Raw genomic sequence first — 91201 nt, 5'->3', positions numbered from 1 at the left:
CACGAACAAAGGCGTACTTTACTCTGGGTTGTTGGCAAAGTACCTTGCTGCCTTTTTTAAAATGTCACGCTCCTCCGTGATTCGTCGCAGTTCGGACTTTAGTCGTGCGTTCTCAGAGACCAAATCAAGATCTTCTGATGATTGAGGTTGCGGCTCTCCAAACTTCTTGATCCAGGCATATAAACTGTGGGTGGTCGTATCGAGCCGTTGAGCGACTTCAGAGACAGAATAACCCCGCTCTGTCACTTGTTTAACCGCTTCTCTTTTGAACTCTTCAGGGTAACGTTTGGACTTCATAAAAAACACCTCTTGATTAACTAGATTTTAACGTTAATGGGTGTCTAGTAAAGTCTGGGAAGTCCAGAGAGCTGTTCTTAGAGATGCTACAGCCTTTATGGGAACGTTATCCTGAGCTTAGGTTAGGCCAAAAGAAATGGATGGAATTTACGAGGTAAACCCTCAAATACACGAATCATATTTTTACAAGCCAGATGAAAATACATAACAAGCACATGAAAAATCGCCAACAAAAAGCGTGGGCTGGACTCGCTACTGCTCGCCTTTTATGTGGGCATTAGTTCTTTTTAAATTGGAGTGATACTATAGTGATACATTTTAATCTGAGGTGTCGCTATGAGAACCGAAGTCGTTACTACATTAAAGAGGCAGGCAACGAAGCTGCTTGCTGACTTGCGTGAGTCAAAAGAGCCTATTCTCATAACCGAGCATGGTCAGCCATCAGCTTATTTGCTTGATGTTGCTGATTACGAGTTGATGGTGGAACGGATGAAGATCTTGGAAGGTATTGCGAAGGGCGAGCAGGCCATCCGTGAAGGTCGAACAATGGATATGTCGCAAGCCAAAGAGAAAATGAGTAAATGGCTCAAATAATTTGGACTGAGCCAGCACTGGATAATCTGAATGATATTGCCGAGTATATTGCAGTGAGTAATCCGTACGCTGCGAGGCAATTAGTAGAAAATGTTTTCAGTAAGGTGCAGAGACTCGAACAATTTCCTGACTCCGGTAGAATCCCTGAAGAAATTTCGACTCTAAATTATCGAGAAGTGGTAGTGAATCCTTGCCGTGTTTTCTACAAAGTTGATAACGATTCAGTCTATATCCTTCATCTGTTGAGGCAAGAAAGAGATTTACGCAAGTATTTACTGTCTACTACGGATGAAAACTAGAGGATTATCGCTATGCGTGATCATTATGATTTTTCACATTCAGTCAAAAACCCTTACGCTAAAAAGCTTAAGAAGCAGGTCACGATAAGGCTTGATGAAGATACTGTTGAGTATTTTAAGGCTTTGGCAGATGACAAGGGCATTCCTTATCAAAGTTTAATTAACCTGTATCTAAGGGATTGTGCGCAGTCACGCCGTGACTTGAAGATAGCATGGCAGTAAGCCATTTTATGCACTTTAAACATCGGAGTCTGTCGCATTTTTGTATTCAACTGCCACAGACTCCATTCTTTCCGTTACTAACTAATTAGGCGCAGCCTCGTTTGCCTCTAATGACGGAACTTATACGTCAGCGCCGCCTAGGACCTTGTCTAGTTGCATTTCTGTTAAAACACGGTCTTGGATAGGTTGTTTCGCGGCGTTAATTTCATCAACTCCCCAAACTAAGCCAACAGGTGTGCGTGTTGGGCGTTTACCGACAGGCATGTCTGCTAGGGCTAAATAAGCGTCTACGACCATTTGTGGATTAGGTGCTTGATCGCTCTGCATAAATTTACCGAATTCTTCGAACATGGCAGCAGGGATGTTTGCCAATTCACCGTAGCTGTCCAAAATGTCTGTGCGTGACGGTTGTTGTCCTGACGCACTTAGGCCTGTTGGGAAGGGGCCTGGTTGTACGATGGCGACATCGATACCGAATGGTGCTACTTCGTAGCGTAAACCTTGAAGGTAGCCTTCTAGTGCGTGTTTGGTTGCGGCGTAGGTAGAGAAATACGGTGCCGAAATTTGGCCAACCATGGATGAGGTGTTGATGATAAGGCCAGACTTAGCGTCACGCATCGCAGGTAAAACGGCTTGTATAGTGCGCATAGCGCCATAGTAGTTGGTTTCCATTTGCTCCCGAGCTTGGTCAATACTAAATGCTTCGGTAATACCAAGATACATTACGCCCGCATTGTTTAGCAAAACATCAATTTTGCCCGCTTGCTCCAGCACACTTGCCATGGCCGTTTTGACCGATTCGTCGTTGGTCACATCCATATCGACGACATGGATAGAATCGCTATACGCTTCCAGCTCTGCTTTAACTGCAGAATTTTTACCTTCTGGGCCTCGCATGGTGGCGAACACTTGGTAGCCTTTATCGGCAAAATCTTTTACTGATTTTTGACCAAAGCCACTGCTGCTTCCTGTAATAACGATGCTTTTTTTTGTGTTGCTCATTTTTCTTTCCTATTCGGTTTGCTAATTAAATACCAGTCGGTACAATAAGCGTAAATGTACAGTCTGTCAAATTAAAGTACCAGGTGGTATAAAATGAGTTTGAATCCAAGTAAGCCTTCAAGAGGGCGACCAAAGACCCTAGATCGTGAACATGTTTTGGATGTGGCAATGGCGTCTTATTGGAAAGAGGACATAGGTAATTTGTCTCTTAATGAAATCTGTAGGCGATGTGATATATCGAAGCCTGGCCTTTATCGTGAATTTTTGAACGAAGATGGTTTGATGAAAGCCGTCATTCTTAAGTATCACCAAGAGGTGCTAAGTCCTGTTCAGCAGATGTTGAGCACGGATGCAGCGTTTCGAGAGACGCTTGATAATCTAGTATTATTTGCCGCTTCGATAAATGATAGTCAAGGGGCTCCGAAAGGATGTCTGTTGATAAAAATGCGTGAAGCGCAGATGCATTTAGGTGAAGCGACACGAGCACAAATTGATTTGATTCAAGAACAAGCAATAGCGACTTATAAGAAATGGGTAGAGCGTTCAAAGGCCAAAGGTGAATTTACTGCCGATATGTCAGCAGAGTTTGCTGCCAGTTATATCGATGCACAGCTAAGTCATGCTTCGTCACAGCTTGCACGAGGTGAAGATCCGCAGTTGGTTAAGCGCATACTGATGGCGGCCCTTTCTATCTTGAAGTAAGTATCTACGAGCTTAGTAAGATGAATGTTGTGTTGGTCATTTAGACATAATTGAGAAACCAGAGTCGGTAGCGTCTTGCTATTTCAGACGCTCCAGACTCCAGTCTTGTTATTTCAAACGACGCTCAATCAATCACTGGACGGATGTGGGTGTCTGTGTGAATAAATAACTTACCGCTTGGGCCAGTTTCGGGCTGACGTGGCCGCTGCGCAGGAGTGTCCAAAGGGGTTGTTTGGCTTCAGGGTGTTGGCTCAGTTCGGCGGCGATTTGTCTGAAAGCGATGTAGCCGTCTTCTCGGTGCGCCAGTTTTTCCATGATAATACGCAGTAGCTGTGGGTTTTGACCAAGCCAATGGGGGCATTTTGCGGCGAGGGCAGCGATAGGGTGAAGGTCGTCGTCTTTGCATTCAGTCAGACTGCCAAGTAAACCAAACAGCGGTAATAATAGCGTGTCGTTTAAATCAGCTCTTGATAAGGCACGTAGATAGCTTGCTTGCATGAGAGCATCTTGCTCGTTTTGCAGTTTTTCAATCAAGGTATCTTGCAATTGGCTAGGTAGAACCTCGTGCTCAAGAGCATGACATAAGGCGCTAACAACAGGCTTGGCGGCTTGTTGAATGGCTTTTTGTGTCATTGCTTGGTATTTGTCTTCGTCAACTCTGGCGGCCAGTTCTGCTATGCCTTGCAGTCCTAGTGTTTGCCAGCTGTCGTCTGCTTGGTTTAAATCTGATGAGAGGTATTTCACAACGTCGTCGAAGTAGTGCGACGGTGCTTTGTGTAGGTTTTTGCCTAGAATGGCATGCAAGCTCGCCATGCGTTCTTGGTCTGGCTTGAATGCATAAGGGCTGTCTTCAAGGGCTTCTGATAAACCTGCTTCTTCGCCTTTGTGCAGTATTTTATCGACGATGCTTTTGATGAAGTGATCGCGGGTGCCAAGGTTTAGGCAGCCAGCTTCGTCTAGCGGTAATTTAATAAACCAAATCACACCTTGATCAATGATGTCTTCTTTTTTGGCTTTTTTGCCTTGTTGGCTTCCCATGTTTAATAAGCAGGCCAGCCAAGCATGTTGGCGGAATGGGAAAGGGTAGGTTTGTTGTTTACGGTCGAACTGCACCGCTTGTTGTGGTGTGATTTTGGTGATGTTGCGTCCTAGGTCGAAGTAGCTTACATCACAACCGACCATATCAAATAAGTCAGACAAAGATTCTATTTTGTTCATGATAAAGTTTTGGCTCTTGTTGCCGCTTTTATTGGCGCTCTATATTGTCTGTAAAGGCGCAATTATGCGTGTAAATAAAAATACGTTATATTACCGTTTTTCAAAGGAGAAAGCAGGTTGAAAAAAGCCTTTTCTGACCATCATTTGTTAGCCGATTTATTGATGGACTTGCAAATGGCAATGCAAGATTGCGATGTTTGGCAATGTGAAGAACCAACAAAAGACGCGTTACAAAGTTCAGAACCTTTTTGTATTGATACCATGAGATTCGAGCAATGGTTACGTTTTGTGATGATAGAACGCTTTAAAACTATGTTGGCAACAGGAAGTGATTTGCCTGTACGTTGTCATATTTCTCCCATGGCGGAGGAAGCTTTTAAGGATAAACCACACGCTAAAGTTCGCCATATAGTCACATGCTTAAACCGCATTGATCAGCATCTAAGTGGTACTTTGTGATATCAAATCGGGTTCATCACCCATTGGTTAAAGATCTTGCTTGGCTGGTGGAAGGGCATTATATCGAGCGTGATTTTGATCTTCAGCCTTATTGGGTTGCGGATGTGAATGGGCGTTTGTTAATGCTGGACCAGGATCCAGAGTCTCTTGTAACTGCAATGGCAGCTTGTAAATCCCATTTTCTTGGTAGTTATTTTGAGACGTTATTTTCGTTTGCGATAGCGCATTTATCACATTTAAAAATACATTTGGAGCATTTTCAAATTGTAAATGAAGGGAAAACGTTGGGTGAAGTAGACATGTTGGTTGAAACGCCTAATGGTGAGCTTCATCAATTCGAAATAGCGATTAAGTTTTATTTAGAAAGGCCGGATCTTTTTCCTCATGATTGGATCGGGCCAAACAAGAATGACAGTTTATTAAAGAAGGTCACGAGAGCTAGAGAGCATCAGTTACAGATCTTGCAAACGGAAGAAGGGATTTCAGCAATTGAAGGAGTTGCTAAAGGTCGGCATCCTATTTCCAATCTCTTGGTTTTTGGTCGCTTGTATTCTGCTTTAAATAGTAAAGAGGAGGTTGATGCGTGGCTTAAGCAGAGTGATCGTGGCGGTTGGATTCGTGTGTCTAATATTGATTTACTCATGCCATTTTTTTCAGGTTTTTTAATCTTACAAAAGCCCCACTGGTTGTCGGCGCCCAACATAAATGATAATTTTCCTTTCAATTCTCTACAATCTGCCTACAATCTTGTAGGCGAATTCCTACTTGATGATCGTCCTCGTCATGTGTTTATTAGGTCGGCTCTTTATAAAACAGACCAAATACATCGAAATGTGTTTATTGTGCCTGATTCATGGTGAGAGATTCGACAGAGTCTAAACCCAAAATCTATAAAATGTATTTTATTATTAGTAGTGTTTAAAACAAATGACCGATTTATCTACATTGCTGCATCGTAAGATGCCATTAGCTGCTTGGATTATAGACATAGAGCAATCAAGCGTGCCATGGTGTAATGAAGCGGCAGAAGTTCTATTAATGGACTCTTTGAGTGACATTAAATCGGGCCAACGTGTTATTGGGTCTGAGTTAAAAAGTCGCTTGGCTTTGTATTTAAAAGAGCTTGAGGTAGGAAAAACACTTCCCTTCAAATGGCCGTTCGTTTCAAAAGATGGTACACATTATAATGTACGCGGATCTGTTATTTCTTTAGGTGGTGCGCGTAAGGGATTATCGGTCGAGGCACATCCAGTCTCGGCGCCTCGTATTTCAGTAGAAAACTCTCATTCCAGTCTTCTTTCACATTTTACAACCTTATCTTTCGCTGTTTTTGAACAAAATGGCATTTATCTAGAAGCCAGCAAATGCTTTACAGAGCAATTTGGTGACATCGAGCATGTACGAGATTTATTTGCTGTAGCTGGTGCTGCTAACAGCTTTATTAGTCGTTTGGCTCAACGAGAAAGTATGTCTCAAGATATAAGGCTTTCTACTAAAAACGGGGTTCGTTGGCATAAGATTGAAGTGTCGCATCAGCTTAAGACAAATGTTGTTTATTTGTTAACCCACGATATCCAAGAAGAAAGAGATCACGAAGTAGCGCTTTATCGACTGAATAATTACGATGGCTTAACTCATTTACCGAATAGAAACTTGCTGTATCAGCAGTTAGAAAGTGCGCTGGTGAATGCTCGTAAACGTCATCGTCAATTTGGTCTTTTGTATTTGGATTTGGATGGTTTCAAAGTTATTAATGATAACTTCGGTCACCGAGTCGGTGATGAGCTTATTCAACGAGTCGCAGAACGCATAAAAGGTAGTATTCCCTCGGGTGCTTGTTTGTATCGGTTGGGGGGCGATGAATTTGTGGTGGTATTGGAAAATACCAATGAAATTGAAGAACTAGAAAGCATTGCTCGAAGTATCATGCAAAATGCAAGTAATACCTATCCTGTAGCAAAAATGGAAATGATGATTACCGCGAGTATTGGTATTGCAAGCTATCCTCAGCATGCCGATGACGTAGATAATTTGCTCAAAAATGCTGATGCAGCCATGTATCGTGCTAAGTCTACTGGACACAACATGTATTGTGTTTATGAAGATCATATGGCCGACAATATTAATGCGCATTTGACATTGGGCGGTGGCTTACGAAAGGCGATAGAAGAAGAGCAATTTATCCTTCATTATCAGCCGAAGATTAGGCTTCCTGATGAAGTCGTAGTAGGTGCTGAAGCTTTGATTCGATGGGTTCATCCAGAACTTGGAATGATCAGCCCAGATCAATTTATTCCCCTAGCAGAAGAGAGTGGTTTGATTCTTCCTTTGGGTGAATGGGTTATTCGAAGAGCCTGTCGTCAGCTGCAAGAATGGCGTGAAGCTGGTTTGGATCCTATTAAGCTCTCGGTTAATTTGTCTAGTCGTCAATTTATGCAAGCAGATTTGGTTGATATGGTGCAAAGAGCACTGGAAGAAACCGGTGTTGATCCTAAGTATCTTGAGCTCGAATTAACAGAAAGTATGTTGATGGCGGATGCTCAGCAATCAATTGAAAAGTTACATAGCTTCCGTAAGTTGGGACTGACGCTGTCTATTGATGATTTTGGCACTGGCTATTCATCACTTGCATACTTGAAAAAATTCCCAATACAAACTCTAAAAATAGATAGATCTTTTATTCATGATTTAGGTTTGGATTGTGATAACGATGCCATCGTGAAAGCCACTATTGCGATGGCGAATAGTTTAAATTTAAAGGTAATCGCCGAGGGTGTGGAAAACCGTTCACAAATCGATGTCTTAAATGGTTACGATTGCCAAGAAGTGCAAGGTTATTTGTTCTCTAAACCGTTATCCAGTGATGACTTTCTTATGTATCTGAAAGCTCACGGTGTGATGGCTTAGGCACTAGAAATTAAAATGAAACGTTGAAATAAGAAAGCTTTATGGCGTTGGATTTTTTAATGTTCTGCTTGCTGTTAATAGGTTATTCTCCTTGCTCAAGCGCCAATTAATAAACTATGGGTACACTGTGTCGACGCTCGAAAACCTTTCTTGTCCGATAGATGCCGCACTGCTCACTCGTAATGAACGAGTCTTAACGTGCGAACATGGACACACCTATGACTTAGCCAAAACGGGCTACGTTAATCTTCTTCCCGTACAAAACAAACGTTCTAAAGACCCAGGTGATAGCAAAGAGATGGTCGCCGCACGGCAAGCCTTCTTAAATCAGCAGCACTACTTTCCCATTGTTAGCGCGATTTTATCTTCTTGGCCAAAAGATCATTTAGTTAATGGTGTTCGAATTCTCGATGCTGGTTGTGGTGAAGGTTATTATCTTAGTGAAATTGGTAAGGCTTTAAGTAATCAAGGTATTAGTGCCGAGCGCACTGGTCTTGATATTTCAAAGTGGGCCATTGTCGCTGCTAGTAAACGTGACAAAGCGGTGAGTTGGTTAGTTGGTAGTAATGCGAGCTTACCAGCGCCAGATGAGCGTTATGATGTTGTATTGTGTCTGTTTGGATTTCCAGTCTTTAAAGAGTTTTCTCGGGTGCTCAGTGAAGAGGGCTTGATGTTGCTGGTAGAGTCCGGCCCAAATCATCTAATCGAATTACGTAAAATACTTTATCCATCGATTCACGATTACAAACAAACTTTTTCTGAGGGTGTAGCGGATTTCGAGTTAGTTTTGGAACAAGCAGAAACCTTTACTTTTAGCCTAGATTCGCAAGAAAAAATTCAAGATTTATTAAGTATGACACCTCATATTCATAAGGCGTCGTACGAAGGTCGAGAAGCTGTAAAACTGCTCGATTCTATCATCCTCACTGCGGACATTAAGCTTCGCTGGTATCGAAAGAAAATTAAGGAAGTGAATCATGTCTAGCCATTTAGATGACCTTTTTAATAAAAACAGAGAGTGGGCTGCTAAAGTAACCGCTGAAGATCCAGAGTTTTTTTCAACGTTATCAAAGCAGCAGCAACCTGAATATCTCTGGATTGGTTGTGCAGACAGCCGAGTTCCTGCTAACCAGATTGTCGATTTATTGCCCGGTGAAGTTTTTGTTCACCGTAATATTGCTAATGTTGTGGTGCACACAGATTTAAACTGCTTGTCGGTTATTCAATTCGCGGTTGATGTGTTAAAAGTGAAGCACATTATGGTGGTTGGTCATTATGGTTGTGGTGGCATTAAAGCCGCAATGGGCACTGAAGAGCACGGTATGATAGATAACTGGTTGCGTCACATTAAAGACGTATACCGTTTACACAGAGGCGAATTGGACGCGATAGAAGATGAGCACACTCGTTTTGATCGCATGTGTGAACTGAATGTGGTTGAGCAGGTTGCCAACGTTTGCCAGAGTAGTATTGTGCAAAATGCTTGGAAAATTGGTCAAGAATTGCATGTGCACGGTTGGTGCTACAGCATCGAAGATGGTCATATTACCGACCTGAAGCGAACAGTATCTAGTGCGCAAGAGTCGCTTGAGCAAATGAATAACATGTAAAAACTAAGTTGGCGGTACATCGCGAACTTTCTTTAAAAGCAAAAAAACGAGCCATGTGCTCGTTTTTTTATTGTCAGTCACTTTTGCTGTCTTCTAGATACTATAGAAGGCATCTAGAGTAGAGAGCTACAGGTTGTTGTTTTCGGCAATAGTGCGAGCGCAACCGGCAATAGTAGAACGTAGCCAAATATGGCCTGGATCGTGTTGTAGTAATGGGCTCCACAGCATTTTTAGTTCTACTGGTGGAATGTCAAACGGCGGAGGTAAAACAACAACGCTAGTGTTGTCTTTCATCAAGCGAGTCGCTAATGACGGCAAGGTAGCAATTAAACCAAGCTGTTCTGTGGCGCGCATGGCGACATTGTAGTTACGAGTAAACAAGCGAATGTTGCGTTTAAAGCCTAAGTCCGCCAGTGAACCATCTACCCAGCCTAGTTTTTGAACTTCTTCTGGTTGAATGCCAACGCCTACGCCAAAACCTGTTTTACTCACCCAAACGTGAGGTGAAGCAAGATAGGTTTCTAGCGAAAAGTTTTTAGCAATCTCTGAATCAGCGGGAACCAAACAAGAGAAATGATCAACCCAAACCGATTTTTGGTGAAAGGATTGTGGTAAGACATCGAAGCGGTTGATGACCAAATCGACTTTGCCTTTTTCAACATCATGAAAGCTAACATCGCTTGGATTCATCACATCAAGTATGACATTTGGTGCTTCGGCTTGGAGCTTTTTCATTAATGGTGGAATTAGTGTGGCTTCGGCGTAATCACTGGCCATAATGCGAAAAACACGAGAGCTGGATTCTGCTTCAAAGCTTTGTCCTAGGTGTAGAACTTCATCAACCGATTGTAAGATACTTTGAACACGTGGCTGCAATTGAATAGCCAGAGCAGTTGGCATCATGCCATCGCTGGTTCTGACTAATAGTGGGTCATGAAATAGATCTCTTAAGCGTCTTAGCCCGTTGCTCATCGCTGGCTGCGTAATGCCTAGCTGATTTGCGGCGTGGGTTACATTTTGCTCCCGTAGTAAGGAGTCTAAATAACGAAGTAAGTTAAGATCTATTTTATCTAACTGCATAAGGGAAGGGGCCCATGTCCACTAATCGTAGGGGCTGCATCATACTTCATTTTGCCAATAAATAGAATGAGACCTTTGCATGACTACTGTGCTTGCCAATACTTTGTTAAAAATAGACTCAAAATGCTCATTTATAGCCCATAAACTCTGCTTTTTCGTCTATTTTACCTTGGCTTTGCTCGTGACATCGTGCAAAGGTCTCAGAATGATAACCCTTACGTTAGTGAGGCATTATGAGGTTACTTGGCGAGTTGCTCTATAACTTCATAGCAAGCGCCCATGGTGTGATAGTCTGTTTTGCCTGCTGGGCTCTTGCAGTCATCGAAGGCTTTATTATCTTGAGTTAGAATTCTAAACCAAGCGCCGTATTGATGGTCGATCATGTGGGACCAGCTGTATTGCCAAAGTTGTTGGTATTTATCCCAATAATGCTCTTCTTTGGTGGCGAGGGCTAACATAGCCGCAGCTGCGAATGATTCAGCTTGAACCCAAAAATACTTGTCACCGTCGCAAATATTGCCTTTTGGATCGTAGCCGTAACAAAGGCCGCCGTTGGTTTCATCCCAAGATTTTTTCCACGCTGAGTTGAATAGTTTTTGAGCCGTTGGAACCAGCCAGTCTAGTGGCGAACGTTGGTTGATCAAAAGTAGCAATTTGGCCCATTCTGTCTGGTGGCCGGGTTGAAATCCCCAAGGGCGGAATAAGTGTTTTGGGTCAGCTTTGTTGTAGTCCCAGTCAACTTGCCAATCCATCGTGTAGTGTTCCCAAATTTCCCCACCAGCGAGAGCCGCTTGGCGCAAGCAAATGTTATGGGCTAGCAATGTCGCGCGCTCAAGATAATGAGGCTCTTGTGTGGCGTCGTAAGCAGCAAGCAGTGCTTCGCAGCTGTGCATGTTGGCATTTTGACCTCGATAAGGTGAAACATCTTGCCAGTCGCAGGATATCTCATCTTTGTATAAACCAAACTCAGCATCCCAAAAATGTTTTTCCATGGTTTCGAAAGTTTCTTGAATCCATGGTTTTGCTTCTTCTACTCCGGCTTTATAGGCAGTTGCATAAGCGAGCATAACAAAGGCAAAGCCATAGCAGTGGTTGGTTTCATCAAGATTTTTGTCTTTGTTTAGCAACCAAACATAACCACCATTTTCTCGGCGATGACGATTTCTCAAATAGCTTAAGCCGTGACGTGTCGTCTCTAAATACTCGGCTTTGCCTTCTGCTTGATACGCTTTTGCGTAATTGAAAACGAAACGTGTACTGCTGACCAAGTGCCGAGTATCTGTATCGTAAATGTCGCCATTGTCTTTGAAGAATTGAAAAAAACCACCCGCAGGGTCAATACAGTTTGGGTGATAGAATTGCATTGTTGATTGGATGTGGTCTTTTAAAAAAGCGGTAGATGTAAACTCTGGAAAAGAAGGCATGATTTCGTCCTTTGCTTTGGCTCTACTGTATAATGCGAGCCTTTTTATTTTTGTTTAAGTTGTTTATAAGATCTAATACTGATTTCTCATCTTAATGGGTTATATTATTAAATCAATTAGATTTATTAAATGAGGGCTATCCTTTGATGTCTTTGCGTAATGTCACTAGCGCAGTAGAGAAAATGTTCCTAGTTTACGGGCTCAATATGAGAGTAGGGTTATATGAAATCGTCAGGTAGTACTTCTGAACAAAGCCGCATTTACAATGAACGTATTATTCTTCATTTAGTTCGACAGCATCCCGAAATTTCCCGAGTGAAGATTGCTGAGCAAACGGGGTTGAGTGCTCAGACGATTTCCGTGATCACGTCATCTTTGCTTGAAAGACAATTGCTACAAGTCGACGGCAAAGTAAAAGGCCGTCGTGGTCAGCCTTCAATAAAACTTAGTATCAACAAAAAAGGCGCTTATGGCTTAGGTATTAATGTTGATCGCGACCATATCAGTGCTGCTCTGCTTGATTTTAGTGGCGAATGTGTTTTGTTGTTAGAACGAATAGTGTCTTTTCCCACCGAAAACTTGGCGAAGAAAATCGCTCAAGATCTAATTGAAGAAGTGAAAACAACGTTAGGTGAGGACTGGAGCAAGGTTCAAGGAATTGGTCTGGCAAGACCCGACTATATGGATTCTTGGCTAGAAACCTTGGTGACGGACTCTGACCAAAGAGCGGATTTGAGCAATCTAAAAGCTGCCTTGGCTTATTGGCAATCGGATGCGTTTGAATCTTGGCTGACGGATTTAACCGGCGTGCCATGCTTCTGCGAAAACGACGCTGTTGCCGCGGCGACCAGTGAGTTGTTGCTGGCGTCTGTTGCACCACAGCGTGACTTCTTTTATCTCTTCGTCAGTACCGCTTGCGGCGGGAGTTTTGTGGCCAATGGCGAGTGTTACTTTGGTGCTCACGGAAAAGCCGGTAGCTTTGGTTTAATTCCTACCGCCACAGGAAAGCATGGCAAATGGATTCTTGAGGCCTTGTCATTGTCTTCCTTGCGTCGTTTTTTTGCTGATAAGCAAATTCAATGGCCTTCGACTGATGATCTGTGGCTTGAACCTCAATACACTACACTTATCGAACAATGGGCGAGCGAGGTGGCGTTTGAAGTGACTCCAGCTTTGGCTTCTGTTGTTGCTTTATACGATCCAGAAGCGATATTGATTGGTGGTCGTTTGCCGCCGCTAGTACTGGCAGCGTTAATTATTTGTATCGAAAATGCGTTAACAGCACACAGTATGCTGCCTTTGCCTGCGATTCGTATTGCTCAAACGGGTCATACCGCTGGTGTTTTGGGTGCGGCAGTTTTGCCTTTGTATGGAACCTTTGCACCACAGCAAAACCTATTATTGCTAAGTTCAAAATCCGCTGTTTCAGTCTCTTAAAAAGAGAGCTAAAGAGAAAATCTAAGAGAGAACTAATGAGATTAGAAATACAATGTGAAGACAGGATAGGTATGGTACGAGAAGCCCTCGACCTATTTATTCCTCATGGTATCGATATGCGCTTAGTGGAAGTGGATACCAAGCGACGTTGTATTTATTGTGGCTTTTCCGATATACCTTTCTCAAAACTACAGCAGTTATTGGCTGATATTCGTCGCTTAGACAGTGTTGAAGATGTCAAAACCGTGATGTTTACGCCATCTGAAAGAGAGCACAATGCCCTTTATACTTTGTTAGAAGCCTTACCTGATGGTGTGATTTCGGTCGATTTGAAAGGCAATATCACCATGGTGACGGAGCTTGCTGCGGAAGATTTGAATGTGCCCGTGTTGAATCTGCTACATAAACCGGTTCAGCAGTTTATCAAAGGAATTAATGTTTCCAAAGATGCATGGGCGAATCCACGAGATGGCATGAGTAAACGGATTCGTATTCGCAACAAAACCTTATTGCTGGAAATGAAGCCGATTTTTGTCAGTGACGACGAAGGTGTTACCAATCCTGCTGGCACTGTGATTTATCTGAAATCTAAAACACGTTTGGATCGTCAAGCTGAGAGCCTAAAGCAAGCACCAGACGCGGAAAATTATTTAGAAAACTATTTCCGACCAGCAGTGATGAAAAGTGAAGCAATGAGACGAACATTGCTTCAAGCCAAAGCGTTTGCCGAAGTGCCAATGCCTTTGTTGGTTCAAGGTGAGGTTGGTACGGGCAAGAGAGACTTGGTCGACGCGTTATTTCAGTATTGGCAAAAGCATCAGGGAGACAGGGAGGCTCAACTGATTGTTCGTCACGCGCGAGAATTAGTCAGAGAAGATATTAACAAGCTAGATAAAATGTCGGGTTGGTTTGTTATTGAAGATATTGAATGTCTTGATGAGCAGGTACAGTTAGATCTGGCCAGTTGGTTGTCTCGTCATCCTGGAGAAAGTACCAGTCTTGATAGTAATGTTCGTTTGGTCAGTTTATCTTCGCTAAGTCAAAAGCAGCTTAGTAATAGCGAGACATTAAATAAAACACTGTATTTCGCTTTGGCAACGTTAGCGCTAGCTATGCCATCGCTTCGAGATCGCAAAGAGGATATAGAAGGACTTATTCAGCAAGTAATATCAGCTCAGGCTGAACGTTATCGTTTGCCCGTGCCTTCTATTTCAAAAGGCGCTTTAACCAAGTTGGCTTTATATTCTTGGCCGGGTAATTTGAAAGAGTTACAAAATACTTGCTTACAAACCTTACTGACAATCAAAGACAAAGAGTGGCAAGCTGAAGATATCCTGTTACCAGAAAACAATTACATGGTAGACATGGCTTTGATTGATGATTCGTTGGAAGTGACAGTGAAGCAATGGGAAGCTGAATTATTGAAGCGGCTTTATCCCAGTTTCCCAAGTACAAGGCGACTAGCCAAGGCGGTTGGTATGAGTCACAGTGCAATTGCGAACAAACTAAAAGAGTACGAGATAAATACATAAATGCCAGATTGAAAAGGTTTCAATCTGGCAAATAGATAGAATGGAGAAAGGGTTATTTAGTATGGGCGTCTATGACGTGGTACTGGACGACGTACTTCTTCGCGCTCAATCTTGATTGGTTGCAGCTTTGTTTTCGGTTGAGCAGTGTTTTTCTGGATATTGGCTACCAAGAAAGCAATTGCTGCGCAGGCAGCGACGAATAACAAAAATTCAAACATGGCATTTCTCCAAACTAATTATTCTTTTAACAATCATGGTTCAAAATGATCGTTGGGTAAAGGCATTTATGTTGTCTTTTGGTTAATGAGGTGTTTTCACTATTACCTTACTCGTAACGTCGTGTAAATATCTCAATCAGAATGATAAAACAGCTCATCCCTACATCTATTAATGGAGGAAGATAAATTTTAATCAACCCCTACATGGAAGATTACAAGTTGTACCTTTTTCTTAGATACCTTGCTACGCCATCTTCATCATGATGACCAATGACATCGGTAGCAGCATCTTTCACATGGACTAATGCGTTATCGGTTGCAAAGGCTTCATCTGAAGCAGAGAACATAGATAGATCATTGTCTCCATCTCCAAATACTACCAACCTTTCGGCACCAATTTCTGCTTTTAGTTCCATCAATGCAGAACCTTTACACACATTACTGTGGTGTATGTCTAACCAAAATGCGTCAGGGTTGTAAATGCCGCCACCTGAGTAGGCGGTTAAGTGACTGTGTTTTTGGCTATCTAGGACAATTTTTTCAATAAACTCAGGTCGACCCATCGCACTAATGTTGGTGATTCTTGCGCTATGAGATAGCTCTGCTATTGGGTGAAGGCTCATGTTTTTATGATTGCCCAGCTCATTGGCTATGTGATCGCTCAAATGCCCTGTCAGCGGTGAATGGTAAACCCTGTGTGAACCATCGTCTTCTAGGCAGAAGATAAAAGGCGTAACTTCGTTTTCTTCAAAAGAAGTAAGAAGCTCTGATATATGGCTTTGTGACAGCAGGTTACGATGACGGTAAAGGTTTTGTTGTGGATCCCACCATTCAACCCCGTTTTTGAAGATCTGCCAGTTAGGAAATTCATGGCCTTCAATGCAAGGCATGGCGGCAAAGTGCGTGCGGCCAGTCGCGACTGTGTAGAAAACCCCTGCGGCTTTTAAACGTTCAAGGGTGTCTAGCGTGTAGTCAGAAAGGCGTTGATGCCGATTCAGTAGGGTTCCGTCTAGATCAAATGCTACTAATTCCATAATCACCTCATATGTATGGTTATAGACTATCGCATTGCCTTAGCTGAATATTCAAGTGCCTTTTTAGTTTCTGTGTTGGCTTTCTTTCATGTTTTTTAATCGTTTACTCAGTGCAGGCTGAGAAATTCCGAGCATTCTTGCTGCTAATGATTGGTTATTGCTTGCTCTTTTCATTGCTTCTTCGACTAATAAATCTGCCATGTTGCTTAGAGTTGGTAACTGAGTATTGGTTGGAAACTGGACCTGACTTTCCGTGAAAACTAAATGATTATCTTTGTTTAAAAGTGGCTCGAAAGGTGCGCAATTGAGTTTGTTTGATGTACTTTGGCTAACTGCGTCATACACTAGTGCTTTTAGTTCGCGGGCATTACCAGGAAAAGTGTACTGAGATAAACTTACAGATAAACTTTTTGGTGCAGTTAAAGCTGGTTTATTCATTTCTTCACAAGCTGATTTGATAAAGTGATCAATTAATAAAGGAAGATCAGCTAAACGCTCTCTTAGTGGTGGTATGTTGACCATATGGGTTTTTAAGCGAAAGAATAAATCTTTTCGAAATTTGCCTTCAGCTTGTAGCTCTTCTAATTTTTGATGTGTAGCGACTACTATCCTTGCTTCCATTCTTTTTGGTTTATCACTTCCAACTGGATAATATTCACCTTCTTGTAGAAGCCGCAGAAGCTTAATCTGAGAGGCCAAGCTTAAGTCACCAATCTCATCAAGGAATAGCGTACCATTTGCAGCTTTTTCGACTAGCCCTAGTCGTGTTTTGTCTGCGCCTGTGAAGGCACCACGAGAGTGGCCAAAGAGTGTATCTGCAAATACGTTGTCATCTACTCCAGCTACGTTGACACTCACTAGTGGGCCTGAACAGTTGCTTAATTCGTGAATGACATTAGCGATTAACTCTTTACCGACACCACTTTCACCTGAAATTAAAACTGGCTGGCGTGTGCTAGCGATAGACTCGATATAACGAAAAACTGACCACATTACTTGATCTGAAGTGATGATTTTTGAAAAGATATCAGGTCTTTCTAATTCATTGGATAGAATTTGTGAACGCAAAGCTTGATTTTCTAGAGTGAGTTCTTGGGTATGAATTGCCCGTTTTAAGCCATCTAAAATTTGATTTTGATCCGAGGTTTTTACAAAATAATCGAATGCTCCTTGTTTTACGCACTCTACCGCTGAATCTACTTGGTTTACCCCGCTTATAATGATGACACACACATTAGGGTATTCTTCTTTTAACCATGACAATACTTTTTGACCTGAAATTCTCGGCATGGTGAGATCCAATAAAACCAAACCAACATCTTCCTTCTCCATGAGTGAGGGGACTAGGCTTGGATCTGAACATGTCATTAAATTATTATACCCTTGTCTTTCTAATGTTAATGACATGCTTCTAAGAAAAGCGACTTCATCATCAACTAATAAAATCTTAAATTGAGGGTAGAGATTATATTTCATGAAAGGCTCTTATTTTATATAGATGGTTCTGAGTGAACGGTATTGATAAAAGTGCCTTCCATTGCATCATTTGGCTTATAAATGGGGAAAGAAACAGTGACGCTGGTGCCTTTATTTAACTCAGAATCAAAAGCTAATGTACCATGATGTGCTTTTATGATAGCAGAAGAAACAGACAAGCCTAGTCCTGTCCCGCCTTGCTCTCTTTTTGTTGTGAAGAATGGGTCTGTTAAACGCAGAATGTTGGCTGGATCAATACCTCGCCCTTCATCCTCAATAACAAGAAGAACCTCTTTTTCATCTAAGCTCTGAGTGGTGGTGACCCGAATGGCTTCTGTGCGTTTTTCAACTGCGTCGCAAGCATTGATTATTAGGTTAATGATAACTTGTTCTACCCGTTGAGCACTTCCGATAATAATTGGATTGCGTTTATCTAAGTACAGTTCAAAATCATCTGTAGTGTTTCGAATAGTCGTATCTACCAAGCGAATAGCGGTAGATACGACTTCATTGAGGTTCACTTCTTGAGTTATTTCATTTGGTTCTTCACGAGCAAAATCTTTTAAATCATTCACTATGTTTCGAATTCTTAAGGTGCTTTGATCCATTTCGTCTAATAAATATGGTAACTCCTGACTCAAGCGATCAAATCTAAGGCCCGCTAATGAAAAATTCGGATCTTCTTTCGCGTATTGAGCTAGATAGGGTAGAGCATCTTCCCAAGCTGATTTTAGAATAGGAAGATTAAGCATAAGCAAGCCTGTTGGGTTGTTGATTTCGTGTGCCACACCGGACACAAGCACTCCTAATGACGCCATTTTATCGGCTTGTATAAGCTGTTCTTGCTGTGCTTTTAATTGGGAAGACCGCTTTTCAACTTCTTTTCGCAGCATAGCATTCCATATACCTATGGCGCCGATTGCCAACAATAAAGCGATAATAATATAGGCTGCGTATAATCCTAATTCTTTCCATGGGAAGGACGACTGCTGTAATGCTCCAAACCATTTCTCATGAATTTTTTGTTGCTGGCCGGTATTTCTAAGGATAGCTAAGCCTTCATTGAAAATAGCAATTAGCTCTTCATTTTTTTGCAAAGCACCATAACTTAAACGTTGACCTGAAATTGGGCTAGCTATGGCATGAATATTATTAAGCTTCATCTCTTTGCTTAGATAAAGACTGGGAGAATTTGCTGTCAATGCGTAATCATGTTTACCAGAAGCAAGTAAGCGTAACGCTTCTTCATGTGTTTTAACGGGAATGATGACGGCTTGAATATTATTATCAAGAAGGTACTCATGCATGATGCTAGCATTTTGAATCATTACTTCTTTGTTTTTAAGTTGCGAAACATCATCGATTGAAGGAGAGTTTTTGCGGGCGAATATTGAGTAATTAATTATAGAGTGTGGAGAAGAGAAGAGAATGTTCTGCGCTCGTTCATCTGAGTAAGCTATTCCTTGAAGGATGTCAAAATGACCAGAGTGCAAGCCTTTTAATATGCTTTGCCAATCTGCCATTTCGATTTCGACATGAACGCCCATTACTTCCGCAATGGCTTTTGTTAACTCAACGGTATAACCCGTTGGTTCTCCATCTTCGCCAGCAAATTCGTAAGGTGGGAAGTTGTAGTCAGCTCCTACTGAAATCACTCTTTTCCCAGAATGCCATGTAGAGCTATCCTCTGCGGATAGCTCACTAGAAAGCGTTGCTAGGCTTAAAAAAAAACAAAGCAAAGAGGCCAGCGTGCGTGTTTTTGAAAGGCTCGGCATGTAGAGAAAATCTTCTTTTATTAATGTTATTAAGGCGAATACTAACGGTATCGGCTCAATAAAAAAAGCTTGGAAAATGGAATTGGAAAAGGCAAAGGGCTTAATTTATTGAGTGATATAACAAAAGTTATATCCATAGCTTTTGTTATTAAGTGCATTGAATGTGCTTGTTTTACATGGTTTAACTGACAATTTCTTTGCACTTCTAATTTCTCTATAACTTAAGTTATAGATTTTAGTAACAAGTAAATAGTCGTATTTATTGAGTTATTTTATTATTTATCAATAACTTAGGTTTTTATTTGAAACTTGGCATTTAATTTGCGATTAGGTCCTCGCTACATGACATTATTTTAAATACCGGAATGCTTGAGGATTCTATGATAATTAAAAAAACACTATTTAAAGCTTTGCTTGTACCTGCTATTGCAGGCGCTTCCATGTTATCTATGGCGGACACTCAGTTTGTATCGATTGGTACTGGTGGTGTAACAGGTGTTTATTACCCTGCAGGCGGCTCTATCTGCCGTATGTTAAACAAGGATCGTAAAGAGCATGGTATTCGTTGCTCTGTCGAGTCGACTGGCGGCTCTGGTTACAACGTAAACAGTATCCGTTCTGGCGAGTTGGAGTTCGGTGTTGCTCAATCAGATGTTCAAACGGCAGCGTTAGAAGGGACAGGTCAGTTCGAGGGTAATCCTTTCCCTGAATTGCGTTCTGTTTTTTCTTTGCACCCTGAGCCTATTCACTTAATGGCTCGTGCAGATTCAGGTATCAAAACATTTGATGACCTTGCTGGTAAGCGTGTAAATATTGGTAATCCAGGTTCAGGTAATCGTTCTATGATGGAACTATTAATGGCTGAAAAAGGTTGGACGACAGAAGACTTTTCTATTGCTGCAGAGTTAAAAGCGTCTGAGCAAGCACAAGGTATTTGTGATGATAAATTTGATGTGACCATCTACGTATCTGGTCTCCCAAATGGTGTTGCACAAGAAGCAACAACTACTTGTGACGTCAAGTTGATCCCAATGACTGATCCTGCATCACTTGCGGTTATTCAAAAGAACAGTGCATTTTCACAAGCGGTTATTCCTGCTGGTATGTACACTGGAAACGACCAAGATGTTCTAACATTTGGACCTAAAGCAACGATTGTTACGTCAGCAAATGTATCTGATGAAGCGGTTTATCAACTAACTAAATCCGTCTTTGAAAATCTAGATTCTTTCAAGCGATTACACCCTGCGTTTGCTCGCCTAGAGCCACTTGAAATGGTTCACACATCACTTGTGGCGCCATTACATCCAGGTGCTGTCCGTTATTACCGTGAAAACGGCTACATCAAGTAAGTATCTCTTTGCATGAATTTTCATGCACCTTGAATGAAGCACCAGTCTTTTGACTGGTGCTTTTTGAGTTTTGCAATGAGTCGACACTGTGAAGTGTGTGACTAGGAGTCTGTATGTCTATTAATACAACCACCTCAGCTTCACCAGATAAGTTAGAAGAGCTTGTCGCGGAAGCCGACACAGGTAAGCGTAATCCAACTGGAAAGATCTCTATCGGTTTACTTTTTTTTGTACCACTCATGTGGTCGTTGTTTCAGCTATGGACAGGCTCGCCTTTGCCATCACAATTTGGCATAGGCTTTTTAAACGACACTCAATCTCGTGCTATTCATTTGGCTTTTGCTGTTTTTTTGGCTTTCTTAGCTTTCCCTGCTTTCAGTAAAAGTCCCACTCGCCATATTCCGTGGTTAGATTATATTTTGGCCGTTCTTGCGGCGGCATGTGCTTCGTACTTGTATTTTTTCTATGGTCAGTTAGCAATGCGTCCAGGGCTGCCAACCACAACAGACCTTGTTGTTTCTGCTATCGGTTTGATTCTGACTCTAGAGGCGGCTAGACGCTCTCTTGGGCCTGCTTTGATGCTAGTTGCTTTGTTTTTCCTGCTATATGTATTTTTTGGAGACAGTCCTGTTTTACCTGAGATACTTCGCTGGAAAGGGGCTTCTTTTGAAAAAGCCATGAACCATATGTGGCTAACAACGGAAGGTGTATTTGGTATCGCTTTAGGGGTGTCCTCTGGTTTTGTTTTCTTATTTGTTTTGTTTGGTGCCTTATTAAATCAAGCAGGTGCAGGTAATTATTTTATTAAAGTAGCGTTTGCTTTGCTTGGGCATATGCGTGGCGGTCCTGCAAAAGCGGCTGTTTTGTCATCTGCTATGACAGGTTTGATTTCTGGTTCTTCTATTGCCAATGTCGTGACGACAGGTACTTTTACAATACCTCTGATGAAGAAGGTGGGTTTTAGTGCTGAAAAAGCCGGAGCGGTAGAAGTTTCTTCCTCGGTAAACGGTGTCATTATGCCTCCAGTGATGGGGGCCGTGGCTTTCTTAATGGTGGAGTACGTAGGTATTCCATATATTGATGTAGTTAAGCACGCTTTTTTACCAGCTACTATTTCGTACATTGCCTTACTTTATATTGTGCATTTAGAAGCGCTTAAAGCGGATATGAAAGGCTTGCCTCGTTCTACACCCGCACGTACTTGGACGGCACAATTGATTCGTACAGGTATCGTTGTATCCAGCATGCTGATACTGACAGGTATTTTGTACTATATCGTTTCGGCGATTAAGTGGTTATTAGGGGACTTTTCAAATATTGGTTTGCTTGCGTTTGTGGTGATTGGTTATTTTGGCTTGTTGTATATCTCGTCAAAATCTGATGATCTAGAAATTGACGCAAGCGATGAAGCAATTATTAAATTGCCAATTTTCGCTGAAGTATACAAATCCGGTTTGTATTACCTAGTGCCATTGATTGTATTGGTGTGGTTTTTGATGGTTGAACGTAAGTCTCCAGGCTTGTCTGCTTTTTGGGCTTGTATGTTGATGGCATTTATTTTGATCACCCAGAAGCCTCTAAAAGCCTGGTTTCGTAAGCAAAAACACGTCGTTCAGCAGGCAAAGTCAGGTATTTTCGATTTAATCGAAGGCTTGAATACTGGCGCTCGCAACATGATTGGTATCGGTGTGGCGACAGCAACCGCAGGTATCATCGTGGGTACAGTTACTCTGACGGGTATCGGGCAAGTTATGGCGGAGTTCGTTGAGCTGGTATCTGGTGGAGTTTTAATCATCATGCTACTCATGGTTGCTCTTATTTCTTTGGTGCTTGGAATGGGCTTGCCAACCACAGCTAACTACATTGTCGTTTCGTCTTTAATGGCAAGTGTTGTAGTGGAGCTGGGAGCACAATCTGGTTTGATTGTGCCACTTATAGCGATTCACATGTTTGTGTTTTATTTTGGCATCATGGCCGATGTCACACCTCCTGTTGGTTTAGCGTCCTTTGCGGCGGCGGCAGTATCAGGTGGCGATCCAATTAAGACTGGCTTCACGGCATTTTTCTACTCGATGAGAACTGCTCTGCTACCATTCTTATTCATTTTCAATACCGATTTGCTTTTGATTGATGTGACCTTTATTCAGGGTGTCGTCGTCTTTATTGTTTCCTTGGCAGCCATGCTAATTTTTGCTGCGGGTACGCAAGGGTATTTTATGGATCGAAGCAAATGGTATGAAAGTGCCGCGTTGCTATTGATTGCATTCACACTTTTCCGTCCAGGTTTTTGGCTAGATATGGTCGAGGCACCATATCAAGAGCGTCCAATCCAAGAAATGTATAGTTACATTGATCAGCATCCTACTTTAGATACATTAAGAATGTCGGTTGAAGGTGAAAATTTAGATGGTCGTTGGATTTCGAAAACGGTACATATGCCGCTATTAGGTCAAGGTGATGCGGTTGACAGATTGCTCAAAGGTGCAGGCATTGAGTTGCGTGAAGAAGAGGGTAAATATCTGATCGACAATTTATCGTTTGGTAGTTATGCGGAACAGCAGAAGTTGGATTTTGATTGGGAAATAACACAATTTGAAGTAGATGCTGATCGACCTGCAAAAGAATGGTTCTTCATCCCCGCTTTTTTATTGGCTGTTTTAGTGGCTTGGCGCCAGCGTAAACGCAAGGCGAAGTCTTTGTAATCGAATGGTTATATCTGTTTCAGTTGTCTTGAAGTGGATATTCCGACTGGGCGTTATAAATTTGTTGTCGCTTAGTAAATTAAGCGACAACATTGATGATGTGTTGATTGTAAAAAAATAATCAAGATGGCATTAGAATACTTGGCGGGCACGCCATATATCTATACTAATAATAAGAGGTTAATTATGTACAAATATAAATCTAAAATAATACTTTTTGTTTCCTGTTTTTTAACGGCTAGTTGGGCTTTTGCCCAAACATCTGCCATCTATTCAAGTGATAGCATTCATCATCCGACTTGGGCTAAAAATGGCATGGTGGCAAGCCAAGAGGCGATTGCATCTACTGTGGGAGTTGATATTTTAAAACAAGGCGGTAATGCCGTCGATGCTGGTGTCGCTGTCGGTTTTGCTTTAGCTGTTACTCTGCCGCGTGCGGGTAATATTGGTGGCGGTGGTTTCATGATGATTTATGATGCCAAAAGTAAGAAAACCATAGCACTTGATTATCGAGAAATGGCGCCTGTTAAGGCTTATAAAGATATGTATTTAGACAAGGATGGCAATGCAGTTGAAGAGCTATCTCGTTTTCATGGCCTTGCCGTTGGCGTCCCCGGAACGGTTGCAGGCTTAGTTGCAGCATTAGAAAATTATGGCACGATGGATCTTAAAACCGTGATGGCCCCTGCGATTGAACTGGCGGAAAAAGGCATCATAGTAACACCTGATTTATATACTTCTTTACAAAATGCTAAAGCCCGTTTGCAGAAATGGGACAGCAGTAAGCCTATTTTCTTTAAAGATAATGGCAACGAAGATTATCAAGTTGGTGAACTTCTTGTTCAAAAGGATCTGGCAAATTCACTGAAACTTATCGCTGATAAAGGCATTGATGGATTTTATAAAGGCGTAACTGCAAAAGCGATTGCTAAAGCAGTTACAGACGCTGGTGGTTTAATTACAGAAGAAGATTTAGCCAATTATAAAGTTGTTATTCGCGAACCTGTTGTAGGTAATTATCGTGGCTACACGATCGCATCTATGCCACCGCCTTCGTCAGGTGGAATTCATATTATTGAAATTCTAAATATTTTAGAAAACTATCCAATCTCTGAAATGGGGCATAACTCTGCAGCAAGTATTCATGTTATGGCGGAAGCGATGAAATTGGCTTATGCCGATCGAGCTGAGTATTTAGGTGATCCTGACTTCATCAAGGTGCCAACTGCGGGTTTAATCAATAAAGACTACGCTAACGGTTTATTTAATCAAATATCGAAAGATAAAGCCCGTCCTGCAAGTGATATTAAGCATGGTCAGCCAATGCCTTATGAAAGCGATCAGACGACGCATTTTTCTGTCATGGATAATTCAGGTAACATGATTTCTAATACGTATACCTTGAATTTCTCTTATGGCACGGGAATGGTTGCGAGTGGAACAGGCATATTATTGAATAATGAAATGGATGATTTTTCTGCCAAGCCAGGAGTTGCAAATGGTTATGGATTAATTGGTGGCGATGCAAACGCCGTTGAAGGTAAAAAGCGCCCATTATCGTCAATGAGTCCTACTTTGGTCTTCAAAGATGGGGAACCTGTGATGGCAACAGGAAGTCCTGGCGGTAGCCGCATTATCACCACGACACTGCAAATCATCATGAATGTCATCGATCATAAAATGAATATTGCAGAGGCAACGAACGCTATTCGTGTACATCATCAATGGTTGCCAGATGAACTGCGTGTAGAGAAAGGCTTGAATCAGGACACGAAAAGTTTGCTAGAAGCAAAAGGTCAAAATGTCATTGAAAAATCAGCGATGGGTAGTACACAATCGATTATGCATACAGAGCAAGGTTTCTATGGTTCATCTGACCCTAGAACACCAAGTGCATTAACGACAGGTTATTAATTTTGCTCAAATAAAACTTGTTTAAGCAAACCATGAAAACACTATAGCTACTATTCTATGGTGTTTTTTTATGTTTAAGCGGAATGTTTCAAAATGGTTGGCTTTAAGTCAATGTTCATGAAATCTACAAGTTAGTAAAATTAAAATCCTTAGATGGAAAGCTTGGCCATAAAAGCCGCAACTTACACTAAAGAGTATTGTTGCGGCGTTTTTAGATTAATTTTTTGGAACGAGAGCCGTTGCAGTGAAAGTAATACCACTCCAGCCATTGTCAATGAATTGGCGAATGTTTTGGTGATCTGTCGCTTCAGGATTTTCTAAAACATCGACACGGTAAAAATCACCAAATAAATTTAGGGTTTCGACTTCTGTTAGTTGGTGAATAGATCCGAAAGAAAAAATCTTACAAGAACCATTGTTTTCATTAATGCCATTGGTCTGCTTGCCATTAGAAAACGCAGCAGGCGTGAAATCGTATTCACGCTCAATCACATCAATCACTTCTTTAAATTGTACTTGCTCAGGTGTGCTCTTGATTTTTTCTATGAGCGTTTGAGTACTTAGCATTGGGACTCCGTTTGATATATAAAATTTATTTTTTTGACATTATTACGTTATTTCAAAAGATTAATGCTCAGTAGTTGGCTCGGCATATCGAACCGTAACCTTGAAGCAAATAAAAGCAATTATGCCACAAGCGGCAATGGTGCCAAGCATTGGAACAAAAGTGCCATTGTGAAGGATACTGATCACAGCGCCGCCTAAGGCGCCAAAGGCAAACCGTGATGTTCCTGCTAATGCAGTCACACTGCCATTATGGCTGCCTGCATGCTTCAAAGCGCCCGCCATAAACCCACTACCTAATATGCCCATTGGCCCCATAAATAGCATGCTGGAAATAATAATCAGCCAAAGTGGTGGATGACTAAAAAAGCTTAAGACAATCATTAACGCTGAGGCTGTTAGGGGAATATAAATTGCGTACTTAGAGAGAACTTCGGTACCAAGCTTTTCAACATAACGACCATTAATGGTTGAGGCTAGCATCATAGAAATGACGTTCAAGCCAACTAAGAAACCAAAATTAGCAGGATCAACGTCATATATTTCAATATACACAAAGGAGCAGCCAGTGATAAAACTCATCATACCTGCAAAGTAAAAGGCAGAAGCTCCGATATAACCCATCACAGAGCGGTTTTTGATCAAGGTAATATAGTTTCTAATCGCATTGCCAAATGAGAAGGGCGTGCGCTTTTCAACCGGCAAGGTCTCTGGGATGGTACGAAGAAATAACACGATGGCGATAATGGCTAAGATGCCCAGCATAACGAAGATGTAGTGCCAATTTAAAATAATGAGAATGGCGCCACCGATAATAGGTGCCGCTAAAGGTGCTAATGCCATTACTAGCATGATCATCGACATGGCTTTGGCAAATTGATTGATCGACATACCATCTTTGACTAAGGCCGGAACGCACACAGCAACAGCCGCACCGCCCAAGGCTTGAATTGCGCGCCCAGTCATTAGCATTTCATAGCTTTGGGTCAAGGCACAGATAAAGCTGCCAATGGCAAAAACAACCAAACCACCGACGACGACTTTGCGTCGGCCAATTGCATCAGAAATAGGGCCAAAAAGAATCTGTAGAAAAGCGAACACCAGCAAATAGATGCTTAGCGTCATCTGGATGAGGCCTATGTCTGTATTTAGGCTTTTAGAAATCGTTGGAATACTGGGCAAGTAAGCATCAATCGCCAACGGTGTAAGCCCAGATAAAAGACCGAGTACTAAAATAATAGGAAATGTGAGTTTCATGCTTCAACTTAAATAGTAGGTTAGTCGGTTTTACCGAGTAGAAATCATAAACCAGTAGTAGGGTGATAATTATAATAGGTTTACACTTCGTCGTTTAGTTTAATTGTGCAAGTACTGAGTAAAACCCAATAGGCTACAATTCAGAAAGACTATCTTTTCTGGTTTTCATTTATGGAACGTGGTTCAATTTCGCCTCTATTTTTAATGGACAGGAAGTTTTTTGTCCAGTACGACACTTATTTTCGCTATGTTTTTCTTGATAGTGTCTATTTTAAAGTTCGATAAGGAAGATCATGTTACGTTTTTTTGAAAAATGGGTGCCAGCTTATCCCGATATAGAAGCTGTGCAAGCACCAAAAACGCTGTTTGCTTTTTGTCGTTACTACTCAAGAGGAGTGGAGCTTCCGCTGCTGTTGATGTCTATTTTAACGGCTGCCATCGCCATTTTAGAAGTGACCTTATTCAGCTTTATGGGGCAGTTGGTAGATTGGTTGATTAATAAGAATCCAGACACCTTTTTTGCTGAGGAAAGTACGCACTTATTAATGATGTCTTTGATGATTCTGGTGGCGATGCCATTAGTAACTTTTTTTCATTCGGCGATTATTCATCAGACGCTTTTGGGTAATTACCCAATGCGGATTCGTTGGCTGTCTCATCATTATATTTTGCGTCAAAGTATGTCGTTTTTTCAGGATGAGTTTGCTGGGCGTATATCTACTAAGGTAATGCAAACCTCACTTGCGGTTCGTGAAACCGTGATGAAGCTGCTTGATGTCTTGGTTTACATCGGTGTGTATTTTATCTCTATGGTGGTGTTGATTGCTAAAGCAGACTATCGCTTGATGATCCCAATGTTAGGTTGGTTGGTTTGCTATGTATTGCTGCAAATGTATTTTGTTCCTAAATTGAAAAAAATCTCAGCAGAACAAGCCGATGCACGCTCCACTATGACTGGGCGAGTCGTCGACAGCTACAGCAATATTTCAACCGTTAAGCTTTTTTCTCATCATCAGCGTGAAGCGGATTATGCAAAAGACGGCATGGATGGTTTCTTGCAGACGGTTTACAAGCAAATGCGCTTGGTCACTATGCTTAGTGTAGGTGTGCAAACTTGTAACTATGTGTTGGCATTTTCTGTAGCGGCTTTGTCTATTTGGTTATGGACTGGCAGCATTATTAGTGTTGGTGCAATTGCTATTGCGGTGAGTTTGGCGCTTAGGCTAAACGGTATGTCCCAATGGATTATGTGGGAAATCAGTGCGCTATTTGAAAACATCGGCATGGTTAACGATGGCATGAAAACACTGTCTCGACCTATCGAGATAGAAGACAAGCCAAACGCGCCAGCGCTTTCAGTTCCACATGGTCTTATTGAATACGATGCGGTCAATTTTCACTATGGTAAGCAAGACAGTAAGGTCATTGAGAACCTTGTCTTGTCTATAAAAGCCGGTGAAAAAGTCGGTCTTGTCGGTCGCTCTGGTGCCGGTAAGTCAACGATTGTTAATTTATTGATGCGTTTCCATGACATTGAATCAGGTCAAATTCGAATTGACGGACAAGACATCAGCGCTGTTCAGCAAGATTCGTTGCGTGGTCAAATTGGTATGGTGACTCAGGACACGTCTTTACTGCACAGAACGGTTCGCGAGAACTTGCTCTACGGTCGTCCTGATGCAACGGAAGAAGAGATGATTGCTGCAGCTAAGCAAGCAGAAGCTCATGACTTTATTCAAGACTTAACCGATCCGTTTGGTAATGCAGGTTACGATGCCATGGTCGGTGAGCGTGGTATCAAGCTTTCCGGTGGTCAGCGTCAACGTATTGCCATTGCGCGAGTCTTGTTAAAAGATGCGCCTTTGCTGATTCTAGATGAAGCAACATCTGCATTGGACTCTGAAGTAGAAGCTGCGATTCAAGAGAGTTTGTACAAACTGATGCAAGGCAAAACCGTTATCGCTATTGCTCACCGCTTGTCGACAATTGCTGCCATGGATCGTTTGATTGTATTGGATAAAGGCAACATCGTTGAGCAGGGCAGTCATGAAGAATTGATTCAGCACGCTGGTATTTATGCATCGCTTTGGGCGCATCAAACTGGTGGCTTTTTAGCGGAAGACATTGATCTAGAAGATGTTAAATCAGACAGTGTTAAACCAGAAAAAACCACCAGCTAGTCGTTACCGTAAAATTTTTAATGTAGGGAAGGGCGTATGACGTATTTTATTTTGTTTCTCGCTATCTTAGCTGAAGTCATTGCTACGACGGCTTTAAAGGCATCAGACTCCTTCACTAAATTAGGCCCAAGCATTGTATTGGTTGTCGGTTATGCCGTGGCTTTTTACTTGCTAACTATAGTTATGCGCTCTATGCCAACGGGCGTGACTTACGCGATTTGGTCTGGATTAGGTATCGTCTTGATTTCGGTATTTGGCTATCTGTTTAACAGTGAAAAGCTGGATTTGGCGGCTTGTATTGGAATGTCTTTGATTGTCGCCGGTGTGGTGGTGATTAATGTATTTTCTAAAACGGTAAGCCATTAATAAATAGTTGAATACTGGAAGTATAAAAAAACTCGCTGATGGATTTCAGCGAGTTTTTTTGTTTTAGGCGCCATTTTAAAGCAGTTCTAGGACTTAAAGAGCGTCTGCAATTTCTTTCACTTGCATTCTAAGACTTTGTAAGCCATTACCTGATAAGTACCAAAGCTTAGGCGATAAATAGGCGACTTTGATGGTGCCAGCATCTTGTGCTGCTAGCTCTACTTTTAATTCTGCAATATCTAGAGTGTTCTTGGTGTCGCCAATCGCAGCGCTACGGTCAACGATAAATAAAGTCGTTGGTTTCATCTCTGCAATATTGTTCACGCTAAGTGATGTAAATGTACGAGTGCCGCGTTTTTGTGGCGTTACATGAGACGGAACTTTTGATGCATCTAAGCCTAATAACTGAGTTGCTATAGGTTCATCTCGTAATCCGAAAGAACCATTGTTATGCGTCACAACCAGAATAGTCGGATTGTCTTTAATGTCCGCTTTTGTCGATTCGATGTCTGTGTTTAATTCCGCAAGCGCTGTATCCGCAGCGTTTTTGGCGTTAAATAAAGTCGCGATTGAGGTGACGTTTGCACTGAAGCTTTCCCAGTAGTTGTCACCAAAAGCTTCAACTTGTTGAACTTTACCTATAGCCTCTAGGGCGCTCTTTTGGCCTGCTTGGCGACCTGTGATCACAATAAGATCTGGGTTGAGAGTTTTGATTGCTTCTAGATCTGGTGTTTTTAAACCGCCCACATCAGTGTACCGAGCATCATTAAATTGCTTAAGGTAGTCTGGAAGTACTTGTTTAGGTACTCCAACCACGTAGCTTTCTAAATCTAGAGCGGCAATGGTATCTAAACTGCCAAGGTCAAAAATCGCAGCTTTAGGCAATTGCGTTTCTGCAGTGGATAGCTGGCTGAAGGCGACCAATGTTCCGATGGCTAGGATTTTTCTTAAATTCATCATGTTCACAATTACCTATGTCTTAAATAAAAAGAGCTTGAAATAAAAATAACCATTATCAATGGCTGATAATGGTTATCATTGTCTCATTTTTATTGGCAGGTTTTGCGGCTATAACCTAGTACGGTGTGTTGCTAAACATGAAACGAAAACTAACTGCTTTTGAGCTTACTTTTCTTGTTAGCAAGCCAAACGAACTGATAGGGCATTAAAGTGACTTTGCCTAAATGGTCTTCGTATACTTGTTCTGATACTAAATCTGTCCAGTCATCGGTGGCTATTAGGTTAAGTTCAGACAAGTTAAAATTTTGCGGTTGGTCTGTCATATTATAAACAGCAAACAAGCTTTGTCTTCTGTCTAGGCTTTGACGCCAGAAGGCAAAGAGGTTTTCACCCATGTGCAGCACGTACTGAGTTGCATTTGGGTGAAAAGCTGGCTGTGCTCGACGTATTTGAATTAATTTCGTTACGCTTTGGAATACTTTCTGATGATGGGTTGGTGTGTTTAATACATGATCCAAATCTTCCATGTCCCAAATATGACGGTTTATTGAGCGAAATTGGCCGGTATTGTCTACGCGCTCTAAATCGTTTTCTGTGCCAAATAAACTATGAATATAAAAAGCGGGTACGCCTTCAAGTGCCATCATTACACCAGCGGCGCAAAGGAAGCGAGCAAACTGCCATTTATCTGGGCCGTGTAGTGCTGATCCTGATAAGGCATTCCATAGGCTGATATTGATTTCATAAGGCTTGGCTTCGCCTTGCGGCGTAGTGCGTGAGCTTATTTTGCCGCCAAAGCGCTTCATAGTATTGATCAGCGTTTCCAGTTCCCACTCCGAAAGTAAGCCTTCCGTTGGGCGCAAGCCAATACCATCATGGGAAGCAAGGAAATTTAAATAGGTTGTACCTTGCTGAGCCGGTGTCATGCTCATTAACCATTGTTTTAAATGGCTACTGTTTCCGGTCACCAAGCTATTGATGAGCAACGGCGGTAAAGAGAAGTTGTAAATTAAATGAGCTTCGTTGGCATTACCAAAGTAGGTTAAATTTTCCTGATTGGGTATGTTGGTTTCAGTGATGATCACGGAATCTGGCGCGTAATGCTCAATCATTAAGCGTAATAAACGAATGATTTCGTGGGTTTGTGGCAAATTGATGCAAGAGGTACCTGGGATCTTCCACAGAAACGCCACGGCATCTAAGCGAAACCAGCGAATGCCTTTTTCTAGATACAAACGAATAATGCGCAGGAACTCTAATAGAACGACTGGATTTTCAAAGTTCAAATCGATCTGATCGTGACTAAAAGTACACCAAACGTGTTTTTCGCCGTTTTTAGTTTGTATTTCTCGTAATAATGGCGATGTTCTAGGGCGAACCACAGCACTTAAATCTGCATTTGGATCGGCTTCATAAAAGAAACTCGCGCCCGGCTCAACGCCAGCTTTGTAATTTTCAAACCACATGCTTCGGCTTGAGCAATGGTTGATCACCAAATCGCCCATTACTTTAAAATCTTTCGAAAGATTCACGACATCAGCCCAGCGTCCGCAGGATGGATTGACGGTTGTGTAATCCATCACACTAAAGCCATCGTCCGAGCTATAAGGAAAAAACGGCAGTAGGTGAACAGCGGAGATACAATCAGACAATTTGCTTTTTACAAATTTGTGCAGGGTTTCCAACGGCGCTTCTTCTTTTCTGCGCAAGGTGTCTGCATAGGTAATCAGCATAATGTCTGATTGCTCCCATAGATTTCTATGAGGACGAGGAGACTCAGTTGACGGATCTAGATTAAATGTGGCTAAACACTTTGCCGCCAAATCCTTATTGTCCAAGCTTGGGTAAATGACTTGCAAATGAGCGATTAAGCGCTGTTCTAGATGCGACAAAGGAGCATTTTCCATGTTTACCTACCTGTCTTTTTAGTGATTGAAAAGCAACGTAGTAACGTTCAACTTAGCAAAAAGATTACTTTAAGGGTCAGTTCTTTTTTGACCGATCTTTTATTTAGAGTCTCTATTGTTTTTTAGGACCGTATTGGGCCATATCCAATTCAACGGCTTGAGCCAGTTGATTCATCACGCCAGGGAAAGCACTCACAACACGGTTCCAGCTAGGTATGAAAGGAGTTTCCATTGGGTTGTCTAGATATTGGTTACCAGCTTTCATGATGTTGCTAGCGAACAATTCGACAGCTTGCTCTTCTGTATGAACATCTAATTTTAGACCATTAATTTCAGCATCGTTGCGGTAAGTCTCAATGAAATCTAGAGCGACACGATAATAGGTGGCTTTGATCGTACGGAAAGTTTCTTGGTTGAAAATAGTGCCGTTAGTCGCCAGCTTTCTGAAAATAGCTTTAGTAATGTCGATGGACATTTTAGACAGACCACCATCGTCATTATCGGCAGACAAGTCTTGGTGTTTGTGATCATAAATGTCAGCGATATCCACCTGACACAAACGGTTGGTAGAGTAGTTACGGTACATTTCACTTAGTACACCAATCTCCAATCCCCAGTCACTCGGGATGCGCAAATCGGTCATTACATCGCGGCGAAAAGAAAACTCACCTGCCAGAGGATAGCGATAGCTGTCTAAGTAATCTAAGTAATCCAAATGCCCAAAGACTTTTTTAAGCGAGCATAATAATGGCGTGACCAATAAACGGCTCACGCGGCCATTCATTTTTCCATTGGCGGCACGAGCATAAAAGCCTTTACAGAATTCGTAGTTAAAGTTTGGATTGGCAACCGGATAAATAAGACGAGCCAGCAGTTCTCTGTCATAAGTGACGATATCGCAATCGTGCATGGCGATAGATTCCGCTTTACCAGCGGCTAGGTTGTAACCCATGCAAAACCAAACATTGCGGCCTTTGCCCGGATCGGATGGCGAAAGATGTTCGCCTTTTAAGACGCTGTCGATTTCTCGTAGGCGAGGGCCGTCATTCCAAAGTACTTTAACGTTTTGCGGTAACACGCTGAAAAACTCTAATGCGTGTCGGTATTGCTCTTCTGTTGCTCGGTCTAAGCCAATAACAATTTCAGACAAGTAAGGAACTTGCTGTAAATGCTTAAGAATATTCGGCATGGCGTCAGTTTCCAGCTCGGAATACAGACAAGGAAGGATAAGAGACATTGGGCGTGTTTTAGCAAACTCACACAGCTCTTTTTCCATTTCTTCTAACGGGCGGTGCGCCAAGTTGTGAAGTGTGGTGATGATACCGTTTTGATGAAAGTCGCCCATAGTTGTTCTCCTGATATTTTTATAATAACTGTTAGTAGTGTCTTCTCTTTCTGTCGTTAAAAAGTGCCGTTACAAAATGCCTTGTTGAATCAAAACTTTGTTGATTGCTTGTGCCCAGCCTTCGGGTCCATACGCGTCGCTAAGCCAAGCATCGCAACGATTTGGGATTTCTGGTGGCGCATGAACAGGTGAGCGAATTACGACTGGAATGTCAGCCTTGCTCAGCATACCTATGTCGTTTTCACCATCGCCTAATGCCATGGTAGTAACGTCTTCGTCGCTTTGTTGTTCATACAATTCTTTGAGCCATAACATGGCGTTTGCTTTGTCACAGTGCTCGCCCATCAGATGAGCGAAGCGACCGCCTTTCTGAATTTGCACGCCAAATGGTGCAAGGTCGTCGCGTAATGCATTAAGAGCAAGGTTAGAATCGGTCCAAACCATAGGCTCGGTAAATTCTCGTTGCATGGCTTGCTTGGCGTTTTCTTCACTCAAGCCAGTGATAGAAACCAGTTCTTGCCATGTCATCTCACTGAAGCGTCTGAAGGTGTATTGCTCTTGTTTATCATTGGTGAGTTCGATTAGTTCGTCGCGTCTTGGGCCGAATGACTTGCGCCAATACTCACCGCAGTCCTCTAAAGTTTCGTCTATAGAGAGGGCTAAATTCTTAGGGATATAAACAGCAGAGCCGTTTTCCACGATAAAAGCGTCTTGGTGGTTGAGCTCTTGTCTAAGAGACACAAGCTCAACAAATGTCTTGCTGGTGTTGATGACGCAAGGAATAGAAAAAGTCTTCAGCGACTGTAAGGCCGCCAGTGCAGGTTTGAAACTGTATGTGTGATGATCGAGTAATGTGCCATCCAAATCGGTAAAAATTAAAAGCGTTGTCATGTCGATTCCTTTTTGGGTCCATCAAAATACCGCTGGTGGACGTTAGTATGAGACTTGCAAATCTGGTGCCAGTGCGTAAAAGTGGCTTTTTCCTTATGAGGTACATGCCTAAGATTAACTAGGCTGTTGAACAAATTGATGACAAGTTTGCTACGTTTATGTGTCTTTGTGATTCTGGCTTTGTTGGCGTTCGCGGCAAACTCTGTTTTGTGTCGTCTGGCGCTTAACGATGGACTTATCGATCCGGCTCAATTCACCACGTGGCGCTTGCTTAGCGGAGCCGCTACCTTGGTGTTACTGAGTGCTTTTCAATCTCTTAAACATCAGCACAATGATTTGAAAATAGCGTGGTTAGAAGGCAGCTGGTTATCGGCCTTTGCGCTCTTTATTTATGCCTTGGGCTTTTCCTACGCCTACGTGACATTATCGACCGGAATGGGCGCCTTGATACTGTTTGGTGCCGTACAACTAACCTTGATCTTATTCGCAGTGTGGGCAGGGCAAAAGCTGGTTTGGTTGGAATGGTTAGGGCTGGCGATAGCCTTTGCTGGTTTTGTCTATTTAGTGCTTCCTACTTTGTCGTCTCCCTCTTTGCTTGGCTTTGTCTTAATGACGCTAGCAGGCGTGGCGTGGGGCTTGTACACATGGCGAGGTAAAATCTCGACTAAGCCTTTATTTGCCACCACATCTAACTTTGTTCGAACCATTCCCATGTTATTGATTGCCTTGCTTGTTATTCATCTCAATACCGAGCAATCACAGATCGCCCAGCCTGAAGGTATTATCTTAGCCGTCACCTCGGGCGCGATCATGTCTGGATTAGGCTACGCCATCTGGTACGCCGTCCTGCCTTATCTTAGTGCTTCCATGGCTGCCGTGTTACAGCTACTGGTTCCTATCATTGCCACAATAGGAGGCGTAGTTTTTGCCAATGAATCCATAACTTTACACCTCGTCATAGCCACGTTAAGTGTCTTGGGTGGTGTGTTACTCGTTATTCTCGCAAGAAAACGAACATCTAAAAACGCCTAGTTTTGGTGCGTTTTTATCTCAATGCGCCATAATCGACAGGTTTATGTTTGAAAATTGATCGTTGTTTTAGTCCGATAACGTAAACATTTCCCCGTTATGTTTTTCAAGGGGAGGGCTAGGGAGGGGTTATTACTTCGGAGCTTTGACCCTGATTTCCGCTGGAGATGCGAGCAAACCAAACACCACCGCTCGACACTGTCGTTTGACCTCGCTTTTAGTGTTCGCCTTGCTCCACGTCAATCAACAAAATACCTTGAATCCCAAGTCACTCTGTAGGGCACGATGAGCGCAGCGTGATCTGCCGCGAAAGCGAAGCTTTCTTTTGGATGTAGATCACTATTTATATTGAATGCGATAAGAACAAAAGTAAAAAAGTGGGTAGATAAGCAATTAGACAAGTACGAGCAGCAAACCAATGATGATATTGAAAAGGTAGCTGAATTGAGTTGCTCATGCCCTGCTTGTGGAGAGCGTACAGTTGTGTATCTTGGCGATGTCTCTGAGAGTAAAGTGACAAAGTGGCTTCGCATCATGCTGCCATGTGACAATGGCAGTTAGCGTTAGCACTTGGTGAGATCAGGGTATAAAAACAGATCAGGTCAGAAGGCCTGATGGAATCGCTTGCCTCACGAGTCAAATCGCGCTACAAAAGAGCAAATAAATAACCAACATAGCGGCGATCAAAGACGACCTGAAGCGGCATAGTCCAGACAGACGTTGGTATTAAGCGAGTTATTTAACAGGGACGTCCCACCATGAAAAAAGCAAATCCCCTATATAGACAACGCAGCCGTTCAACAGTGGGTTATAGCCGCAGCTACGCTGCTGTGTAACCCTTAATTGTTATATTCCAAGGTCAGTCATGACAAATGAAGTTGTAAATTTTTTAGTAGAAGAAGCTACATCAGAGGGATTCAAGACTGAATCTGCGATATTCGGCGAATTGTTTCTTGAAAATGAGCCTCGTTCGATAAGGCAATCTACAGGTGCTGTCTATGGCGTGTTAGTTGAATCAAAAACGCCCCCTCGAAAGGATTTAAAGCCAATTAAAGGCTTTCCCAATCTTTATCCTGTGTATTGGGGAAAGGATATCGCCCCAGTAAGCAGGTTGAAGGCGCATGTTCAAAATCATCAATCTACAGGAAATGCCGATCTCCGAAGCATTGAGGAGATACAAGGAAAGCGACTTCTGTTCGGTGCTATTTTTGTGGAAAAGTATTCCGAATTTGAGGGTTATCTACACGATTCATACCCGCCAATAAAAGGTCAGAAAAGTCGAGGCAGAACCGGTACTATCGTGGAGGTAATCAATTGAAATATAACAAGTCACGTAAGGCGGACGCGTGAGACGCGCCGCTTCGTTTTCGCGTTATAGCGACTAAGTATGAGTGCGGAGTCCAGAATGTATTTATTTATCGGTGATGGGCTTAGTGAGAATGTCAAAGTATGTAGATATTTTTCATTCGAGGCTTTCATAAACCTAATTGAAACCCAAATGCTTACTTTTACAAAGGTTTCGAACTGGGAAGATCCTTGGGAAAATGAGTTATCTCGTTATAAGTTAAAAACGAAGGATGGGCTGGAAGATCCCCAATATGGAGCTGATAGGTATTTCTTTGGCCAGTGCTGGACTCAAAAAATTGAATCTGACGCTATGTGGAGGATTTACTCTCCAAATTTATCTGGTGTAAAAATACAAACCAAGATAGGAAAGTTAAATTCTATCTTAAATGCGAGAGCTCTAGGTGTTGAGAAGGTTGTTTACTTTTCACACTGGAAAGAAATGTTCGATCTATTAAGTGATGATAAAAGTCGCTACCAAACAGTCAAGTACAAAAGAGATTCATTCTCACACGAAGAAGAGGTCAGGTTTATTGTTCATCCTCAAGACATCCTTGATGGAAATGACTATCACGAGAGAAGTCATATCAACTTGCCAATAGATATAGCAGAATTTATTGAGGCAATAGAAATCGACCCTCGTGCCCCTCTCTGGATAGAAAATATGTTGAAAACCTACGCAGGTAGAGCAATTCCTAGAGTAAGTGTTACTAAGTCGGCTTTGTATCAACCAAATACAGAATTCCAGGTTGTTCGAGAATATGTTCCAGTTGATCCGCAGCTATAACAAAGCCAGCCAGAGGGATGCCAAAACCGCCGCTTCGCTTTTGTCACCCTTGCTTGCGGCGTTATAGATCATCAAAGATGGCAGAGGCTGTGGAACAACAGCTTGATATTGGCGATTCATATTGCTAAAAAAGCAGGAGATCGAATTTAGGGTCACTAAATTAACAAAGCTGCTTACTACGTGTACCACCTGTTTGGCCCTTTCCTGAATCTCTATAATGACCATTTACCAAGCCACCCACGCCTGAAAACTAGTTATATCAATGTATTGTTTTGCATTTACCGCTAATCATTCAATATGAAGCTACTAATCGTATGTTTAAATGATGAGTCATTGCTCAGATAAGGTGCTTGAAGGGCGTGTTCAGTTAGCATAGTGTTTTAGCACTCTATTTAATAAGGAGAACACTGTGGATATAGATGAAGACAAAATCGATGATGCAGCGCTCGCTCTTTTTTACCTTACTTTGCATGATGATTTGGGACATGCATGGAAACAGGTTGATTGGTGTATAACCAATAGATTGCATGAGAAAGGTTATATTCATAATCCAGTTGGCAAATCTAAATCGGTGATATTGACCGAGGAGGGGCTGGCGAAATCAGAGGCGTTGTTTAAAGCGCTTTTCACTAAGGCCGATGAAAGTGGAAAATAATTCAGGCACAAAAAAACGGACATCATCCATGACGTCCGTTTTTTTATTGCGATATCTAACTACTTACACTTCAGGAATGTGTTCTGAAAGTGCAGCATAAGCCACGGTGAACGCGCCTTCTTGGAATGCACGCAAGCCTGTTGCTTTGAATGGAATCGGCATTGGGTTGTGTTGCAAGATGTCTTTGGTTTTTGCGCCGCTGAACAAATCGACTTCAACCGTATTAATCAATTGGATAGCCGCTTCAATTTTAAAACCTACCGCGCCGCCAGCGAATTTGCCTTTTGTTGGGCGTTCACGAATAACGGCTCTTTTCACTTTGTAATCTTCAAACAATTTTTTCAGCATGAACTGAAATTTACGTACGCTTTCGCTGTCGTTTGGGTTGTTAAGTGTGTGTCGAGTTTGGCGACAATCGGCGATTTGAAACAATCCGTCTTGTTTAGACAGAAGGCAAAGAATCACTTCGCTGCCTTTAATTTCGATACCACAAGTAATCATAACGAGGTCCTGAATAGGGAATTTCGCGCATTATCGCACAGTTAATAGGTATTTCGCAGAGTAAAAAATACTGCTTGTTGAAATGGAAACCAGTCAGATCTAAGGCGAAAGTGAAAGCTTGTGGTTTATTACACTCTTTTCATTTTGCTGTCTCTCATTTCTTAAAGGGATATTGTACTATTTCAAAATATTATTTTGTTAAAATGCAAATCACGATATTTTCTACTGTAAAAGTGTAAATATATGCTTTTTACCCTAGAGATGTTTTTTTCAACATTGACCACTTTTTTTAATTATAACTAACATAGGCTGCATAAAATGACTGCTTCATCGCCAATGGGCATTCCTCGTCCCCAGGTGAAATCTTTAGACGAAATTCTTCCTCACGAACCTTTGTTAATGATGGGAGCGGGCCCTGTTCCTATTCCTGAGCGTGTCGCCAAGGCCAATTCTGTGGTGATTAACCACCTTGGTAGTGTGATGGCGCAGGTTATTGGGCAAGTTAAAACAATGGCGCGTTATGTGTTTCAAACAGAGTCTAAATGGGTACTTGGCGTAGCAGGGCCAGCGTCAGCCGCAATGGAAATGGCAGTGGCCAATTTGTTGCAACCGGGCGAGCGTATTTTATGTATTAACAATGGCTTCTTTAGTCATCGTATGGCGGAAATGGCGACGCGTATTGGCGCCGATGTTCATGAGTTGCACGTTGGAGTTCATGAAGCGGCGAATCCAGAGCGTGTTCGTAAAGCCATCGAAGAAACACGTCCAAAAGTATTAACGCTGGTGCAAGGTGAAACATCGAATACTGTGTTTAACCATTCATTAGAGGAAATCACCAAGATCGCTAAATCTTATGGTTGTTTGGTGGTTGTAGATGCAGTTTGTACGTTAAGTACTATGCCGCTGAAGATGGATGCGTGGCAAGTAGACGTAGTTATCACAGGTGGGCAAAAAGGCTTGTCATCTATTCCGGGTGTATCGCTTTTGGTGTTTTCTAATGAAGCATGGGCGGCAGTTAAGAGTCGTACCAAGCCAACGGCTCAATGGTGTTTTGATGCACAGTTAGCTGAGAATTTTTGGCACAACGATGGTTATCATTATACGGCGCCTGTTTCAGGCATCATGGCGTTACATGAAGCATTGAAATTGGTGTGTGATGAGACATTAGAAAATCGTTTTGCTCGTCATCTACGTTGTTCTAAAGCGTTGCAAGCGGGCATTGAAGGAATGGGATTAGAGTTATTTATTCCGCCAGCGTCGCGTTTAAACTCTGTGGTTGGTATTAATATTCCTGAAGGTCTAACAGCAGGGCAGATTTGCCGACATATTTCGGAAATGTACAGAGTTGAGATTGCTGGTTCATTTGGCCAACCAATCGTTCGTATTGGTCAAATGGGCGAGCAGTGCCGTGAGCACAACTTGTTCCGTACCTTGCATGCCTTTGGCAGCACTATGCGTGACTTGGGTGTGAAAGTTGATCAGCCAAACGGTATGGCTGAAATGGAATCGTACCTGCAAAGTGTGCCACGCACGCTTTATCAAGTGGCTTAAAGACTAAAATGAAGTAAGGCGCTTTTTTGTTGAAGCGCCTTACTTTTTAAATGAAGTTTTAAACTAGATGTTTTTTATATTGAATTAAATGCCTTCTGCTTCATAAGCTGAGGGCATTTTTTTATTCGGCATTAAGCTGGCAAACAGCGCCCCAGCGGTAATTAATAGGCAAGCGATGATTTGCCCTGTGGTTAATTGAGCATCGGTAAAAAGCCCAAGCCAAGCAGTCGATAGGGCAGGTGCTGTGTAAGACAACACACCAAGCAATGATAGATTGCCTTTTTTTACGCCAAAGTCCCAACAGAAAAATGCGATGCCAACAGGCCCAAATCCAAGCCCTAAAATTGCAATCCAAGTGCTTGCGGGAAAGTCTAGCGAAAGTTTCCCATTTTCGGCTTCGATCATAATATGTGAAGCGCCCGCTAATAGTGCGGTGACTAGGCAATACCAAAGTACCGCGCTAGAAGGAACGGTTTGGAAGCGTCGATTCGCTACCGAATAGCTTGACCAAATAAACGCGCAGGCAAATGCCGCGGCGTAACCTGTCCAATTATAATTCGTATTTGTTTCTATCAAGCTTGCCGATTCCCTCGCTTGCAGCATGATACCTGTGCCGATAAAAGCAATAACAGCGCCCACCAAATGTGTCCATGACAGAGAGTTTCCCTTGGTCATGCCTGCCATTAAGACAATCAACAAAGGCCAGAGATAAGCGATAAGTCCCGCTTCCACTGGTGGTGCATGCTGAAACGCATAAAAGTAGCAGAAGTGATAGAAATAAAATCCAAGCCCACCCATGGCAATGGCGCTAGTCGGTGTTTTTGACCACGACGACTTTAGTTCGCCTTTGATTAAATAAACGATAAAAAACAATAAACTTGCTACACCAAAAGTAACTGTGAGCAACAAGAGTGGTGGCACGAGGTTGGCTTGAGTGGTAAAAAGCGCAAGGCTACTCCAGAGCAGAATAGCGATACTTCCAATGAGTGTGGCTTGTGGAGAATGTGCTGTCATCTTGTCGTTTCCTAAATCCTGATCTAGTCTGATTAAACAAGATTTTATCTTGGTTAAGGCTTAATGACATTGTCAAAAATGCGTGACTTGCCTTGTCAAAAATACGTTTTTTATCGCAAATAAGTAAGAAATATTGATCTATGACAGGGTGGTGACAGGTTTGAGAGGTAAGGTTTGTTTACTCAAGTCAATTGAAATACCTATTTTAAGAGCTTGATTAGCTAACAACAAAAAAAATAACAAGCAGGAGATAACCATGCTTAATACCATTTCTTTGAAGTCTGTTCTAATTTCAAGTGCAGTAGCACTAACCATGGCTGGACAGGCTTACGCCTTCGAACCAGCTCGCAGTGGTGAATGTATTGCCCCAGCGAACCCAGGTGGTGGATGGGACTTTACTTGCCGTAGCGTTGGTAAAGTATTAGTTGATCAAGGTTACTTTAAAGGTAACGTTCAGACAGTTAACATGACGGGTGCTGGTGGCGGTGTAGCTTTTGCTCATACGATTAGTAAACGTGATACAGACGAAAACCTTATTGTTGCTGCTAGTACAGCTACAACAACACGCCTTGCTCAAGGCCAATTCCCAGGCATGAATGCTGACCAAGTTAAATGGGTTGGTACATTAGGTGCTGACTACGGCATTATCGCTGTTGGTAAAGATTCCAAATATACTTCTTTGACTCAGGTTCTTGATGCGCTTAAGAAAGACCCAAGTGCGGTTAAATTCGCTGGTGGTAGTGCATCTGGTGGTTGGGATCATTTAAAAGTATTGATGACTGCGCAAAAAGCAAACGTTGAGAACTTGCCAAAAGTTCGTTACCTAGCATACAGCGGTGGTTCTGAAGCTTTGGTTCAAGTTGTGGGCGGTCACGTAGATGCATTCACTGGTGACATCTCTGAAGTGAAAGGTTTCATGGATTCTGGTGACTTACGCGTTCTAGCAGTTCTTTCTGAAGAACGTTTACCAGCGCCATATGACTCTATTCCTACAGCAATGGAGCAGGGTATTGATTCTGTCGCTCCAAACTGGCGCGGATTTTACGTACCAGGTAATGCAAGTGCAGAATCTTACGATTGGTGGGTAAAAACCATGGATGAGTTGTACACAACTCAAGAATGGAAAGACGTCATGACTAAAAATGGTTTGATGCCATTCCACAAGTCTGGTGCTGACTTTACTCAATTCGTAAAAAACCAAACTCTAGACATTAAAATCTTATCGCAAGACATCGGTCTAATTAAATAACCTCAGACCGCTTTTTGGAGGGGGCATCTGTTCTGATACAGTGCTCCTCCTGTTTTCGACTATTTTTCACCCTTTGATTTATTAACATGGAGCAGAGACATGCGTATTAACGATCGTGTGTTTGGCATGCTAATGCTTATTCTTGCCGTAGGTTACGGCTGGGAAGCAACGCAATTCCCCATTCCTTTTGGCGGACAGGAAAGTGTCGGTCCTGAAACTTTTCCTATCATGCTAGCCATCATTTTAGGTATTAGTTCGATTTATATGATTGTTCGTCCTGACCAAGACGAGAAATGGGCGCCAGCGGCCATGTTGATTGAGCTTAGTGTTGTGGTTCTTTCTATGCTTGCTTTTGCATGGGCAATTGAACCGATTGGTTTTATGCCTGCTGCGGCATTGGTTGTGAGCTTTTTAAGTTGGCGTATGGGGGCAAGCATTGCTAAGAGTATTATCACTGGTGTGACAAGCTCTGTAGTTATCTTTTTCCTTTTCAATAATGTGCTTGAATTAGCACTGCCTCTAGGTCTATTGGAGTTTTAATATGGATACTATGAGCTTATTAATGCAAGGCTTTGCGGTTGCGTTAACGCCTGAAAGTATTATGTTTGCGGTTATTGGTGCCATTTTGGGTACCTTGATTGGCGCATTACCGGGTCTTGGCCCTGCAAATGGTGTTGCTATCTTGATTCCATTGGCGTTTAGCTTAGGTTTGTCGCCAACCTCTTCTCTTATCTTGTTAACGTCTGTTTATGCGGGTGCCATGTACGGCGGTCGTATTTCGTCTATCCTGTTGAACATTCCAGGTGACGAGCCAGCTATGATGACCTGTTTAGATGGTTATCCAATGGCGCTAAAAGGCAAAGCAGCTGAAGCCTTGGCTATCTCTGCAATTGCCTCTTTTATCGGTAGCTTTATTGCGACAATCGGTCTGGTTATTCTTGCGCCAATCTTAGCGAAATTCGCACTGAGATTTGGTCCATCTGAATACTTTGCATTGTTCGCTTTAGCCTTTGCGACCTTGGGTGGTATTACTGGTAAAAACCAGTTTAAAACCATGATGGCAGCGGCGATAGGTTTAATGATTGCTACGGTTGGTATCGATATTTCAACTGGCGTGCAGCGTTTTACCTTTAATACACTTGAATTGTTCGAAGGTGTTGATTTCATTATCGCAATCGTTGGTTTGTTTGCGATCAGTGAATTGTTGTTCTTCTTAGAGCGTCACGCTGGTGATGGCTTAAAACAAGTTGCGATTAACAAGCTGAAACTATCAGCAAAAGACATTATCAAAGTGCTTCCTGCTTCTTTCCGTGGCGCGGTACTTGGTTTCATTGCTGGTGTATTACCAGGTGCGGGTGCTTCTTTGGGTAGCTTTATTAGTTACACTTTGGAAAAACGCGTATCGGATAAAGGCGAATTTGGTAAAGGTGATCCTCGTGGTGTTGCGGCTCCTGAAGCCGGTAATAACGGCGCGGCATCCGGTGCACTTGTGCCAATGTTAACTCTTGGTGTTCCAGGTAGTGGTACAACAGCTGTGTTATTAGCGATGTTGATTTCTTTAAACATCTCTCCTGGTCCAATGTTATTCCAACAAAATGCGGATCTTGTTTGGGGTGTCATTGCGGCGATGTTTGTTGGTAACTTTGTATTGTTACTGCTAAACATTCCAATGGTAGGCATCTTCGTTAAGTTGTTGAGCATTCCACCTAAATATTTGATGCCGGTTGTTACCTTGATCGCGTCTGTAGGTATTTATTCCGTTAGCCATAGTGCATTGGACTTGTACTTTATGATTGGCTTCGGTGTATTGGGTTATATCTTCCGTAAAATTGATATTCCACTAGTACCGATTATTTTGGGTATGTTGCTTGGGCCAGAAATGGAGAAGAGTCTTCGTCATGCATTAGTACTATCTGATGGTGATTGGACGGTGCTTTTCAATAGCGGTTTGAGTATTGGTTTGTGGACTGTTGCGATACTAGGTTTGATTCTACCTATGATTGTAGGCCCGATTGTTCGCGCTAAAATGTCTAAATCAAAAGAAGCTGTTAAAGACGTTTAAGCCCTGTAATACTAGAGGCTCTGTAATAACAAAATTCGAGTAGCGTATGTTGCTCGAATTTTGTTGTTTTTATAATAAAAAACACAATGGCTAATGGTTATGCGAATTCTGGTGGTAGAGGATACTCAGGTCTTAGGGCAAGCGATCTGTGAACGATTAACAAGCCTAGGGCATGGCGTTGATTTAATCGGGGATGGTAAACGTGCGGATGAGTTATTGAAGTATCAGTCTGTAGATTTGATATTGCTAGATCTTAATTTGCCCGGCTTATCTGGATTACAATTGCTACAGAAACTGCGCCAGCGCGATGACGACACGCCAGTGTTAATTTTAACCGCTCGGGATCAGATAGAAGATCGTATACGATTGCTCGATGCCGGAGCCGATGATTATTTAACGAAACCATTCGATTTTGGTGAGCTAGAAGCTCGTTGTAGGGCTTTATTGCGCCGCAAACAGGGCTACGCTACCAATGTTACAGAACACGGTAATATAGTGGTAAACCGCGACAGTCGTCAGGTATTTATTGATGGCGAACTCACAGTTATCACCAATCGAGAGTTTCGCTTGCTGGAAATATTCCTTGGCCATTTAGGCCGCGTATTAAGTAAAGACGAAATTACCGACCATTTATTTAACTTCAATGAAACACCGGGTCCTAACGCGATTGAGCTGTATGTAGGGCGTTTAAGGAAGAAAATGGGTCAGGGTGATTTAGTCATTAGTACCCTAAGAGGAATTGGTTATGTGGCAGAAATCGCCAAACCATCGAGCTCTCAGTGAAGATGAGGAAAAGAAGGCCTTAGAAAACGCGCCATCGCTGCGTTTTCGCTTTATTCTCGCGGGTGTTTTGGTTATCGGGATTATCGCTGGTTTAGCGATTAATCTGATTTTTGATTATAGTCAAAAGCTCGCCGATTTATCCTACGACCGTTTATTGCGAAGTGCTTTACTGCAAATGGACGAAAACGTCGGCTTGATGCGTAATGAAGTCAGCATCGATATTCCATGGTCTGCATTTGCCACTTTGGCGCAAGCGGAAGAAGATCGTGTTTTTTATAAAGTTGAGAGCTTGGAACAAGGTTTTATTACCGGTTACCAAGATCTAGATAGCCAGCCACCTCAACCTCCTGTTTTAGATCAAATACAATTTTATAACCAAGAGTATTCTGGTGAAATGGTGCGCTTTGCCTGGGTGCAGCGCCATATTACCGACCCAGAAACAGCGCAAACTGTTCGTATTATTTTAGGTCAGACTCGATTATCAAGAGAAGAAATGGCATCTGCGGTGACACAAAAAGCGGTCGAAGTAGTGGTGTTTATTGCCTTGGTCGCTATAACCTTAATTATCATTGGTAGTCATCTTGTCTTAAGGCCTTTGCATCGGATTGAGCGAGCGTTAGAAGAGCGCGCCATGGGTGACCTCACACCAATTGATATAAATACGCCAAAGGAAACTCACCATCTAAAAGTTGCCATCAACCATTTTATGGAGCGACTACAGAGCAACCTTGAACAGTTGGAAAATTATACGGCGGATGCTGCTCATCAGTTGCGTACACCATTGGCGAGTCTGAGGGCGCTGGCAGAAAATGCACGAGATAACACCTCACCAGAAAGGCAGCATCAGGCCTTGGAAAACATCGTTAAACAATGCGATACCTTAAGCCAAACAGTAACCTTGTTGCTTAATCAAGCGGTCGTTTCTCATCGCTTACAGACGCACCGATTGGAGCCGATTGATTTGCTAGCGCCCATTACCGCATCTTGTCGGGAGCAGGCTGTAGCAGCGCTTCATCAAGGGGTTCTGCTTTCTCTTGATTGTGACTTAAAAGAAACGATGATTTTAGGCGATGCCTTTTCTATTCAGCAAATGATGCAAAATCTCATTGAAAACGCGGTTCGTTATAGCCGAGCAGATGTGGAGCGCGGCACAGAAATTATTGTTCAGGTAAGCGAGTTTGAACGCTTCTATCGTATTAAGGTGATTGATTATGGCGTTGGTATTCCTGATATAGAAAAAGAGCGTGTGTTCGAACGTTTCTATCGTGGGCGTTATGACATTGCTGGTAGTGGTGTTGGTCTGGCGATGGTGAAAGACATTGTGGATCACCATTCGGCAAGGATTCAAATATTGGATACAGAGCCAAAAGGCACAACCTTTCAAGTTGATTTTGCCAAGCTTAGATTTAATGAGGATACGGTATGAAACAGGTTTTTTTCTGGCTTGCTGTAGTTGTTAGTTTGAATACGACAAAGCTGTGGGCGACTGAGCCAGTCTGGTTTGGTAATGAAAATGCGCAACGTATTTTAATCATTAATTCTGCTATGGATTTAGCGTCGTTTGAACCTATTTTGAAAAAATTTGTTGAACTACACCCTGATGTTCGTGTGGCCTATCGTGATGTGAATACACTTGAACTGTATTATCTCACTATCAAGGAGCAAAAAAAGCCAGAGGCCAGCTTGGTCATTAGCAGCGCCATGGACCTACATCTTAAATTAGTAAACGATGGTTATGCGCAAACCTATCAGTCGAGTTTCACTGATCGTTTGCCTAGTAACTTCAAATGGCGAAATCAGCTTTTTGCGTTTTCCCTTGAACCGATTGTTATGCTGGTGAATAAAAAAGCCTTTCCCGGTGATTTACCTGAAGATCGCCAGTCATTGTTGCAAACCATTCGTCAAAATGAAAAAGCGATGACCAAACGGATTGGCACTTATGATATTCGTCAAAGTGGCGTTGGTTATTTATTGGCAAGCCAAGATGCACGCCAAGCCGATGTGACATGGGGGCGTTTGTTAGAAGCTTTTGGCAGTCATGATGTGCAAACCTATTGTTGTACTCATGACATTATTGACGATGTTGCTTCAGGTAAGTTGGTGCTGGGTTATAACTTGCTGGGTTCTTATGCATCACAAAGAGCCCAAGAAGATGATAGATTGAAAATGATACTACCGAAAGATTATACGCTCATGTTAATGCGTGCGGCTTTAATTCCTAAAGGTGCGCCAAACGTAGAAGATGCGGGTATCTTTCTAGATTTTTTGTTGTCAGATCAGGCGCAAAAAATGATGCAAACCCAAGGTTTGTTGTTCCCAATTCAGCCTGATATGAATAATCCAAATGATCCTTACGTAGTAAATGCGCCTGGACCAACTGGCATCATCGAATTAGATCAGCAATTATTGGTAGGACGTGATTATGCCAAGCAAAAGCGTTTTATTCGTAACTGGGAAATGGCGTTAGAAATTAGCGAAGAAGACTAATAAAAAACGCCAGTAAGGAGGGGGGGATTAACACCTTCATGCTAGTTCTAAATCTACTTCTAATGTTTTCCAACTTTTTTTGAGTTTTCTACGGGCGAAAGATTTTATATTACTCATTAAGAACAGCTTTATTCCGTAACGTCTTGTGCCTAAGCCATCAATTATCTTAGGTGTATAGCCATGGTCTGTTTTCTTTAAAAGGATCTGATCTTTTGTTACATCACCAAGTAAAATGGCGTTCTGGTATAGGTCTTCAAAAACTGTTTTTAAGATTTTTTTCGCCTCACTTAATGAAATGGCATTATTTTTCATTAATGTGTAAAGAGACTCACTAGAGCATCCATCACTGTCTAAAATTTTTTCGAACACTAACCCTTTCCCTAGATTCGTGTTTATTTCCCCATAGTATTCAGAAATGAAAGGTGACAAATTGTTTCGTTTTTTTAGCTTGGTGTAATAGTACTTCTCAATCTTGTTTTGACTGCGATGCTTTGTTCTTATTACTTTTACACAAGTATTTTTATTCAAAGGGTTGGTGAAGCAAGATCTTTCATTTCCTTGGCCGATAAGATCCTGTTCTTTTAGAAACACTTTAGTATCTTTTGTTGAGAGTTCACTGGTATTTGAAGACATTAAATAACCCCTTAAATAGGATGGGAAACCTTAAGGGGGATATTAGAGTTTTTTATATTTTTTTCACTTTTTTGACGTCGCAAAACAGTCACTTCACTTTTCTTTTGCCTTTTTTTACTTTTTTTTCATATTTTTTTCTAGATATCAAATTTAGTAATATAAGGTGTTCTATATGTGGCAACGAAGGCTGAAAATGGCTCTTGTATGGTATTTTTTATGTAGATCTAGTTATGTTTTTCTAGAAGTGTGATTGGTTCTATAGTTACCTGGTGTTATGAGATAGTACTTAGAAAATAAGCGAACAAGGGCGCTGGCATCACTCACTCCCACTTTCTGCGCGATATACTCTAAGCTTTTATTGGTCGATCTTAACCACATTTTCGCCTCAGTTAAGCGGCGTTGTTGTAGGTATTGCTTCGGTGTCATTTTTAGGTGTCGTTTGAACAAGACAGTTAGCTGGCTTGGACTTAAATGTACATCGCAAGCTAACTCAGCCAAGCTCCAATGCTCCTGAAAATTATGGTCCAGTCGATGTTTGGCTTTGGCTAGACGAGTGTCGCTTTGCAGTATTTTGGTTTGTGGGATAGGGAGTAAATGTTCTAGTAAATTTAATGCTTGTTGAGTTTTAAGTGGATTATGAGATTCACCAATTAGGCTAGATAGAAATGGCAAATACGCCTTAGTTTGTGCATTAAGCTCAACAAAATTGTTTTTGCTTTCGATCTGGCTGTCCCAAACGGGAAGCGAATTAAGGATCAGGCAGTGGTTATTTTCTCTTGCCAAATGGGTATGGGTTTGATTTGAAGAAATCATGCAAGCCTGTCCAAATTGAACTGCTTGCTGGCGATTTTCTACGTCCAATATCAGATGACCAGAAAGCGGAAGTACAATTTGAGTGTGCGAATGCGAATGGGCGTTAGCGGTATCTTTATAGGAAATGACTTCTATGAGGTCTCGCATTTGTTTGATTCCTTATTTCCTACTCTAATTTTTATGTGAGTTACAGAAAGTATAATGATCTGTCTTCAATTAGCTGTAATTATATTCTTTGTCAATATATTTAAAAGTAAGCGGCCTGATCAAAAGCCAATTAATTAAAAGGAAATTATATGCGTCATTTGTTTGCTCTACTGTTTTGTTTAACCCTACCAAGTGCGTGGGCTGAAATGACATTGACCGTTTTTGACCAAGATAACCTTCCTGTCTCTGATGCGGTTGTTATGGTGTCAAACAATGCAGTAAGAACACCTAATACTGTGGCTGTAATGGATCAGATTGATGAGTCTTTTGTGCCCCGTGTATTAGTGGTGCAAAAAGGTCAGTACGTTAGCTTTCCTAATAGTGATGATATTCGGCATCACGTTTACAGTTTTTCTCAGCCAAAAACGTTCGAGATTAAACTTTATAAAGGCACAGAAGTTGCCCCCATCTTGTTCGATAAGGCCGGACTTGTTGTTCTTGGCTGTAACATACATGACGATATGATTGGTTACATTATCGTTGCTGATAATACCTTTGCGCTAAAAACAGACCAAGACGGTAAAGTACGGATACCAGCTAAAAGTGGCGATACAGTATCTTTGTGGAGTGAGCGATTTATTGAGGGTGTGAACGCTGTAAAGAAAATCGCTATCACAAGCAATATAGAGCAAAGTATCTCGCTGGAGCTTTTGCCTCCTATTGGGATGATGGATCACAGTAATATGGATAAAGGATTTGGTAAAAAGAAATGGTCAAAGTGATCCAAATTAAATGCGCGGCAGGAATCTAATGAATAAAAACATGATCAAGATATTAGCTGTCAGCAGCTTTGTGTTATCAGCTTCGTCTGTTATGGCAGCCGATGGCAAAATTCTGGCGACAGCAGGGCTTTCACAAGTAGAAGGCAGTGGCGGTGGTGGGCTTGTGCCATGGGCGACTTTGGCAGGCTACGACAGTCGCGACGAAACGGCTGCGTCATTTTTTATCACAGACGTAAATGTCAGTGATTATCGCTTGTCCTCCATCGGTGTGGCGACCAGCTTCTACGACAGGGTCGAGCTAAGTTACGCTCAGCAGACGTTTGATTTGCCTGTTGATCTGGTGAAAGCGTTAAGCGTAGGAGACATAAAACAAGATATCTTTGGTGTGAAAGTTCGCTTATATGGCGATGCAGTGTATTCCGCCTATCCTCAAGTCAGTGTTGGTTTACAGTATAAGCAATTAGACAGTGATACGGTTGCTGCGTATCTTGGGGCAAAAGACGACAGTGGAACTGATTTTTATGTTGCTGCGACTAAAGTGCATTTAGGTGCGGTTGCGGGTTACAACCTTGTATGGAACTTAACTGCTCGTGCTACCAAAGCCAATGAAATGGGCTTGTTAGGCTACGGTGGGCCAGACAACAACGATTACCAAGTGATGATGGAAGGCAGTGTTGGTTTGCTACTATCTCCTAACTGGGTAGTGGGTATGGAATATCGTCAGAAACCGAGCAATCTGTCTAGTGTAGAAGAAGATGATTGGAAAGATGTCTTTGTCAGTTATATGCCGAACAAGAATGTTAATTTTACTGCGGCTTATGTCGACTTAGGCACAGTTGCCACCAAGAAAAATCAAACAGGCATTTATTTATCCATGACGGGGTACTTATGGTAAACCTAGTAAAAGCATCATTCATTGCATTTAGCGTATTTTTGGTTGCCTGTGCAGCGCTAAGTAAAGCGCCGAAAAGCTTATATGACGAAATTGGTGGCAAGCCAACGGTCGAAGCTATTACCGATAACTTTATTGACGAAATTAGCTTTAATAAAGACATTTATCGCTATTTTGAAAAAACCAATATCACTCGCTTCCGTGAAAAATTCATCGAGCATCTTTGTGTGAATACCGGTGGCCCATGTACTTACACTGGCGACACCATGTTGAAAGTACACCAAGGTCAAAAAATCAATGAAACCGACTTCAATACCACCGTCGATTTATTGGTTAATGCTATGAAAAAAGCAGGTTTAACCTATCCGCAGCAGAATCAGGTGCTAAAAGTGCTCGCACCGATGCGTGGGGAGATGCTTTACAAGTAAATCGTCTCAAGAAAGTGAATTATTAAAAGCATCTATTCGAAAGCGACCTTAGGGTTGCTTTTTTATTTGATCTCGGTCAGCTAATGGCAAAGCATTCATAGTCTTGTCGTGAGCATCGGAGTAGGGTGAAAGGTAACCTTTGTGAATTCACTATAAGGTAACGTCAAATAAGAGAAATACGATGCTGGCTATTTTCACTGATTTAGCAGATTGGCTTACCTTCATATTATTTGGCTTATCCCCGAATTCGAAACTTGGTGATGCGGTACATTTCTTCATTGAAGACACGACCAAGATTTTTTTCCTCTTGGTCATCATGATCTACTTTATTGCGCTGTTACGTGCGTCTCTCAATATTGAAAGAGTTCGAGATTATCTCGCTAGAAAAAACCGTTTTATTGGCTATTTAACTGGATCTGTTTTCGGCGCTATCACACCATTTTGTTCTTGCTCAAGCATTCCTGTATTTCTTGGTTTTACCTCTGCGGGCATTCCTGTCGGCATTACCATGTCGTTTCTACTGACCTCACCGTTGATTAACGAAGTTGCTGTTTTGTTACTGCTCAGTTTGGTTGGTTGGCAAATCACCTTGATGTACGTTTTGGTTGGCATGGCGGTTGGTATCTTGGGTGGCGTATTTCTTGATCTCATCCGAGCTGAAAAAATGCTACAGCCTTTTGCCCTAAAAGCGTACCAATCGGCAACACCTGTCGCTGATTCAGATGGTGATTCTAGTGCAAAACCAACGCTGTCTTTTCGTGAACGACATGACTTTGCTAAGAATGAGCTGTGGGATATTTTCTCACGAGTGTGGAAATGGGTTTTTATTGGTGTTGGTCTTGGTGCAGCGTTGCACGGTTATGTACCTGTATCTTGGCTAGAAGGTAACCTTGGCGACGGCCAATGGTGGTCTGTGCCTTTGGCTGTATTGTTTGGTATTCCGCTTTATTCAAATGCAACGGGCGTGATTCCTATTATGGAAAGCTTGATAACCAAAGGTCTGCCAATCGGTACCACCATGGCGTTTTGCATGAGTACCGTCGCGGCCAGCTTCCCAGAATTTATTTTGCTTAAACAAGTGATGACATGGAAATTGCTTGCCATCATTTTGGCGATGTTGCTTTTCTCCTTCACTTTAGTGGGTTGGATTCTGAATCTTGTTAACTGAAGCGCTAATTAAAAAAGGAACAATCAAATGAAACAAGTCAAAGTACTGGGTAGTGGTTGTAGCAAATGTGTGAAAACTGCTGAGCTTATTAAAGCTATCGCCGCTGAAAACGAAGTGTCAGTGAATGTAGAGAAAGAAACCAGCGCCGAAGTTATCATGAGTTATGGTGTAATGAGTACGCCTGCCGTGGTGATAGACGATGTTGTTGTGCATTATGGCTCGATTCCTGATAAGAAAAAAATACAAAGCTGGTTCTAATCGCGAATTGATTCACATACTGAATATAGCGTGACGATTATGGATTTTCATAAAAGTCTTGTAGTAGGCTCATTGGCTAGTCAAGGAAGGCGTGTTGCGTGGTGAATCCGATTTCTCCTGAATTTCTTGACGCTAAACTTTAAACTAACCAAGAATCTGGAGTATCTCATGATCCCAAAGACAGCAAAAATGCGTGTCGCAAGACCAACTGACAACCTAGCTAAAATCACCGACATGTATGTTAATGGCCTAGGTTTCAAACTGCTCGGTAGCTTCGAAGGTCATAATGGCTTCGATGGCTCTATCGTCGGTCATGAGCAGCATAACTATCACTTAGAATTTACCCATCATAAAGGCGCAACCGTCGGTAAAGCGCCGACGCAAGATAACCTACTCATCTTCTATTTTACCGACACGCAAGTATGGGAAGAATGCTGTGAAAAGATGCAAGCAGCAGACTTTGTTCATGTGCCATCCTACAACGATTATTGGGACGACGTCGGCAAAACTTTTGAAGACGTAGACGGTTATCGAGTGGTATTGCAAAACCGCGAGTGGACGGCTTAATTACGATAGAGTCGGTGCCTTTTATCTTGCCGTAGGTCAGTCTTTATTCAACAAATACTATCTTCTTTTTATCTCTGGCCTTAAATTAGGGTTATCTAATGTTAAATCTAATTAAGGTGAACCATGAAAAGCTACAAAGAAATTAACAAAGACCAAAATGCCTTTGCGCGCGAATATCGTAAATCTTCTCCTGAGATATTGGATGGATTTATGGCCATGCACAAAGCTGCTATGGAAGAGGGCGCGCTGGCAGTTAAAGTAAAAGAAATGATGGCATTAAGTATTGGTATTGCTTCACGTTGTGACGGTTGTATTGCTTCTCATGCAAAAGCCGCACTTCGCGCTGGCGCTACTCGGGAAGAATTGATCGAAACCATCAACGTTGCACTCATGATGGGCGGTGGTCCTGCAGTTATTTACGGTACACAAGCGCTGGCTGCAGTGGATGAGTTTTTGGCTGACTGATCAGAAAAGACAACCTTCCTCGTGATGCAGGAAGGTTGTGAATGCTTAGTTCGGTAGCCAAGTAACCAATGACGGGTAAAGAGCAACGATGGCAAGTGTCAGTAATTGCAGTAGTACGAAAGGGATTGCGCCCTTGTATATCTCTGCCATGCTGATGTCACTTGCTGCGCTTCTTATGTAGAACAACGCCATGCCAACGGGCGGTGTTAAAAAGGAAGTTTGCAGACATAACGCCATAAGAATCGCGACCCAAACAGGATCGAAGCCAAAACCTACTAAAATTGGCATCACCAGAGGTGCGACGATTAAGACGATTTCCATCCAGTCTAAGAAAAAGCCTAATAAAAAGATGATTAGAATCACACAGAACAACACGCCTTCTGGGCTGAGTGGCAAAGCATGAAGGGCGTTTTCAATCACTTCATCACCACCGTAACCGCGTAAGACCACAGAAAAACAGGATGCACCAAAGATCAAGGCGTATAAGAAAGCGACAGATCGGCCTGTTTGATAACAGACAAAACGCAAGTCGTGCCATTTTAATCGGCCTGAACTCCAGGCTAAAAAGGTTGCGCCAGCAGCGCCAATTCCAGAAGCTTCCGTAGGTGAAGCGATACCCGCAATGATGGAACCCAATACAGCCAAAACTAAGACCAGCGGTGCGAACAGAGCTTTAGAAATATCTCGAATAATCTCGAATTTGCTTACGCCACTTTCTTCATCGAAGGCGACTTTTGGCATGGTAGAAGGTTTAATCAGGGCATAAATAAAGATAAAAAGTACGAAGCTGGTGGCCAGTAATAATCCCGGTATGATTGCGCCCATAAAAAGGTCGCCAACAGGAATACGTAATTGATCGCCCATCACTACCAGCATGATAGAAGGTGGAACAAGAATGCCAAGGCAACCTGTTGCTCCAACTGTACCTGCGCTGATCCATTTCGCGTAACCCGCTTTAAACATAGTTGGAAGTGCAATGGTGGAAAGCAGTACGACTGATGCACCAATAATGCCAGTAGATGCTGCAAGCACAACACCTATTAGAACCACTGCGATTGCCAATCCACCTGGTGTTTTACCTAAAACGCGACGCATTGCTTCAATTAAACGTTCGGCAATACCAGAGCGATCAAGCATGTATCCCATAAAGATAAACATCGACATAGGGATTAGTGAGTAGCTGGAAATGGTTGAAAACGTCCTATTGGCGACAAAACCTATGGTGCGCAATTCTGCTACGTCATAGATATCAAATGACACAAGGATACTGCCCAACGTGGCAAATAATACGCCGACGCCGCCTAAAACAAAGGCAACAGGAAAACCTGAAAATAGAATAAGCATAAAGGTAGAAAATAGTAAAAAAACAAATAACTCATTCATGATGCGATCCCTTTTCCGCAGGAGTCGATGAGGCGGAGACAGCGTTGGGTTGAATTAAAAAAGCAATATTGCGGAAAAAAATCGCAACACCTTGCAGTGCTAAAAGGCTCAAGCCGAGAGCCATAACACCCTTGATGATATAGCGAGCGGGCAATCCAGAAGGCATTGGGGAGCCTTCACGTAATGACCAAGAATAAGTGGTGATTTCCCATGCGTGCCATGAAACGAGAATGGTATAAGGGAAAAACAAAAATAAGATACCAAGAATCTCGACCCATGCACGACGTTTAGGGCTGAATCTATTGTGAAAAATATCAACACGAATGTGTTCATCCGCTTGGTAGGTATAGGCTAAGCAGGACATAACAACGATGGCATTTAGGTGCCATTGAACTTCTTCTAGTTCCACCAAGCCGATATTGAAAACGTAGCGCAATATCACGTTTATCAAGATGGTGAGGATTAAAATGGGCAGAATAAGTGAGCCAGCTTTGCCGACAGCAACGGAAAAAGCTCCGATTTTGTCAGCAATGGAGTTTATGGTGTACATCAAAATAGCTCCGATTGTGTAAGGCGGATTAGTAGACGTTAAAGAATAAAACTGAGAAAGACGTCATGTATCTCTCGGTTTTATTTGAAGTTAATTGCCTTTATATTCAGTCCACAGAGACACTTTTTCACGGTAGCTATTGAGAGAATCTAGAGTGCGTTTGAAGTCAGCATCTTTATTCGCTTCTTCATTCATTACTTCGTCTGTGCCTTTTTTAAATGCAGCGAGAACGGCAGGAGGGAAGGCTTTAATTTGAGTGCCAGCTGCTTTAAATTTATTAATGGCATCGGCATTGGCTATCGTGGTGGAAGAGATTGTCCATAGTTGAGTTTCACGACAAGTGTCTTCGATCAAGCCTTGTTGTGCTGCGCTCATAGAGTCCCATTTGCGTTTGTTGATGATTAGCTCATTGATTGCAGCAGGTTGGTGCCAGCCAGGTAGGTAGTAATATTTAGCTACTTTTTCGAAGCCCATAGCAGCGTCAATCGCAGGCATAGAGAACTCGGTTCCATCTATGACACCACGTTCTAGGTTAGGGTAAATATCGCCACCACCAAGAAGAACCACCGATGCGCCGGCTTTTTTCATGACTTCGCCAGCAAGTCCTGCGAAGCGGATTTTTTTACCTTTCAAATCATCAGTACTATTGATTTCAAAGTTGTACCAGCCTCCAGCTTCCGCATCCATTAGACCGCATGGAACTGTTACAACGCCTTGCTTGGCATAGATGTCACGCCAAATTGCTAAACCGCCGCCGTTATAGATCCAATCTAAATACTCTAGTGCTGATGGGCCAAATGGAACGCCACCAAACAGCTGTAAAGCTGGGAATCGTCCAGCAACGTACAGAGGCGATGTATAGCCTGCGTCTAGGGTTCCTTGCTGAACGGCGTCAAATATTTCTAGTGGTGGGACCAATTTTCCAGCAGAGTAGAGTTTTACTTTAATGTCTTCTGAAGTTGTTTTGATCCTGTCAGCTAAGTGCTGGGCGCTCTGTCCACTGGCGGGTAGGGTAAGTGGCCAAGCGCTTTGGATGTCTAGACGAACCGAGGAAGCGGTTGCTCCCATGGATCCAATAATGGCTATTGATGAGAAAAACGCAGTAACTAATGGCTTGTAAGGCATTGGGGGTATCCTCGTAGATGCTCACTATCTAGAAATAGTTTGAGCTGCATTTAGCGGTTTGATCCGCGATAATTTTTATTTGAACTTTAATTTGATTCTCTTGTGAGAGTCATAATGCATTTTTATAGAAACACATTTTTAATTGAATGTTCAAGTAAATATTCATGCATTCAAGTATTGTGCCAAACCATATTTTGTTAATTATGTGGGCTTTTTTGAGTTTGAATTAGTATTTGTTGATGGTTTAAAAACATAAATATATGAATAAAATCTTTATATTTCAGTTGGTTGTATTTTTTTTTGGTGTTCTATAATTAATCTAAGATCGTAAGTAAGGATATATTTCTTGAGAGTGGGTTTTTCGAAAAGATAACAAATTAAAAGATACAAAAATGCACCGAGTTTGAGCGATAATCTCGTTCAAACTAACTTTGGTGCGTTTAAAAGGATGTGTTTGTGGTTCTATTGAAGAGTTTCTGCTTTTAGCTGTAGTGCTCGGGTAAATTGTGAAATAGCTCTTCCAGTAGTTTGTTGAGCCTTTTTATTTTTGCTTCGGTCATGCCTTTAAAGCTTTGTTTGAATAAATCTTTGGTGATAAAGCGAATGTCTTCAACTGCGTTGATGCCTTTTTCAGTAAGCATGACTTCAGTAACACGACCATCATCACTTCTAACTCTTGTGTCTACAAGACCATCTTGTTTCATGCGTTGGATGATTTTTGTAACGGTAGGAAGTTTGGCTATGGCGTGTACTGCGATTTGCGAAACGCTACAGGTGCCTTCTTCCTTCAAAGTGAACAGAATTCGCCACCTTGGGATGTCAAGATTGACTTTTTTTAGTGCTTTTTCAACAGCGACACTATAGCGACCATGAACTTGATTTAGCCAGTAAAAGGGAAAGTCTTCTTTGTGGAAATCTTCACTTGCAGGGTTATATCGTTGACTTCGTGGAGCTCTAGGTTTGCTGGTCATTAAAAATCCTTGCTTCTTATAAGTGATAGAATGTACAAAAAATGACGTTTTTAGTCAATTGAAACATCAAGCATTTATATCAATAATGATTCTCAATTGCAATAAAAAGTAAGGGTGTGTTTTGTGAAATAGCCAACTCTTGGTTGGCTATTAAGGTTGGCTATTTTTGGGGGAGGCTACCAGCAGGGGCCTTTTTCGGCTTCCATTTTGCGAACCATGGCGTTATAGAATTTGTCTGCAAAGCCGCTATCTTTAATTAACATTTGCGTTAAATCTGCGCATTTTTCGCGAATACTTTGTTCTAGTAATACATCTTCACCGCCAAGTGCACCAGAGGTGACTTGAATTTCTGCGGCGCGCTGCACTGTCCATAAAAGGAAAAAAGTACGTTCTATGTCAAATTCGCCAACTGCGATACCGTGATTTCGTAAGACTAGAATGTGTTTCTGTCCGAGACTTTCAAGCATGCGGCCTTTTTCATCTTCAAAGAGAGTAATGCCTTCAAATGCGTGGTAGCCAACGCGGCCATAAAGTTGTGCGCCGTAAAAGCTATCGTGGGTGAAACCCTGTTTTTTCATCGCAATTGCTGAGACTTCATTGGTGTGGGTGTGGATGACGCAGTGTATGTCTTCTCGTGCTGCATGAATGGCTCCGTGAAGAGCAAAGCCAGCAGGGTTGCCATCATATGGCGAGTCATCCAGTTTGTGGCCGTTGACATCCACCTTGATCAAATTTTCTGGAGTGATTTCTGTATAATTTAGACCAAATGGATTAACTAGATACTCGCCTTCAATGTGGGGGAGGCGAGCGGAAATGTGGTTGAAAATGGTCTCTGTCCAGCCAAAAAAGTCTATTAGGTGGTAGCAGTGAGCTAATTTAACACGAAGAGCCCATTCTTCTTCGCTAATGTGGGTTGGGCGGTTCACTGGGTTGCTCATTTGTGTTCCCTTTATGTTGTTTTATGTGTTGTTAATTTTAAAGTTGCTTTTGAGTTTGTGGTTGTGCCGCAATAAATTGAGTTAAATCCAACAGGTTTTGTGTGGCGATCATGGGAATGTCTACCTTGTTTGCCAGCTCCAATACCGAATAGCCGATAGCGTCGAGCTCTAAAGGTTGGCCAGCTTCGTAGTCTTGTAGCATGGAGGTTTTGACAGCGCCCATGCCTGCACCAAGCTCCATAAAAGTATGAGGATCAAAACGAATTCGTGCACCATAGGCGGCGGCAATGAGTAGAACTTCGTCGAGCATTCTGCGAACGAGAGGCTTTAGGCGATCATCAGCGTAAAGTTGTTCTAACGTGCCTTTGGTGACAACTGAAAGTGGGTTAGAGGTGATGTTGGCCGCCACTTTAGTCCATATCTGATCACGAATATTATCAGTAGCGCGGGCTTCGATGCCTGCGTCTTCAATTACTGTGCGAACTTGCTCAAGTCGTTCGCTCATTTGGTGATTTATTTCACCAAGTACGATTAGGTGCGGGTTGGTTGAAGTAACGACGCCCGGCGAGTTTCTAAATGCGGTAATAAATACCACGCAGCCAATTAGGTGAGTATGAGGAAGCAATTTACTGACTGAGCCTTCAGGATCAATGGCTTGAATGCTATCGCCAGAAAAACGTCCTTCAATGCCTTGGAAATACCACCATGGAATGCCGTTCACAACAGGAATGACAATTGTCTTTTCATGCAGCATGGGGGTAATGAGTTTAAGCATGGCGGGCAAGGCAGGCGCCTTAGTGCAGATGAAAATAATATCTTGCGGGCCAAGTTCTTTTGCTGAATCGGAAGCGTTAACTGTGACTTTATGCTCACCGTCTATGTCGGTGAGATGAATGCCTTTTTTCTGAATGGCTTCGAGGGTGGTTCCTCTAGCAAGAACATTCACGGTTTGGCCAGATTTTGCTAGGCGGGCGGCTAGTGTGCACCCAATAGCGCCGGCTCCTGCGATACAAATATTCATAATCAATTTTTCCGTTTGAAAATGAGAAAGGCTCTAAAAAGAGTGCTTTCTCGTGTTTAGTAATAAGCTTCTTGCCTGTTTACTTAATGTTGTTGACGATCTTAACTAGAAAGTAATTCTTGGTGTTTGCTGGCTAGGCCAAGATAGGCCTCTATGACTTTAGGGTCATTGGCAAGCTCTGCTGCAGGGCCTTGCATTGCTACCTGCCCACCTTCAAGAACATAAGCGTAATCAGCTACTTTTAGTGCTGCACGCGCGTTTTGTTCCACCAGAAGTATGGAGACACCTTGGCGGCGTAAATCTGCAAAAATACGAAAAATCTCTCGCGTAATTAATGGCGCTAGCCCAAGGCTAGGCTCGTCTAGCATCAAGAGCTTTGGTTTACTCATCATGGCCCGACCAATGGCAAGCATTTGACGTTCTCCGCCTGATAACGTGCCAGCTTGCTGTTGGCGTCGTTCCCATAAACGAGGGAAAAGGCTGTAAATTTCGCTCAAGGTTTGGTCGTAGCTTTTATCACCACGGCGATAGCGTTGAAACGCACCCAGCAATAGATTGTCCTGAACTGTCATGGTGGAAAATAATTCGCGCTTTTCGGGAACTAAGCCAAGCCCATGGCCAACCAGAGTTTCAACATCTGGGCTGATGAAGTCTTTACCGTTAAAGCGAATGGTGCCTTTGGAAGGTAAGATTCCCATGATGGCGGACAGTAATGTGGTTTTGCCTGCGCCATTTGGACCGATAACAGTCACCAGTTTCCCCTCTTTTAAGGTCAGATCGATACCGGTTAGTGCTTCCACTTTGCCATAAGCAACACGAAGGCCGCTGACGTCGAGTAAATTTTTTTCTGTAGCTTGAGTCATTATTCGACACCTCCCAAGTAGGCTTCTAAAACGGCAGGGTTGGTTTGAATTTCTTCTGGTAAGCCTTCGGCAATTTTTTCACCAAACTCCATCACCACAATTCGATCAGCAAGGTTCATAACAAAGTCCATGTCGTGCTCAACCAAGAGAATAGCCAAGCCTTCTTCGCGGAGTTTCTTGAGTAGTTCTGCTAGTGCTTGTTTTTCCTGATGGCGAAGCCCTGCTGCTGGTTCATCTAGCAGTAATACACATGGGTCGGCGCAAAGTGCGCGAGCAATTTCAAGGATGCGTTGCTGCCCAAGAGATAGGCTACCTGCTTCGGTATAAAGGTGTTCGCCTAATCCGACGCGTTCAAGCTGGTATTGGGATTCTTTAAGAAGGCGTTGCTCTTCGTCACGTTCAAGATGTAGTGCGGAGCTGATGATGCCCTTGTTGCCGCGCATGTGTGCACCTAGTGCGACGTTCTCTAACACCGTCATGGAGGTCAGTAATTTTACATGCTGAAAGGTGCGGCTCATGCCCATTTGAGCGACTTGGCGAGAGCTTTTGCCTTTTAGGCTTTGATTCAAAAAGAGCACTTCGCCATCATTGGGTGTATCGACGGCAGACAGTTGGTTGAACATGGTGCTTTTGCCTGCGCCATTTGGGCCGATGAGGGCAAGTACTTCACCTGCGTGCAGCTGAAGATTCATCTCGTTATTGGCAATTAGACCACCGAAGCGGCGAGTAACATTGCAAGCTTCTAAAACTAATTTGCCTTTTTGTGGTAATTCACGGCGTGATAGTTCTGTGGCAGATGGGTTTATTTTTATGTGGTCTTGATTGCGCCACGACGCTGGTGCAAATTTCACTAATAAAGGCCAAATGCCGCCGGGTGAGCGTTGCATCATGAAAATGATTAATAGGCCCAACACAATGGATTCGTATTGGCCGTTTCCACCCATAATAAGAGGTAGCCAGTCTTGTAGCCATTGTTTGAGCATGGTCAAAATGCCTGCGCCAAGTAGTGCCCCCCAGACGCTGCCAACGCCACCAACCAATGCCATAAATAGGTAATCAATACCCATGCTAAGACCAAAAGGTGTTGGGTTAACAAAGCGTTGCGTGTGCGCGTAAAGCCAGCCAGAAATGGCAGCAAACAGAGCGGAGATCAAGAAAATAACCATCTTTGAGCGAAAGGTATTTACGCCCATGGATTCTGCCATTAATTGACCGCCTTTTAGGGCGCGAATGGCGCGACCTTCACGGGAATTTAGTAGGTTGCTGGTAATCCAGACCGCCAACATCAGAATCGCCCAAATTAAGTAATAAATCTTTTCCCCTTTATCGAGAAGAACGCCAAACAGACTTAAAGAAGGTAAACCGCTAATCCCTGTATGTCCGCCCATAGAACTCATGGTGCCAAACAAGTAATACAGCGAAATGCCCCAAGCAATGGTGCCTAGTGGTAAATAGTGACCTGATAATTTAAGGGTGAGTGCGCCAAGGAATAAAGCAACGGCTGCCGTTAATAGCAAACCAATAAGCAGCCCGACCCAAGGTGATCCTGCCGACCAGGCTAGCCAGCTCGGTAGTTGTTCTGTGGTGGTTAGGTAAGCAGTGGAATAAGCGCCAAGCCCAACAAAAGCTGCCTGACCAAAGCTGGTCATGCCGCCTACACCTGTGAGTAATACTAGGCCAAGTACGACTAATGCGTATAGACCAATATAGTTAAGTAGAGTGACCTGAAATGTTGGTAGCACTTGAGGTGCAATGGCAAGTACGACTAAGCCAAAAATAATTAAATTACGCGATTTCATTTATTCGTCATCCTCTACATGATGGCTGTTCATCGAGCGCCAGATTAGGAATGGAATAATCAGGGTGAAAACGATGATTTCTTTGTAATTGCTCGCCCAAAACATGGAAAAAGCTTCGATCATACCAACAGCAACCGCACCAATAGCCGCAATTGGGTAGCTGACAAGGCCGCCAATAATGGCGCCGACGAAGCCTTTTAAGCTGATGATGAAGCCGGAGTCATAATAAAGTGTGGTGATTGGGGCAATTAAAATACCCGACGCACTGCCGATAAAAGCGGCTAGAGCGAAAGTGGCCTTACCAGCAAATACGGGTGAAATACCTTGCAAGCGAGCGCCCATTCGGTTTACTGCTGTGGCGCGAAGTGCCTTGCCGTAAAGTGTGCGTTCAAAAGCGATGAATAAGGTCACAATGAGGAAGATAGAGACCAGAATAACCCATAGGGTTTGGCTCTTCAGCATCACGGTACCTAGGCGGAAACCCGTATCTGAGAAGGGTTGTGTGCGGGCGCCTTCAGGCCCAAATAATAATAGACCGACGCCTACCATGGCGACATGGAGCGCAATGGAGACAATCAATAAAACCAGTGCTGGTGCGTCTGCAAGAGGTTGGAAAAACAGACGATACATAATTGGGCCAAGTGGCACGATTAGGCAAAGCGTTAATAAAACTTGGCAAGCCATTGGGATTTCTGCCAAAGACAAATTATTTAATAAGCCTATCATTACAAAGGCATAGCCGAGTTTGAGGGCTATTTTTTTCATCTTGTTTCGATCGATGTGATGTTTGATTTGTTGATACAAATCTAAGGCGCAATCGATCAAAACAAGACCGAGTAGGAGCCATTCTAATTTTGGGGCTTTACCCATCTGCATGGCGGCCATTGTTAGTGCGCCAAACGTTACGAACTCGCCTAGTGGAATAAGCAATATTCGTGTGACTGTAAAAACCAGCAAAATAGACAGGGCCAATAAGGCATAAATAGCCCCATTGGTTAGGCCATCCTGTCCAAGCAGTGTGGCGATCTGAAAGTTCATTTAGTGTGATTCCTTTTGTTCTCATCGATTTTGTGGCTTCGTGGCCGCAAAATTTATAATTATATTCTCGCTGGGGTGGGTTGGAGCTGTGTGCCCACCCCAAGTCGAGGGGGCATTATTTTAGTAGTACCCATTTGCCATTTTTGACAGTGATCAAAACGCGACCGCGTTCGTCAAAGCCGCTGTGGTCTTCTGCTGTCATGTTGTAAACGCCTTGTGTTGCTGGCATTTCTTTGGTTTTTTCCAGTGCGTCACGAAGAGCGTTACGAAATTCGGCTGAGCCTGGTTTGCCAGATTTTAGTGCGCTTGGGATAGCGTTTTGAAGGAGTAGTCCGGCATCTAGAACGTTACCGCCAAAGGTAGCCGGTGTTTCGCCGTAGAGTTTTTTGTAGTCGGTAATGTATTTTGTAGCTATTTCTTTGGAAGGGCTGTTTGGTACTTCATCTAAAACCAGCATGGAACTTGCTGCTAGGATGGTGCCTTCAACTGCTTTGCCGCCAAGTCGAAGAAAAGCATCTAGTGCTGCGCCGTGAGTTTGGTAGATTTTGCCGCTGTAGCCTTGGTCTTTAAGGGTGGTTTGCGGCATCACTGAAGAGCTTCCAGGTGCGGCAATCAAAACGGCATCTGGGCTGGCCATCAGTATTTTTAAGCTCTGGCCTGTCATGGATGTATCTTGGCGCTGAAATTGTTCGCTCGCTACAATTTGAATGCCAGCTTTTTGGGTAAGGTCTTTCATTACCTTGGCCCAGTTCTCACCGTATGGATCTGCAGTCCCGATGAGGCCAATGGTTTTTATACCGGTTGATTTCATTTGTTCGACTAATGCTTCGGCAATTAGATCGTCATTCTGTGTGGTTTTAAAAACCCATTTCTTTTGTTCTGTCATTGGCAGTACAACGGCCGCAGTCCCAACTGGAGCCAGCATTGGTGTGCCTGATTCTGCCGCAAATTGAATAACGCTCATTGCGTTGCCTGAACCACTTGGCCCTATGATTGCATCTACGTGTTCTTCGTCAATTAGCTTTTTAAATGCTTTAACTGTTGCGGTTGGGTCGCTTCCGTCATCCAGTGAAATATAGGAGATTTTTTCGCCTCCGGCGGAGGTGGGGAGTAGTGCAACGGTATTTTTTTGAGGGATTCCCACTAAGGCGATAGGCCCAGTGCTGGAAGTGACTACGCCAATTTTAATGTCAGCGTTTGCTAACGGTGCGAGTAGTGAAGAACTTAGAAATAAAGCAGAGATTACTCTTTTAGGTGTCATAAGATTTTCCTGTATGTAGTTAACACTATGTAATTTTTTACAGCGCTTTCTATCGCTTGGAGATCATTTGGCATCTCTTCGGCAGGTTTTATTCTTCTATTTATTTTTATTGAATTTATACATTTCTATACCTTAATCCGGAGTTAGCCTGCCATTGTTTTTTGCAAAAAACAATATAAAAAAACAAATAAAAAAGATTTTAAAAAATGCCTTTTGTTCATATTTATTTTTTTATGTGAATTTTATTTGGCATTTTTAATGTGTTTTATAGGTGATTATTATGTTGTCTATTTTTATTATTAATCTATATTAAACAATAGTTTATGTGTTTATTTGTTTTTATTTGAAATATAAAAAATCCTTATTGTTTGTTTTTCGATCTATTTTTTTATTGATCCTTAACTTGAAAATTTAGTTGACAAGTAAAGTAATTAGTACGACCTTATTAGCATTCTTTATACATTTATTTAATGTTTTTGAGTGATGCAAACCAAGACGTTAGGCGATGTGTTTTTGATGTTGTTCGATGATGAGAGCGAAAACTTTTAGTCTTTTTATTAATGCAGTAAAAATACTGAAAAATCTTCATTTGAACAGTTCACTCATCCCTAGTGAGTCGGTAACTAAATCTGCATTAGAGGAGCTAATTATGAGTCTGAAGAACACGGTTACGTCTTACCAAGAAAAAGCCTCGGCATCTGTTTTTGATGCTTTAGGAAGTGAGGCGTTTGGAGCATTGATGAGTGACATTAGAGCTCGTGCTCGCAATAGCGAATTCGATGATCAGCAATTTATTAGTCAGGACATCATTGAACAATTTCGCAGTTTAGGTATTTACCGTGCGCTGGTTCCAAAGCGTCTTGGTGGCGATGAAATAACCGCGGCTCAGTTTTGTGAAGTGATTGAAGAGATCTCTAAAGCAGATGGTTCTGCTGGTTGGGTAGCTAGCTTTGGTATGGGTGTTGTGTACTTGTCGGCTTTGCCAATAGATACGCTAAAAACGGTGTATGCAAAATCACCAGATGTGGTGTTTGCTGGTGGCATTTTTCCGCCTCAACCTGCTGAAAAAATAGCCGATGGTTTTTGTGTAAAGGGCCGTTGGAGTTTTTCTAGTGGTTGCATGGGGGCTGATGTGGTCGGCGTTGGTATCGCACCAAAAGAAGGTGAAAAATTAGAGCTTCCTCGTATGGCAGTGATGCCAGCAAGTAAAGCAGAAGTGAAGAAAAACTGGGACGTAGTTGGCCTTGCAGGAACAGGCAGCCATGACTTAGTTGTTAATAATGTGGATGTGCCTGAAGAGTGGACCTTTGTTCGCGGAGGTGCTTCTAACTTAGACGAGACAATGTTCCGTTATCCTTCTCTTTCTTTTGCGACTCAAGTTCTTTCTGTGGTTGGTTTAGGTGTAGCACGAGCGGCGCTTGATGAACTTCAGGCCATGGCTGCTGGCCGGGCTTCGATCACTGGCGCTCCAAATATTGGCGAGCGTCCCCTTACTCAAGCGGAAGTTGCTAAAGCCGACGCCGATTTACGCGCTGCGCGCTGCTTCTTCTATGAATCCATTAATGATGCTTGGCAGACGTTAGAAAAAAACGAATCTCTATCTGTTCAGCAAATCAACTTATTACGCCTTTCATCGACACACGCTTCTCGTGTATCCGCTGAAGTCGCGCGTAAGGTTCAAATGTTATCTGGCATGACGGGCGTTTACAAAGCCAGCCCGTTGTCGCGTTTCGTTAACGATGCGCAAGTTGTTACTCAACACGCTTTTATGGGTGACATCACTTGGCAAAATGCCGGTGCCATCTTTTTTGGACAAAAACCATTACCAGGTTATTTATAAGAAATTAGCTTGATTTAGCCTATTTTTAGACGAATTTTTGATTATTGGAGAAATGAATTATGAGCGATAAAAAACCATTACGCGTACTGTTTTGCATGGGAATTAACCAAAATTTTATGGACGCAGCGCGCGAAGAGCAATTGGATGTTTGGGCGGCATTTGGCGCAATGTGGAATGGTATTCATGACATGGATGGCGTTGAAGTAATCGGCAATATGGATGACGACCAAAGCATGGTTGGTCCTTCTGCTGGCTACCCTTGGACAACCTATCTTTTGGCTGATGTGAAGGATTACGACACAGTAGTTGCGTGCTGCAATTTGTTGCGTACGGCAGCGGTTGGCGATACGCCATACAAACTTTGGCGCTACGTGAAAATCGAATCTCGTATTGGTCGTGAACTGATTGTCCAGCGCGCCTAAGAGCTGTCGATGAATATGAAGGATGCAAGTATGAAGGACACGAGCGAGCTAGAAACTATATTGGCGCGAATTGATGCTTTAGAAAGTGACCGAGCGATTCGTGCTTGTATCAATCGCTACATGGATCTGTGCGATCACTTGAATCCAGCGACACCATTAGATGAATTAGGTGATCTATTTACCGAAGATGCTAAGTGGGAAGGTAAAGGCGCTCGTTATGCGAAAAGCTTTGGTGGTTATCAAGGTCGTGATGCCATTGTTTCAATGCTAGCGAAATACACCGTTGAGCCTGCTCATTTTTCGTTAAACGTGCATTACCTGTCATCCGAAGTGATTCGTGTTGATGGTGACCAGGCATCCGGCAGTTGGAACATGATTCAAGTTTCGAGCTTTAGCGCTGGTGGTTCTCATCTGAACAGTGCGCGTTTGAGCGTGTCGTTTCGACGTGATGATGGTGTGTGGCGAATGGCCCATTTTGAAACTGAGAATCTATTTAGTCGCCCAGTATCGGATTGGAATGATGATGCGACATTGCCCGTTCCTAAATAAACAAGCTGACACGAAAGCGACAGGGTCGATGTCTAAAAGATTAAAGAGAGAAAGAAGATGAGTGAATTAATTGAGTTGCAAAATATCAGTCTAAAAGCGGCGGATATGGTCGAAGAGGGTCGCGTTCACAAAGCGTTATATTCAGACCCAGAAATCTTTGAAGAAGAATTAGACAAAGTATTCCAAAACACCTGGATTTTCATTGGTCATGAAAGCGAAGTGCCAGAAGCGGGCAGCTTTAAAACCGCCTTCGTTGGTCGTCATCCGGTTATTTTAAGCCGTGACCGTAAAATGAATCTGCATGTTTTGCTTAATCGCTGTCGTCACCGTGGTGCAACCGTGTGTGAAGGTCGTAAAGGCAAAACGAAAGCCTTTACTTGTCCATATCACGGCTGGGGTTATGGTTTAGATGGTGGTTTGCGCGCAATACCAAAACCTGAAGAATACGAAGGTGTTATCGATAAAAATGATTTGCCATTAGAAAGCCTACGCCATGAATCGTACCAAGGCTTGGTTTTTGCGACCTTTAAAAGCGACATTGAGCCACTAGAAGATTTTTTGGGCGGCGCGAAAAAATGGATCGACTTGTTTATTAAGCAAGGTGGTGGTTATCCATTGAAAGTCTTGGGCGAGCATCGTTTTAACTTTCCAGGTAACTGGAAAATTCAGCTCGAAAACACCACAGATGCCTACCATTTTCCAATCATTCATAAGTCATTCATCAGCTCGTTGGATGATGCCACTGCTGATATTTTTGACTTCCTCGACGGTGACGGCTTTGTAGAAGATTTAGGTCATGGCCATAGTGTGATGGTGATGATTCCTGACTTAGTTGATTTAGAAGCGGATTTGGATCAACCGATTCCAGCGCGTTTTGAAGAGCTTGCTCAAGCATTACGTGACGAAGGCCAAGACGAAGAGCAGGTTAAACGTCTTGTTCGTGCAGCGCATGGTACTGGGTTTAACTTGAATTTATTCCCGAACGTATCTTGTTCGATGGCGTTTTTCCGTGTCTTGCGTCCAGTGAGTGTGAGCTTAACTGAGATTCAACACGTCGCCATTGGTGGTGAAGGTGCACCAGTATCATTCAACCGCAAACGCATGCGTCTACACGAACACTTCCAAGGGCCAATGGGCTTCGGAACGCCAGATGATGGTGAAGCATGGGAGCGTGTTCAAAAAGGATCAATGGCTGGTAAAGATGGCTGGATTCTTGTCAACCGCGGCATGGGTAATTTGCATACATCAAAAGATGGCAACGTGGCTGGAGCTGTGTGTTCAGAAACAGGAATGCGTGGTGCTTATCAGAAATACAAGCAAATGATGGCCGCCAAAGGGGAGAAATAAGATGACGATAAACATGGATTTGCTTAACAAGGCAACGGCATTTATTTGGTATGAAGCTGACTTGCTAGATCACCAAGAATATCAAACATGGTTGTCTCTTTGGGATACAAAAGGCTTATACATTGTGCCGACTGACAACAATGAAACAGATTACGAAAACACGCTGAACCTAGCATTAGATGATGCGGGTATGCGTCGAATGCGAGTAGCACGTTTGGAAAGCGGTGAATCAGTTTCGGCTGGTGCAGCAAGTAGCACCGTTCGTATGGTGTCGCGTTTGCGCATTTTGGAAGAAACCGCTGACTACATTGTTGTGCGCTGTGCGATGACATTGAACGAATTACGTCATGGCAACTTAGTGACTTATCCTGCCGATTTGGAATATCGCTTAAAGCCAACAGATGACGGTTTTATGATTGACCGTAAAGTTGTCAAATTGATGCATTCAGACGGTTTCTTACGCACGGTAAGTTTCATCTTTTAAACGGTTTTTCATGAAATATAGGTAGTTTTTCATGAGACAGAGGGCGAAATAATGACTCAATCTACACAGGCACAAGTGGCGTTAGTGACTGGTGCAGCGCAAGGGCTTGGTTTTCATATTGCATCACGTTTGTTTGCCGCGGGTTTTCGCGTAGTACTGACAGATGTAAATGGTGAGGCGGCTAAAAAAGCCGCGTTGTCACTTGATCCAGAAGGAATAAACGCCATTGCTTGCGAGTTGAATATTGCGAGGAAAGCTGATTTTGAAGCGGCACTGCAATTTGCTGTCACTAAGTTTGGCGCGTTGCAGGTATTGGTTAACAACGCTGCGGTGACGAAAGCGACGCCTGTCATGGATATTTCCCCAGAAGAGTTTAACGAAGTGGTGAATATCAACTTGGGTGGTGTGTTTGTTGGCTGCCAGGTGTTTGGTAAATACATGGCTGAGCAAGGTTATGGCCGAATCATCAACATGGCGTCTTTGGCTGGGCAAAATGGTGGCACTTCAACAGGTGCTCATTATGCCGCTTCCAAGGGCGGAATTTTGACACTAACAAAAGTCTTTGCCAAAGAGCTTGCTAGCAAAGGTGTGACCGTTAATGCCGTGGCACCTGGTCCGATTGATTCACCAATGGTGACCGCTTTGGTGCCAGAAGATCGTTTACCAACTTTGTTGGGCGCTATTCCGGTTGGTCGATTAGGTAATGCCGATTTTATTGGTGATGTGGTGGTGCAATTTGCTCGCCCAGAAGCCTACTTCACCACGGGAACAACGTGGGATGTGAATGGTGGTTTGTTTATGCGCTAAGCAGCTTTTGCCTGCTTATCGCGTTTTATTTGAGTTATGTCTGTGAGCCATTGTATTTGTGAACCATTGTATCTGTGAACCATTGTATCTGTGAACTAAGGCCCCGACTTAGGCTTGGGTTGGGAGGAGAGTTGGATGTCTGAAACGTTATTGAAAGTAGTTGTTCGTAAACGAGAAAACCACACTGATGGTGTAATTGCTTTAGAGCTTGCGAGTCTCAATGGTGAGGCATTGCCTGCGTTTGAAGCAGGTGCGCATATTGATGTGCATTTAGGCGATGATTTAATTCGTCAGTATTCACTGTGTGGTGATCCCGCCGACACGAGTGTTTATCGCTTAGGTATTTTAAAAGATCCGAACTCACGTGGTGGATCGATTGCTGCTCATCTTAATTTGCAAGAAGGTACCGAGATAAGCATTGGTGTTCCGCGTAACCATTTTCCATTAGAGATGAGCGCTAAGCGTTCTATCTTGATTGGTGGTGGAATCGGGATTACGCCAATGATCGCCATGGCGTATTCCTTGATCGCTGAAAACAAAACGTTTGAATTGCATTATTGCAGTCGTTCTCGTGAGACAAGTGGTTTCCTTAGTGAATTAACGTCTTGCTCTTTTACCAAGCATGTTGACATGCACTTTGATTCTGAAGACCAACGTTTGGACTTAGAAGCCGTTTTGAAAGACTTTGATGCGGACACTCATCTTTATGTTTGTGGTCCAAATGGGTTTATGGATTGGGTGATCAGCACTGCAAAAAATCTAGGTATGCCTGATAGCAACGTACATAAAGAATTTTTTAATGTGGAAGTTGAAACTGGCGGTGCGAGTTTTGAAGTGTTTGCCGAGAAAAGTGGCGTCACAGTGCAAGTTGGCGAAAACGAAAGCATTGCAGACGCACTAAAAGCCGCCGGCGTAAAAGTGAAAGTTTCCTGTGAACAGGGCACATGTGGAACCTGTCTTTGTGATGTTCTTGAAGGTACGCCAGAGCATCGCGATGTTTACCTGACGGAAGAAGAAAAAGAAGACAACGACCAGATTACCTTGTGTTGTTCTCGTTCACTGTCGCCACGCCTTGTCCTCGATATTTAATGCTCCCTTATAAGGGAAGGAGAACACCATGATAGAGACAAAATTATTCCGCGATGGCATGTCTATGTTGGGCGGTGCCGTGTCTGTGATCACCACAGATGGTGAAGCAGGACGTTTTGGTTTTACGGCAACGGCCGTTACTAGCGTGACAGATGAGCCACCGACTTTGTTGGTGTGTATGAACCGTAACTCGTTTGCTAACCCCCACTTTAAAAAGAACGCTGTGTTGTGCGTGAATGTACTACAAAGCCATCACCAAGGTGTTTCTTGGGATTTTGCCAACCGTGATTTGAGCAGTGAAGAGCGCTTTGCTAAACACCAATGGGCAACATTAAAAACTGGCGCGCCAGCATTGGACGAAGCCTTGGTTAGCTTTGATTGCGAAATCCATGAGAGCCATGAAATTGGTTCTCACACTGTTTTTTACTGCCGTGTAAAAGACGCAAAAGTCGGTACAGATGGTCAAGGCTTGGTTTACTTCAACCGTGCTTATCATTGTCTGAACGAACAATCTGTGGCACAAACCAAGTAATGAATAAAAGGTAATCAAGAGCTAAGCAATGTTGTATAACTGATAGGACTCAGTTGTTTTCTTAGGAGAGATGATGCGTAGGTTTTATAAAGGTTCTGATTTTTCAAGAGTGCAAAGTGTGGCCGAAATGGCTGCTCTTGCTCGCCACCGATTACCTGATTTTGCATGGGAATACTTGGCAGGTGGCGCGGAAAATGAACAGACCTTACATAGTAACGAGAGCGACTTCGCCAAGATTCGGCTGACTTCTCACACTTTAGTTGCCAATCATCCTCCGGTGTTAACAACATCACTGGTTGGGTCGTCAAGCGCCTTACCAATGATGATAGGTCCAAGCGGTTTTAATGGCATGTTATGGCCTCAGGCCGACATTGCTTTGGCAAAGGCCGCTAACGCGAAAAAAATACCTTTCTGTTTAAGTACCGTGTCGAATGCTTCCATGGAGCAAGTGCGCGATGCCACTCAGGATCTCGATTTCTGGTTTCAGCTTTATGGCTTAAAAAAAGCACAATTCAACGATGATTTATTGGCGCGAGCTAAAGCTGTTGACGTGAATACCTTGGTCATTACTTCCGATGCTTCAGTGGTTGGAAATCGTGAATGGGACCGACGAAATTTTGCCAAGCCGCGTCAACTTACGTGGCGTAATAAAGCCAATGTGCTGATGCACCCAAACTGGATTCGTCGAGTCATGATGCCTAATGGTTTGCCAACCATGGGCAATTTGAATCCTTACTTGCCTGCGAATGAACAAAGTGCCTTGGGTGCCATTAAATTTATCCAAGAGCAGTTCGATACCTTATTGGATTGGGAAAAAATGGCCAAGACTAGAGATCAATGGCACGGCAAGTTGATCCTAAAAGGTGTACTGCATCCTGATGATGCAAGGCAAGCGCTGAAGCTGGGATTTGATGGCATCGTGGTCAGCAATCATGGTGGTCGTCAGCTTGATGGTGCTTTGTCTTCTATCGACGCTTTACCGGCGATTGTCGATGCCGTGGGTGGTGAAATAGACATATTGCTAGACAGCGGCATTCGTCGTGGCAGTGACATAGTAAAAGCCACCGCTCTTGGCGCGCAGGGGGTCATGCTAGGTCGAGCCACCTTATTCGGCGTTGCGGCTGGTGGTCAAATCGGTGCCACGCGGGTATTGGATATCTTGCAAGAAGAGCTGGCTCGCAGCCTAAATTTAATGGGCGTTCAGCAACTCGATGAACTGACTTCAGAACACCTTTATTTACCTTAACAAGATTTTTAAACTCTTTTAATAACGTAATGAGGCCTTGGTCTCACAAGGAACCAGTTTGTTTATGAATACAAAAATTGATTTAAATGAAATGGGCTTGTGCCAAATGCTACGCGCCATAGAAGAGGGTGCTTGTACCACCGAATCGGTTATTAATGCCTGTTTTGATCGTATAGAAGCCCGTGAACCAGACGTGGGTGCTTGGCAATTAAAGCGTTCTCGCGACGAATATCTTGCTTATTACCAAGCTCATAAAGTCTTCTTTGATGCCAGTTTGTTAAAAGGCTTACCGTTGGGCGTGAAAGACATCATCGACACAGAGGAAATGCCCACAGAAATGGGCTCGTCGATTCATACCGGACGACGACCTGTTGAAGACGCCACTTGCGTCGCCTTGATTCGCGCTGCGGGTGGCATAGTGTTGGGTAAAACCGTCACCACAGAATTCGCTTACTTCAAACCGGGGAAAACCAAAAACCCTGCAGATTTAGAACGTACACCGGGCGGTTCGTCTAGTGGTTCGGCGGCGGCTATTTTTGACAACATGGTACCAATGGCGCTGGGTTCTCAAACTGCTGCTTCCGTCATTCGTCCTGCTGCTTATTGTGGCGCTATTGGTTACGTAGGAAGTCGAGGTGAATTTTCCCTGCGAGGCGGTCAACCATTAGCGCAATCTTTGGATTCGCTAGGCTTGTTTGCTCGTAATGTCGAAGATATTCAGCTGCTGCGCGCTATCTTGTTACGCCAGCCAGCTTCTATTAAATCAAGCGCATCAACAGCACCTAAATGCGTATTGGTTTGTCACGGGAAATTGGTCGGCGATACCTCGTCAGCCATGGAAAACGCCACGCAAAACGCTATAGAAATACTTAAAGCGCAAGGCGTCAAAGTGATCGAACTGGACGCCGGCAATCGCATAAAAGACATGGTGAATCACCACATTAATATCATGGCGTGGGAAGTGTGCCGCAACTTAGCAATTGAATCTTTTCATCAAGATCAACTAAGTGACCCATTAGCCGCCTTGATGGAACAAGGCCTCGGCATGGATCGCGCAACTTACATTGACTCTTTGGATGCAACACAAGCTTGCCGAGATTGGCTATGGAATTATGCGCCAGAAGCCGACGCTATCTTGGCTCCAGCTGCACCTGATATCGCCCCGCTAGGCCACGCTGCCACTGGCGCACCTCACATGAGTCGTCCTTGGCAAGCCATGGGATTACCCGTCATCAACGTACCAGGCATGACAGATGAAAACGGCGTCCCTTTAGGGTTACAACTCATCGGCAAAGTGCGCCAAGACGACACCTTATTGAACCACGCCAACTGGCTAATGCCACTGTTTGCTAAATAGACTATTAGGACAAAATTGCAGAATTGAATCGTTCCCAGGCGATTTATTTAGAGTATGACGTGCACTTCACGCCATACTCTTTTTTTGGCTTAGTACTTCTGACACAAGATTTCACTAACACTTGGTTTACCTTTTCCTTCGTCAGTAAAGACTTGTGAGCAATGAATATTGTGCAATAGCTTAAAAATGCTGTTTATAATTGTTGTTTGTCAGCAAAATAAATTAGAAAAGAGATCTGGATAATGTCAGGGAAAGACTCGAGCACATCTACTCGAAAAAATAGAAAGCATCGCCAGAAGAGAAGGCAGCGTAATGCAAACTTGGCTGAAGCACAGCATGAAGAAAGATCAACGCGATGTTATGAATTAAAACGCAAAATAGCGCGCGTGTATTTTATTCAACCCTATTGGGCAAAATGTCCTCTATCATTTTTTGTATGGCTACCATTCGGATTTTCCGCCCCTATCGCCATACTTTCTTGTTTCAACATCGAAGGTGAGATAGTCCCTTTTATATTCTTTCTAGGTTTTGGCGCTCTTCTAATTATGGGAGTGTCTAAAGTAGAAAAATACGTTGAGGGCAAGTTATTACACCATGAGCCACTTGCTCGCTTTGTATGGGGTTATCACTTGCTAGCTCTGGCTGGCAGCGTTCTTTCATTCTCACTGCTATAACCACATTGTTTGTTGGATTAGGGATCATTCTCCTAATTTCCCCGTAGGGCTGCATGAGGGAGGCACGACCGTAATCTGCCGAAAATGGCGAAGCCATTTCAATTACAAAGCTGCTTACTAAAAACACACAAACTTGTTTTTCATGTTTGCAATCTCGAGAAATCAGTTCGACGCAATCCCGATTGCGCGACTTTATGGAGTTTCAGAGTCAGTTAAAAATATCCTATCTTGTAACCGATAAAATAATCTATGCCTTACGATATAACGAGCGTAGGAAGTAATCGTGCGCCTATGAAGAAAATCAGGCATTAAAGATCTTAAAGAGACCTTTTGGTTACTTTTGTGTCGCTAGACAAAAGTTACACGCCCAGCAGGGCGGAATAAAGGTCATGAATACAAAGCGATTGAGAGGAAACAAACTTACTCGCGTACTTGAAAAACAAAAAGGCGACTCATAAGTCGCCTTTCGCATATCTAGAGTGCTTGCTTATCAAGCATGAATATCACCACGTTTCACCTGCATGCGACGTAAGAACTCCGACATGATGTGCATGTAAAGTTCATCGCCTAGGTATTTGTCTTCTACGCCGCGGTCGATACTTGGGTTGTCGTTTACTTCGATAACGTAACCACGGCCGTTGATTTCTTTTACGTCGACGCCGTATAAGCCTTCACCAATCGGTTTGGTGGCAGCGATGGCGGCTTGTAGCACGCGTCGTGGCACTTCGAAGGTTGGTAAAGTATCAAATCCGCCACTTTGGCTTTTGCTACCTGTATGTTGGTAAATCTGCCAGTGGTTTTTAACCATGTAGTAGCGACAAGCAAAGATCGGTTTGTTGTTCAGTACGCCGATACGCCAGTCGAATTCGGTGTAAAGGTATTCTTGAACCAATAGCAAAGACGATTTTTTAAACAAGGTGTTCAAACTTTCGGTCAAAGCTTCGCGGTTTTCAGCTTTTATAACGCCTTTAGAAAATGCGCCGTCTGGAATTTTTACCACCATTGGGTAGCTGATAACGGCTTCCAATGCATCTTCTACGTTGTCTTCACCCTTGTGTACGATGCGTGTTTTTGGGCATGGTACTTTGTGGGTGTTGAACAAATCTGCTAAGTAGACTTTGTTGGTACAGCGCATGATGGATTGTGGGTCGTCCATTACAACTAATCCCAGACCTTCGGCTTTTTTGGCAAAGCGGTAGGTGTGGTGGTCGATGTTGGTGGTTTCACGAATAAACAAACCATCGTATTCTGGCAAACGCATGATGTCTTTTGGGCCAATCGTATCAACGTGTATACCAAGTTGTTTACCAGCTTGGATAAACTTTTTAATTGCTTGGTCATCACTTGGTGGCATGGCTTCTTCTGGGTTAACCAAAATTGCCATGTCGAATTTTGCGGCACGTTGAATGCGGCCTTTGCTCCACACTTTGTTGCTAAAAGCTTCCAAGGATTCTGCGAATAGGGTTTCTTCCTCTTCGCTCAGTTTACTTTGTGACGTAGAGAAAAGGGCGGTGACTTGCCATTCTTTGCGGAATTTCAAAGTCACTTCCAGTACAGGACTAGGAAAGCTTTCGAATAATTTGCGTGCAAATTCCTTCATTTCTGGATGAATCGTTTTACCGAATACACAGTGGAATTTCATTTCCATCGGTGCTTCTGGTTTAGCGAGTTTTTTTGCAAGCAATGGTAACCATTGAGATATCTCTAACTCATATAGATCTTTCTTGCTTAGGTCATTAAGTACGCGCACAGAAGGCATAACGTGATGGCCACGGCTCTCTGCCAACAGAGAGCAGTAATATCCATCAGATAGATATTTGCTGCTTTTACATAGGTTGATGATTCGTGTGCGTCCTTGGCTTTTTGTCGCTGCCAAGTTTAGGTATTGAGTAAAAGTGATCACTCGATCACTAGGTAAGAACGCTGACCAATCTTTGGCCTGATCAACAACTATGTAAGTCTGTGACATTGGGTATGCTTTTCCTTTTGCTTAAAAAATCATTATGGGTGTTTAAAAGTGTATCAAATAGGGCGCTAAAAACACCCTTAATTTGTGCGGATGGTGCGCTTTATTTATTGTTTTAACAATAGTCTAAAATGAAAAAATAAAATGTTTTTTTGATGAAAAAATAGACTATCTTTTAGATAGGTTTCGCCCTAGAATGCGCGAAAATTTTTATCGTTAAATCGTGGTTTTTTTACTCTCTTTTATAGTGATTGAAAAGATGACGGTTCGACGATCCTAGCGACCTTTTGCCCTTTTGAGGCGATGTAATGATCACAAGCCCGGTCACCAGTTCTTCCCCAAATATTGATATACGTTTAGCCAGTATAGACGATTTAAAAGCATTGCTCGTTTTGGAGGGCAAAGCCTTTACTGGCGACCGTTTGAGTCGTCGTAGTTTTCGTCATGCCATTACGAGTTCTGGCTCGGCTTTGTTTGTTGCGATGAAGGAAGACGGTGAGCTGCTGGGTTATGCCTTGTTGCATCTTCGCCAAGGTACTCACTTGGCACGTTTGTATTCGCTTGCGGTATCACCTGAGGCGCGTGGCCTTGGTATTGGGAAATTATTGATCCGAGCCTGTGAGAAAAAAACGCTTAAAAAAGGCAAAATGTTGCTGCGTTTGGAAGTCAGTGATGTGAATCATAATGCCATCGCCTTGTATCAAAAAATGGGTTACAAGGAATTTGGTCATTACGATGCTTATTACGAAGACCAAACCGATGCGATTCGTATGCAGAAACGTTTGCGTCATGCTGGTGACGAACAAACCACGCGAGCCATTCCTTGGTTAGCGCAAGGCACGCCATTTACCTGTGGACCTGCGTCGTTGCAAATGGTGTTGTCTTCGATGCATCCAGATTATCAAGCGACGCCTAACGATGAGTTGGAAATTTGGCGTGAAGCGACGACGATTTTCATGACGTCTGGCCATGGTGGTTGTCATCCTATGGGATTGGCTTTGGCAGCGAAGAAGCGTGGCTTGTCAGCGGATGTTTGGTTGAGCGAAGAAGGCCCGTTGTTTGTCGACAGCGTGCGTAACGAGCTGAAGAAAAACGTCATCACGCGTGTACATGAAAGCTTTGCCCAACAATGCGAAGACGTTGGTGTTCCCTTGCATTACACTGCGATGCCGTTGGCACAATTGATTGAAGCGTTTGACGATGGCGCCTTGGCGATTATCTTGATCAGCACCTTCCGTATGGACGGTAAAAAATCTCCCCATTGGGTGGTGATGTCTGGCTACGACGAACATTGTATTCTTGTGCATGATCCAGACTTAGACGACGATAAAAAATTACCTGACGATCCACCAAGTCCGTTGGATTGCCAATACGTACCGATTGCCCGTGATGAGTTTGAAAAAATGTCACGCTTTGGACAGAGTCGCCTTCAGGCTACTGTTGTACTAAAAAGGCTGTAGTACAGCAAAGATTGTAGCGCTGAAAACGGCTTAGTTTCTGTTGTTTATTTGATTGCTTATATTGGAAAGCCGCAGAGTTTTGCGGCGTTTTCCCAGAAAAACTTTGCTCGTATACTTGCATCAGGGAACTGCTTCTCTGCAAGGCTGAGCAAAGTGCCATAATCCATTCTGTGTTGTGCTTTTAAGAACGGCCAATCCGATCCCCAAATGATGCGATCCTCTCCGAAACTTTCAACAATGGCATCGACATAAGGTTTTGTGTCAGCATAAGGAAATACGCTTTGCGTGAATTTGGCAAAGCCAGAAACCTTGATGTAAGCACGTTGCGTTTTTGCTAGCGCAAGTACGGCTTGAAAGCCTTTGTTTGTTACGCCTTTTTCAATATTAGGTCGGCCACAATGGTCGATTAATATTTTTGCCTTGCTGTTCATTAATAAGGGCGCGAGATCGAGCATTTGCCCGTCTTCGATTTGCACCTGAACAATCATATCGAGATCCGCTAGGCGATCCATTAATGGTGCGGATTGAGCAAAGTGCTCAAATCCATAATAAGCGACATTGAAGGTAACACCGATCACTCCTTGGGCTTTTAGCTGTGCAAGTTCTTTTGATGATGCGTCTTGTTTGACTACAGCCATACCTTTGAAGCGACCGTTGGAGCGAGCAATTGCATCTAATAAAGCGCGATTGTCGTTTTCGCCATAAGCGGAGTTTGGGCCAACTAATAGAGCGTGGGACACTCCGTAGGTTTCTAGAACTTGTAGAAAGTAATCTGCTGTCGCGACTTCATGGCCTTCTGGTGTATAAGGTGTATTTGCTTGATAGGGAAAGCTCTGTGGGTCAAAAATGTGATTGTGACAATCTATTTTACGTTCAGTGAATACCGACATGGGAACTCCTTTCATATTGTATCTGTACAATACTAACAGAAGGTCGGGTAGGCTATTTGATTTTGGTTGTTAGGTATTGGAAATATTGGATGGCATTTTGCTTTGAAGAAAGTTATTTATGATGCTGCACAAAAATCCAAGCACTCGCTTTTAAAGGCTGTCATGATAATACTCATAAATATGAATGAATTGATTTAAGGAGTACTAAATGAAGGTTGCGTTTACTAGTGACAATATTGCCGGCGCGTCAGATTCTGTTTTTAAAGCCATGATGGAAGCCGCGCAAGGCGACGCTATGCCATACGGGAATGATGATGGCACGGCGCAAGTCACGCGTATGTTGTCGGAACTGTTTGAGTGTGAAGTCGATGCGTTTTTGGTTTCTACTGGAACGGCGGCGAATGTATTGAGTATCAGTGCGTTAACGCCGCCTTGGGGTAGTGTGTTGTGTCATTCTGAAAGCCATTTGTTGAATGATGAATGTACTGCGCCTGAGTTTTATACCAATGGCGCACGTTTTGTCGGTATTAGTGGCGCGGATGCCAAGATGGATCCTGATCAGCTGAAGAAATTGGTGAGTCAAAAAATCGGTGATGTGCATTCTTGTCAGCCATCTGTTGTTAGCCTTTCTCAAGTGACGGAAGTTGGCAGTGTTTATTCGTTAGATGAGATTCGTGCCATTAGCGATGTGGCAAAAACGGCTGGATTACCTGTTCATATGGACGGCGCACGTTTTGCCAATGCCTTGCTTGCCTTGGGTTGCACTCCAGCGGAAATGACGTGGAAAGCGGGCGTGGATATAGTGTCATTTGGCGCGACGAAAAATGGCGTGATGGCGGCAGAAGCCATTGTAGTGTTCAAGCAATCCCTCGAAAATAAAGGAATCTCCAGCGAGCAAGTAGCGAAAGAGTTGGGTTATCGTCGTAAACGCGGTGGGCATTTGCATTCGAAAATGCGTTTGTTGTCTTCACAGATGATTGCTTACTTAACCGATGATTTGTGGCGTACCAATGCGACTCATGCCAATGCCATGATGGCTTTGTTGCAAGAAGGTTTGAAAGCCGTTCCTGGTGTAAAAATTAATACGCCAGCTCAGGCAAACATGCTGTTTTGTACCTTGCCATTGCCAATGATTGACCATCTGCAAGCTGAAGGCTTTGGTTTTTATGGCGGTCGTTGGGAAGAAGGTGTGATTCGATTGGTGACTTCTTTTAGAACACCAAAAGAAGGTGTTGAGGCTTTTATAAAAAGTGCGAGACAGTTTGCAACTAAATAGCCTATTTGTAGGTCTATAATTAAGTACAGTTTTTTGGGGATAGTTGTACTAAGCGATTGTTGGTGACTTTTGACGCCCAACAGTGCCTACTGTAATGGCGATAAATTTGTCGTTCCGTTTGTATTTTTTGCATGGTGATTCATAACAGCGTGGAAAGAATATAAGTCGGGTGTGTTTTGAAAATTAAGGATTCATTGTTATGGAAGAAATACTTAGCTATATATTAAGCGTTCAGACTCTGGTGCTTGTACTAGTGGTTGTACTGCTAAAAACCTCGATCAAGTTTGTGCCGCAGAATCAGGCATACGTTATTGAGCGTTTTGGTAAATACCAGTCTACAAAAGAGGCAGGATTGAATTTCATCTTTCCTTTTATTGATCGTATTTCTGCTGATCGCACTTTAAAAGAGCAGGCCGTTGATGTGCCTGAGCAAAGCGCTATTACCAAGGATAATATTTCTTTGCGTGTCGATGGCGTATTGTATTTCCGCGTATTAGACCCTTATAAAGCAACTTATGGTGTAGAGAATTATGTCTTCGCTGTGACTCAGTTAGCGCAAACTACGATGCGTTCTGAGTTAGGTAAAATGGAATTAGATAAAACATTTGAAGAGCGCGATGTGCTTAACACCAATATTGTGGCGTCGATTAATGATGCTGCAGGTCCTTGGGGTATTCAGGTGTTGCGTTACGAAATAAAAGACATTGTTCCACCACAATCAGTGATGGAAGCGATGGAAGCCCAAATGAAAGCAGAACGTGTTAAACGTGCGCAAATTTTGGAATCGGAAGGGGATCGTCAAGCGGCGATTAACCGTGCCGAAGGTAAAAAAGCCTCTGTTGTCTTAGCGGCGGAAGCGGATAAGGAAGAGCAAGTATTACGCGCAGAGGGTGAGGCGAAAGCTATTGTTGCTGTGGCATCCGCTCAAGCCGAAGCACTTCGCCAAGTAGGTGAAGCCGCGGCAACTGAAGAAGGTCAGAAAGCGATTCAACTTGATCTTGCAACGAAAGCGATCGAAGCGAAACGTGCTATTGCGAAAGAATCGTCAGTGGTTTTGTTGCCAGATGGCGCAACTGAAACAGCGGCAGTGGTTGCTCAAGCTATGACAATTATCCAGAAAATGACGAAAGGGAGCTAGCTATGGATATCATTGCCAATAATCTTGCCCAAAGCTTGTTTATTGTTGGTTTGATTCTATTGGTCATCGAAGTCGCTGTTTTGGGCTTTTCTACCTTTGTGCTGTTCTTTGTTGGTTTAGCTGCTATGACGACCGGTGCTTTGGTTTATGTTGGTGTATTGCCGAATAGTTTGCTGAGTGCTTCTTTTAGTACTGGCGTGATGACCGTATTGGCCGCGTTAGTATTGTGGAAGCCATTGAAGCGCATGCAATCTAAGGTGAGCACCAAAAAAGCCAAAAGCGAATTTACCGATCATCAGTTCTATTTGAAAGAAGCTGTATCGCCAACCCAGTCTCCTAAGTACCACTATTCTGGTATTGAATGGTCTTTGGTAAGTGAAGAGCCCATTGAAGCTGGAACGAAAGTAGAAGTGACTGAGGCCGAAGTAGGCAAATTGCATATCAAAGCGATTAGCTCTAAGTAAACGCCTTTAGTTCTTAATTAAAGAAACGCCAAGTATGCCGGTTGTGAACCGAACATGCTTGGTGTTTTTTTATGGCTTTGGATGGGAGGCAAAAGCTAGCATTCAGTGATAGAATTGCTTGTAACGTGGATAGGAGTGATGCATATGTCTGACGCATTAAAAACCGTACTGGATAATATGGAGCAATTAACGCCTAGTGAAAAAGCTTTGGCAGCTCATTGTCTTTTGTCTTCTCTTGAAGGTGAACCGAGTAATGATGTTGAGTCGGTTTGGTTAGCATTAGCAGAAGATCGCAGCAATGCTTTGTTGTCTGGCGATGTAAAGGCAGTAAGTTGGGAGGAAATTAAGGCTCAAGTTGTAAAATAATATGTTGAATTTAACCTTTCATCCTGATCTCAGTCAGGAAATTAAATCCTCCTATGATTGGTATCAACTTCAAGCCAAAGGGCTTGGTGATGATTTTATTAAAGAGCTTGAATCTGCATTCAAAACAATTCTGGCGCTTCCTCGAACTTGGCCCAAGTTCGGTGCAAATCATCATAGATTTTTATTATCTCGTTTTCCTTTCTCTGTCATTTATCAAGTGCATTCAGATAACCTTTATGTGATTGCCATCATGCATAACAGTAAAAATCCGGGCTATTGGTTGAAAAGAGATTAATTGGTGCTTTCTGCATTGGTGATTTTTTGTGGCAACCAGAATGAAATAACACTGGTAAGTATAAGAAACCCACAAGACACCCAGAGGCAGGCGATCAAGCCAAAGTTTTGGTAAATCCATCCTGATAAAATTGTGCCGATGAGTCGTCCCATGGCGTTGGCCATGTAGTAAAAGCCCACATCTAATGACACGCCATCTTCACTGGCATAGTGAACGATTAAATAGCTATGTAAGGATGAATTGATAGCAAACACCACGCCGAATATTATGAGTCCGCTCAATAGAATCCATAATGTGTGATCAAAATTCTGTAAACCAATCGCGATGGCTGCTGGAATAGCGCTAAGCAGCATGGCCCAAAATCTGGCTTGCTTGCCGCTGGGTGTTTGCTGTTTTTTCTTACCTGTAATCTGTGGTGCAAGGCTTTGGACAACACCATAGCCGATGACCCATAGGGCGAGGAAGCTACCGACACGCCAATGATCCCAGTCAAATTGGCTCGACAAATACACTGGCACCGCAATGACAAACCATACATCCCGAGCGCCGAACAGAAAGAGGCGAGCCGCAGACAGGATATTGATTTCAGCACTTTTTGAAAACATCTGCGAGAATTTTGGTTTGTTTTTTGCCTTGCCTAAATCCTCTCGAAGCAGATACAAGCTGGCGAGCCAAACGATAGCAAGGGCAATCGCCATGGCTAGAATGGCCTTATGGAAACCGATGGTACTCAGTAGAAAACCACCTAAGAAAAAACCCACGCCTTTAAGGGCATTTTTCGAGCCGGTTAGTAAGGCAACCCATTTGTACAAGGTGCCGCTGGCGTTTTTGGGAACAAGAGTTTTGATGGCGCTTTTGGCGCTCATCTTGTTGAGGTCTTTGGCGATACCCGATAAGGCTTGTGCAGCCATCACCCAAGGAATGGTTAAAAAGCTGGTGGGTAATAAGAGCATAGATAGGGCAACCACTTGCATTGCGAGGCCAATGTTCATTGTGCGGTTGAGTCCCCATTTCGCCCCAAGCCAGCCACCAAAGAGGTTGGTAATAACGCCAAAGAATTCGTAAAACAAGAAGAGCAAAGCGATGTCTAATGCGCCATATCCAAGCTGGTAGAAATACAACACGACCAGCATGCGTAACGCGCCGTCGGTCAAAGTGAAACTCCAGTAATTGCCGGTGACGATAAGGTACTGACGAACGCTTTTTGGTAATTGTGACAGCATTGGTTATTTTCGCTTTGCTCTTTATAGGTTTTTTAGGTTTTTAGGCGTTTTTTTATTTGTCTAATCTACCCACTTTTCGCATTAGTTCGGCGGTGCGGTTAGCGTAGCCCCATTCGTTGTCGTACCAAACATAGAGTTTTACTTGGGTACTGTTTATCACCATGGTGCTGAGTGCGTCGATGATGCAAGAGCGTGGATCGGTACGGTAATCAATTGATACTAATGGGCGGACTTCGTAGCCAAGGATGTTTTTTAATTCGCCTTCGCTGGCGGTTTTGAGTAGTTGATTGATTTCTTCTTCTGACGTCGGACGTTTCATTTCAAACACACAATCGGTCAAAGATGCGTTGGTCAAGGGCACGCGAACAGCGTGGCCGTTTAGTTTGCCTTTTAGTGCTGGAAAAATATGCGTAATAGCGGTTGCAGAGCCTGTGGTGGTTGGAATCAAACTGCTGCCACAAGAACGAGCACGGCGTAAATCTTTGTGCGGCGCATCAATGATGGTTTGTGTGTTGGTGATGCTATGGATTGTCGTCATAGAGCCATGTTTGATGCCAATGGCATCTTGCAAGACTTTAACTACTGGTGCGAGTGAGTTAGTGGTACAAGACGCTGCTGTGACGATAGGGTGCAAGCTTGGATTGTAGTCGCCATCGTTAACACCCATGACGATATTCAGTACGCCATCTTCTTTGACTGGCGCGGTTACCACAACGCGTTTTACGCCTTGGTCTAAATAGGCTTGTAACGCTGCTTTGGTCTTCATCACGCCTGTCGCTTCAATGACTACATCGCATTGTGACCAGTCCGTTTCTGCAAGTGTACGGTTTTGTGTGCAAGTAATGGTTTTGCCATTCACAATGATATTGTTGCCTTCGCTGCTTGCCTCGTTGTGCCAGCGACCATGAACCGAGTCGAAGTTAACCAAGTGAGCGAGTGTGGCGGCATCGCCTTTTAGATCGTTGATTTGCACAAACTCTACATCGTCCCAGTCAAAAGCTGCACGAAAAGAAAGTCGTCCCATACGGCCAAAGCCGTTTATTCCTACTTTAATAGTCATTGTGTTGTCTCAAATGCATGATGAAAATTGGATGGTTAGCAGCAAGTTCCAGTACGTTTTGGCCTGCCGCCCATGGTTTCGAGCTGATCTATATTGTCTTTTAGCCACAAAATTTGGTTGTCTAGTGTGGTTTGTAAGACACTCTTCGCCCAATTGGGCAGTTCTGGATGCAATTGATAAAACACCCATTGTCCTTGTCTTCGATCACTTAGAACGCCATTTTTTCGTAGCTGGGCAAGATGGCGAGATATTTTAGGTTGCGTTTCATTTAGCGCTTCGGTGAGCTCGCAAACGCACAATTCTTGATATTGAGTAATTAATAATAGGCTTCGCAAGCGGGTGTCATCGGCGAGCGCTTTGTAGAAATGATCGGGCTTCATTGTAAAAAAAACACATCAGTTAATGTTGATAGAAGTGTATGTGGAAAAGCATATATATGCAAAACCATATATTTAAATTGTTAAACATTTAACAAAAAATTCATCTATGGTTTGGGCTGAAAATAGAAAAGTCGAAGGCAATAAAAAGGGCGAGTTCCGAAGAAGTCGCCCTTGATGGATATTGCTTGATGAGTATCGTTTGATAGAAATTGAATGCTCTAACGCAAAATCAAAAGTGGAATATCGCTCTCAATTATCATCTTGCTGGTGTTGCTGCCGACAAAGAATTGACGAACTTTAGAGTGTGCATACGCGCCCATTGCCATGAGTTCTATTTGGTTCTCTTCACGGTATTGAGTCAGCACTGGATAGATCTTTCCTGGAATGATAGATGCCGTGACGTCAAAACCTTCTTCTTCCAAACGTTGATGAGCTTCTTCTAATTTTGCTCTGCGCTCTGGTGTCGCTTCTCCTGCCATGACGAGATGGCAAGGTAGGCCAAGCAGTAACGGGCTTTGCGCGATACGTGCGATCGCATTATCTGCAGCTTCACGACCATCGTAAGCAATCATAAAGTTTGTTGGCGCTTTAAATTTGCCGACGCTGATTAAGATTGGACGATGCAATGTTCGAGCGACTCTCTCGATGTGAGAGCCAATGGTGTGAGCACTTTGTGTATGACCGCTGCCACAACGACCCAAGACGATAAGCCGAGATTCTTCCTCAAGGTCGAGGAGGTTGTCGACTAAATCGCCATGACGCTGCAGTAATTCGATTTGCTTGGCGCCAGCCTTATGAGCAAATTCTTTGGCGTTTTCGAGTACCAGCTTGCCATGCTCCAAAGCCAGTTTTGCACGTTTCGCATCAAGGGCAACGAGCTCTTCGAGCAAGTGCTCTCGGCTGCCTAAGCCGATTGAACCAGAAAGATCTTCGTCGGTTCTCACGGCTTCTTTTTCCAAGGAGTGCATCAAGGTTAATGGCGAGCCCATTTGCTTGGCCGCCCAGACGGATGCGGTGGTGACACACTCAGATAGAGAAGATCCATCAATACAAGCTATTATGTTAGTCATGTTGCACTCCTTGTTATTATTCTAGGGTGTTTTAGTGACCACCCATTACTTTTTCGACTTCTTCAGGATTGTTGTGAACCCCAAATTTGTCGACGACTGTCGCACTGGCTTCGTTCATTCCTACCAGCTCAACCTCGGCACCTTCACGACGGAATTTAATTACTACTTTATCCAAAGCGGATACGGCTGTGATGTCCCAAAAGTGTGCATCGGTTAAATCAATCGTAACTCTTTCAACCGCTTCTTTAAAATCAAAAGACGCATTAAATTGATCTGACGACGCAAAAAACACTTGTCCGATGACTTTATAAGTACGATGACCTGTTTGTTCGCCTTGCTCGTTTTTCACCACCATAAAGCGGCCGATTTTGTGAGCAAAGAACAAAGATGCCAGCAGCACACCGACAAATACACCGATTGCCAAGTTGTGTGTGGCAACCACAATAGAAACGGTAGCTAACATTACAATATTAGTCGATAACGGGTGTTTTTTCAGGTTGATGATGGATTCCCAAGAAAAAGTACCAATCGACACCATGATCATCACGGCAACCAAAGCGGCCATTGGGATTTGACTAATCAGATCGTCTAAGAAAACCACCATGATCAACAATAAGAAACCAGCAATAAAGGTAGAAAGACGACCACGACCACCAGATTTTACGTTGATAACGGATTGTCCAATCATGGCACAACCAGCCATGCCACCCAACAGGCCTGAAGCAATGTTGGCAACACCTTGGCCTTTACACTCGCGGTTTTTGTCACTACCTGTATCCGTGAATTCATCAACAATGGTTGCTGTCATCATTGATTCCAACAAACCGACCACAGCAAGGCCAAGTGAGTAAGGTAAAATGATCATTAGGGTTTCTAGGTTTAACGGAACGTCTGGCCATAAGAAGATAGGCAGAGTATCGGGTAGTTCGCCCATATCGCCAACGGTACGAATGTCTAAACCGTACACCATCGCAAAAGCAGTCAATACGACGATACATACTAATGGTGAAGGGAGCGCTTTACCGATGACAGGAAGGAGTGGAAATAGATAAATAATACCCAAGCCCGCACCTGTCATGGCGTATACGTGCCATGTGACATTGGTTAGTTCTGGCAACTGTGCCATGAATATCAAAATCGCCAAAGCGTTTACAAAGCCAGTTACGACGGACCGCGAGACAAACCTCATTAAGGCCCCGAGTTTTAAATACCCCGCGATTATCTGGAAAACACCTGTTAGTAGTGTGGCTGCAAGTAAATACTCTAAACCGTGCTCTTTTACCAAGGTCACCATTAATAGTGCCATCGCACCCGTGGCAGCGGAAATCATTCCAGGGCGACCGCCAACAAATGAGATGACCACGGCAATACAGAAAGAGGCATACAAGCCTACTTTAGGATCAACGCCAGCAATGATGGAAAATGCAATCGCTTCTGGGATCAAAGCAAGCGCAACCACAGTGCCAGCGAGAGAGTCGCCTTTAATGTTTGAGAACCAGTCTCGTTTTATCGTATCGATCATGTATTACCTTCTGAATAAATTAGAGCATATAAGCTGTAGTCGCTAGTTAATTAGCAGTTTGCTTTATAGGTTTTTTATCTTGTTAGCCGTTTTTTATAAAAATGTGTTCGGAATATTGCGCCATGATTAGGGCTATGCGAAACACTCCCATAAAGGCTCATTGAGTGAGTCCTAGAGACTCTGAAATAGGCATCGCGCAGCGTTTGACCCTTAAGTGCTTAAGATCTGTGCCCGAAAGAGCGGAAATTATAAAGAGTTGATTTATGCATAGCAATGACAATGGAGCAGAAGGGCTGTGGTATTTAGGTGGGAAAGCAAAAAAGAACCAAAAAAGGATAGAAAATGTTAAAAAAGTGGACTGACTGTACCAAGGTACAATAGCTACCTTGCCTTTTCTGCCCTATCTTGAGAGTAATTATAGAACTATTACGACTTATTTTTAGTCTTCTTTTTAGGGAACGTATCATGAGCGACAGTCAAGCACCATTTGCAACACTAGGCAATGCGATCGGCTTTATCACTAAGTTAACTGGCTCAGTGACGATTCAATCCATTGATGGCCAAGAGCGTGTGGTGAAAATCGGTGACGCGGTTTTCTTTGGCGAGACTGTTGTGACGGGCAGCAATAGTAGTGTGACTATAGCCTTCGTTGATGGTACCGAAGTGGTTATTGGCGGAGACTCTGTTGTCGAGATAACTGATGAAATCTACAACACAGGAGATAACGAAGATCTGGTTGCAGACTCTTCCACAGACGTAGACGCGCTACAAGATGCCATCTTAGCGGGTGATGACCCTACCTTAGTTCAAGAAGCTCCAGCAGCTGGTGAGACTCTAGGTGAGCAGCAACGTGTCGATGTCGATATTGATCGAAATGATAACACTGCACTTCCTACTTTTGGTAATGACTCATCAAGTGCTTTGCCAAAATATGGCTATGATACAAGCGGAAATGGTGGTGGGCCAACTACACAAACTCAAGATACCACACCTTCAACGTCAAATAGAACGATTCCAGTAACAGGTAATGTTCCGGCAATTGCAGGTACTGTCACGGTTAGTTCTATCACTGAAGATGATGTTGTGAATAAAGCTGAAGCGAATGGAACTATAACTGTAACAGGTACAGCTACTGGTGGAGATATTTCTCAAGGTGATCAAGTTATCTTGGTCATTAATGGAGTAACTTACACAACCACCGTTAGCTCAACTGGTACTTGGTCTGTTGGGGTTGCTGGTTCGGATTTGGCGGCGGATACAGAATTTGATGCAGTTGTAACATCCAGTAATAGTTCTGGAAATACAGTTGAGAGCACAGGCTCATCGACTCATGCGGTTGATACAGCAATTAGTACACCAATTATTGATTTGGTCTCAGCAAGTGATACTGGTGATTCTTCAGTCGACAATCTAACAAATGACACCACCGCCACATTCACTCTTTCTAACATTGATAGTGATGTGACCCTTGTTGAAGTATTCAGCGGCACAACAAAATTAGGTAACGCAGTACAAGCAGCAGATGGTAGTTGGAGTTTTACAGCGACTAATGGGCAATTAGCTGAAGGTGCTAACACTCTTACCGTTAAAGTGACTGATAATGCTGGCAATACAGCGACTTCTACTCCACTAGATGTCACTTTAGATACGCAAGCAAGTGCCTCTATTAGCATTGATACAATAGCTGGTGATGATGTACTTAATGCTATTGAGGCGAGTGGTATTGTAACGATTACAGGGAGAGTAGATGGTGATGCTGCTGAGGGCGATACAGTTACACTTACCATTAACAATGTGCAATACACAGGTTCTGTAACTAGTGATCTTACCTATAGTATTGATGTAGCGGGTAGTGATTTGGCTGGTGATGCTAATCATGTGATTAGTGCAAGTGTTACTGGTACCGATGCGGCAGGTAATGAGTTTACTGCAACATCAGAGTCAACTGACGGCACGTATCAAGACAAAAGTACCGTCATCGCTAGTCTTGATGACAATGGATTCACTCCTGAAGGCGAAGATGCAATTTTCACCTTGTCACTCAACCAAGCTTCTCCAACGGATGTTACCGTTAAACTATCGACTTCTTTTGATACGGCAAGTGCTGATGATATTGGCACCATGACGGCGAGTTATGTTGATGAAAACGGTCAAACTCAATTATTGACGATTGGTTCTGATGGTTCTCTTACTGTTCCTGCTGGCGTTACGAAAGTTGCTTTAAATGTTCCTACCATTAATGATTCTGTTTATGAAGGTAACGAGAAATTTACTATCAATTTAGAAGGTGTTACAGGAGTTATCGCCTTTGATAGTGCAACGACCACGATTGTTGATAGTGATAGTGCTCCTATACCGACAATCGACTTGAGCGCGGTAGGCGATGGCAACCTCAGCGCGACCGAAGCGGATGCGGTGACCTTGTCAGGTACAACTGAGAACGTCGAAGCCAACCA

87 protein-coding genes and 2 pseudogenes are annotated in these 91201 nt (G+C 43.0%); 53 read left to right on the top strand and 36 right to left on the bottom strand.

Features of this window, described 5'->3' with window-relative positions; all coding sequences use genetic code 11:
* Nucleotides 1-297: pseudogene (locus tag BUA59_RS19955) on the bottom strand (transposase); the annotation flags it as partial.
* A 336-nt stretch (nucleotides 298-633) separates the two neighbouring features.
* Here BUA59_RS19955 and BUA59_RS19950 point away from each other — a divergent pair.
* Genes BUA59_RS19950 through BUA59_RS19940 form a run of 3 tightly spaced genes read left to right on the top strand, consistent with a single transcriptional unit; the run spans nucleotide 634 to nucleotide 1412 of the window.
* Nucleotides 634-891, top strand: a complete 258-nt coding sequence (locus tag BUA59_RS19950; protein WP_012069454.1) for a type II toxin-antitoxin system Phd/YefM family antitoxin — start codon at nucleotides 634-636, stop codon at nucleotides 889-891.
* The gene (locus BUA59_RS19945; RefSeq protein WP_072841483.1) at nucleotides 879-1190 is read left to right on the top strand and encodes a type II toxin-antitoxin system RelE/ParE family toxin; all 312 of its coding nucleotides are present in this window, start codon (nucleotides 879-881) and stop codon (nucleotides 1188-1190) included. The genes BUA59_RS19950 and BUA59_RS19945 overlap by 13 nt, the downstream gene beginning before the upstream one ends.
* A 12-nt stretch (nucleotides 1191-1202) precedes the next feature.
* Nucleotides 1203-1412 carry a BrnA antitoxin family protein gene (locus tag BUA59_RS19940; protein ID WP_072841482.1) on the top strand — a complete coding sequence of 70 codons (210 nt, stop codon included), beginning with the start codon at nucleotides 1203-1205 and terminating at the stop codon, nucleotides 1410-1412.
* Between the two features lie 120 nt (nucleotides 1413-1532).
* Here BUA59_RS19940 and BUA59_RS19935 read toward each other — a convergent pair whose 3' ends face one another.
* Nucleotides 1533-2414, bottom strand: a complete 882-nt coding sequence (locus tag BUA59_RS19935) for an SDR family oxidoreductase (RefSeq protein WP_072841480.1) — start codon at nucleotides 2412-2414, stop codon at nucleotides 1533-1535.
* 93 nt (nucleotides 2415-2507) lie between these two features.
* On the opposite strand from BUA59_RS19935, the gene BUA59_RS19930 reads away from it, so the two are divergent.
* Nucleotides 2508-3116: a TetR/AcrR family transcriptional regulator gene (locus tag BUA59_RS19930; RefSeq protein WP_084122582.1), complete on the top strand. Its 609-nt coding sequence runs from the start codon at nucleotides 2508-2510 to the stop codon at nucleotides 3114-3116.
* A 132-nt stretch (nucleotides 3117-3248) separates the two neighbouring features.
* On the opposite strand, the gene BUA59_RS19925 is transcribed toward BUA59_RS19930, so the two are convergent.
* Nucleotides 3249-4334 (bottom strand): DUF3549 family protein, encoded by a 1086-nt coding sequence (locus BUA59_RS19925; protein ID WP_072841479.1) that lies wholly within the window; start codon nucleotides 4332-4334, stop codon nucleotides 3249-3251.
* 117 nt (nucleotides 4335-4451) lie between these two features.
* Here BUA59_RS19925 and BUA59_RS19920 point away from each other — a divergent pair, with 117 nt between their 5' ends.
* The 5 genes from BUA59_RS19920 to can all read left to right on the top strand — a co-directional run bounded on the left by BUA59_RS19920 (nucleotide 4452) and on the right by can (nucleotide 9310).
* Nucleotides 4452-4793, top strand: coding sequence for a YqcC family protein (locus BUA59_RS19920; RefSeq protein WP_072841478.1), 342 nt, complete (start codon nucleotides 4452-4454; stop codon nucleotides 4791-4793).
* On the top strand, nucleotides 4790-5653 hold the full coding sequence (locus BUA59_RS19915; RefSeq protein WP_072841476.1) for a DUF1853 family protein: 864 nt from the start codon (nucleotides 4790-4792) through the stop codon (nucleotides 5651-5653). Before BUA59_RS19920 ends, BUA59_RS19915 begins: the two co-directional genes overlap by 4 nt.
* A gap of 67 nt (nucleotides 5654-5720) precedes the next feature.
* Nucleotides 5721-7700, top strand: a complete 1980-nt coding sequence (locus BUA59_RS19910) for a putative bifunctional diguanylate cyclase/phosphodiesterase (RefSeq protein WP_072841474.1) — start codon at nucleotides 5721-5723, stop codon at nucleotides 7698-7700.
* A 127-nt stretch (nucleotides 7701-7827) separates the two neighbouring features.
* Complete coding sequence (locus BUA59_RS19905) at nucleotides 7828-8685, top strand: putative RNA methyltransferase (RefSeq protein ID WP_072841472.1); 858 nt, start codon at nucleotides 7828-7830, stop codon at nucleotides 8683-8685.
* The gene (gene can / locus BUA59_RS19900; protein ID WP_072841470.1) at nucleotides 8678-9310 is read left to right on the top strand and encodes a carbonate dehydratase; all 633 of its coding nucleotides are present in this window, start codon (nucleotides 8678-8680) and stop codon (nucleotides 9308-9310) included. The genes BUA59_RS19905 and can overlap by 8 nt, the downstream gene beginning before the upstream one ends.
* Nucleotides 9311-9436: 126 nt before the next feature.
* Here the strand turns inward: can and BUA59_RS19895 are convergent, their stop codons facing one another.
* Both BUA59_RS19895 and BUA59_RS19890 read right to left on the bottom strand, forming a co-directional pair.
* A complete protein-coding gene (locus tag BUA59_RS19895) occupies nucleotides 9437-10390 on the bottom strand; it encodes a LysR family transcriptional regulator (protein WP_012069462.1) in 954 nt (317 codons plus the stop codon).
* Nucleotides 10391-10629: 239 nt separating this feature from the next.
* Complete coding sequence (locus BUA59_RS19890) at nucleotides 10630-11814, bottom strand: AGE family epimerase/isomerase (RefSeq protein WP_072841468.1); 1185 nt, start codon at nucleotides 11812-11814, stop codon at nucleotides 10630-10632.
* 222 nt (nucleotides 11815-12036) lie between these two features.
* On the opposite strand from BUA59_RS19890, the gene BUA59_RS19885 reads away from it, so the two are divergent.
* Both BUA59_RS19885 and BUA59_RS19880 read left to right on the top strand, forming a co-directional pair.
* Complete coding sequence (locus BUA59_RS19885; protein WP_072841466.1) at nucleotides 12037-13251, top strand: ROK family transcriptional regulator; 1215 nt, start codon at nucleotides 12037-12039, stop codon at nucleotides 13249-13251.
* Nucleotides 13252-13286: 35 nt separating this feature from the next.
* Nucleotides 13287-14783 carry a TyrR/PhhR family helix-turn-helix DNA-binding protein gene (locus BUA59_RS19880; RefSeq protein ID WP_072841464.1) on the top strand — a complete coding sequence of 499 codons (1497 nt, stop codon included), beginning with the start codon at nucleotides 13287-13289 and terminating at the stop codon, nucleotides 14781-14783.
* Between the two features lie 56 nt (nucleotides 14784-14839).
* Here BUA59_RS19880 and BUA59_RS23935 read toward each other — a convergent pair whose 3' ends face one another.
* The 4 genes from BUA59_RS23935 to BUA59_RS19865 all read right to left on the bottom strand — a co-directional run bounded on the left by BUA59_RS23935 (nucleotide 14840) and on the right by BUA59_RS19865 (nucleotide 19166).
* Nucleotides 14840-15001, bottom strand: a complete 162-nt coding sequence (locus tag BUA59_RS23935; protein ID WP_157789920.1) for a hypothetical protein — start codon at nucleotides 14999-15001, stop codon at nucleotides 14840-14842.
* 212 nt (nucleotides 15002-15213) lie between these two features.
* The gene (locus tag BUA59_RS19875) at nucleotides 15214-16035 is read right to left on the bottom strand and encodes an HAD family hydrolase (protein ID WP_072841463.1); all 822 of its coding nucleotides are present in this window, start codon (nucleotides 16033-16035) and stop codon (nucleotides 15214-15216) included.
* Nucleotides 16036-16098: 63 nt separating this feature from the next.
* A complete protein-coding gene (locus BUA59_RS19870; protein WP_072841461.1) occupies nucleotides 16099-17511 on the bottom strand; it encodes a sigma-54-dependent transcriptional regulator in 1413 nt (470 codons plus the stop codon).
* A 14-nt stretch (nucleotides 17512-17525) separates the two neighbouring features.
* A complete protein-coding gene (locus tag BUA59_RS19865) occupies nucleotides 17526-19166 on the bottom strand; it encodes a transporter substrate-binding domain-containing protein (protein WP_245813204.1) in 1641 nt (546 codons plus the stop codon).
* Between the two features lie 500 nt (nucleotides 19167-19666).
* Between BUA59_RS19865 and BUA59_RS19860 the strand changes: the two genes are divergently transcribed.
* The 3 genes from BUA59_RS19860 to ggt all read left to right on the top strand — a co-directional run bounded on the left by BUA59_RS19860 (nucleotide 19667) and on the right by ggt (nucleotide 25254).
* Nucleotides 19667-20638 (top strand): TAXI family TRAP transporter solute-binding subunit, encoded by a 972-nt coding sequence (locus tag BUA59_RS19860; RefSeq protein WP_012069469.1) that lies wholly within the window; start codon nucleotides 19667-19669, stop codon nucleotides 20636-20638.
* 113 nt (nucleotides 20639-20751) lie between these two features.
* Nucleotides 20752-23340, top strand: coding sequence for a TRAP transporter permease (locus BUA59_RS19855; RefSeq protein ID WP_072841459.1), 2589 nt, complete (start codon nucleotides 20752-20754; stop codon nucleotides 23338-23340).
* A 186-nt stretch (nucleotides 23341-23526) separates the two neighbouring features.
* A complete protein-coding gene (gene ggt, locus BUA59_RS19850) occupies nucleotides 23527-25254 on the top strand; it encodes a gamma-glutamyltransferase (RefSeq protein WP_072841457.1) in 1728 nt (575 codons plus the stop codon).
* 216 nt (nucleotides 25255-25470) lie between these two features.
* Here ggt and BUA59_RS19845 read toward each other — a convergent pair whose 3' ends face one another.
* Both BUA59_RS19845 and BUA59_RS19840 read right to left on the bottom strand, forming a co-directional pair.
* Nucleotides 25471-25821 carry a HopJ type III effector protein gene (locus tag BUA59_RS19845; protein ID WP_072841455.1) on the bottom strand — a complete coding sequence of 117 codons (351 nt, stop codon included), beginning with the start codon at nucleotides 25819-25821 and terminating at the stop codon, nucleotides 25471-25473.
* 60 nt (nucleotides 25822-25881) lie between these two features.
* Entirely contained in the window at nucleotides 25882-27075 is a 1194-nt protein-coding gene (locus tag BUA59_RS19840) for a Bcr/CflA family multidrug efflux MFS transporter (protein ID WP_072841453.1), read from the bottom strand.
* Between the two features lie 293 nt (nucleotides 27076-27368).
* On the opposite strand from BUA59_RS19840, the gene BUA59_RS19835 reads away from it, so the two are divergent.
* A complete protein-coding gene (locus BUA59_RS19835) occupies nucleotides 27369-29255 on the top strand; it encodes an ABC transporter ATP-binding protein (RefSeq protein ID WP_072841451.1) in 1887 nt (628 codons plus the stop codon).
* A gap of 36 nt (nucleotides 29256-29291) precedes the next feature.
* Entirely contained in the window at nucleotides 29292-29621 is a 330-nt protein-coding gene (locus BUA59_RS19830) for a DMT family transporter (RefSeq protein ID WP_072841449.1), read from the top strand.
* A 93-nt stretch (nucleotides 29622-29714) separates the two neighbouring features.
* Here BUA59_RS19830 and BUA59_RS19825 read toward each other — a convergent pair whose 3' ends face one another.
* The 4 genes from BUA59_RS19825 to BUA59_RS19810 form a co-directional block, all read right to left on the bottom strand.
* The gene (locus BUA59_RS19825; protein WP_072841447.1) at nucleotides 29715-30581 is read right to left on the bottom strand and encodes an ABC transporter substrate-binding protein; all 867 of its coding nucleotides are present in this window, start codon (nucleotides 30579-30581) and stop codon (nucleotides 29715-29717) included.
* A 149-nt stretch (nucleotides 30582-30730) separates the two neighbouring features.
* Nucleotides 30731-32488 carry an alpha-amylase family glycosyl hydrolase gene (locus BUA59_RS19820; protein WP_072841445.1) on the bottom strand — a complete coding sequence of 586 codons (1758 nt, stop codon included), beginning with the start codon at nucleotides 32486-32488 and terminating at the stop codon, nucleotides 30731-30733.
* A 112-nt stretch (nucleotides 32489-32600) separates the two neighbouring features.
* Nucleotides 32601-33833: a glycosyltransferase family protein gene (locus tag BUA59_RS19815; protein ID WP_072841443.1), complete on the bottom strand. Its 1233-nt coding sequence runs from the start codon at nucleotides 33831-33833 to the stop codon at nucleotides 32601-32603.
* Between the two features lie 69 nt (nucleotides 33834-33902).
* A complete protein-coding gene (locus BUA59_RS19810; protein ID WP_072841441.1) occupies nucleotides 33903-34724 on the bottom strand; it encodes an HAD-IIB family hydrolase in 822 nt (273 codons plus the stop codon).
* Between the two features lie 138 nt (nucleotides 34725-34862).
* Here BUA59_RS19810 and BUA59_RS19805 point away from each other — a divergent pair, with 138 nt between their 5' ends.
* From BUA59_RS19805 to BUA59_RS19780, 5 genes and pseudogenes are all read left to right on the top strand, one after another.
* Complete coding sequence (locus tag BUA59_RS19805; protein WP_084122580.1) at nucleotides 34863-35756, top strand: DMT family transporter; 894 nt, start codon at nucleotides 34863-34865, stop codon at nucleotides 35754-35756.
* A gap of 348 nt (nucleotides 35757-36104) precedes the next feature.
* Nucleotides 36105-36314: pseudogene (locus BUA59_RS24355) on the top strand (IS91 family transposase); the annotation flags it as partial.
* Nucleotides 36315-36618: 304 nt separating this feature from the next.
* Nucleotides 36619-37071: a hypothetical protein gene (locus tag BUA59_RS19795; protein WP_217653758.1), complete on the top strand. Its 453-nt coding sequence runs from the start codon at nucleotides 36619-36621 to the stop codon at nucleotides 37069-37071.
* A gap of 87 nt (nucleotides 37072-37158) precedes the next feature.
* A complete protein-coding gene (locus BUA59_RS19790) occupies nucleotides 37159-37884 on the top strand; it encodes a DUF2971 domain-containing protein (protein ID WP_072841489.1) in 726 nt (241 codons plus the stop codon).
* Between the two features lie 409 nt (nucleotides 37885-38293).
* On the top strand, nucleotides 38294-38539 hold the full coding sequence (locus tag BUA59_RS19780; RefSeq protein ID WP_072841435.1) for a DUF6429 family protein: 246 nt from the start codon (nucleotides 38294-38296) through the stop codon (nucleotides 38537-38539).
* 63 nt (nucleotides 38540-38602) lie between these two features.
* On the opposite strand, the gene BUA59_RS19775 is transcribed toward BUA59_RS19780, so the two are convergent.
* On the bottom strand, nucleotides 38603-39040 hold the full coding sequence (locus tag BUA59_RS19775; RefSeq protein ID WP_072841433.1) for a DUF3010 family protein: 438 nt from the start codon (nucleotides 39038-39040) through the stop codon (nucleotides 38603-38605).
* 318 nt (nucleotides 39041-39358) lie between these two features.
* On the opposite strand from BUA59_RS19775, the gene BUA59_RS19770 reads away from it, so the two are divergent.
* Entirely contained in the window at nucleotides 39359-40591 is a 1233-nt protein-coding gene (locus BUA59_RS19770; RefSeq protein ID WP_072841431.1) for a pyridoxal-phosphate-dependent aminotransferase family protein, read from the top strand.
* A gap of 84 nt (nucleotides 40592-40675) precedes the next feature.
* On the opposite strand, the gene yddG is transcribed toward BUA59_RS19770, so the two are convergent.
* Nucleotides 40676-41605: an aromatic amino acid exporter YddG gene (gene yddG, locus BUA59_RS19765; RefSeq protein WP_072841430.1), complete on the bottom strand. Its 930-nt coding sequence runs from the start codon at nucleotides 41603-41605 to the stop codon at nucleotides 40676-40678.
* Nucleotides 41606-41861: 256 nt separating this feature from the next.
* On the opposite strand from yddG, the gene BUA59_RS19760 reads away from it, so the two are divergent.
* The 6 genes from BUA59_RS19760 (at nucleotide 41862) to BUA59_RS19735 (ending at nucleotide 48186) form a co-directional block, all read left to right on the top strand.
* Entirely contained in the window at nucleotides 41862-42854 is a 993-nt protein-coding gene (locus tag BUA59_RS19760) for a Bug family tripartite tricarboxylate transporter substrate binding protein (RefSeq protein ID WP_072841429.1), read from the top strand.
* Nucleotides 42855-42953: 99 nt separating this feature from the next.
* Complete coding sequence (locus BUA59_RS19755) at nucleotides 42954-43394, top strand: tripartite tricarboxylate transporter TctB family protein (protein WP_072841427.1); 441 nt, start codon at nucleotides 42954-42956, stop codon at nucleotides 43392-43394.
* A 1-nt stretch (nucleotide 43395) separates the two neighbouring features.
* Nucleotides 43396-44916 (top strand): tripartite tricarboxylate transporter permease, encoded by a 1521-nt coding sequence (locus BUA59_RS19750; RefSeq protein ID WP_072841425.1) that lies wholly within the window; start codon nucleotides 43396-43398, stop codon nucleotides 44914-44916.
* Nucleotides 44917-45015: 99 nt separating this feature from the next.
* Nucleotides 45016-45699, top strand: coding sequence for a response regulator transcription factor (locus BUA59_RS19745; RefSeq protein WP_072841423.1), 684 nt, complete (start codon nucleotides 45016-45018; stop codon nucleotides 45697-45699).
* Nucleotides 45662-47125 (top strand): sensor histidine kinase, encoded by a 1464-nt coding sequence (locus BUA59_RS19740; protein WP_072841421.1) that lies wholly within the window; start codon nucleotides 45662-45664, stop codon nucleotides 47123-47125. The genes BUA59_RS19745 and BUA59_RS19740 overlap by 38 nt, the downstream gene beginning before the upstream one ends.
* Entirely contained in the window at nucleotides 47122-48186 is a 1065-nt protein-coding gene (locus BUA59_RS19735; protein ID WP_072841419.1) for an ABC transporter substrate-binding protein, read from the top strand. Before BUA59_RS19740 ends, BUA59_RS19735 begins: the two co-directional genes overlap by 4 nt.
* A 36-nt stretch (nucleotides 48187-48222) precedes the next feature.
* Here BUA59_RS19735 and BUA59_RS19730 read toward each other — a convergent pair whose 3' ends face one another.
* Together BUA59_RS19730 and BUA59_RS19725 are read right to left on the bottom strand one after the other, a co-directional pair.
* On the bottom strand, nucleotides 48223-48819 hold the full coding sequence (locus tag BUA59_RS19730) for a YrbL family protein (protein WP_072841417.1): 597 nt from the start codon (nucleotides 48817-48819) through the stop codon (nucleotides 48223-48225).
* Nucleotides 48820-49047: 228 nt separating this feature from the next.
* Nucleotides 49048-49779: a helix-turn-helix domain-containing protein gene (locus BUA59_RS19725; RefSeq protein ID WP_072841415.1), complete on the bottom strand. Its 732-nt coding sequence runs from the start codon at nucleotides 49777-49779 to the stop codon at nucleotides 49048-49050.
* Nucleotides 49780-49928: 149 nt separating this feature from the next.
* On the opposite strand from BUA59_RS19725, the gene BUA59_RS19720 reads away from it, so the two are divergent.
* The 7 genes from BUA59_RS19720 to BUA59_RS19690 all read left to right on the top strand — a co-directional run bounded on the left by BUA59_RS19720 (nucleotide 49929) and on the right by BUA59_RS19690 (nucleotide 54339).
* Complete coding sequence (locus tag BUA59_RS19720; RefSeq protein WP_072841413.1) at nucleotides 49929-50561, top strand: methylamine utilization protein; 633 nt, start codon at nucleotides 49929-49931, stop codon at nucleotides 50559-50561.
* A 28-nt stretch (nucleotides 50562-50589) separates the two neighbouring features.
* The gene (locus tag BUA59_RS19715; RefSeq protein WP_072841411.1) at nucleotides 50590-51456 is read left to right on the top strand and encodes a DUF3034 family protein; all 867 of its coding nucleotides are present in this window, start codon (nucleotides 50590-50592) and stop codon (nucleotides 51454-51456) included.
* Nucleotides 51450-51881 (top strand): group I truncated hemoglobin, encoded by a 432-nt coding sequence (locus BUA59_RS19710; protein ID WP_084122577.1) that lies wholly within the window; start codon nucleotides 51450-51452, stop codon nucleotides 51879-51881. The genes BUA59_RS19715 and BUA59_RS19710 overlap by 7 nt, the downstream gene beginning before the upstream one ends.
* 181 nt (nucleotides 51882-52062) lie before the next feature.
* A complete protein-coding gene (locus BUA59_RS19705) occupies nucleotides 52063-53049 on the top strand; it encodes a permease (RefSeq protein WP_072841409.1) in 987 nt (328 codons plus the stop codon).
* 27 nt (nucleotides 53050-53076) lie between these two features.
* A complete protein-coding gene (locus BUA59_RS19700; protein WP_072841407.1) occupies nucleotides 53077-53307 on the top strand; it encodes a thioredoxin family protein in 231 nt (76 codons plus the stop codon).
* Nucleotides 53308-53475: 168 nt separating this feature from the next.
* The gene (locus BUA59_RS19695; protein ID WP_072841405.1) at nucleotides 53476-53874 is read left to right on the top strand and encodes a VOC family protein; all 399 of its coding nucleotides are present in this window, start codon (nucleotides 53476-53478) and stop codon (nucleotides 53872-53874) included.
* 123 nt (nucleotides 53875-53997) lie between these two features.
* Nucleotides 53998-54339, top strand: a complete 342-nt coding sequence (locus BUA59_RS19690) for a carboxymuconolactone decarboxylase family protein (RefSeq protein ID WP_012069515.1) — start codon at nucleotides 53998-54000, stop codon at nucleotides 54337-54339.
* A 45-nt stretch (nucleotides 54340-54384) separates the two neighbouring features.
* Here the strand turns inward: BUA59_RS19690 and BUA59_RS19685 are convergent, their stop codons facing one another.
* The 10 genes from BUA59_RS19685 to BUA59_RS19640 all read right to left on the bottom strand — a co-directional run bounded on the left by BUA59_RS19685 (nucleotide 54385) and on the right by BUA59_RS19640 (nucleotide 65288).
* Entirely contained in the window at nucleotides 54385-55722 is a 1338-nt protein-coding gene (locus BUA59_RS19685) for a TRAP transporter large permease (RefSeq protein WP_072841403.1), read from the bottom strand.
* Nucleotides 55715-56272, bottom strand: a complete 558-nt coding sequence (locus tag BUA59_RS19680; protein WP_072841401.1) for a TRAP transporter small permease subunit — start codon at nucleotides 56270-56272, stop codon at nucleotides 55715-55717. Before BUA59_RS19680 ends, BUA59_RS19685 begins: the two co-directional genes overlap by 8 nt.
* Before the next feature lie 90 nt (nucleotides 56273-56362).
* On the bottom strand, nucleotides 56363-57397 hold the full coding sequence (locus BUA59_RS19675; protein WP_072841399.1) for a TRAP transporter substrate-binding protein: 1035 nt from the start codon (nucleotides 57395-57397) through the stop codon (nucleotides 56363-56365).
* Nucleotides 57398-57879: 482 nt separating this feature from the next.
* Complete coding sequence (locus BUA59_RS19670; RefSeq protein ID WP_072841397.1) at nucleotides 57880-58368, bottom strand: MarR family winged helix-turn-helix transcriptional regulator; 489 nt, start codon at nucleotides 58366-58368, stop codon at nucleotides 57880-57882.
* Between the two features lie 176 nt (nucleotides 58369-58544).
* Nucleotides 58545-59306 carry a class II aldolase/adducin family protein gene (locus BUA59_RS19665; protein WP_072841395.1) on the bottom strand — a complete coding sequence of 254 codons (762 nt, stop codon included), beginning with the start codon at nucleotides 59304-59306 and terminating at the stop codon, nucleotides 58545-58547.
* 37 nt (nucleotides 59307-59343) lie between these two features.
* Nucleotides 59344-60327: a ketopantoate reductase family protein gene (locus BUA59_RS19660; protein WP_072841394.1), complete on the bottom strand. Its 984-nt coding sequence runs from the start codon at nucleotides 60325-60327 to the stop codon at nucleotides 59344-59346.
* A gap of 101 nt (nucleotides 60328-60428) precedes the next feature.
* Nucleotides 60429-61190, bottom strand: a complete 762-nt coding sequence (locus BUA59_RS19655) for an ABC transporter ATP-binding protein (protein ID WP_072841392.1) — start codon at nucleotides 61188-61190, stop codon at nucleotides 60429-60431.
* Nucleotides 61190-62989: a branched-chain amino acid ABC transporter ATP-binding protein/permease gene (locus BUA59_RS19650; RefSeq protein WP_072841390.1), complete on the bottom strand. Its 1800-nt coding sequence runs from the start codon at nucleotides 62987-62989 to the stop codon at nucleotides 61190-61192. Before BUA59_RS19650 ends, BUA59_RS19655 begins: the two co-directional genes overlap by 1 nt.
* Nucleotides 62990-64027, bottom strand: a complete 1038-nt coding sequence (locus tag BUA59_RS19645; RefSeq protein ID WP_072841389.1) for a branched-chain amino acid ABC transporter permease — start codon at nucleotides 64025-64027, stop codon at nucleotides 62990-62992. It abuts the gene before it with no gap.
* Nucleotides 64028-64142: 115 nt separating this feature from the next.
* On the bottom strand, nucleotides 64143-65288 hold the full coding sequence (locus tag BUA59_RS19640) for an ABC transporter substrate-binding protein (protein ID WP_072841387.1): 1146 nt from the start codon (nucleotides 65286-65288) through the stop codon (nucleotides 64143-64145).
* 649 nt (nucleotides 65289-65937) lie between these two features.
* Here BUA59_RS19640 and BUA59_RS19635 point away from each other — a divergent pair.
* The 11 genes from BUA59_RS19635 to BUA59_RS19585 all read left to right on the top strand — a co-directional run bounded on the left by BUA59_RS19635 (nucleotide 65938) and on the right by BUA59_RS19585 (nucleotide 75635).
* A complete protein-coding gene (locus BUA59_RS19635) occupies nucleotides 65938-67128 on the top strand; it encodes an acyl-CoA dehydrogenase family protein (RefSeq protein WP_072841386.1) in 1191 nt (396 codons plus the stop codon).
* Between the two features lie 59 nt (nucleotides 67129-67187).
* On the top strand, nucleotides 67188-67550 hold the full coding sequence (locus BUA59_RS19630; protein WP_072841384.1) for an IacB protein: 363 nt from the start codon (nucleotides 67188-67190) through the stop codon (nucleotides 67548-67550).
* A gap of 30 nt (nucleotides 67551-67580) precedes the next feature.
* The gene (locus BUA59_RS19625) at nucleotides 67581-68099 is read left to right on the top strand and encodes a nuclear transport factor 2 family protein (protein WP_072841485.1); all 519 of its coding nucleotides are present in this window, start codon (nucleotides 67581-67583) and stop codon (nucleotides 68097-68099) included.
* Nucleotides 68100-68156: 57 nt separating this feature from the next.
* Entirely contained in the window at nucleotides 68157-69446 is a 1290-nt protein-coding gene (locus BUA59_RS19620) for an aromatic ring-hydroxylating oxygenase subunit alpha (RefSeq protein WP_072841382.1), read from the top strand.
* 1 nt (nucleotide 69447) lies between these two features.
* Nucleotides 69448-69930, top strand: a complete 483-nt coding sequence (locus tag BUA59_RS19615; protein WP_072841381.1) for an aromatic-ring-hydroxylating dioxygenase subunit beta — start codon at nucleotides 69448-69450, stop codon at nucleotides 69928-69930.
* A 51-nt stretch (nucleotides 69931-69981) separates the two neighbouring features.
* Nucleotides 69982-70737 carry an SDR family NAD(P)-dependent oxidoreductase gene (locus tag BUA59_RS19610; protein ID WP_072841379.1) on the top strand — a complete coding sequence of 252 codons (756 nt, stop codon included), beginning with the start codon at nucleotides 69982-69984 and terminating at the stop codon, nucleotides 70735-70737.
* A 135-nt stretch (nucleotides 70738-70872) separates the two neighbouring features.
* Complete coding sequence (locus BUA59_RS19605) at nucleotides 70873-71826, top strand: PDR/VanB family oxidoreductase (RefSeq protein ID WP_072841377.1); 954 nt, start codon at nucleotides 70873-70875, stop codon at nucleotides 71824-71826.
* A 28-nt stretch (nucleotides 71827-71854) separates the two neighbouring features.
* Nucleotides 71855-72358, top strand: coding sequence for a flavin reductase (locus BUA59_RS19600; protein ID WP_072841375.1), 504 nt, complete (start codon nucleotides 71855-71857; stop codon nucleotides 72356-72358).
* A 73-nt stretch (nucleotides 72359-72431) separates the two neighbouring features.
* Entirely contained in the window at nucleotides 72432-73604 is a 1173-nt protein-coding gene (locus BUA59_RS19595; RefSeq protein WP_084122575.1) for an alpha-hydroxy acid oxidase, read from the top strand.
* A gap of 64 nt (nucleotides 73605-73668) precedes the next feature.
* Nucleotides 73669-74961 (top strand): amidase, encoded by a 1293-nt coding sequence (locus tag BUA59_RS19590; RefSeq protein WP_072841372.1) that lies wholly within the window; start codon nucleotides 73669-73671, stop codon nucleotides 74959-74961.
* Between the two features lie 242 nt (nucleotides 74962-75203).
* Nucleotides 75204-75635, top strand: a complete 432-nt coding sequence (locus tag BUA59_RS19585; protein ID WP_072841371.1) for a hypothetical protein — start codon at nucleotides 75204-75206, stop codon at nucleotides 75633-75635.
* Nucleotides 75636-76125: 490 nt separating this feature from the next.
* On the opposite strand, the gene BUA59_RS19580 is transcribed toward BUA59_RS19585, so the two are convergent.
* Complete coding sequence (locus tag BUA59_RS19580) at nucleotides 76126-77604, bottom strand: RimK family protein (RefSeq protein WP_072841370.1); 1479 nt, start codon at nucleotides 77602-77604, stop codon at nucleotides 76126-76128.
* Nucleotides 77605-77909: 305 nt separating this feature from the next.
* On the opposite strand from BUA59_RS19580, the gene BUA59_RS19575 reads away from it, so the two are divergent.
* On the top strand, nucleotides 77910-79061 hold the full coding sequence (locus tag BUA59_RS19575; protein WP_072841369.1) for a GNAT family N-acetyltransferase/peptidase C39 family protein: 1152 nt from the start codon (nucleotides 77910-77912) through the stop codon (nucleotides 79059-79061).
* Nucleotides 79062-79117: 56 nt separating this feature from the next.
* Here BUA59_RS19575 and BUA59_RS19570 read toward each other — a convergent pair whose 3' ends face one another.
* Nucleotides 79118-79951, bottom strand: a complete 834-nt coding sequence (locus tag BUA59_RS19570; RefSeq protein ID WP_072841367.1) for an amidohydrolase family protein — start codon at nucleotides 79949-79951, stop codon at nucleotides 79118-79120.
* A 208-nt stretch (nucleotides 79952-80159) separates the two neighbouring features.
* Between BUA59_RS19570 and BUA59_RS19565 the strand changes: the two genes are divergently transcribed.
* The 5 genes from BUA59_RS19565 (at nucleotide 80160) to BUA59_RS19545 (ending at nucleotide 83490) form a co-directional block, all read left to right on the top strand.
* A complete protein-coding gene (locus BUA59_RS19565; RefSeq protein WP_072841365.1) occupies nucleotides 80160-81227 on the top strand; it encodes a threonine aldolase family protein in 1068 nt (355 codons plus the stop codon).
* A 199-nt stretch (nucleotides 81228-81426) separates the two neighbouring features.
* Nucleotides 81427-82365: an SPFH domain-containing protein gene (locus BUA59_RS19560; protein ID WP_072841363.1), complete on the top strand. Its 939-nt coding sequence runs from the start codon at nucleotides 81427-81429 to the stop codon at nucleotides 82363-82365.
* Between the two features lie 2 nt (nucleotides 82366-82367).
* Nucleotides 82368-82829: an NfeD family protein gene (locus BUA59_RS19555; protein WP_012069549.1), complete on the top strand. Its 462-nt coding sequence runs from the start codon at nucleotides 82368-82370 to the stop codon at nucleotides 82827-82829.
* A 144-nt stretch (nucleotides 82830-82973) separates the two neighbouring features.
* Nucleotides 82974-83195 (top strand): addiction module protein, encoded by a 222-nt coding sequence (locus BUA59_RS19550; protein ID WP_012069550.1) that lies wholly within the window; start codon nucleotides 82974-82976, stop codon nucleotides 83193-83195.
* A gap of 1 nt (nucleotide 83196) precedes the next feature.
* Nucleotides 83197-83490 carry a type II toxin-antitoxin system RelE/ParE family toxin gene (locus BUA59_RS19545; RefSeq protein ID WP_072841361.1) on the top strand — a complete coding sequence of 98 codons (294 nt, stop codon included), beginning with the start codon at nucleotides 83197-83199 and terminating at the stop codon, nucleotides 83488-83490.
* Here BUA59_RS19545 and arsJ read toward each other — a convergent pair.
* From arsJ to BUA59_RS19520, 5 genes are all read right to left on the bottom strand, one after another.
* A complete protein-coding gene (arsJ, locus tag BUA59_RS19540; protein WP_072841359.1) occupies nucleotides 83487-84713 on the bottom strand; it encodes an organoarsenical effux MFS transporter ArsJ in 1227 nt (408 codons plus the stop codon). The genes BUA59_RS19545 and arsJ overlap by 4 nt on opposite strands.
* Nucleotides 84714-84765: 52 nt before the next feature.
* On the bottom strand, nucleotides 84766-85773 hold the full coding sequence (locus tag BUA59_RS19535) for an ArsJ-associated glyceraldehyde-3-phosphate dehydrogenase (protein ID WP_072841357.1): 1008 nt from the start codon (nucleotides 85771-85773) through the stop codon (nucleotides 84766-84768).
* A 35-nt stretch (nucleotides 85774-85808) separates the two neighbouring features.
* Nucleotides 85809-86153 carry a metalloregulator ArsR/SmtB family transcription factor gene (locus tag BUA59_RS19530; protein ID WP_012069554.1) on the bottom strand — a complete coding sequence of 115 codons (345 nt, stop codon included), beginning with the start codon at nucleotides 86151-86153 and terminating at the stop codon, nucleotides 85809-85811.
* A 218-nt stretch (nucleotides 86154-86371) separates the two neighbouring features.
* Nucleotides 86372-87223 (bottom strand): universal stress protein, encoded by an 852-nt coding sequence (locus tag BUA59_RS19525; protein ID WP_072841355.1) that lies wholly within the window; start codon nucleotides 87221-87223, stop codon nucleotides 86372-86374.
* A 31-nt stretch (nucleotides 87224-87254) separates the two neighbouring features.
* Nucleotides 87255-88745: a SulP family inorganic anion transporter gene (locus BUA59_RS19520; RefSeq protein ID WP_072841353.1), complete on the bottom strand. Its 1491-nt coding sequence runs from the start codon at nucleotides 88743-88745 to the stop codon at nucleotides 87255-87257.
* Between the two features lie 465 nt (nucleotides 88746-89210).
* On the opposite strand from BUA59_RS19520, the gene BUA59_RS19515 reads away from it, so the two are divergent.
* Nucleotides 89211-91201 (top strand): retention module-containing protein (locus BUA59_RS19515; RefSeq protein WP_139248934.1); only part of this gene is annotated, 1991 nt, incomplete at its 3' end.

This window comes from Marinomonas polaris DSM 16579 (assembly GCF_900129155.1).
Taxonomy (GTDB): Bacteria; Pseudomonadota; Gammaproteobacteria; order Pseudomonadales; family Marinomonadaceae; genus Marinomonas; species Marinomonas polaris.
This window is presented reverse-complemented; position numbering and strand designations above follow the sequence as displayed.

Excerpts from the sequence above, each read along its gene's own strand:
- BUA59_RS19950 (WP_012069454.1), top strand. The coding sequence starts at position 634 with ATGAGAACCGAAGTCGTTACTACATTAAAGAGGCAGGCAACGAAGCTG.
- BUA59_RS19945 (WP_072841483.1), top strand. The coding sequence starts at position 879 with ATGGCTCAAATAATTTGGACTGAGCCAGCACTGGATAATCTGAATGAT.
- BUA59_RS19940 (WP_072841482.1), top strand. The coding sequence starts at position 1,203 with ATGCGTGATCATTATGATTTTTCACATTCAGTCAAAAACCCTTACGCT.
- BUA59_RS19935 (WP_072841480.1), bottom strand. The coding sequence starts at position 2,414 with ATGAGCAACACAAAAAAAAGCATCGTTATTACAGGAAGCAGCAGTGGC.
- BUA59_RS19930 (WP_084122582.1), top strand. The coding sequence starts at position 2,508 with ATGAGTTTGAATCCAAGTAAGCCTTCAAGAGGGCGACCAAAGACCCTA.
- BUA59_RS19925 (WP_072841479.1), bottom strand. The coding sequence starts at position 4,334 with ATGAACAAAATAGAATCTTTGTCTGACTTATTTGATATGGTCGGTTGT.
- BUA59_RS19910 (WP_072841474.1), top strand. The coding sequence starts at position 5,721 with ATGACCGATTTATCTACATTGCTGCATCGTAAGATGCCATTAGCTGCT.
- can (WP_072841470.1), top strand. The coding sequence starts at position 8,678 with ATGTCTAGCCATTTAGATGACCTTTTTAATAAAAACAGAGAGTGGGCT.
- BUA59_RS19895 (WP_012069462.1), bottom strand. The coding sequence starts at position 10,390 with ATGCAGTTAGATAAAATAGATCTTAACTTACTTCGTTATTTAGACTCC.
- BUA59_RS19890 (WP_072841468.1), bottom strand. The coding sequence starts at position 11,814 with ATGCCTTCTTTTCCAGAGTTTACATCTACCGCTTTTTTAAAAGACCAC.
- BUA59_RS19885 (WP_072841466.1), top strand. The coding sequence starts at position 12,037 with ATGAAATCGTCAGGTAGTACTTCTGAACAAAGCCGCATTTACAATGAA.
- BUA59_RS19880 (WP_072841464.1), top strand. The coding sequence starts at position 13,287 with ATGAGATTAGAAATACAATGTGAAGACAGGATAGGTATGGTACGAGAA.
- BUA59_RS23935 (WP_157789920.1), bottom strand. The coding sequence starts at position 15,001 with ATGTTTGAATTTTTGTTATTCGTCGCTGCCTGCGCAGCAATTGCTTTC.
- BUA59_RS19875 (WP_072841463.1), bottom strand. The coding sequence starts at position 16,035 with ATGGAATTAGTAGCATTTGATCTAGACGGAACCCTACTGAATCGGCAT.
- BUA59_RS19870 (WP_072841461.1), bottom strand. The coding sequence starts at position 17,511 with ATGAAATATAATCTCTACCCTCAATTTAAGATTTTATTAGTTGATGAT.
- BUA59_RS19860 (WP_012069469.1), top strand. The coding sequence starts at position 19,667 with ATGATAATTAAAAAAACACTATTTAAAGCTTTGCTTGTACCTGCTATT.
- BUA59_RS19855 (WP_072841459.1), top strand. The coding sequence starts at position 20,752 with ATGTCTATTAATACAACCACCTCAGCTTCACCAGATAAGTTAGAAGAG.
- ggt (WP_072841457.1), top strand. The coding sequence starts at position 23,527 with ATGTACAAATATAAATCTAAAATAATACTTTTTGTTTCCTGTTTTTTA.
- BUA59_RS19845 (WP_072841455.1), bottom strand. The coding sequence starts at position 25,821 with ATGCTAAGTACTCAAACGCTCATAGAAAAAATCAAGAGCACACCTGAG.
- BUA59_RS19840 (WP_072841453.1), bottom strand. The coding sequence starts at position 27,075 with ATGAAACTCACATTTCCTATTATTTTAGTACTCGGTCTTTTATCTGGG.
- BUA59_RS19835 (WP_072841451.1), top strand. The coding sequence starts at position 27,369 with ATGTTACGTTTTTTTGAAAAATGGGTGCCAGCTTATCCCGATATAGAA.
- BUA59_RS19830 (WP_072841449.1), top strand. The coding sequence starts at position 29,292 with ATGACGTATTTTATTTTGTTTCTCGCTATCTTAGCTGAAGTCATTGCT.
- BUA59_RS19825 (WP_072841447.1), bottom strand. The coding sequence starts at position 30,581 with ATGATGAATTTAAGAAAAATCCTAGCCATCGGAACATTGGTCGCCTTC.
- BUA59_RS19820 (WP_072841445.1), bottom strand. The coding sequence starts at position 32,488 with ATGGAAAATGCTCCTTTGTCGCATCTAGAACAGCGCTTAATCGCTCAT.
- BUA59_RS19815 (WP_072841443.1), bottom strand. The coding sequence starts at position 33,833 with ATGGGCGACTTTCATCAAAACGGTATCATCACCACACTTCACAACTTG.
- BUA59_RS19810 (WP_072841441.1), bottom strand. The coding sequence starts at position 34,724 with ATGACAACGCTTTTAATTTTTACCGATTTGGATGGCACATTACTCGAT.
- BUA59_RS19805 (WP_084122580.1), top strand. The coding sequence starts at position 34,863 with ATGACAAGTTTGCTACGTTTATGTGTCTTTGTGATTCTGGCTTTGTTG.
- BUA59_RS19795 (WP_217653758.1), top strand. The coding sequence starts at position 36,619 with ATGACAAATGAAGTTGTAAATTTTTTAGTAGAAGAAGCTACATCAGAG.
- BUA59_RS19790 (WP_072841489.1), top strand. The coding sequence starts at position 37,159 with ATGTATTTATTTATCGGTGATGGGCTTAGTGAGAATGTCAAAGTATGT.
- BUA59_RS19775 (WP_072841433.1), bottom strand. The coding sequence starts at position 39,040 with ATGATTACTTGTGGTATCGAAATTAAAGGCAGCGAAGTGATTCTTTGC.
- BUA59_RS19770 (WP_072841431.1), top strand. The coding sequence starts at position 39,359 with ATGACTGCTTCATCGCCAATGGGCATTCCTCGTCCCCAGGTGAAATCT.
- yddG (WP_072841430.1), bottom strand. The coding sequence starts at position 41,605 with ATGACAGCACATTCTCCACAAGCCACACTCATTGGAAGTATCGCTATT.
- BUA59_RS19760 (WP_072841429.1), top strand. The coding sequence starts at position 41,862 with ATGCTTAATACCATTTCTTTGAAGTCTGTTCTAATTTCAAGTGCAGTA.
- BUA59_RS19755 (WP_072841427.1), top strand. The coding sequence starts at position 42,954 with ATGCGTATTAACGATCGTGTGTTTGGCATGCTAATGCTTATTCTTGCC.
- BUA59_RS19750 (WP_072841425.1), top strand. The coding sequence starts at position 43,396 with ATGGATACTATGAGCTTATTAATGCAAGGCTTTGCGGTTGCGTTAACG.
- BUA59_RS19745 (WP_072841423.1), top strand. The coding sequence starts at position 45,016 with ATGCGAATTCTGGTGGTAGAGGATACTCAGGTCTTAGGGCAAGCGATC.
- BUA59_RS19740 (WP_072841421.1), top strand. The coding sequence starts at position 45,662 with ATGTGGCAGAAATCGCCAAACCATCGAGCTCTCAGTGAAGATGAGGAA.
- BUA59_RS19735 (WP_072841419.1), top strand. The coding sequence starts at position 47,122 with ATGAAACAGGTTTTTTTCTGGCTTGCTGTAGTTGTTAGTTTGAATACG.
- BUA59_RS19730 (WP_072841417.1), bottom strand. The coding sequence starts at position 48,819 with ATGTCTTCAAATACCAGTGAACTCTCAACAAAAGATACTAAAGTGTTT.
- BUA59_RS19725 (WP_072841415.1), bottom strand. The coding sequence starts at position 49,779 with ATGCGAGACCTCATAGAAGTCATTTCCTATAAAGATACCGCTAACGCC.
- BUA59_RS19720 (WP_072841413.1), top strand. The coding sequence starts at position 49,929 with ATGCGTCATTTGTTTGCTCTACTGTTTTGTTTAACCCTACCAAGTGCG.
- BUA59_RS19715 (WP_072841411.1), top strand. The coding sequence starts at position 50,590 with ATGAATAAAAACATGATCAAGATATTAGCTGTCAGCAGCTTTGTGTTA.
- BUA59_RS19710 (WP_084122577.1), top strand. The coding sequence starts at position 51,450 with ATGGTAAACCTAGTAAAAGCATCATTCATTGCATTTAGCGTATTTTTG.
- BUA59_RS19705 (WP_072841409.1), top strand. The coding sequence starts at position 52,063 with ATGCTGGCTATTTTCACTGATTTAGCAGATTGGCTTACCTTCATATTA.
- BUA59_RS19700 (WP_072841407.1), top strand. The coding sequence starts at position 53,077 with ATGAAACAAGTCAAAGTACTGGGTAGTGGTTGTAGCAAATGTGTGAAA.
- BUA59_RS19695 (WP_072841405.1), top strand. The coding sequence starts at position 53,476 with ATGATCCCAAAGACAGCAAAAATGCGTGTCGCAAGACCAACTGACAAC.
- BUA59_RS19690 (WP_012069515.1), top strand. The coding sequence starts at position 53,998 with ATGAAAAGCTACAAAGAAATTAACAAAGACCAAAATGCCTTTGCGCGC.
- BUA59_RS19685 (WP_072841403.1), bottom strand. The coding sequence starts at position 55,722 with ATGAATGAGTTATTTGTTTTTTTACTATTTTCTACCTTTATGCTTATT.
- BUA59_RS19680 (WP_072841401.1), bottom strand. The coding sequence starts at position 56,272 with ATGTACACCATAAACTCCATTGCTGACAAAATCGGAGCTTTTTCCGTT.
- BUA59_RS19675 (WP_072841399.1), bottom strand. The coding sequence starts at position 57,397 with ATGCCTTACAAGCCATTAGTTACTGCGTTTTTCTCATCAATAGCCATT.
- BUA59_RS19670 (WP_072841397.1), bottom strand. The coding sequence starts at position 58,368 with ATGACCAGCAAACCTAGAGCTCCACGAAGTCAACGATATAACCCTGCA.
- BUA59_RS19665 (WP_072841395.1), bottom strand. The coding sequence starts at position 59,306 with ATGAGCAACCCAGTGAACCGCCCAACCCACATTAGCGAAGAAGAATGG.
- BUA59_RS19660 (WP_072841394.1), bottom strand. The coding sequence starts at position 60,327 with ATGAATATTTGTATCGCAGGAGCCGGCGCTATTGGGTGCACACTAGCC.
- BUA59_RS19655 (WP_072841392.1), bottom strand. The coding sequence starts at position 61,190 with ATGACTCAAGCTACAGAAAAAAATTTACTCGACGTCAGCGGCCTTCGT.
- BUA59_RS19650 (WP_072841390.1), bottom strand. The coding sequence starts at position 62,989 with ATGAAATCGCGTAATTTAATTATTTTTGGCTTAGTCGTACTTGCCATT.
- BUA59_RS19645 (WP_072841389.1), bottom strand. The coding sequence starts at position 64,027 with ATGAACTTTCAGATCGCCACACTGCTTGGACAGGATGGCCTAACCAAT.
- BUA59_RS19640 (WP_072841387.1), bottom strand. The coding sequence starts at position 65,288 with ATGACACCTAAAAGAGTAATCTCTGCTTTATTTCTAAGTTCTTCACTA.
- BUA59_RS19635 (WP_072841386.1), top strand. The coding sequence starts at position 65,938 with ATGAGTCTGAAGAACACGGTTACGTCTTACCAAGAAAAAGCCTCGGCA.
- BUA59_RS19630 (WP_072841384.1), top strand. The coding sequence starts at position 67,188 with ATGAGCGATAAAAAACCATTACGCGTACTGTTTTGCATGGGAATTAAC.
- BUA59_RS19625 (WP_072841485.1), top strand. The coding sequence starts at position 67,581 with ATGAAGGACACGAGCGAGCTAGAAACTATATTGGCGCGAATTGATGCT.
- BUA59_RS19620 (WP_072841382.1), top strand. The coding sequence starts at position 68,157 with ATGAGTGAATTAATTGAGTTGCAAAATATCAGTCTAAAAGCGGCGGAT.
- BUA59_RS19615 (WP_072841381.1), top strand. The coding sequence starts at position 69,448 with ATGACGATAAACATGGATTTGCTTAACAAGGCAACGGCATTTATTTGG.
- BUA59_RS19610 (WP_072841379.1), top strand. The coding sequence starts at position 69,982 with ATGACTCAATCTACACAGGCACAAGTGGCGTTAGTGACTGGTGCAGCG.
- BUA59_RS19605 (WP_072841377.1), top strand. The coding sequence starts at position 70,873 with ATGTCTGAAACGTTATTGAAAGTAGTTGTTCGTAAACGAGAAAACCAC.
- BUA59_RS19600 (WP_072841375.1), top strand. The coding sequence starts at position 71,855 with ATGATAGAGACAAAATTATTCCGCGATGGCATGTCTATGTTGGGCGGT.
- BUA59_RS19595 (WP_084122575.1), top strand. The coding sequence starts at position 72,432 with ATGCGTAGGTTTTATAAAGGTTCTGATTTTTCAAGAGTGCAAAGTGTG.
- BUA59_RS19590 (WP_072841372.1), top strand. The coding sequence starts at position 73,669 with ATGAATACAAAAATTGATTTAAATGAAATGGGCTTGTGCCAAATGCTA.
- BUA59_RS19585 (WP_072841371.1), top strand. The coding sequence starts at position 75,204 with ATGTCAGGGAAAGACTCGAGCACATCTACTCGAAAAAATAGAAAGCAT.
- BUA59_RS19580 (WP_072841370.1), bottom strand. The coding sequence starts at position 77,604 with ATGTCACAGACTTACATAGTTGTTGATCAGGCCAAAGATTGGTCAGCG.
- BUA59_RS19575 (WP_072841369.1), top strand. The coding sequence starts at position 77,910 with ATGATCACAAGCCCGGTCACCAGTTCTTCCCCAAATATTGATATACGT.
- BUA59_RS19570 (WP_072841367.1), bottom strand. The coding sequence starts at position 79,951 with ATGTCGGTATTCACTGAACGTAAAATAGATTGTCACAATCACATTTTT.
- BUA59_RS19565 (WP_072841365.1), top strand. The coding sequence starts at position 80,160 with ATGAAGGTTGCGTTTACTAGTGACAATATTGCCGGCGCGTCAGATTCT.
- BUA59_RS19560 (WP_072841363.1), top strand. The coding sequence starts at position 81,427 with ATGGAAGAAATACTTAGCTATATATTAAGCGTTCAGACTCTGGTGCTT.
- BUA59_RS19555 (WP_012069549.1), top strand. The coding sequence starts at position 82,368 with ATGGATATCATTGCCAATAATCTTGCCCAAAGCTTGTTTATTGTTGGT.
- BUA59_RS19550 (WP_012069550.1), top strand. The coding sequence starts at position 82,974 with ATGTCTGACGCATTAAAAACCGTACTGGATAATATGGAGCAATTAACG.
- BUA59_RS19545 (WP_072841361.1), top strand. The coding sequence starts at position 83,197 with ATGTTGAATTTAACCTTTCATCCTGATCTCAGTCAGGAAATTAAATCC.
- arsJ (WP_072841359.1), bottom strand. The coding sequence starts at position 84,713 with ATGCTGTCACAATTACCAAAAAGCGTTCGTCAGTACCTTATCGTCACC.
- BUA59_RS19535 (WP_072841357.1), bottom strand. The coding sequence starts at position 85,773 with ATGACTATTAAAGTAGGAATAAACGGCTTTGGCCGTATGGGACGACTT.
- BUA59_RS19530 (WP_012069554.1), bottom strand. The coding sequence starts at position 86,153 with ATGAAGCCCGATCATTTCTACAAAGCGCTCGCCGATGACACCCGCTTG.
- BUA59_RS19525 (WP_072841355.1), bottom strand. The coding sequence starts at position 87,223 with ATGACTAACATAATAGCTTGTATTGATGGATCTTCTCTATCTGAGTGT.
- BUA59_RS19520 (WP_072841353.1), bottom strand. The coding sequence starts at position 88,745 with ATGATCGATACGATAAAACGAGACTGGTTCTCAAACATTAAAGGCGAC.